The 114,815-nt window shown below is 66.5% G+C and carries 99 protein-coding genes, 1 other RNA gene and 1 pseudogene; 62 read left to right on the top strand and 39 right to left on the bottom strand.

Going from position 1 to position 114,815, the window contains the following annotated elements; genetic code table 11:
- Positions 1–117: 117 nt before the first annotated feature.
- Positions 118–552, bottom strand: a complete 435-nt coding sequence (gene arfB, locus FJU11_RS09695; protein ID WP_141166853.1) for an alternative ribosome rescue aminoacyl-tRNA hydrolase ArfB — start codon at positions 550–552, stop codon at positions 118–120.
- 317 nt (positions 553–869) lie between these two features.
- On the opposite strand from arfB, the gene FJU11_RS09690 reads away from it, so the two are divergent.
- From FJU11_RS09690 to FJU11_RS09605, 18 genes are all read left to right on the top strand, one after another.
- On the top strand, positions 870–1,586 hold the full coding sequence (locus FJU11_RS09690) for a response regulator transcription factor (protein ID WP_141166852.1): 717 nt from the start codon (positions 870–872) through the stop codon (positions 1,584–1,586).
- A 178-nt stretch (positions 1,587–1,764) separates the two neighbouring features.
- Positions 1,765–3,561, top strand: coding sequence for a sensor histidine kinase (locus FJU11_RS09685; RefSeq protein ID WP_141166837.1), 1,797 nt, complete (start codon positions 1,765–1,767; stop codon positions 3,559–3,561).
- On the top strand, positions 3,558–4,016 hold the full coding sequence (locus FJU11_RS09680; RefSeq protein ID WP_141166836.1) for an HPr kinase/phosphorylase: 459 nt from the start codon (positions 3,558–3,560) through the stop codon (positions 4,014–4,016). The genes FJU11_RS09685 and FJU11_RS09680 overlap by 4 nt, the downstream gene beginning before the upstream one ends.
- Before the next feature lie 140 nt (positions 4,017–4,156).
- Positions 4,157–4,558, top strand: coding sequence for a PTS sugar transporter subunit IIA (locus FJU11_RS09675; protein WP_141166835.1), 402 nt, complete (start codon positions 4,157–4,159; stop codon positions 4,556–4,558).
- A complete protein-coding gene (locus FJU11_RS09670) occupies positions 4,527–4,850 on the top strand; it encodes an HPr family phosphocarrier protein (RefSeq protein WP_141166834.1) in 324 nt (107 codons plus the stop codon). The genes FJU11_RS09675 and FJU11_RS09670 overlap by 32 nt, the downstream gene beginning before the upstream one ends.
- Positions 4,851–5,007: 157 nt before the next feature.
- Positions 5,008–6,405, top strand: a complete 1,398-nt coding sequence (gene ahcY, locus FJU11_RS09665) for an adenosylhomocysteinase (protein WP_141166833.1) — start codon at positions 5,008–5,010, stop codon at positions 6,403–6,405.
- A 356-nt stretch (positions 6,406–6,761) separates the two neighbouring features.
- Positions 6,762–9,194: a sensor histidine kinase gene (locus FJU11_RS09660; RefSeq protein WP_407946701.1), complete on the top strand. Its 2,433-nt coding sequence runs from the start codon at positions 6,762–6,764 to the stop codon at positions 9,192–9,194.
- An 11-nt stretch (positions 9,195–9,205) separates the two neighbouring features.
- Positions 9,206–10,645, top strand: coding sequence for a tRNA (adenosine(37)-N6)-threonylcarbamoyltransferase complex ATPase subunit type 1 TsaE (tsaE, locus tag FJU11_RS09655; protein ID WP_141166831.1), 1,440 nt, complete (start codon positions 9,206–9,208; stop codon positions 10,643–10,645).
- A gap of 53 nt (positions 10,646–10,698) precedes the next feature.
- Positions 10,699–11,424 carry a nucleotidyltransferase family protein gene (locus FJU11_RS09650; protein ID WP_141166851.1) on the top strand — a complete coding sequence of 242 codons (726 nt, stop codon included), beginning with the start codon at positions 10,699–10,701 and terminating at the stop codon, positions 11,422–11,424.
- Positions 11,421–14,597 carry a double-strand break repair protein AddB gene (addB, locus tag FJU11_RS09645; protein ID WP_141166830.1) on the top strand — a complete coding sequence of 1,059 codons (3,177 nt, stop codon included), beginning with the start codon at positions 11,421–11,423 and terminating at the stop codon, positions 14,595–14,597. The genes FJU11_RS09650 and addB overlap by 4 nt, the downstream gene beginning before the upstream one ends.
- The gene (gene addA / locus FJU11_RS09640; protein WP_141166829.1) at positions 14,587–18,117 is read left to right on the top strand and encodes a double-strand break repair helicase AddA; all 3,531 of its coding nucleotides are present in this window, start codon (positions 14,587–14,589) and stop codon (positions 18,115–18,117) included. Before addB ends, addA begins: the two co-directional genes overlap by 11 nt.
- Before the next feature lie 101 nt (positions 18,118–18,218).
- Positions 18,219–18,539 carry a thioredoxin gene (gene trxA / locus FJU11_RS09635; RefSeq protein ID WP_141166828.1) on the top strand — a complete coding sequence of 107 codons (321 nt, stop codon included), beginning with the start codon at positions 18,219–18,221 and terminating at the stop codon, positions 18,537–18,539.
- 190 nt (positions 18,540–18,729) lie between these two features.
- A complete protein-coding gene (locus FJU11_RS09630) occupies positions 18,730–19,956 on the top strand; it encodes an ABC transporter substrate-binding protein (protein ID WP_407946700.1) in 1,227 nt (408 codons plus the stop codon).
- A gap of 26 nt (positions 19,957–19,982) precedes the next feature.
- Positions 19,983–21,665, top strand: coding sequence for an ABC transporter permease (locus tag FJU11_RS09625; RefSeq protein ID WP_141166827.1), 1,683 nt, complete (start codon positions 19,983–19,985; stop codon positions 21,663–21,665).
- 35 nt (positions 21,666–21,700) lie between these two features.
- Positions 21,701–22,354: an ATP-binding cassette domain-containing protein gene (locus FJU11_RS09620; RefSeq protein WP_141166826.1), complete on the top strand. Its 654-nt coding sequence runs from the start codon at positions 21,701–21,703 to the stop codon at positions 22,352–22,354.
- Entirely contained in the window at positions 22,347–24,866 is a 2,520-nt protein-coding gene (hrpB, locus tag FJU11_RS09615; protein ID WP_141166825.1) for an ATP-dependent helicase HrpB, read from the top strand. Before FJU11_RS09620 ends, hrpB begins: the two co-directional genes overlap by 8 nt.
- A gap of 77 nt (positions 24,867–24,943) precedes the next feature.
- Positions 24,944–26,269, top strand: a complete 1,326-nt coding sequence (locus FJU11_RS09610; RefSeq protein WP_141166849.1) for an ActS/PrrB/RegB family redox-sensitive histidine kinase — start codon at positions 24,944–24,946, stop codon at positions 26,267–26,269.
- A 133-nt stretch (positions 26,270–26,402) separates the two neighbouring features.
- On the top strand, positions 26,403–26,987 hold the full coding sequence (locus FJU11_RS09605) for an ActR/PrrA/RegA family redox response regulator transcription factor (protein ID WP_141166824.1): 585 nt from the start codon (positions 26,403–26,405) through the stop codon (positions 26,985–26,987).
- Positions 26,988–26,990: 3 nt separating this feature from the next.
- Here FJU11_RS09605 and FJU11_RS09600 read toward each other — a convergent pair whose 3' ends face one another.
- The 15 genes from FJU11_RS09600 to FJU11_RS09530 all read right to left on the bottom strand — a co-directional run bounded on the left by FJU11_RS09600 (position 26,991) and on the right by FJU11_RS09530 (position 41,130).
- On the bottom strand, positions 26,991–27,473 hold the full coding sequence (locus tag FJU11_RS09600) for an MmcB family DNA repair protein (protein WP_141166823.1): 483 nt from the start codon (positions 27,471–27,473) through the stop codon (positions 26,991–26,993).
- Between the two features lie 59 nt (positions 27,474–27,532).
- Positions 27,533–28,900: a bifunctional folylpolyglutamate synthase/dihydrofolate synthase gene (locus FJU11_RS09595; protein WP_141166822.1), complete on the bottom strand. Its 1,368-nt coding sequence runs from the start codon at positions 28,898–28,900 to the stop codon at positions 27,533–27,535.
- A 98-nt stretch (positions 28,901–28,998) separates the two neighbouring features.
- Positions 28,999–30,063, bottom strand: a complete 1,065-nt coding sequence (gene accD, locus FJU11_RS09590) for an acetyl-CoA carboxylase, carboxyltransferase subunit beta (RefSeq protein ID WP_181408122.1) — start codon at positions 30,061–30,063, stop codon at positions 28,999–29,001.
- Between the two features lie 60 nt (positions 30,064–30,123).
- Positions 30,124–30,963, bottom strand: coding sequence for a tryptophan synthase subunit alpha (trpA, locus tag FJU11_RS09585; protein ID WP_141166821.1), 840 nt, complete (start codon positions 30,961–30,963; stop codon positions 30,124–30,126).
- Positions 30,960–31,436, bottom strand: a complete 477-nt coding sequence (locus FJU11_RS18785) for a hypothetical protein (protein WP_141166820.1) — start codon at positions 31,434–31,436, stop codon at positions 30,960–30,962. The genes trpA and FJU11_RS18785 overlap by 4 nt, the downstream gene beginning before the upstream one ends.
- A gap of 5 nt (positions 31,437–31,441) precedes the next feature.
- Positions 31,442–32,662, bottom strand: a complete 1,221-nt coding sequence (gene trpB, locus FJU11_RS09575) for a tryptophan synthase subunit beta (protein WP_141166819.1) — start codon at positions 32,660–32,662, stop codon at positions 31,442–31,444.
- Positions 32,659–33,339 (bottom strand): phosphoribosylanthranilate isomerase, encoded by a 681-nt coding sequence (locus FJU11_RS09570; protein ID WP_141166818.1) that lies wholly within the window; start codon positions 33,337–33,339, stop codon positions 32,659–32,661. The genes trpB and FJU11_RS09570 overlap by 4 nt, the downstream gene beginning before the upstream one ends.
- A 61-nt stretch (positions 33,340–33,400) precedes the next feature.
- Positions 33,401–34,165, bottom strand: a complete 765-nt coding sequence (locus FJU11_RS09565; protein WP_141166817.1) for a M48 family metallopeptidase — start codon at positions 34,163–34,165, stop codon at positions 33,401–33,403.
- A 108-nt stretch (positions 34,166–34,273) separates the two neighbouring features.
- On the bottom strand, positions 34,274–34,720 hold the full coding sequence (locus FJU11_RS09560) for a DUF2852 domain-containing protein (protein WP_141166816.1): 447 nt from the start codon (positions 34,718–34,720) through the stop codon (positions 34,274–34,276).
- Positions 34,721–34,853: 133 nt separating this feature from the next.
- Entirely contained in the window at positions 34,854–36,134 is a 1,281-nt protein-coding gene (locus FJU11_RS09555) for a polyhydroxyalkanoate depolymerase (protein ID WP_141166815.1), read from the bottom strand.
- Between the two features lie 245 nt (positions 36,135–36,379).
- On the bottom strand, positions 36,380–37,669 hold the full coding sequence (locus tag FJU11_RS09550; protein WP_141166814.1) for an RsmB/NOP family class I SAM-dependent RNA methyltransferase: 1,290 nt from the start codon (positions 37,667–37,669) through the stop codon (positions 36,380–36,382).
- A gap of 65 nt (positions 37,670–37,734) precedes the next feature.
- Complete coding sequence (locus FJU11_RS09545; protein ID WP_235890966.1) at positions 37,735–38,079, bottom strand: septal ring lytic transglycosylase RlpA family protein; 345 nt, start codon at positions 38,077–38,079, stop codon at positions 37,735–37,737.
- Positions 38,080–38,264: 185 nt separating this feature from the next.
- A complete protein-coding gene (locus FJU11_RS09540; RefSeq protein ID WP_141166813.1) occupies positions 38,265–39,128 on the bottom strand; it encodes an SDR family oxidoreductase in 864 nt (287 codons plus the stop codon).
- A gap of 39 nt (positions 39,129–39,167) precedes the next feature.
- On the bottom strand, positions 39,168–40,295 hold the full coding sequence (gene queG / locus FJU11_RS09535; RefSeq protein ID WP_141166847.1) for a tRNA epoxyqueuosine(34) reductase QueG: 1,128 nt from the start codon (positions 40,293–40,295) through the stop codon (positions 39,168–39,170).
- A gap of 142 nt (positions 40,296–40,437) precedes the next feature.
- The gene (locus FJU11_RS09530) at positions 40,438–41,130 is read right to left on the bottom strand and encodes a glutathione S-transferase family protein (protein WP_141166812.1); all 693 of its coding nucleotides are present in this window, start codon (positions 41,128–41,130) and stop codon (positions 40,438–40,440) included.
- Between the two features lie 169 nt (positions 41,131–41,299).
- Between FJU11_RS09530 and FJU11_RS09525 the strand changes: the two genes are divergently transcribed.
- Positions 41,300–42,103 (top strand): undecaprenyl-diphosphate phosphatase, encoded by an 804-nt coding sequence (locus FJU11_RS09525; RefSeq protein WP_141166811.1) that lies wholly within the window; start codon positions 41,300–41,302, stop codon positions 42,101–42,103.
- 345 nt (positions 42,104–42,448) lie between these two features.
- Here the strand turns inward: FJU11_RS09525 and FJU11_RS18280 are convergent, their stop codons facing one another.
- The 9 genes from FJU11_RS18280 to gyrB all read right to left on the bottom strand — a co-directional run bounded on the left by FJU11_RS18280 (position 42,449) and on the right by gyrB (position 54,598).
- Entirely contained in the window at positions 42,449–42,613 is a 165-nt protein-coding gene (locus FJU11_RS18280; protein ID WP_181408121.1) for a hypothetical protein, read from the bottom strand.
- Positions 42,614–42,895: 282 nt separating this feature from the next.
- Entirely contained in the window at positions 42,896–43,870 is a 975-nt protein-coding gene (locus tag FJU11_RS09520) for a complex I NDUFA9 subunit family protein (protein ID WP_141166810.1), read from the bottom strand.
- 260 nt (positions 43,871–44,130) lie between these two features.
- Positions 44,131–44,952 carry an alpha/beta fold hydrolase gene (locus FJU11_RS09515; protein WP_141166809.1) on the bottom strand — a complete coding sequence of 274 codons (822 nt, stop codon included), beginning with the start codon at positions 44,950–44,952 and terminating at the stop codon, positions 44,131–44,133.
- Between the two features lie 204 nt (positions 44,953–45,156).
- On the bottom strand, positions 45,157–47,202 hold the full coding sequence (locus FJU11_RS09510) for a putative bifunctional diguanylate cyclase/phosphodiesterase (protein ID WP_141166808.1): 2,046 nt from the start codon (positions 47,200–47,202) through the stop codon (positions 45,157–45,159).
- Positions 47,203–47,351: 149 nt separating this feature from the next.
- A complete protein-coding gene (gene guaA, locus FJU11_RS09505; protein ID WP_141166807.1) occupies positions 47,352–48,926 on the bottom strand; it encodes a glutamine-hydrolyzing GMP synthase in 1,575 nt (524 codons plus the stop codon).
- A gap of 44 nt (positions 48,927–48,970) precedes the next feature.
- Complete coding sequence (locus FJU11_RS09500) at positions 48,971–49,621, bottom strand: 5'-methylthioadenosine/S-adenosylhomocysteine nucleosidase (protein WP_141166806.1); 651 nt, start codon at positions 49,619–49,621, stop codon at positions 48,971–48,973.
- Between the two features lie 127 nt (positions 49,622–49,748).
- Entirely contained in the window at positions 49,749–50,207 is a 459-nt protein-coding gene (locus tag FJU11_RS09495) for a TspO/MBR family protein (RefSeq protein ID WP_141166805.1), read from the bottom strand.
- Between the two features lie 136 nt (positions 50,208–50,343).
- Positions 50,344–51,810 carry a M48 family metalloprotease gene (locus FJU11_RS09490; protein ID WP_235890965.1) on the bottom strand — a complete coding sequence of 489 codons (1,467 nt, stop codon included), beginning with the start codon at positions 51,808–51,810 and terminating at the stop codon, positions 50,344–50,346.
- A 352-nt stretch (positions 51,811–52,162) separates the two neighbouring features.
- Entirely contained in the window at positions 52,163–54,598 is a 2,436-nt protein-coding gene (gyrB, locus tag FJU11_RS09485) for a DNA topoisomerase (ATP-hydrolyzing) subunit B (RefSeq protein ID WP_141166804.1), read from the bottom strand.
- A gap of 311 nt (positions 54,599–54,909) precedes the next feature.
- On the opposite strand from gyrB, the gene FJU11_RS09480 reads away from it, so the two are divergent.
- Positions 54,910–56,316 (top strand): cytochrome P450, encoded by a 1,407-nt coding sequence (locus tag FJU11_RS09480; RefSeq protein WP_141166803.1) that lies wholly within the window; start codon positions 54,910–54,912, stop codon positions 56,314–56,316.
- A 94-nt stretch (positions 56,317–56,410) separates the two neighbouring features.
- On the top strand, positions 56,411–58,576 hold the full coding sequence (locus tag FJU11_RS09475) for a malate synthase G (RefSeq protein ID WP_141166802.1): 2,166 nt from the start codon (positions 56,411–56,413) through the stop codon (positions 58,574–58,576).
- 157 nt (positions 58,577–58,733) lie between these two features.
- Here FJU11_RS09475 and FJU11_RS09470 read toward each other — a convergent pair whose 3' ends face one another.
- Together FJU11_RS09470 and FJU11_RS09465 are read right to left on the bottom strand one after the other, a co-directional pair.
- The gene (locus tag FJU11_RS09470) at positions 58,734–59,840 is read right to left on the bottom strand and encodes a Gfo/Idh/MocA family protein (RefSeq protein WP_141166801.1); all 1,107 of its coding nucleotides are present in this window, start codon (positions 59,838–59,840) and stop codon (positions 58,734–58,736) included.
- A 280-nt stretch (positions 59,841–60,120) separates the two neighbouring features.
- Positions 60,121–60,939, bottom strand: a complete 819-nt coding sequence (locus FJU11_RS09465; protein ID WP_141166800.1) for a helix-turn-helix transcriptional regulator — start codon at positions 60,937–60,939, stop codon at positions 60,121–60,123.
- Between the two features lie 92 nt (positions 60,940–61,031).
- Between FJU11_RS09465 and FJU11_RS09460 the strand changes: the two genes are divergently transcribed.
- Both FJU11_RS09460 and FJU11_RS09455 read left to right on the top strand, forming a co-directional pair.
- Positions 61,032–61,817 carry a sugar phosphate isomerase/epimerase family protein gene (locus FJU11_RS09460; protein ID WP_181408120.1) on the top strand — a complete coding sequence of 262 codons (786 nt, stop codon included), beginning with the start codon at positions 61,032–61,034 and terminating at the stop codon, positions 61,815–61,817.
- Positions 61,814–62,887: a Gfo/Idh/MocA family protein gene (locus tag FJU11_RS09455; RefSeq protein WP_141166798.1), complete on the top strand. Its 1,074-nt coding sequence runs from the start codon at positions 61,814–61,816 to the stop codon at positions 62,885–62,887. Before FJU11_RS09460 ends, FJU11_RS09455 begins: the two co-directional genes overlap by 4 nt.
- Positions 62,888–62,906: 19 nt before the next feature.
- On the opposite strand, the gene FJU11_RS09450 is transcribed toward FJU11_RS09455, so the two are convergent.
- A complete protein-coding gene (locus FJU11_RS09450; protein WP_141166797.1) occupies positions 62,907–63,968 on the bottom strand; it encodes a LacI family DNA-binding transcriptional regulator in 1,062 nt (353 codons plus the stop codon).
- Positions 63,969–64,179: 211 nt separating this feature from the next.
- Between FJU11_RS09450 and FJU11_RS09445 the strand changes: the two genes are divergently transcribed.
- From FJU11_RS09445 to FJU11_RS09410, 8 genes are all read left to right on the top strand, one after another.
- A complete protein-coding gene (locus FJU11_RS09445; protein ID WP_141166845.1) occupies positions 64,180–65,250 on the top strand; it encodes an ABC transporter ATP-binding protein in 1,071 nt (356 codons plus the stop codon).
- Between the two features lie 31 nt (positions 65,251–65,281).
- Positions 65,282–66,535, top strand: a complete 1,254-nt coding sequence (locus FJU11_RS09440; protein WP_141166796.1) for an ABC transporter substrate-binding protein — start codon at positions 65,282–65,284, stop codon at positions 66,533–66,535.
- Between the two features lie 140 nt (positions 66,536–66,675).
- A complete protein-coding gene (locus FJU11_RS09435; protein ID WP_407946698.1) occupies positions 66,676–67,542 on the top strand; it encodes a carbohydrate ABC transporter permease in 867 nt (288 codons plus the stop codon).
- Between the two features lie 3 nt (positions 67,543–67,545).
- Positions 67,546–68,379 (top strand): carbohydrate ABC transporter permease, encoded by an 834-nt coding sequence (locus FJU11_RS09430; RefSeq protein WP_141166794.1) that lies wholly within the window; start codon positions 67,546–67,548, stop codon positions 68,377–68,379.
- A gap of 2 nt (positions 68,380–68,381) precedes the next feature.
- Positions 68,382–70,133 carry an IlvD/Edd family dehydratase gene (locus FJU11_RS09425; RefSeq protein ID WP_141166793.1) on the top strand — a complete coding sequence of 584 codons (1,752 nt, stop codon included), beginning with the start codon at positions 68,382–68,384 and terminating at the stop codon, positions 70,131–70,133.
- A 13-nt stretch (positions 70,134–70,146) separates the two neighbouring features.
- Entirely contained in the window at positions 70,147–70,950 is an 804-nt protein-coding gene (locus tag FJU11_RS09420) for an HpcH/HpaI aldolase family protein (protein WP_141166792.1), read from the top strand.
- An 8-nt stretch (positions 70,951–70,958) separates the two neighbouring features.
- Positions 70,959–71,849 (top strand): SMP-30/gluconolactonase/LRE family protein, encoded by an 891-nt coding sequence (locus FJU11_RS09415; protein ID WP_141166791.1) that lies wholly within the window; start codon positions 70,959–70,961, stop codon positions 71,847–71,849.
- 13 nt (positions 71,850–71,862) lie between these two features.
- Positions 71,863–72,627: an SDR family NAD(P)-dependent oxidoreductase gene (locus tag FJU11_RS09410; RefSeq protein WP_141166790.1), complete on the top strand. Its 765-nt coding sequence runs from the start codon at positions 71,863–71,865 to the stop codon at positions 72,625–72,627.
- 52 nt (positions 72,628–72,679) lie between these two features.
- On the opposite strand, the gene FJU11_RS09405 is transcribed toward FJU11_RS09410, so the two are convergent.
- The 3 genes from FJU11_RS09405 to ffs all read right to left on the bottom strand — a co-directional run bounded on the left by FJU11_RS09405 (position 72,680) and on the right by ffs (position 75,323).
- Positions 72,680–73,003, bottom strand: coding sequence for a YbaB/EbfC family nucleoid-associated protein (locus FJU11_RS09405; RefSeq protein WP_141166789.1), 324 nt, complete (start codon positions 73,001–73,003; stop codon positions 72,680–72,682).
- Positions 73,004–73,044: 41 nt separating this feature from the next.
- Positions 73,045–75,060: a DNA polymerase III subunit gamma/tau gene (locus tag FJU11_RS09400; protein ID WP_235890964.1), complete on the bottom strand. Its 2,016-nt coding sequence runs from the start codon at positions 75,058–75,060 to the stop codon at positions 73,045–73,047.
- A 165-nt stretch (positions 75,061–75,225) separates the two neighbouring features.
- Positions 75,226–75,323: signal recognition particle sRNA small type (ffs, locus tag FJU11_RS09395), an RNA gene on the bottom strand.
- 93 nt (positions 75,324–75,416) lie between these two features.
- Here ffs and FJU11_RS09390 point away from each other — a divergent pair.
- The 4 genes from FJU11_RS09390 (at position 75,417) to FJU11_RS09375 (ending at position 77,718) form a co-directional block, all read left to right on the top strand.
- Positions 75,417–75,824, top strand: a complete 408-nt coding sequence (locus FJU11_RS09390; RefSeq protein ID WP_141166788.1) for an HIT family protein — start codon at positions 75,417–75,419, stop codon at positions 75,822–75,824.
- 4 nt (positions 75,825–75,828) lie between these two features.
- The gene (gene nudC / locus FJU11_RS09385) at positions 75,829–76,788 is read left to right on the top strand and encodes an NAD(+) diphosphatase (RefSeq protein ID WP_141166787.1); all 960 of its coding nucleotides are present in this window, start codon (positions 75,829–75,831) and stop codon (positions 76,786–76,788) included.
- Positions 76,789–76,970: 182 nt separating this feature from the next.
- Positions 76,971–77,402: an Hsp20 family protein gene (locus FJU11_RS09380; RefSeq protein ID WP_141166786.1), complete on the top strand. Its 432-nt coding sequence runs from the start codon at positions 76,971–76,973 to the stop codon at positions 77,400–77,402.
- Between the two features lie 55 nt (positions 77,403–77,457).
- On the top strand, positions 77,458–77,718 hold the full coding sequence (locus FJU11_RS09375) for a BQ00720 family protein (protein WP_141166843.1): 261 nt from the start codon (positions 77,458–77,460) through the stop codon (positions 77,716–77,718).
- Positions 77,719–77,978: 260 nt separating this feature from the next.
- Here the strand turns inward: FJU11_RS09375 and ptsN are convergent, their stop codons facing one another.
- The 6 genes from ptsN to lptC form a co-directional block, all read right to left on the bottom strand.
- The gene (gene ptsN, locus FJU11_RS09370; protein ID WP_141166785.1) at positions 77,979–78,443 is read right to left on the bottom strand and encodes a PTS IIA-like nitrogen regulatory protein PtsN; all 465 of its coding nucleotides are present in this window, start codon (positions 78,441–78,443) and stop codon (positions 77,979–77,981) included.
- 77 nt (positions 78,444–78,520) lie between these two features.
- Positions 78,521–79,099 carry a ribosome hibernation-promoting factor, HPF/YfiA family gene (gene hpf, locus FJU11_RS09365; RefSeq protein WP_141166784.1) on the bottom strand — a complete coding sequence of 193 codons (579 nt, stop codon included), beginning with the start codon at positions 79,097–79,099 and terminating at the stop codon, positions 78,521–78,523.
- Between the two features lie 237 nt (positions 79,100–79,336).
- The gene (gene rpoN, locus FJU11_RS09360; RefSeq protein ID WP_141166783.1) at positions 79,337–80,782 is read right to left on the bottom strand and encodes an RNA polymerase factor sigma-54; all 1,446 of its coding nucleotides are present in this window, start codon (positions 80,780–80,782) and stop codon (positions 79,337–79,339) included.
- Positions 80,783–80,934: 152 nt separating this feature from the next.
- Positions 80,935–81,696, bottom strand: coding sequence for an LPS export ABC transporter ATP-binding protein (gene lptB / locus FJU11_RS09355; RefSeq protein ID WP_141166842.1), 762 nt, complete (start codon positions 81,694–81,696; stop codon positions 80,935–80,937).
- Between the two features lie 68 nt (positions 81,697–81,764).
- Positions 81,765–82,403: an LptA/OstA family protein gene (locus FJU11_RS09350; protein ID WP_235890963.1), complete on the bottom strand. Its 639-nt coding sequence runs from the start codon at positions 82,401–82,403 to the stop codon at positions 81,765–81,767.
- The gene (gene lptC / locus FJU11_RS09345; RefSeq protein WP_141166782.1) at positions 82,400–83,095 is read right to left on the bottom strand and encodes an LPS export ABC transporter periplasmic protein LptC; all 696 of its coding nucleotides are present in this window, start codon (positions 83,093–83,095) and stop codon (positions 82,400–82,402) included. The genes FJU11_RS09350 and lptC overlap by 4 nt, the downstream gene beginning before the upstream one ends.
- Positions 83,096–83,289: 194 nt before the next feature.
- On the opposite strand from lptC, the gene sppA reads away from it, so the two are divergent.
- The 3 genes from sppA to FJU11_RS09330 all read left to right on the top strand — a co-directional run bounded on the left by sppA (position 83,290) and on the right by FJU11_RS09330 (position 85,153).
- Positions 83,290–84,264: a signal peptide peptidase SppA gene (sppA, locus tag FJU11_RS09340; RefSeq protein ID WP_235890962.1), complete on the top strand. Its 975-nt coding sequence runs from the start codon at positions 83,290–83,292 to the stop codon at positions 84,262–84,264.
- 10 nt (positions 84,265–84,274) lie between these two features.
- The gene (locus FJU11_RS09335; protein ID WP_141166780.1) at positions 84,275–84,568 is read left to right on the top strand and encodes an integration host factor subunit beta; all 294 of its coding nucleotides are present in this window, start codon (positions 84,275–84,277) and stop codon (positions 84,566–84,568) included.
- A gap of 219 nt (positions 84,569–84,787) precedes the next feature.
- Entirely contained in the window at positions 84,788–85,153 is a 366-nt protein-coding gene (locus FJU11_RS09330) for a DUF1049 domain-containing protein (protein ID WP_141166779.1), read from the top strand.
- A 116-nt stretch (positions 85,154–85,269) separates the two neighbouring features.
- Here the strand turns inward: FJU11_RS09330 and FJU11_RS09325 are convergent, their stop codons facing one another.
- Positions 85,270–85,731 (bottom strand): CoxG family protein, encoded by a 462-nt coding sequence (locus tag FJU11_RS09325; RefSeq protein ID WP_141166778.1) that lies wholly within the window; start codon positions 85,729–85,731, stop codon positions 85,270–85,272.
- Between the two features lie 118 nt (positions 85,732–85,849).
- Between FJU11_RS09325 and FJU11_RS09320 the strand changes: the two genes are divergently transcribed.
- The 6 genes from FJU11_RS09320 to olsB all read left to right on the top strand — a co-directional run bounded on the left by FJU11_RS09320 (position 85,850) and on the right by olsB (position 92,448).
- Positions 85,850–86,947, top strand: coding sequence for a class I SAM-dependent methyltransferase (locus tag FJU11_RS09320; RefSeq protein ID WP_407946693.1), 1,098 nt, complete (start codon positions 85,850–85,852; stop codon positions 86,945–86,947).
- On the top strand, positions 86,944–87,801 hold the full coding sequence (locus tag FJU11_RS09315; RefSeq protein WP_141166776.1) for a TrmH family RNA methyltransferase: 858 nt from the start codon (positions 86,944–86,946) through the stop codon (positions 87,799–87,801). The genes FJU11_RS09320 and FJU11_RS09315 overlap by 4 nt, the downstream gene beginning before the upstream one ends.
- The gene (gene lspA, locus FJU11_RS09310) at positions 87,798–88,307 is read left to right on the top strand and encodes a signal peptidase II (protein WP_181408124.1); all 510 of its coding nucleotides are present in this window, start codon (positions 87,798–87,800) and stop codon (positions 88,305–88,307) included. Before FJU11_RS09315 ends, lspA begins: the two co-directional genes overlap by 4 nt.
- Before the next feature lie 118 nt (positions 88,308–88,425).
- Complete coding sequence (gene acuI / locus FJU11_RS09305; protein WP_141166774.1) at positions 88,426–89,421, top strand: acrylyl-CoA reductase (NADPH); 996 nt, start codon at positions 88,426–88,428, stop codon at positions 89,419–89,421.
- 83 nt (positions 89,422–89,504) lie between these two features.
- Entirely contained in the window at positions 89,505–91,430 is a 1,926-nt protein-coding gene (locus FJU11_RS09300; protein ID WP_141166773.1) for an ATP-binding protein, read from the top strand.
- A gap of 121 nt (positions 91,431–91,551) precedes the next feature.
- Positions 91,552–92,448 carry a l-ornithine N(alpha)-acyltransferase gene (gene olsB / locus FJU11_RS09295; protein ID WP_141166772.1) on the top strand — a complete coding sequence of 299 codons (897 nt, stop codon included), beginning with the start codon at positions 91,552–91,554 and terminating at the stop codon, positions 92,446–92,448.
- A gap of 3 nt (positions 92,449–92,451) precedes the next feature.
- Here olsB and FJU11_RS09290 read toward each other — a convergent pair whose 3' ends face one another.
- On the bottom strand, positions 92,452–92,709 hold the full coding sequence (locus FJU11_RS09290) for a hypothetical protein (RefSeq protein ID WP_181408119.1): 258 nt from the start codon (positions 92,707–92,709) through the stop codon (positions 92,452–92,454).
- 236 nt (positions 92,710–92,945) lie between these two features.
- Between FJU11_RS09290 and mutS the strand changes: the two genes are divergently transcribed.
- The 18 genes and pseudogenes from mutS (at position 92,946) to FJU11_RS09200 (ending at position 114,728) form a co-directional block, all read left to right on the top strand.
- Positions 92,946–95,681 carry a DNA mismatch repair protein MutS gene (mutS, locus tag FJU11_RS09285; protein ID WP_235890958.1) on the top strand — a complete coding sequence of 912 codons (2,736 nt, stop codon included), beginning with the start codon at positions 92,946–92,948 and terminating at the stop codon, positions 95,679–95,681.
- A 119-nt stretch (positions 95,682–95,800) separates the two neighbouring features.
- Positions 95,801–98,671, top strand: a complete 2,871-nt coding sequence (locus tag FJU11_RS09280) for a [protein-PII] uridylyltransferase (protein WP_141166770.1) — start codon at positions 95,801–95,803, stop codon at positions 98,669–98,671.
- Position 98,672: 1 nt separating this feature from the next.
- Positions 98,673–100,262 (top strand): annotated as a pseudogene (gene murJ / locus FJU11_RS09275) (murein biosynthesis integral membrane protein MurJ); the annotation flags it as partial.
- Positions 100,263–100,398: 136 nt separating this feature from the next.
- Positions 100,399–101,460 (top strand): tryptophan--tRNA ligase, encoded by a 1,062-nt coding sequence (trpS, locus tag FJU11_RS09270; RefSeq protein ID WP_141166768.1) that lies wholly within the window; start codon positions 100,399–100,401, stop codon positions 101,458–101,460.
- A gap of 88 nt (positions 101,461–101,548) precedes the next feature.
- Entirely contained in the window at positions 101,549–102,040 is a 492-nt protein-coding gene (locus tag FJU11_RS09265) for a universal stress protein (protein ID WP_141166767.1), read from the top strand.
- 114 nt (positions 102,041–102,154) lie between these two features.
- Positions 102,155–102,718: a NifU family protein gene (locus tag FJU11_RS09260; RefSeq protein ID WP_141166766.1), complete on the top strand. Its 564-nt coding sequence runs from the start codon at positions 102,155–102,157 to the stop codon at positions 102,716–102,718.
- A gap of 68 nt (positions 102,719–102,786) precedes the next feature.
- Entirely contained in the window at positions 102,787–103,464 is a 678-nt protein-coding gene (tsaB, locus tag FJU11_RS09255; RefSeq protein WP_141166765.1) for a tRNA (adenosine(37)-N6)-threonylcarbamoyltransferase complex dimerization subunit type 1 TsaB, read from the top strand.
- Positions 103,461–103,952, top strand: a complete 492-nt coding sequence (locus FJU11_RS09250; protein WP_141166764.1) for a GNAT family N-acetyltransferase — start codon at positions 103,461–103,463, stop codon at positions 103,950–103,952. The genes tsaB and FJU11_RS09250 overlap by 4 nt, the downstream gene beginning before the upstream one ends.
- A 32-nt stretch (positions 103,953–103,984) precedes the next feature.
- Complete coding sequence (olsA, locus tag FJU11_RS09245; RefSeq protein ID WP_141166763.1) at positions 103,985–104,794, top strand: lyso-ornithine lipid O-acyltransferase; 810 nt, start codon at positions 103,985–103,987, stop codon at positions 104,792–104,794.
- A gap of 138 nt (positions 104,795–104,932) precedes the next feature.
- Complete coding sequence (miaB, locus tag FJU11_RS09240; RefSeq protein WP_141166839.1) at positions 104,933–106,273, top strand: tRNA (N6-isopentenyl adenosine(37)-C2)-methylthiotransferase MiaB; 1,341 nt, start codon at positions 104,933–104,935, stop codon at positions 106,271–106,273.
- A 95-nt stretch (positions 106,274–106,368) separates the two neighbouring features.
- Positions 106,369–107,358 carry a PhoH family protein gene (locus FJU11_RS09235; protein WP_407946697.1) on the top strand — a complete coding sequence of 330 codons (990 nt, stop codon included), beginning with the start codon at positions 106,369–106,371 and terminating at the stop codon, positions 107,356–107,358.
- Positions 107,359–107,395: 37 nt separating this feature from the next.
- Positions 107,396–107,893: an rRNA maturation RNase YbeY gene (ybeY, locus tag FJU11_RS09230; protein ID WP_141166838.1), complete on the top strand. Its 498-nt coding sequence runs from the start codon at positions 107,396–107,398 to the stop codon at positions 107,891–107,893.
- Positions 107,894–107,907: 14 nt separating this feature from the next.
- Positions 107,908–109,074 carry a hemolysin family protein gene (locus tag FJU11_RS09225; protein WP_141166761.1) on the top strand — a complete coding sequence of 389 codons (1,167 nt, stop codon included), beginning with the start codon at positions 107,908–107,910 and terminating at the stop codon, positions 109,072–109,074.
- 164 nt (positions 109,075–109,238) lie between these two features.
- On the top strand, positions 109,239–110,837 hold the full coding sequence (gene lnt, locus FJU11_RS09220; RefSeq protein WP_141166760.1) for an apolipoprotein N-acyltransferase: 1,599 nt from the start codon (positions 109,239–109,241) through the stop codon (positions 110,835–110,837).
- Between the two features lie 150 nt (positions 110,838–110,987).
- Positions 110,988–111,407 carry a helix-turn-helix domain-containing protein gene (locus tag FJU11_RS09215; RefSeq protein WP_141166759.1) on the top strand — a complete coding sequence of 140 codons (420 nt, stop codon included), beginning with the start codon at positions 110,988–110,990 and terminating at the stop codon, positions 111,405–111,407.
- 182 nt (positions 111,408–111,589) lie between these two features.
- On the top strand, positions 111,590–112,849 hold the full coding sequence (metK, locus tag FJU11_RS09210) for a methionine adenosyltransferase (protein ID WP_141166758.1): 1,260 nt from the start codon (positions 111,590–111,592) through the stop codon (positions 112,847–112,849).
- 221 nt (positions 112,850–113,070) lie between these two features.
- Positions 113,071–113,766, top strand: coding sequence for a tRNA (guanine(46)-N(7))-methyltransferase TrmB (gene trmB / locus FJU11_RS09205; protein ID WP_141166757.1), 696 nt, complete (start codon positions 113,071–113,073; stop codon positions 113,764–113,766).
- 53 nt (positions 113,767–113,819) lie between these two features.
- Entirely contained in the window at positions 113,820–114,728 is a 909-nt protein-coding gene (locus FJU11_RS09200) for a CHAD domain-containing protein (protein ID WP_181408117.1), read from the top strand.
- The last annotated feature ends 87 nt before the right edge of the window (positions 114,729–114,815 follow it).

Below are 114,815 nucleotides of genomic sequence, written 5' to 3'. Positions count from 1 at the left end.
TCGAAACGGGCCATTCAAAGCTCCTCCTCGAGGATCTTTGAATCACGATCCAGCCTCAAACGGAATCCCGTTTATGAGTACAGATCCTAACGCCGCTGAAGAGCGTGCCGCTGGCGCCTACTCCCGGTCGACCCGGCCGCGCTTCTTCTTGACGTCGCCGCGCGCCTTCTTCGTCTTCAGGCGCCGTTCCACCGCGCCGCGCGAGGGGCGCGTCGCTCTTCTCGGCTTCGGCGGCGGTGCGGCCGCCTCGGCGATCAGGGCGGCCAGCCGGTCGCGCGCATCCTGCCGGTTGCGCTCCTGCGTGCGGAACCGGTTCGCTTCGATGACGACGGCGCCATCCTTCGTCGCCCGGCGGCCGGCAAGCCGCAGCGTGTTCGCCTTCACCCTGGAAGGCAGCGAAGGGGAACGCGCGACGTCCATGCGCAGCTGCACGGCGGAGGCCACCTTGTTGACGTTCTGGCCGCCGGGGCCCGAAGCCTGCACGAACTGCTCGATCAGTTCCCACCCGGCGACGACGATGCCGCCTGCGACGCGTAGCGGTTCGCCTGCCATCAGCGCGTGCGGCCTCGGCGCATCACAAAGCGCCACGCCGCGATATCCTGCGTGATCTCGTCTAATGCGTGCATGGGATGAACCTTTCCCGGCAAAGGTCGTTTAGGACGCAACGATATGACTGGGAGCCTTCGTCGGTTCCATTCGTCCGCGAAGCGCGATATCGGCGGTTTCGAATGACAAGCTCGTGAGAGCGTGTCAAACTTTGTTCTCATTCTGCTCTCTTTGTGCGCGGGCAACCCGACCGGTTCGCCCATCGGCCGAATCGGCCAGCCGCGTTGATCAAGGGGACGCATGCCATGACGGAGAATGCCGCGATGCAGACGGTCGCGCTGGTCGACGACGATCGCAACATCCTGACATCGGTTTCGATCGCACTCGAATCGGAAGGGTATCGTGTCGAAACCTATACCGATGGCGCCTCGGCGCTCGACGGGCTGACCGCCCGTCCGCCGCAACTTGCCATCCTCGACATCAAGATGCCGCGCATGGACGGCATGGAGCTTCTGCGCCGGCTGCGCCAGAAGTCCGACATTCCGGCGATCTTCCTCACGTCCAAGGACGAGGAGATCGACGAGCTGTTCGGCCTGAAGATGGGCGCGGACGACTTCATCACCAAGCCGTTTTCGCAACGCCTCCTGGTTGAGCGGGTCAAGGCGGTGCTGCGCCGGGGCGCGACCCGCGAAGTCGCGGCCGGAGCCTCCGGCGCGCCGAGCACGCCGTCGCGTACGCTCGAACGCGGCGCGCTCGTCATGGACCAGGAGCGCCACACCTGCACCTGGGCCGGCAAGCCCGTCACGCTCACGGTAACGGAATTCCTGATCCTGCAGTCGCTCGCCCAGCGCCCGGGCGTCGTCAAGAGCCGCGACGCCTTGATGGACGCGGCCTACGACGAGCAGGTCTATGTCGACGATCGCACGATCGACAGCCACATCAAGCGACTGCGCAAGAAGTTCAAGATGGTCGACCAGGACTTCGACATGATCGAAACGCTCTACGGTGTCGGCTACCGGTTCCGCGAGGTGCCCGCTTGAGGCGGCGCGCGTAACGGGCGACCGGGCCGGCCGGCCTCCGTCGCGTTCATCCGCTTGCCAGTGGCGGGATCTTCTCGACGACCCCGCTCCCGGTCCCGCCGCAATTCGGTGATTCGACCCGACGTCCGGACGGTGAACCGATTCCGTTTCGTCCGGAACTGTTCTAGACTGCACCCCTATGGCAGCACACAGCGAAGAGGGTCCGGCGTATTCTGATGGCGCCTACGAGGCGGAGGGAACACCGTCGCCTCGCGCACGCGGATGGCGCCACCCGATCAGGCTCGTACGCCGCGTCTTCGGACACGTCGTCTTCTCCAGCCTCACGCGGCGGATCCTTTTCCTCAACCTTGCCGCCCTCGTCGTCCTCGTCGCCGGCATCCTCTATCTGAACCAGTTCCGTGAAGGCCTGATCGACGCGCGGGTGGAAAGCTTGCTTACCCAAGGCGAGATCATCGCGGGCGCGATCGGTGCGTCGGCGTCCGTCGACACCAATTCCATCACCATCGATCCCAACAAGCTCTTGGCACAGCAGGCCGGCAAGGGTCCGATGGCGGCCCCCAGCGACGAAAGCCTCGATTTCGCGATCGATCCGGAAAAGATCGCGCCGGTGCTCAGGCGTCTGATTTCCCCCACCCGCACCAGGGCGCGTATCTACGACAACGATGCGAGCCTGATTCTCGATTCCCGTCACCTCTATTCGCGCGGGCAGGTCCTGCGCTACGATCTGCCGCCACCGAAGACCGACGATCCGGGGCTGCTCCAGCGCTTCGGCACATGGATGGATCGCCTCTTCCAGCGCCGCGACCTGCCGCTCTACAAGGAACAGCCGGGTGGCGACGGCTCGATCTATCCCGAGGTCATGCGTGCGCTGACCGGCGCGCGCGGCGCCGTCGTGCGCGTCAATTCTGACAGTGAACTCATCGTCTCGGTCGCCGTGCCGATCCAGCGTTATCGCGCCGTGCTCGGCGTGCTCCTGCTTTCGACGCAGGCCGGCGACATCGACAAGATCGTCCATGCCGAGCGGCTCGCGATCTTTCGTGTCTTCGGGGTGGCGGCCCTCGTCATGGTCGTCCTGTCGATCCTGCTGGCGAGCACGATCACCAGTCCGTTGCGCCGGCTTTCGGCCGCCGCGGTGCGCGTTCGCCGCGGTGTGCGCGTGCGCGAGGAAATCCCGGACTTTTCCGAACGCCAGGACGAGATCGGCAACCTGTCGGTGGCCCTGCGCAGCATGACCAACGCGCTCTACGACCGCATCGATGCGATCGAAAGCTTTGCCGCGGACGTCAGCCACGAGCTGAAGAATCCGCTCACTTCGCTGCGGAGCGCGGTCGAAACGCTGCCGCTTGCACGCAATGACGATGCGCGAAAACGCCTGACGGACGTCATCCTGCACGATGTGCGCCGTCTCGACCGCCTGATCAGCGACATTTCGGACGCTTCGAGGCTCGATGCCGAACTCGCGCGCCAGGACGCCGAACCGCTCGATCTCGAAAACCTCGTGACCGGCCTCGTCGAAATGGCGCGTCAGGCGTCGAGCCGCGTTCGGCCGGTCGAAATCCGTTTCGAGATCGAGCGACGGCACGCCTCCCGCAACGACTTCAAGGTCGCCGGCCACGATCTGCGTCTCGGTCAGGTCATCACCAACCTCATCGAGAACGCACGCTCCTTCGTGGCGCAAAAGGACGGCTGCATCACCGTGCGGCTGCTGCGCACGCGCAGCCTCTGCCTGGTGATCGTCGAGGACGACGGTCCGGGCATCCGTGCGGAGAATGTCGATCGCATCTTCGAGCGCTTCTACACCGATCGCCCGGATGGAGAGGATTTCGGACAGAACTCCGGTCTCGGTCTGTCGATCAGTCGCCAGATCGCCGAGGCGCATGGCGGTCGGCTGACGGCGGAGAACATGACGAGCCCCGCCACCGGAAAGATCGCCGGCGCGCGTTTCGTGCTCGCCCTGCCGGCGCTCCAGCAATGAGCGGCGTGGGCGAACCGGCGAACGTCCATGCGAGCGCGATCGTCGTCGGCACCACCGGCCTCGTCTTCCTCGGGCCTTCGGGCAGCGGCAAGTCCGCGCGTGCCCTCGCATGCCTCGCCGAGGCGCATGCCCTCGGCCTCTTTTCCGCCCTCGTCGCCGACGACCAGATCCTGGTGCGCACGGCGGGGGGCGTCGTGCTCGCGGAAGCGCCGGCCGCGATCGCCGGCCGGATCGAACGGCGCGGCACGGGCCTCCTCGCGATGCCGTATCTGAAGACGGCCGTCGTGCATCTGGTCGTCCTGTGCGCGCTGCCCGGCACCGCCGAGCGGCTTCCCGAGCCGCCGGAGCCGGTAATGCTCGCAGGCGTCGGACCGCTACCGGCGCTCCATGCGGGCGGCGAGACCGCAACCCTCGCGATGGTGGCCGCATGCCGGCCCGATCTCCTTCGTCTGTGAAGGCGGGGAAGCGTGTCCGGCGGAAAAAGGGCTTGCACTCGCGTCCTGTGTGAAGAAGATGCGCGGATTGCCGCCATTACGGCTTCCGCATGGACGGAGCCGTCGAGGCCAATCGGACCGGCGACGGGAGCAGGCTTCACATGATCGGACTGGTGCTTGTCACCCATGGCAAGCTGGCGGAGGAATTCCGTCACGCGCTGGAGCATGTGGTTGGTCCGCAGAGCGCGTTCGAGACGGTGTGCATCGGGCCCGACGACGACATGGACCAGCGCCGTCAGGACATCGTCGACGCGGTCGGGCGGGTCGAATGCGGCAGCGGCGTCATCATCCTCACCGACATGTTCGGCGGAACGCCCTCCAACCTTTCCATCTCGGTGATGGACGACGGCCGCATCGAGGTGGTCGCGGGCGTCAACCTGCCGATGCTGATCAAGCTCGCCGGCGTGCGCGGCGAGAGAAGCGTCGAGGATGCGCTCGCCGACGCCCAGGAGGCGGGACGCAAATATATCAATGTCGCCAGCCGCGTGCTCTCGGGGAAATAGCGTGGAAGCAGGCCCCGACGAAACCGTTTCGCGCACCGTGTGCATCGTCAACAAGCGCGGCCTGCATGCCCGCGCTTCGGCGAAGTTCGTCCAGATGGCGGAGTCCTTCGCGGCGGCGGTGACGGTCGCCAAGGACGGGACGGAAGTCGGCGGCACGTCGATCATGGGACTGATGATGCTCGCCGCCAGTCCGGGCTGCCGCATCGCCATTTCGGCAAGCGGTTCGGATGCCGAGCAGGCGGTCGCGTCGCTGGCCGACCTCGTCGAGAGCCGCTTCGGCGAAGACGCCTGATCGGAACGCACGAAGCGGCCGAAGATAAAGACATAAAGACTTCTTTATATCCTCCTTGCCTGCTCCCGCCAATCCTGCTAAAGCCCTCCGAGAACCTTGCGCTGCCGGTTCGAGCTGCTGCCGGCGCGCGTATCGCGAACCGATCCGGAGTACTGGAATGGCTGAGAACGACTACACGGTCGCCGACATTGGTCTGGCCGATTACGGCCGCAAGGAGATCACCATCGCCGAAACCGAGATGCCGGGCTTGATGGCCTGTCGCGAGGAATTCGGCGCGAGCAAGCCGCTCACGGGCGCGCGCATCTCCGGCTCGCTCCACATGACCATCCAGACGGCCGTGCTCATCGAGACGCTGGAAGCGCTCGGTGCCGAGGTCCGCTGGGCGTCCTGCAACATCTTCTCGACGCAGGACCACGCGGCCGCGGCGATCGCGAAGGGCGGAACGCCGGTCTTCGCCGTCAAGGGCGAGACGCTGGTGGACTACTGGTCCTACACGGATTCCATCTTCCAGTGGAGCGACGGCAACCCGTCGAACCTCATCCTGGACGACGGTGGCGACGCGACCATGTACATCCTGACGGGTGCACGCGCCGAAGCCGGCGAGGACGTCCTTTCTAATCCGGGTGCGGAGGAGGAGGAAGTCCTCTTCGCCCAGATCAGGAAGCGCATGGAGGCTTCGCCCGGCTGGTTCACCAGGCAGCGCGATGCGCTGAAGGGCGTCAGCGAGGAGACGACGACGGGTGTCAACCGTCTCTACCAGCTCCAGAAGGCCGGCCGCCTGCCGTTCCCGGCGATCAACGTCAACGATTCCGTCACCAAGTCGAAGTTCGACAACAAGTACGGCTGCAAGGAATCTCTCGTCGACGGTATCCGCCGTGCGACCGATGTGATGATGGCCGGCAAGGTTGCCGTCGTGTGCGGCTATGGCGACGTCGGCAAGGGCTCGGCCGCTTCGCTCGCCGGGGCCGGCGCCCGGGTCAAGGTTACCGAGGTCGATCCGATCTGCGCGCTTCAGGCGGCGATGGACGGCTTCGAGGTCGTCACCCTCGAGGACGTGATCGCGACGGCCGACATCTTCATCACCACGACCGGCAACAAGGACGTCATCCGTCTCGACCACATGCGCGAGATGAAGGACATGGCGATCGTCGGCAACATCGGCCACTTCGACAACGAGATCCAGGTCGCCTCGCTGAAGAACTTCAAGTGGGACAATATCAAGCCGCAGGTGGACATGATCGAGTTCCCCGAAGGCAAGCGCATGATCCTGCTTTCGGAAGGTCGCCTCCTGAACCTCGGCAACGCCACCGGCCACCCGTCCTTCGTCATGTCGGCGTCCTTCACCAATCAGACGCTGGCGCAGATCGAGCTCTTCACCAAGGGCGACAAGTACCACAACGAGGTCTACGTCCTGCCGAAGCACCTCGACGAGAAGGTCGCCCGCCTGCACCTCGGCAAGCTGAACGTGCATCTGAGCGAGCTTTCGAAGGAACAGGCCGACTATATTGGCGTGACGACCGAAGGTCCGTTCAAGCCGGAACACTACCGCTACTGATTATTTTCCATCCGAATACCACATCTTGTGGACCGCGTCCCGGTTTTGAGGCGCGGTCTTCTTTTTGCCACACGATCTTTGCGGCGAATCGTCGAGGCGGTATTGTGGTGGGGATGATTCGGCCGGACGGGGATAGCCGGCATCGTCATCTGTATGGAGGTCGTTACGTCCGTCCTTGAGCGACGGCGGACCATCTGGCGTTTGTCTTGTCATCACGCGGCGGAGAGGACCGAGACATGCCGAAAAGGAAGCTCCTTGGCGCGCGCGATCGCGTCGGGGCGCCAGCGCTTTTTCGCGGTGTGCGCGGCGGTACGAGCGGTCGTCTTCCGGTGAACGTTCCGTCGTGCTTGCGCACGATGCTCGTCGGACTGGGCCTTGTGCTGCCGGCCGAGGCGATCGCCGCGCCGGCAATGGCGCGGCCGCCTGCCCAGTGGATTTCTTCCGGCGACATGGTCAGCCTCGCGCTGGTACTCGGCGCGATCTCCGCAGCGATGATTTCCGCTCTCTGGCTGATGCGCGAGCGGGCCCGGCTCGAAACGCGCAACGGCGAACTCGAATACGCGCTCGGCGAGGCGGACGCCCGCAACGCGCGCTACCAGTCCCTGCTCGTCGACAAGGACCGTCGCATTGCCGTTTGGGAAGGCGTGGGCACCCCGGTCGAACTGATCGGCGCACTGCCGAACGAGATCGGCGCGCCGGTGGACGACGCCGGTTTCCTCGCCTTCGGCCGATGGCTGGAGCCGCGCTCGGCCGCGCGCATCGAACAGGCGATCGACCGGTTGCGTGCCGATGCGGAACGGTTCGACCTCGTCGTGGAGACGGCCCGCGGCCAGATCGTCGAGGCGCAGGGTCGCGTTTCTGGCGGTCGTGCCTTCGTGCGTTTCGTGGCACTTGCCAATCTGCGCGCCGAGATCGCCGAACTGCGCATCGAAAACGACCGTCTTGCAGGCGCGCTCGAGCGCACCGAAGGGCTTCTCGACGCGCTCGACACGCCCGTCTGGATGCGTGACGAGACCCATCGGCTGGTCTGGGTCAACCATGCCTATGCCGAAGCCGTGGAGGCACGCCGGCCTACCGACGTGCTGGCGCACGGCACCGAGCTTCTCGACACGCGGGCACGCCAGAGGATCGGCGCCGAGACGATGCCCGAGCGGCCGTTCGCCGAAACTCTGTCGACCGTCGTCCATGGCGATCGCGTCTTCTACGAGGTCGTCGAGGCAGCCAGCCCTTCCGGCACGGCCGGCATGGCGGCTAACGCGACCGCGCTCGAAAATGCGCGCGAGGAACTGGCGCGCACGCTGCGCAGCCATGCCGAGACGCTCGATCATCTCGCCACGCCGGTCGCGCTCTTCGACCAGGAACAGCGGTTGAGCTTCTACAACCAGGCATTCCAGCGCCTTTGGGGCCTCGAAACCGGCTTTCTCGATGCCCATCCGGGCAATGGCGAGTTCCTCGAACGGCTGCGTGCCGAGGGCAAGCTGCCGGAACCGCCCTCGTGGCGGGAATGGAAGGAACGGATCCTCGCCGTCTACCGCTCGCTCGAACCGCATTCGCATCTGTGGCACCTGCCGGACGGACAGACGCTTCACGTCTTCGCCAACGCGCATCCGCAGGGAGGAGCGACCTTCGTCTTCGACGACCTTACGGAAAAGGTCGATCTCGAGGCACGCTACAACACGCTGGTGCGCGTCCAGGGCGAAACGATCGATCACCTGGCCGAAGGCGTGGCCGTCTTCGGTACGGACGGACGCCTGAAGCTGTCGAACCCCGCCTTCCGCGCGCTATGGGGCATCGCCGACGATCAGGCCGAACCCGGCACGCATATCCGCGACGTCGCCGGCGCCTGCCGCGCCTCCGATCCCGAGGGGACGAGCTGGCGCAGCTTTTCGGGCATCATCACCAGTTTCGACGACGAACGCCGGACGAGCGAGGGTCGCACGGAACTGACGAGCGGCATCGTGCTCGACTACGCCCTCGTTCCCCTGCCGAACGCGCAGTGGATGGCGACCTTCGTCAACATGTCCGACAGCGTGCGCGTCGAACGCGCGCTCACCGACATGAACGAGGCGCTGCGCAAGGCGGATGCGCTGAAGAACGATTTCGTTCAGCACGTCTCCTACGAACTGCGTTCCCCGCTCACCAACATCATCGGTTTCACCGATCTCCTGCGCAGCGAGACGTCCGGTGCGCTCAACGACCGCCAGTCCGACTACGTCGATCACATCGCGACCTCGTCCTCGGTGCTCCTGACGATCGTCAACGACATCCTCGATCTCGCCACCGTCGATGCCGGCATCATGCAGCTCGACCTCGCCGAGGTGGATCTTTCGGCCATTCTCGACGAGGTCGCCGAGCAGATGGGCGACCGGTTGAAGGAGGCCCATGCCGAGCTCGCCGTCGCCAAGGGGCGCGGCCTCGGCCGGATCGTCGCCGATCCGCAGCGGCTGAAGCAGATCCTCTTCAAGCTCCTTTCGAACGCGGCGAGCTACGCGCCGGAAGGTTCGCTGATCCGCCTCGATTGCGCGCGCGAGGGGCAGGCGGCGATCTTCACGGTTTCCGATTCCGGGCCAGGCATTCCCGCGGACGTGCTGAAGACGGTTTTCAAGCGCTTCGAAACGGTCGATCATGACGGGCGCCCGCGTGGCGCCGGGCTCGGCCTTTCCATCGTCGACAGCTTCGTCAGCCTTCACGGCGGCGACGTCGCGATCGAGAGCGGACCGGGCGAGGGCACGACCGTCGTCTGCCGCATACCCTCCGCGGAGACGGCGCGCGCCCAGGCTTCGGGCTGAGGAACGATACCGTGGCGACGTTCGACCGGGTGCTCGCCGACGAAACCGCGACCCTTCGTGCCGGCGAGGATCTCGCGATGGCACTTGCGCCCGGCGATTGCCTCGCGCTTTCGGGCGATCTCGGCGCCGGCAAGTCGACGCTCGCCCGTGCGCTGATCCGTGCGCTAGCCGACGACGAGGCGCTGGAAGTACCGAGCCCGACATTCACGCTCGTCCAGCCCTATGCGCTGCGCGTGCCCGTCGCCCATTTCGATCTCTACCGCATCGGTGATCCGGAAGAGCTGGAAGAGCTCGGCCTCGACGAAGCGCTCGAAGATGGCGCGGCGATCGTTGAATGGCCCGAAAACGCCGGTGATCTGCTGCCGGCCGATCGCGTGCGCATCCGCCTTTCCATGGAAGGGCGAGGTCGGCGCATGACGATCGAAGCGCAGGGCGAGACGGCTTTGCGAATTGAGCGCAGCTTCGAAACGCGCGCCTTTCTCGAACGCTTCGCGCGCGGCGAGGCGAAGCGCCGCCGGCTTGCGGATCGAGGCGTGCCCTTCGCGCGCGAGCGGATCCACCCGGTCGCAGGCCCGAGCCTTATGCTGATGGACGCCGCCGGCCGCACGCCGGACGCGCCCGACGCGACGACACCCGTCCGCGCCTTCCTCGCCGTCGACGGCTTCCTGCGGAGCCGGGGGCTCGGTGCGCCGGACATCGTCGCGAGCGACATCGACGACCGTTTCTTTCTCGCCGAAGATTTCGGCGAACAAGGCATCGTCGATGCCGATGGCGCGGCGATACCGGAACGCTACGAAGCCGCGATCGAAGCGCTTTCCGTGCTTCACGACGGGCCGAAGCCGGGCGCCCTGCCGCTTCCCGATGGCGAGCGATATACCCTCGCGCCGTTCGACAAGGAGGCAATGGTGGTCGAGGCCGAGCCGATCCTCGATCGCTACGCGGCACAAGAGAGGGATATGCCCATCGCAGAAACGGACCGAGCAACGTTCCGACGCCTGTGGACGGAGCTTCTTTCGCGCGCCGAGGAAGCACAGCAGCATGTCATGCTGCAAGGCTTCGGTTCGCGCTCCCTCTTCTGGCTGCCGCAGCATCGCGACGAGGCTCGCATCGGCCTTACCGGTTTCGCGAATGCCGTCATCGGCCCGAACGCCTACGACGTCGCCACGCTGGTCCACGATCCCCACGCCACGATCTCGCGTGATCTCGCGGCCGATCTCGTCGCCCGGTACATCTCGGCCCGCCAGGCACGCGACGAAGGCTTCGACGTCGACGCGTTTGGCCGCACGCTCGCCATTCTGCAGGTGCAGCAGGCGACGCGGATTCTCGCGGGAATGACGCTGGCAGGCGATCCAGCGTCCATGCCGCGCATCGAGGCCTATCTCGCGCAAGCGCTCGAACATCCGGCGCTCGCCCCCTTGCGCGCGTTCTACCGAAGGGTTGGAATCGTTTGACGCGAATCATGAAGGAGACGGCCGTGTCGGCATCGAACGAGGTCACGAACGCGATGGTGCTGGCCGCTGGCCTCGGCATGCGCATGCGGCCGATCACCCTGCGCGTGCCGAAGCCGCTCGTTCCGATCGCCGGCACCCCGCTCATCGACTACGCGCTCGATGCGCTGGCCGAAGCACGCGTCGAGCGCGCGGTGGTGAACGTGCACCATCTCCCCGGGCGGATGCGGGACCATCTGGCGAACCGGCGACGGCCCGAAACGGTGATTTCCGATGAAACGGACGTGTTGATGGATTCGGGCGGCGGCATCGTCAAGGCTCTACCGCAGCTCGGCCCGTCACCCTTCTTCGTGCTCAATGCCGATTCCTTCTGGCTGGAGGAAAGCAGCGCACCGACGAGCAATCTGCGTGCACTCTCCGACGCTTTTTCGTCGAAGAGCATGGACATGCTCCTCATGCTTGCGAGACCCGATCAGGCGACCGGTTACGAAGGCCGCGGCGACTTCGTCTTCGAAGCAGACGGCCGGCTTGCACGCTACGACGGAGCGAACGGCGAACCACTCGTCTATGCCGGTGCGCTGGTGTGCCATCCACGCATCTTCGCCGATGCGCCGGAAGGGGCGTTTTCGCTCAATCGATGCTTCGATGCGGCGATCGAGAGCGGCAGGCTTTACGGGATGGCGATGCGGGGGCACTGGCTCACCGTCGGCACGCCGGATGCGATCGGCAAGGCCGGCGCGTTCGTCTCGCGCCACCGCAGCACCGAGGTCGCCTCGGCATGAGCGGCGGACGGCTCGTCTCGATCCCGCCGGGCGTGCCGTTTTTGAAGACGCTCGTCGATGCGCTGTGCGAGGGGCGGCTGGTCGACGGTTTCACCGCCGATCGTGCCGATCCACTAGCGCTTGCCACCGTCACCATCTTCGTCCCCACGCGCCGTGCCGCGCGCACGCTGCGATCGCTCTTCGTCGACCGGCTCGGCGGTGGTTCGGCGATCCTGCCCGTCATCCGTCCGCTCGGCGAGATCGACGACGATGCCGGCTTCTTCGAAGCGCCGTCGCCGGAGACGCTCGATCTCGATCCGCCGGTCGACCCTGTCGAAAGGCTCCTGGAACTCGCGCGCCTCATCCTCGCCTGGAAAGCCGCACTGCCGCGTGCCGTCGAGGAAGTGCACGGCGAGACACCGTTGATTGCGCCGGCGAACCCGGCCGATGCATTGTGGCTCGCGCGCGGCCTTGCGGATCTGATGGACGAGATGGAAACGGCCGGCAAGGACTGGTCGGCCCTCGAGACGCTGGAAGCGGCCGACCATGCCGCGTGGTGGCAGCTCACGCTCGAATTCCTTCGCATCGCCACGCGCTACTGGCCCGAACGGCTGGGCGAGCTCGCGCGCGCGAATCCGGCCGCCCACCGCAATGCCGCGCTGCGCGCGCAGGCCCGCCGGTTCCGCGAAACGCCACCGGACGGGCCGGTGGTCGTCGCCGGTTCGACGGGTTCGCTGCCGGCCACGCGCGACCTTGTCGCCGCCGTCGCCGAAAGCCCGATGGGCGCAGTCGTGCTGCCCGGCCTCGATCTCGGCATGCGCCCCGAACACTGGTTGCAGGTCGGTGCGACGATCAGGGGCCGCACGGACGATCCGGCGACCCGCGCCCACCCGCAATACGGGCTTTACGCTCTGCTTTCGCATCTGCGCGTCGGTCGCGACGCGGTCGCCGATCTCGCCGAACCCGACGAGATGTACGCCGTGCGCAATCGGCTCGTCTCGCTCGCCATGCTGCCGTCGGAGGCGACCGATGCCTGGGCCGAACCCGAAACCCATGCGCTCGCGGATGCCGCACCGGCCGCCTTCGCAGACGTTTCGCTGATCGAAGCGGCGGGCGAGCGTTCCGAGGCGCAGGCGCTCGCCGTCGCCATGCGGCTTGCGCTGGAAGAGGGCGAGGACCATCAGGTCGCACTCGTCACACCGGACCGGGCGCTCGCCCGACGCGTATCGAACGAGCTTCGCCGCTTCGGCATCGAGGCGGACGATTCCGCGGGTCGACCGCTCGGCGCCACCGGACCGGGCACCATCTTCCGGCTCGCCGTCGAGGTGGCGCTCGCGCCGGGCGATCCGGTCGCGCTGCTTTCCCTCCTCAAGCATCCGCTCGCCCGCTTCGGCCTTTCCGCCGGCAAGGCACGCCATTCCGCCCGCATGATCGAGCTTCTCGCCCTTCGCGGCGGAACGGGCGAGGCCATCGTGGCCGAACTGACGGCCCTTCTCGAACGCCGCATGACGGAAAACGACGACGACGACCATGCGCCGCGCTGGTTTTCACGGATCGGACCGGAGGCGCGCGCGGACGCTCGCGATCTCGCCAAACGGGTCGAAGCAGCCGTCTTCCCGCTGAAGAGCCGGCTCGTGCGCCATCGCGCAGGCGACCCCGCCGAAGGCCTGACGAGCGCGTTTTCCGTCGCCGAATGGGCGCGTGCGACGACGGAGACCCTCGAAGCGATCTGCATCGACGCCGAGGGAAGGCTCGACGGGCTGTGGGCGGGCGAAGCCGGCGAGCGTCTCGCCGAACTGATGGCGAGCACCGTGGAAAGCCGGGCGGGCCTCGAGGTTACGGGCGCCGAATGGGCGGCGATGCTGCCGGCTCTTCTTGCCGGGGAAACGGTCAAGCCGCGTACCGGAGCCCATCCGCGCGTCTTTGTCTGGGGTGCGCTTGAGGCGAGGCTTCAGCCGGTCGACACGCTCCTGCTTGCCGGTCTCAACGAGCAGAGCTGGCCTGCGCAGACCGCCAACGACGCCTTCCTCTCGCGCGCCATGAAGACCGCGATCGGCCTGGAGCCGCCCGAACGGCGCATCGGCCAGGCTGCGCACGACATTCAGATGGGCTTCGGCGCCCGCCGTCTCGTCCTATCGCGCGCCGCACGCGCCGGCGGCGGGCCGACCGTCGCCTCGCGCTGGCTCCAGCGCCTGCTGACGGTCGTCGGCGAGGAAACCGCGACGGCGATGCGAACGCGAGGTACGGCCTTCTGCGACTGGGCGGCAACGCTCGATACGGCCGAAAGCGTGCCGCTCGCTTCGCGCCCGGCGCCGAAGCCGCCACGCGAGCGCCAGCCGAAGCGCTATTCATTCAGCGAGGTCGGGCTCCTGCGCCGTGACCCATACGCGATCTACGCCAGGCGCGTGCTGGCACTCGAACCGATCGCCGAACTCATGCAGGATCCTTCCTTCGCCGCGCGGGGTTCGATCTATCACGAGATCCTGGAGAATTTCGCGCGGTCCGGCGTCGCCGCCTCCGACCCCGAAGCGCTGGGGCTCTTCAAGACGCTGACGGCAAGGCAGTTCGACGCCTGGCAGTTGCCGGCACACATTGCGGCCGTCTGGCGTCCACGCTTCGAACGGGTCGCGAAGCTTTTCCTCGAATGGGAGAGCAGGCGCGAGAAAACGGTCGTCGGACGCCATGTCGAAGCGTATGCGCGCACGCACATTCCGGCCGCCGGCGTCGTTCTTTCCGGCATGGCCGATCGCATCGATCTGATGGCCGACGGTACGGCCGAGATCATCGACTACAAGACCGGTGCGGCGCCTTCGGCCAAGCAGGCGCGCACGCTTCTCGATCCGCAGCTCGCGCTGGAGGCGGGTGTCCTCCAGCATCACGGTTTCCTCGATGTCGCGCCGCTCGTGCCGTCGGCGCTGCGCTATGTGCGCCTGAAGCCGGGGGCGCGGCTCCGTGTGGATCGCGTGGACGACAAGAAGGACGGGAAGGCCGAGACACGCTCGGCGAGCGAACTCGGCGATGCGGCACTGGTTCAATTCTCCGCCTTCGTCCAGGCATTGGCATCGAACGAGCACGGCTTCGCCTCGCGCCTGATTCCCGCGAGCGCACGCGATTTCGGGGGCGAATACGACCATCTCGCCCGTGTTGCGGAATGGTCGACGGCCGAGGAAGGAGACGACGGCGATGACGGATGAGACGATCCCGCTCGTCGATCGCGTCGCGGCCGAACAGGCGCGTGCGTCCGATCCCTTCGTCTCCGCCTGGGTCTCGGCCAATGCGGGTTCCGGCAAGACGCATGTGCTTTCCCAGCGCGTAATCCGGCTCCTGCTCGAAGGGTGCCGGCCGTCGGCGATCCTATGTCTCACATACACCAAGGCTGCGGCGGCCGAGATGGCGAACCGCGTGTTCGCCCGGCTTTCGGAATGGACCCGGCTCGACGACGAGACCCTTGCCGAGCGTATTTCCGCCGTCGAGGGCCGCACGCCCGGGCCGGAACGGCTTCTCGTTGCCCGTCGTCTCTTCGCGCACGCGCTGGAAACGCCGGGCGGCCTCAAGATCCAGACGATCCACGCCTTTTGCGAATCGCTCCTGCACCAGTTCCCGCTCGAAGCGAACGTCGCCGGCCATTTCGAGGTCCTGGACGAACCGGCCGCCGCGGCGCTTCTCGCCGAAGCACGGCGCACGCTTCTGACCGCGGCCGCCGGCGACGAGGACGCGGCGCTGGCCGGCGCGCTCGACACGGTCCTCGAAGCCGGCGAGGAGACGGGGCTCGAAAATCTTCTGACGCTCGTCGTCGCGAACCGCGAGCCGATCCGTCGTTTCCTCGGCTTTGCCGAGCAGCATGGCGGAGCGTCGGCGGTCCTCGGGCACGCCTTCGACCTTGAGCCCGAGGACGATATCGCATCGATCGCCGCCGCAGCATGGCCGCTCGATGGGCTCGCCGGGCAGACGTTGGAAGCCTACCACGCCGCTGCCAACAGCCAGAAGGCCAAGAAGGCGCTGGAGTTTTCCGACGCCCTGCGCGCGGTCGAGCGTGCCGCGCCTTCCGAACGCTGGCGCATGCTCGAGGAGATCCTGCTCACCTCCGTCGGCGAGCCGCGCAAGCTTTCGCAAGTCACGCCGAAGGGCGTGCTGGAAGCCATGCCGGACGCGGAAGAAATGGTGGAACGCGCCCAGGCGCATTTCCTTTTCATCCGCGATCGCCTCGCTCGCCTCGGGACGCTTCGCGTCACCACGGCTGCGCTGACCCTCGCGCATCGCCTCGACCACGAATACGAACGGCTGAAGCGCGAACGGGGCCGGCTCGATTTCGACGACCTCGTCAACCGCACCGGCGCGCTGCTCGACCGTGCGGGCGCCGGCGCGTGGGTGCATTACAAGCTCGATCAGGGCATTGACCACATCCTCGTCGACGAAGCGCAGGATACGAGCCCGGCGCAGTGGCGCGTGATCCGTGCGCTTTCGGACGATTTCTTCTCCGGCGCCGGCGCGCGTGGCAGCCATCGCACGCTCTTCGCCGTCGGCGACGAGAAGCAGTCGATCTACTCCTTCCAGGGCGCCCGGCCCGAGCGTTTCGATGCGGAACGCCGCGACGTCGAGCGGCGCGTCGGCGAGGCCGGCATGCGCTTCGAGCCGGTGCGCCTGCACGTCTCGTTCCGCTCGACGGCCGATGTTCTCGCCACGGTCGATCACGTCTTCGCCCATCAAGACAGCCGTCGCGGGCTCGGCGAAACCGACGCGATCGTCCACGAGACCTCGCGCCAGCGCCATCCGGGCTCGGTCGATGTCTGGGAAATGATCCACAAGGAACCGGCGGAGGAAAAGGAAAGCTGGCTCGTTCCGTTCGACGCGGAACATGCAAGCGCGCCGCCGGCGAAGCTCGCCCGCCGGGTCGCTACGACGCTTGCCGACTGGATCGGCCGGCGCACCATCGTCGATGACGGGAAAACCCGCACGGTCCGACCGGGCGACGTGCTCGTGCTCGTGCGCAAGCGCGACGCGTTCGTCCAGGCACTTTCGCGCGAACTGAAGGAGCGCGTGAACGTGCCGGTCGCCGGCGCCGACCGCTTGAAACTCGCCGAGCACATCGCGGTCCAGGATCTGGCAGCCCTTGCGCGCGTCATGCTCCTGCCGCAGGACGACCTTTCGCTCGCCGCCGTCTTGAAGAGCCCGCTCTTTTCCCTCACCGAAGAAGACCTCTACACGCTTGCCGGCGAGCGCCGCGACGGCGAAAGCGTCTACACAGCCCTCGCGCGCCATGCGGCGGACGAAAGGCCGCCCTTCGCGCAGATCCACGCGCAGCTGGAAGCCTGGCGCGGGCTCGTCGACCGCCTGCCCGTCTTCGAGTTCTTCGCCCGCATCCTTGCCGAAGGCGGTCGTGCGCGCATGCTCGCCCGGCTCGGCAACGAGGCGAGCGACGTGCTCGACGCGTTCCTCTCCTTCGCGCTCGATCACGAGGGTGCGACGGTGCTGCCCGGCATGCAGGCCTTTCTCGCCGTGCTCGAGACGGATTCCCCCGAGATCAAGCGCGAGATGGACAAGGGCCGCGACGAGGTGCGCATCATGACGGTGCACGCGGCCAAGGGGCTCGAGGCGCCGGTCGTTTTCCTCGTCGATTCCGGTGGCGACGCCGTCCATACGAGCCATCTGCCGGCGTTGCGGGCGCTGCCGCTCGAAGACCGCTACGGCGCCGCGGCACCACCGGCCTTCGTCTGGGTGCCGGGCAAGGCATACGAGAACACGCTCACCACTGCGCTTAGGGATGCGATCCGCGCGGCCGGCGAGGAGGAATATCGCCGCCTCCTCTATGTCGCGCTGACGCGTGCGGCCGACCGCCTCGTCGTGTGCGGCTACCAGAACCCCGACGACCCGAAATACCGCTTCTGGCAGGGCATGGTCTGGGAAGCGCTTTCCGGGGAGGCGGTCTCGGCCGAGCCGACGACCTACACGGCCGGTGCGGAAAGCTGGTCGGGCCTGCGGTTCGCTCTTTCCGCCGCACGCGAGGCCGATGCTCCCGAAGCGCCGACGCCGGAACCAGCGCCGCCACCACCGGAGGCGCTCGCAAGGCCGGTTCCCGCGCCGAAGCGCTTGCCGCGCCCGCTCTCCCCATCCGGCGCGAGCGCGTTGATCGACGGCGACGAGCCCGAGCCGCCGCCTGCTTCGCCGCTGACGGCTGCTGCGCCCGTGCCGAGCGCGGGGCTCGAGCGCGGCCGGCTCGTCCACCGCCTGCTTCAGGTTCTGCCGAGCCTTCCAGCCGACGAACGCAGCGAGGCCGCCGAGCGCTACATGGCCCGCGCATGGCCGACACGCACCGCGGAGGAGCGCACGGCGGTGATCGCGCCCGTGCTCGCTATCCTGCGGGATGCGGCCTTCGCCCCCGTCTTCGCGCGCGGCAGCCGGGCCGAAATCTCCATCATGGGCACGCTCAGCCTCGCCGGCCGCGACCATGCGGTTTCGGGTCGGATCGACCGGCTTTCGGTCGATGGCGACCGGGTTCTGATCGTCGACTACAAGACCAACCGCCCGCCCCATACGCACATCGAAACGGTCCCCGAAGCCTACAAGGCGCAGCTCGCGATCTACCGCGAGATCCTGCGTCCGCTCTACCCGGAAAAGCGCATCGAGGCGGCGCTTCTCTTCACGGAGGCGCCGATGCTTCTGCCGCTCGAGGCCGGCGAGATGGACGCCGCCCTTGCCGCTCTCGCGGCGCCGTGACATATCCCGTATTGAAAAGCGCGCGGCGCGCTCACATCTTTTCTCGTAACGAAAAGGCCGGCGTCCCGCGCGCCGTCCGCATCAATCGAAGGAGAGCCGTGATGGCTACCGTGAAAGTCGACAACGCGAACTTTCAGTCCGAAGTGCTCGAAGCGAACGAGCCGGTCGTGGTGGATTTCTGGGCGGAGTGGTGCGGACCCTGCAAGATGATCGCGCCGAGCCTCGAAGAGATCGCGACCGAGATGGACGGCAAGGTGAAGGTCGCCAAGCTGAACATCGACGAGAACCCGGATCTGGCCGCGCAGTACGGCGTTCGCTCCATCCCGACGCTCGCCATGTTCAAGAACGGCGAGCTCGCCGACATCAAGGTCGGCGCTTCGCCGAAGGCTTCCCTTTCTTCCTGGATTTCCAGCGCGGCGTAAGCGCGAGGCAAAGTCCGGCGATATCGACCCGGCGCCGCGAGGCGCCGGGTTTTTTCGTGCATGCGCCGCCCGGCCGTCTCACCCAAACGTTACGTGTCCCGCGCTCCCGCGCACATTGACCGGCCGGCAGTGCCGTGGTGAAGCTCGATCGGCTTCGTTCGGTGCAGGGAAGGGACATCACGTGCATAAGTTGTTCAAGCTGGCGGTTCTCGGGCTTTCGACGGCACTCGCGATCGCCGGTCCGGCACGCGCCGCCGATGCTCCCGACCCGGCGAACTGGCAGGCCGTGCTCGACAGCGCGAAGGGCGAGACCGTCTACTGGAACGCATGGGGCGGCTCCCAGAACGTCAACGACTATATCGACTGGGCGGGACGCCAGGTGAAGGCGCGCTACGGGGTCACCATTCGCGAGGTGAAGGTCGACGATACGGCGAACGCCGTTGCCAAGGTCGTCGCCGAAAAGGCCGCCGGCAAGAACGAGAGCGGTTCGGTCGACCTCGTCTGGATCAACGGCGAGAACTTCGTCGACATGAAGGACAAGGGCCTTTTGATGAGCCCCGGCTGGGCGACGAAGCTGCCCAACTGGAAATACGTCGCCTTTAAGCAGAACCCGACTATCACCACCGACTTCAATACGCCGACGGACGGGCTCGAAAGCCCATGGGGCAACGCCAAGCTCGTCTTCTTCTACGATTCCGCGCGCACGGACGCGAAGGATCTGCCGAAGGATACCGACGGCCTGCTTCGCTGGGCGAAGGCCCATCCCGGCCGTTTCTCCTACCCCGCTCCGCCGGACTTCATCGGTTCGTCCTTCCTGAAACAGGTGCTCTACGAGCATATCGGCGACACGTCCAAGCTCTACAAGCCGGTGAACGACGCCACTTTCGAGCAGGACGTGAAGCCGCTCTTCACCTATCTGGACGCGCTGAAACCGTATCTATGGCGCAAGGGTGCCGACTATCCGGAAAACTACCCGGACATGAAGCGCAAGCTCGCCGACGGCGAACTCGGCATCATCTTCGCCTTCAACCCTTCCGAAGCCTCCTCGGCGATCGAAAACGGCGAACTGCCGGATACGGTGCGCTCCTTCACCTTTCCCGGCGGAACGCTCGGCAACACGCATTTCGTGGCGATCCCCTACAATGCGAACGCCAAGGCGGGCGCGCTGGTCGTCGCCAACTTCCTGATCTCGCCGGAAGCGCAGCTCCACAAGCAGGATCCGCAATACTGGGGCGACCCGACGGTACTCGCCATGGACAAGCTGTCCGAAAAGGAGCGCCGGAAGTTCGCCGATCTCGATCTCGGCGCCGCGACGCTGCCTCCGAGCGAACTCGGCCCGGTCATTCCGGAACCGGATGCCAGCTGGACGACGCGCATCGAGGCGGCGTGGAAGAAGCGCTACGGCACGGCCCGCTAAGCGCGCGCCCCCCGCCGGCCGCAGCCATGCGCTGGACCCGCCTCGCGCCGGGGCTGACGCTTGCCGTCCTCGTCGCGCCGCTCGCCTTCGGCCTGGCGTTCACCGCGCTTCCTGCCTTCGGCTACCTTCCGGCGCTCGGCGGCCACGTCGTCTCGCTGCGTTATTTCGCTGCCTTCTTCACCATGCCCGGCATCGTGCGGTCCATCGCGCTCGCGCTTGGGATCGGCCTTGCCACGGGCGGTATCTCCTTCCTCCTCGTCGTGCTTTTCGTTGCCGGATGGGCCGGCACGCCTGCCTTCGCCCGCCTGCAGCGAGGTCTGTCGCCGCTGCTCGCCGTGCCGCATGCCGCGGCGGCCTTCGGGCTCGCCTTCCTCGTCGCCCCCTCCGGCTTCCTGATGCGGCTCGCCTCGCCCTGGCTGACCGGCCTCACGCGCCCACCGGACTGGCTGATCGTCCACGACCCGCTCGGCATCACCATGACGGTCGGGATGATCGTCAAGGAAGCGCCTTTCCTCTTCCTCGTTTCGCTTGCCGCACTGCCGCAACTCAAACTCGTCGAAACGCGGCGGCTCGCCGCCTCGCTCGGCTACGGGCGGATTGCCGGCTTCGCCTATCTGCTCGCGCCGGCGCTTTACGGCCAGATCCGCCTCGCCGTCTTCGCGGTCATTGCCTATTCGGCTTCGGTAGTGGACGTGGCCGCCATTCTCGGCCCCACGCTGCCCGCGCCGCTACCCGTCCGGCTGCTTTCCTGGATGAACGAAGCGAACCTTTCCATGCGCTTCGTCGCCTCGGCCGGCGCCCTCGTCCAGTTCGCCCTCGTGCTCGCCGCCCTCGCGCTCTGGCTTGCCGGTGAACGCCTGGTCGGTGGCGGCTCGGCGCTCTTGCGCGCATGCGGCGTCCGCTTCCGCCGGGACCGGTGGCTGCGCTTTCTGTCGTTCGGGCTCGTCGTCCTATGCGCTGCGGCCGTCTTCACGGGCCTTGCCCTGCTCGCGCTCTGGTCGCTCGCCGGGCTCTGGCAGTTTCCCGACGCCCTGCCGCAGGTCTTCTGGCTGAAGACCTGGCAGCGTCAGCTCTCGGAGATCGCCGCTCCCTTCGCCACGACCCTCGTCACGGCGCTGGTCGCGACGGCGATCGCGCTCGCGCTGACGGTCGCCTGCCTTGCGCGCGAGGACGAGACGGGCCGAACCGGCGGGCGGCGCGCGCTGCTGCTCGTCTATCTGCCGCTCCTCGTGCCGCAGATTTCCTTCGTCTTCGGCCTTCAGGTGCTTTCGTTGCTGACGGGGATCGATGCGAGCCTCGCCGGTCTCGTTTTCGTCCATCTGATCTTCGTCCTGCCCTACGTCTTCCTTTCCCTCAGCGATCCATGGCGCGCCTTCGATCCTCGCTATGCCGTCGTCGCATCCGGTCTCGGACTTTCGCGCGGCGCGATCTTCCGGCGCGTACGCCTGCCGATGCTCGCCCGCGCGGTCCTCACCGCCGCCGCCGTCGGCTTCGCCGTCTCCGTCGCGCAGTACCTGCCGACGGTGCTCATCGGTGCCGGACGGCTGACGACGATCACCACCGAGGCCGTCGCTCTCGCCTCCGGCGGCAATGCGCGCGTGATCGGCGTCTACGCCTTCCTGCAGGCCATATTGCCGTTTCTCGGCTTCGCGATTGCCTCGCTCGTGCCCGCCTTGTTATTCCGCAACCGCCGTGCCTTGCGCACGTAGAGCCGATGAATGGCGGGCGGAAGACGGGAGATGCGATGACGGCCATGCACAAAGGCCTGTGGCTTCGCGACGTGGCGATCGATCTCGCCGGCGTCCGGCTCATCGCGCTCGATGCCGAGGTCGCACCGGGTGCGGTGCTCACGGTTATGGGTCCGTCGGGTTCGGGAAAGTCCACGCTCCTCGCCTTCATCGGCGGCTTTCTGGATCCGGTCTTTACCGCACGGGGCGAGGCGCGTGTCGACGGTGTCGACCTGACCGCACTGCCGGCGGAAGAGCGCCGCGCCGGCATTCTGTTTCAGGACCCGCTGCTCTTCCCGCATCTTTCCGTCGCGGCCAACGTCGCCTTCGCCATTCCGAGGCACGAAAAGGGTCGCAGCCGCCGCCGCGCGATCGCCGAAGCGGCACTCGGCGAAGTCGGGCTCGCCGATTTCGCAGCCCGCGATCCGGCAACCCTTTCGGGCGGCCAGAAGGCGCGCGTCGCTTTGATGCGCACGCTCGTTTCGCATCCCCGCCTCCTTCTCCTCGACGAGCCGTTCTCGAAGCTCGATGCGACGTTGCGCGGCCACATGCGCAGCCTCGTCTTCGATCGGGCGCGTGCCGCCGGCCTGCCGGTCGTCCTCGTCACCCATGACAAGGCGGATGCCGAAGCCGCAGGCGGAGCGTGTGTCCGGATCGGCGACGATGCCTGAGCCCGATCTTTCCAGTTTGCCGGCCAGTCTAGCAAAAAGTCTGCCGGATCTTCCGGTCGCCTCGATCCTGCCGGCGTTGTGCAGGGCGCTCGACGAGGCCGGCCGGGCCGTGCTTGCCGCTCCGCCCGGCGCCGGCAAGACGACGCTTGTGCCGCTCGCGCTGCTCGAGGCATCGTGGCGCTCGGCAGGTCGCCTCGTCATTGTCGAGCCGCGCCGGCTCGCCGCGCGTGCCGCGGCACGCCGCATGGCTTCGATGCTCGGCGAAGCGGTGGGCGAGACGGTCGGCTATCGCGTCCGCCTCGATTCGCGGGTTTCGGAAAAGACCGTGATCGAGGTCGTAACCCCCGGCGTCTTCACCCGCATGGCCCTCGATGACCCCGAACTCGGCACCGTCGCGGCGGTCGTCTTCGACGAGTTCCACGAACGCGGTCTCGAAACGGATTTCGGCCTGGCGCTCGCCATCGATATCCGCGCCGGCCTGCGCGAGGACCTGCGCATCGTCGTCATGTCCGCGACGCTCGACACGGCCAAGGTGGCAGCGCTTCTCGACGGTGCACCGGTCGTCGAAAGCAGCGGTCGCGCCTTTCCCGTCGAAATCCGTCATCGCGACCGACCGCCGCGCGAACCCATCGACGCCACGATGGCACGCGCGGTCACGGAGGTGCATGCGAGCGAAACGGGCTCCATTCTCGCCTTCCTGCCCGGCCAGGCGGAGATCCGGCGCACGATCGCACGCCTCGAAGGCCGGTTCGGCGACGATACGCGCGTCGTCGCCCTTTACGGCGGTCTCGACGGTGCCGAGCAGGACGCAGCGATCCGGCCGCCGGTGCCTGGCACGCGCAAGATCGTGCTCGCGACGGCGATCGCGGAAACCTCGATCACCATCGACGGCGTGCGCATCGTCGTCGATGGCGGCCTTTCGCGCCAGCCGGTCTTCGAACCGGCGACGGGCATCACCCGGCTCGAGACCGTGCCGGTCTCGCGCGCGGCGGCCGATCAGCGTGCGGGTCGCGCGGGTCGTACGGAACCGGGTATTGCGCTCAGGCTCTGGCGCGAACAGCAGACCGCGGCACTGCCTTCCTTCGCGCCGCCCGAAATGCTCGCCGCGGACCTTTCCGGCCTCGTGCTCGATTGCGCCGCCTGGGGCGTCGGCGATCCGCGAGAGCTGTCCTTCATCGACCCGCCGCCGGAGCGAGCGCTCGACCAGGCGCGCGGCCTCCTCGAAACTCTCGGTGCGTTTCACCCGATCGGCGGTCTCAGCCAAAGGGGCCGGACGATGCGCCGTCTCGGCCTGCCGGTGCGCGATGCGGCCATGATCGTCGCGGCCGCCGAGGCCGGCTCGGGCACCAAGAAAGCCGCACGTCTGGCCGTTCTCCTCGGCGAGCCGGCGCTCGGTGGAACGGCGATCGACCTCGACGAAAGGCTGCGCCGGTTCGCTGCCGATCGCACGCCGCGTGCGGTCGCCGCACGCAAGCTTGCGGGTCGTCTCGCCCGGCAGGCACGCGATGCGCATGGCGGCCCGGAAGGCGAAACGGAGACGAACGCGCCCACCGTCGGCACCCTCCTCTTGCCGGGCTATGCCGATCGGCTGGCGATCGCCCGTGGCGGTCGCGGTCGCTTCCGCATGGCGACCGGCCGGGGCGCCGCCGTGGACGAGGCGCAAGCAATCGCCGGTGCGCAATTCCTCGTCGTTGCCGATTGTACCGGCCGAGCACGCGAGCACCGGGTCCTCGCCGCCGCAGTCCTCACCCGCCCGGAAGTGGAAGCCGGGCTCGACGGGCGGATCGAGACGGTCGACGAATGCACCTTCGACGCCAGGGCGCGGGCGGTTCGCGCCCGGCGTATCCGCCGGTTCGACGCGATCGTCCTTCAGGAAGAACCGCGTGCCCGGCCGGATCCGCAGGCCGTCACCTCGGCGCTGTGCGAAGGGGTCCGCCTTCTTGGCGTCGATGCGCTACCGTTCGGCAAGGCGGGTCGGCAGCTTCGCGAGCGGCTCGGTTTCCTTCACCGCATCCTCGGCGCGCCATGGCCGGATGTGAGCGACACCGCACTCGTCGAACGGCTGGACGAATGGTTCGCACCCTTCCAGCCGGGCGTCGACCGTTTCGACGCGATCGCGCCGGGAAGCCTTGGCGAAGGCCTGCGTTCCCTCGTGCCGCCGGAGCGCCTTCACACGCTCGGCCATCTCGCCCCGACGCATTTCACGACGCCGCTCGGCACGCGCCATCCGATCCGCTACGATGGCGAGGAGCCGGTCCTGCCCGTGCGCGTACAGGAGCTTTTCGGCCTTTGCGAACATCCTTCGATCGCCGGCGACCGCTTCCCACTGGTGCTCGAACTCCTCTCGCCCGCCCATCGCCCGCTCCAGACGACGCGCGACCTTCCGGGTTTCTGGGCGGGCTCGTGGAAGGACGTGCGGGCGGACATGCGCGGGCGGTATCCGAAACACCCGTGGCCGGAAGATCCCCTGCAGGCTGCGCCGACGAACCGCACCCGGTCGCGCGAAAGATGACGCACCGCAAACTGGACTCGACCATGAAACCGGTTCACAGCTTCCTGCCGGGAGGAACGCGCATGCAGCGCTTTTCCATGCATCTCTTCGACGATCGCGTCTCGCGCTACCATCTGCGCCTCGAGACGCTGACCCGGCTTCGCTGGCTGGCCGTCGGCGGCCAGTTCCTCGCCGTGGCGGTGACGTGGCTCTGGATCAGCACGACCTTTCCGGTCGTGCCCTGTCTTCTGCTCATCGGTTGCTCGGCGGGTCTCAACGTCTTCCTGACGTTGCGTTTCCCCGCCACCCACCGGTTGACCCCCGAGGCGGCGCTCGCCGTTCTCGGCTTCGACCTCCTGCAGCTTCTCGGCCTTCTCTTCATGACGGGCGGCATCGCCAATCCCTTCGCGATCCTCGTCTGCGTGCAGGTCATCATCTCGTCTGCTTCGCAGCCCGTGCGCTACACGATCGCGCTCTTCCTCGTCGCCGTCATCGGGGTGACGCTGCTCGCCGCCCTTTCTCTGCCGTTGCCCTGGTACGCGAACACGACCTTCGAGTTGCCGCTACTCCTGCATGCCGGTGTGTGGACGTCGATCCTCTTCACCACGGGCTTTGCGGCATTCTACGTCTATCGCGTTTCCTCGGAGGCCAATCTTCTGGCCGATGCGCTCGCCGCGACGGAGCTGACGCTGCAGCGCGAGCAGCATCTTTCCGCACTCGACGGGCTGGCGGCCGCCGCCGCCCACGAACTCGGCACGCCGCTCGCGACGATCTCCCTCGTCGCTCGCGAAATGCAGCGCGCGCTCGGTGACGACGAACGCTACCGCGAGGACGTCGAACTCATGCGCAGCCAGAGCGAGCGCTGCCGCGACATCCTGAGACGCATCACCAGCCTTTCCACCGACGACGAGGCGCAGATGCGCCGGCTCCCGCTTTCCTCCCTCGTCGAGGAAGTCATCGCACCCCATCGCGAGTTCGGCATCGAGCTGACCAACTCGATCGAGGGAACGGGCGGAGAGCCCGTCGGCACGCGCAATCCCGGCATCCTCTACGGTCTCGGCAACCTCGTCGAGAACGCGGTGGATTTTGCCGAGACGGCGGTCCATGTCGCGGTAAGCTACGATCGTGCCACCGTCACCATGACGATCGGCGACGATGGGCCGGGCTTTCCCGCCGACGTCATCAACCAGATCGGCGAACCCTTCCTGACGCGGCGCACGCGTGCGGAACAGGCAGGAGCCGGCGGCCTCGGCCTCGGCCTCTTCATCGCCAAGACGCTGCTCGAACGTTCGGGCGCCCGGCTTTCCTTCACCAACACGCCCGGTGCCGCCGTCATGATTACCTGGCCTCGCGTGAAGATGGAACGCGTGCAGCCGAAGCCGAACGTCGCGCCCGTGCCGGCGGCGGACGCAGTTCATGGATGAGCGTGCGGATACGAACGGGGCACGCGCGGCTTTGGATTTGCCGCGCTGCAAACCTATATGCAACGGGCGAGTATTCGTTAGGCAAGCGGGCGATCATGCCGGCGACCACGATCGATAAAGAGGACCAGGCATCATGGCGAGCGAGAGCGACGTGGCGGTATCCAGGGGGGCGACGGACGATTCGGGTCCGGGACCCGACGCGACCTTGCTCGTCGTCGACGACGATGGCCCGTTCGTGCGTCGGTTGGCGCGTGCCATGGAGCAGCGCGGCTTTATCGTCACACTGGCCGAATCGGTTGCCGAAGGCCTTGCCGCCGCACGCAACGCACCGCCGAAATACGCCGTCGTCGACATGCGTCTCGGCGACGGAAACGGCCTCGACGTGATCGAGGCGCTTCGCCAGCGCGGTGCGGACACGCGCATGATCGTGCTTACCGGCTACGGCAACATCGCCACGGCCGTGAACGCGGTGAAGCTCGGCGCGGCGGACTACCTCGCCAAGCCCGCCGATGCCGACGAGATCTACGCCGCGCTGATGCAGCGCAAGGGTGAGAAGGTCGATCTGCCGGAAAACCCGATGTCGGCCGACCGGGTCCGCTGGGAGCATATCCAGCGCGTCTACGAGATGTGCGACCGCAACGTGTCCGAAACCGCCCGCCGGCTCAACATGCACCGCCGCACGCTCCAGCGCATCCTCGCCAAGCGCGCCCCGCGCTGACGTTCAGGCGGGAATGGCGGCGATCGCGTGCTCGGCGCGCATCAGGCGATCGGCCGCCGCCTGCGCCACCTGAAGGACGATGGCCTTGCGCCGCGCCGGGGCGATGCGATGCTCCGGTGCCTCGCGCAACAGGTGCGCATCGTAACCGTCGGCAACCATCAACCCGCACTCCGCCGGAAAGATTTCGGCGGGCACGCCCGAATGGGTCGCGAAGAAGAGACGGTCGCAGAACGGGCGGTATTCGGGCCATTTCCCGTCCACCCGCAGGTCCTGCACCGAGGTCTTGATCTCGACGATCCAAACCTCGCCCTTGGGCGAAAGCGCGATCAGATCCGCGCGCCGGCCGTTCGGCAGCGTCAGTTCCGGAAGGACCGAAAGACGCATGGCTGCGAGACGTCCCTGCACGCCCCGGCGCACCATCATCGCACGTTCGGACTGACGCCCGTCGATGAGCGGGCTCGCGGCATGGGGCGAAACAAGAGGCATGCACGGGAACATGCCATGAACGCCGATTCGCGACAAGCTGGTGGAACGGCCCTTTCGGCTCAGGTCGGCGGCGTCCCGTTTTCCGCGAGAACGTGGCCTGCGAGATAGAGCGAGCCACAGATCAGGATGCGCGGAGGCGGACCGCCGGCGCTCGCCTCGCGGATCGCCGCGAAGGCCTCGTCAAGGGTGTCGCGCGGCTCGGCCGAAAGGCCGGCTTCCGCAGCGTCCGTCGCCAGCGCCACCGGATCGACGGCGTTCTCGTTGTCGGGAATGCGCACCGTCACCACGTGGCGGGCCATGCCGGCAAAGGCCGCGAAGTAACCGGGCGCGTCCTTGGTGTCGAGCATCCCGGAGATGAGATGCAGCGGGCGGGCGGTGCGTTCCTCGCGTTCGCCCATCGCCGCGGCGGCGACGGCAGCCGCACCCGGATTATGGCCGCCGTCGAGCCAGATTTCGGCTTCGGGTGGCGCGAGTGCGACGAGCCTGCCTTCCGTGAGGCGCTGCATACGGCCCGGCCAGACTACCGTCGAGAGGCCCTTTTCGAGCGCACCCGCCGGCAGGTCGAAGCCGGCAGCCTTCAATGCGCGGATCGCGGCGGCGGCATTCGCGTGCTGGTAGCGCCCCGCCAGACGCGGCATCGGCAGATCCGCAAGCCCCGTCTCGTCCTGATAGACGAGGCGGCCATGTTCCTCGTAGGCGAAGAAGTCCTGCCCATAGACGCTTGCCGGGGCGCGAAGGCGCGCTGCCGTCGCCGTCAACACGTCGAGTGCCGCGTCCTCCTCCTGACGCGCGATCACCACGGGTCGGCCGGATTTGATGATGCCGGCCTTTTCCGCCGCGATCAGTTCGACGCGATCGCCGAGATAGGCCTGATGGTCGAGGGAGACCGGCATGATGAGCGCGACCGCCGGCTCGGCAAGCACGTTCGTCGCGTCGAACCGGCCGCCGAGCCCGACCTCGACGATCGCCACGTCGGCGGGATGTTCGGCGAAGAGAAGGAAGGTGACCGCCGTCAGCAACTCGAAGATGGTGATCGTCTGCCCCGCATTGACCTTCACGGCGCGGCGCACGGCTTCGAGCAGCGTGGCATCCTCGACGAAGCGCCCGGGCGCGCCTTGGCGCGCGATGCGGAACCGCTCGTGCCAGCGCACCAGATGCGGCGAGGTATGGACGTGGACGGCATACCCGGCCGCCTCCAGCATCGCCCGGCAGAAGGCACTGGCCGAGCCCTTGCCGTTCGTTCCGGCGATATGGATCACCGGCGGCAGCTTTTCCTGCGGATCGCCGAGATCGTGGAGGAGGCGCTCTATCCGATCGAGGGAGAGATCGATGCCTTTCGGAATGCGCGCGAGCAGCGCGTCGATCTCGCGCGATGCCGCGTCCGCGCGATCACCGTCCGAGCCTGTCGCAGGATAGCCGCTTTCCATGACGCATCGATCCCTGGTGCGCATCTTCGATATGCCGAAGCGTTCCCGCCTCGGCTACCGCGCTTCGAGCCTTAGGGGTCGAAGCCGTGCCCGGCCGCTTACGAAGTCGGGGTCTTCGCGGGCTGCGCCTTGGCCGGCGGGGTCTTCGCAGCCGCTTCCTTCGTCGCTCCGGGCGCGGTCGCCTTTGCGGGCTGCTTGACCTCTTCGATCTTCGCCTTCTTCGCCCCGTTCGCGGCCTCCGCCGGTTTCTCCGGCATATCCTTCTTCACCGGCTCGGCGGTCTTCGTCTTCGTCCGTTCGCCGTAATCGGCGGGCTTGCGCATCAGGAGCTTCGAAAGCCGTGCGATCGTTTCGGGAATGTCGTGGCGCTTGACGACCATGTCGATCATGCCGTGATCGAGCAGGTACTCCGCCGTCTGGAAACCTTCCGGCAGCTGCTCGCGGATCGTCTGTTCGATGACGCGCTTGCCGGCGAAGCCGATCTCCGCGCCGGGTTCTGCGAGATGGACGTCGCCGAGCATGGCATAGGACGCCGAAACGCCGCCGGTCGTCGGATTGGTCATGACGACGATATAGGGAAGCCCGGCCTCCTTCAGCATTTCCACCATCACGGTGGTACGCGGCATCTGCATAAGCGAGAGAATGCCCTCCTGCATGCGCGCGCCGCCGGAAGCGGGGAACATGACGAGCGGGCACTTTTCCTTGATGGCGCGCTCGAAGGCCTTCACGATCGCTTCGCCGGCCGCCATGCCGAGCGAGCCGCCGGCGAAGGCGAATTCGTGCACGCAGGCGACGAGCTTGACGCCGTGGACGGTGCCGACGCCCGAAAGGATCGTGTCCTCCTGCCCCGTCTTCGTGCGGTAGTCGCGCAGGCGGTCCGTGTAGCGCTTGGTATCGCGGAACTTTAGGGGGTCCTGCGGCACCTGCGGCTGCGGCAACGCCTCGTACGCGCCATCGTCGAAGAAGTGGTGAAAACGGTCCTTCGCCGAGATCTTCATGTGATGGCCGGAAGCCGGGATCACGTAGAGGTTTTCCTCTAGGTCCTTGTGAAAGACCATTTCGCCGGTCTCGGGACACTTGATCCAGAGATTTTCCGGTACTTCCCGTCCGCCGCCGAACATCGAGTTGATCTTCGGTCGAACATAGCTGGTGATCCAGTTCAACGCTTTACGCTCCCGATTCTGACCGGTCGGCCGATTCCGATCCGAGGATTATGTGGCGCGTCATCCGGCCTGCGCAAGGCGCGCGGCCGCGATGCCGCTCGCAAGTCCCCGCACCATCGTCGCCACGCTTTCCACGGTGTCCGCGCTCGCCCGGCCGTCGGCATCGAGCGAGCCCGCGATCTGGTTGACGATCGCCGTTCCGACGACCACGCCGTCGGCCGCCCTGCCGATGATGCGCGCGTGCTCGGCCGTCTTGACGCCGAAGCCGACGCAGATCGGCAGGTCCGTATGCCCCTTGATGCGTTTGACGGCGGCCTCGACCTTGTCCGTGTCGACGATGGCCGAGCCGGTAATGCCCGTCATGGAGACGTAGTAGACGAAGCCGGACGTGTTCGCGAGAACCGCCGGCAGGCGCTTGTCGTCCGTGGTCGGGGTCGCGAGGCGGATGAAGTTGATCCCCTTCTCGACGGCGGGGTTGCAGAGCTCCACGTCCATTTCCGGCGGCAGGTCGACGACGATCAGCCCGTCGATCCCGGCATCGAGCGCGGCGTCGAGAAAGCGCTCCACGCCGAAGGAATGGATCGGGTTGTAGTAGCCCATCAGGACGATGGGCGTCTCATCGTCGTTCTCGCGGAAGGCTTTCGCCATCAAAAGCGTCTTTTCGAGCGTCTGGCCGCCGTCGAGCGCACGACGCCCCGCCTTCTGGATCGCCGGGCCGTCGGCCATCGGATCGGAAAACGGCATGCCGAGTTCGATGACGTCGGCGCCGGCGCCCGGTAGCGCCTTCATGATGGCGAGCGCGGTCTCGTAATCGGGATCGCCACCCATGAAATAGGTCACCAGCGCCGGTCGGCCTTCCGCCTTCAGATCGGCGAAACGGGTGTCCATGCGTGCGGTCATACGTCACTCCGTGGCAAACGCGCTGCGAGATATTCCGGGATCGGCCTTCCGGCCATGGCCGTCTCGATCCACGCACGGCGCTCGAAGTCGATGACGCCGAGTTCCCATACGCAAGCCATCACCTTCTCCTCGACCGCATGAAAACGGCTCGACCGCGACGAAAGATCGGCGCGCCACAGGTCTTCGGTCGCAATGCCACCGGAACGCCACCAACTCGACAGCAGCCAGAGCGCTTCCTCGCCCCGGTGCAGGATCGCGAAACCGGCGCCGTAATGATCCGTCGGTTCGCTTCCATCGCCGGATCCACGGATCGTGCGTTCGGCATCATCGATCGTGACGGCATCGAGGGTGTCGATCCCTTCGCACCCGATCCCGTTCAGCTTGATCGTTCCCGATGGGGTATCGATCATACGAAGGAACGAGGCCTCACGCGGTGCGTAGCGATCGCCGGGGTCGACAAGCGCCGTCTCCACGGTCCTCACACCTCCATCCCGAGATAGTTCGCCACGGACTGCACGTCCTTGTCGCCGCGTCCGCACAGGTTCATCACGATGATCTTATCGCGGCCCATCGTCGGCGCGCGCTTGACGACTTCGGCGAGCGCATGGGCGGGTTCCAGTGCCGGGATGATGCCTTCGGTGCGGGTGAGAAGCTGGAAGGCGTCGACCGCCTCGCGGTCGAGGATCGGCACGTATTCGACGCGGCCGGACTCCTTGAGCCAGGAATGCTCCGGCCCGATGCCCGGATAGTCGAGGCCGGCCGAGATCGAGTGGCCCTCCTTGATCTGGCCGTCGTCGTCCTGAAGCAGGTAGGTCCGGTTGCCGTGCAGAACGCCGGGCCGCCCGGCCGTCAGCGAAGCGCAATGCTCCTCGCCTTCGAGGCCCTTGCCGCCTGCCTCGACGCCGACCATCGCGACGTCGGGATCGTCGAGGAAGGGGTGGAAAAGGCCGATCGCGTTCGAGCCGCCGCCGACGGCTGCGACGAGCATGTCCGGGAGCTTCCCCTCGGCCGCCATGATCTGCTCGCGCGCCTCGCGGCCGATGACCGACTGGAATTCGCGCACCAGCTCCGGATAGGGATGGGGGCCGGCCGCCGTACCGATCATGTAATAGGTCGAATCGACGTTCGTCACCCAGTCGCGAAGCGCCTCGTTCATGGCATCCTTCAGCGTGCCGTGGCCGGCGCTGACGGGCTTCACCTCGGCGCCGAGAAGGCGCATGCGGAAGACGTTCGGCGCTTGGCGTTCGACGTCGGTCGCGCCCATGTAGATCACGCAGGGCAGGCCGAAGCGGGCGGCGAGCGTCGCCGAGGCGACGCCGTGCTGGCCCGCCCCCGTCTCGGCGATGATGCGCGTCTTGCCCATCTTGCGCGCAAGCAGGATCTGGCCGAGGCAGTTGTTGATCTTGTGCGAGCCGGTGTGGTTCAGCTCGTCGCGCTTGAAGTAGATCTTCGCGCCGCCGAGTTCTTCCGTCAGTCGCTCGGCGAAATAAAGCGGGCTCGGCCGGCCGGTATAGTGCGCGTTCAGATGTTCCAGCTCGGCGCGGAACCCCGCGTCGCCCTTCGCCCATTCCCACGCTTCCTGCAGCTCCAGGATCAGCGGCATCAGCGTCTCGGCGACGAAGCGTCCGCCGAAGATGCCGAAGAGGCCGTCCTCGTCGGGTCCCGAGCGGAAGGAATTGGGCTTGAGCGGCTCGTTCACGTGGGTCGGGCTCCAGAAAGGGGTTCGCCGCGGGCGGCGCGGACGGCTTCGAAGAAGGCGGCGATCCGGGCGGGATCCTTGGTGCCGGGCGCGCTTTCCACGCCGGATGAAGCGTCGATGCCGCGCGCTCCGGTCAGGCGCAGCGCTTCGCCGACATTGCCGCTGTCGAGGCCACCGGAAAGCATGTAATCGACATCCGCGTCAAGCACGCTCAGAAGCCGCCAATCGAACGAAACGCCGTTTCCGCCGGGCAGTTCGGCGCCCGCCGGCGGCTTGGCGTCGAAGAGCAGGCGGTCGGCGACATCCGCATAGGCTTCGATCGCGGCAAGGTCCGCGGCCGTGCGGATGGAAAAGGACTTCATCACCGGCAGGCCGTAGCGTGTGCGCACGGTATGCACGCGTTCCGGCCGCTCTCGGCCGTGAAGCTGCAGCCAGTCCGGCTCGAGTGCGGCGACGATCCGGTCGAGTTCGTCGTCCTCGGCGTCGACCGTGACCGCCGTCACGAGGGCCCGTCCGCGTGCGGGCGCGGCAAGCGTGCCGGCGCGCTCGGGCGTGACGTGGCGCGGGCTCCTTGCGAAGAAGATGAAGCCGAGATGGCTTGCGCCGCCGCCGAGCACGGCCGTCACGGCGTCTTCGCTGGTCAATCCGCAGATCTTGATGTCGGGTGCGTCTCGCATGGCATCTCGTTCGCACGAAACCGTGGTGAAGTCGAGGAAGCGGCACGTTCGCGTTGCCCGCTCAGGCGAAATCGATCGCCTGCAGCCGGGTTCCGTTCGTCTTCAGCCATGCCTTGGCGTCGGGCGTTTCGGGACAGAGGTCCTCGCACAGACGCCAGAAGCGCGGCCCGTGGTTCATCTCGCGCAGATGAGCCACCTCGTGCGCGGCCAGATAGTCGATCACCATCGGTGGCGCCATGACGATGCGCCACGAAAACGAAAGAACGCCGCCGCTCGTGCACGATCCCCAGCGGCTCTTCGTGTCCTTGATGCGGATGGCGGCCGTGCGGGTGCCGGAAGCTTCCGTGTGCCGCGCCACATGCTCGCCGAGATCCGCGCGCGCCTCACGCTTCAGGAAATCGGCGATGCGACGCCCGAGATGTTCGGGAAGGCCGCCGACGCTGAGCACGGCGCCGCCCACACCGCTCTTCGCCTCGGTCCGCCCGCGGACGGTTCCCGTTCGCGCGATGCGATGTTCGACACCGCGCAGCGCGATCGTGCCGCCATCGAAGAGGCCCGGCGTTTCCGGGTAGACCGCGAGACGCGTGGTCAGCCAGCCCTGCTGACGGCGAAGGAACGCGTCGACCTCGCCGGAAGGCATACCGGGCGGTGCGGTTATCGAAAGGGCCCGCCCGTTCGGCGCGATGCGCAGCGTCAGCCGGCGTGCGTTCGCATGCTCGCGTACCGTCAGCGGCAGGGTGCGACCGGAAACCGTCACGCTATCGGGATGGGATTTGCCGTTGCTGTTCGGCTCGCTCGGCTGGTGCTTGCGCGCAAAGGGCCTCATCCGGTCACCTTACCTGATTCGCCGTCGGTCACACGGGGCGACAAACGGAAAACGGCGCCGCCCGAATAGGCGCCGCCGTCGTTTCATTCATATACCGGAAAACGTCCGTCAGGCGTCGATCTCGGCGCGCGTCGGCGTCGTGCCAGAGCTCGCCCTGTGCTCGCGCATGAAGCGGTTGAATTCTTCCTGGTCCTTCGCACGGTGCAGTTCGCGCACATAGGCATCGAATTCCGCACGCATCGTGTCGAGCTTGCGGCGCTCTTCCTCGAGGCGCTTCATCTCGGCTTCGCGCCATTCGTCGAAGGCGACGTTGCCAGAGCGCGCGAAACCGGCGGAAGCCGCCGTACCGCGCCCGAAGCTCGTCGCGCGCTTGATGCCGCCGAAGAAGTCGTCCGTCGCCCGGTTGACCTCGGTCTTGAAGCCTTCGAGTCGGTCGCCCCAGATGATGTAGGCGAGCATGGCAAGGCCGAGCGGCCAGAACACCATGAAGCCGATCACCATCAAGGCAATGGTCGCCGGCGTCCATGCCGGTCGGATCAAAGCGGAAGTGGTCATCAGTCGGAACCTCGTCGTCTTGTCCTGCGGCCCCATGCCGCTCGGTCATGATTGAGGTGGGGGGTCGTTCTCGCCGATTCAAGCGAAATCGGGCAGTATCGCCGTTTTTCGCCGCCAATTCCGGCTTTCCGGGTCAGGTTTCGCTTGTGGTCTTGCGCTTGCCGGGGGTTCGTTTCCTGCCGTCGCGCGTGTCGTGCGTACGCATGAAGTCGAGAATGCGCGGGGCGATCTCGGCACGGTAGCGCGAGCCGTTGAAGACACCGTAATGGCCGACCTTCGGCTGCAGATAGTGGTGGCGCATGTCTTCGGGAATGCCCGTGCAGAGGTCGTGCGCGGCCTGCGTCTGGCCGACGCCGGAAATATCGTCGTTCTCGCCCTCGATCGTCAGGAGTGCGACGTCGCGGATCGCTTCAGGCCGGACGGGGCGGCCGCGATGCGTCATTTCGCCCTTCGGCAGCGCCTGGCGGATGAACACCGTCTCGACCGTCTGAAGGTAGAATTCTGCCGTCAGGTCCATGACGGCCAGATATTCGTCGTAGAATTCGCGGTGCTTCTCGGCAGGCTCACCGTCGTTCTGGACGAGGTGGAAGAAGAAGTCCTTCTGCGCGCTCATGTGCTTGTCGAGGTTCATCGACATGAAGCCCGAAAGCTGCAGGAAGCCCGGATAGACCTCGCGCATGAAGCCTTCGTGCGGCCACGGCACGGGCATGATGACGTTGTCGTAGAACCAGTCGATCGGGTGTTCCATGGCAAGGTCGTTGACGGCCGTCGGCGTGCGGCGCGTGTCGATCGGCCCGCCCATCAGCGTCATCGATGCGGGCGCGTGCTGGTCGCCGTCCTCTTCCATCAGGGCAACGGCGGCAAGCACCGGGACAGCCGGCTGGCACACGGCCATGACGTGCACGTCCGGTCCGAGAAGCTGGAGCATCTCGATCGTGTAGTCGATGAAATCGTCGAGGTTGAAGGCACCTTCGACGACCGGCACGCGGCGCGCGTCGACCCAGTCGGTGATGTAGACGTCGGCCTTCGGCAGAAGCGCCTCGACCGTGCCGCGCAGGAGCGTGGCGTGATGGCCGGACATCGGCGCGACGACGAGGATCTTCGGACCCGCATGGGCCCCTTCCGGCAGGTCGCGCTTGAAGTGGCGGAGGTCGCAGAACGGGCGCGACCAGACGATCTCTTCCGTTACCGCCACCGGTCCGGAATTGATCTTCGTCTCGGTGAAGCCGAATTCCGGTTTGGCATAACGTCGCGTGGAGCGCTCGAACACTTCGAAGCCGGCCGCGACGGCCCGACCCATGGTGGTGTGGGAAAGCGGGTTGAACGGGTTCTGATAGGCCAGACGCATGGCGTCCGCCGCCGCACGCCAGGGCATGATCGCCGCGTGCGAGAGCTCGTACCACTGATAGAACATGAGGAGGGCCCTTTTCGGTCGTTGCTCGAGGCTTCGCGCGAAAGACGATGCGCAGCCTGCAGTTGTTACCGATATATTTAGCAATATTTTTCGCACAGCAACATTGTCGAAAGGCTTAACGAGCCTCTACGGAGCCCCGGAAAGTCCGCGCATGATGCGCCGATGCCGCAGACTGCGGCTGCTCGAGGAGCGTCGTCGTGACGCAGCCAGGCAAACGTATCGGATGCGAGAAGGCCCCCGCGTGATTACGACCCGCGAACGAGGCTGGCGACGAAGAAGCCGTCGGTCCCCGTCGAAGCCGGGGTCAGCGTGACCGTATGCCCGTCCGAAGACAGCGGCTTCGGTCCGTCGGCCGGAAACGTTTCGGCCCAGCGCTCGGCGAGCGAAGCGAGGGCGAAACCCGGATTGTCCTCCAGAAAGGCCGCGATCTGCGCCTCGTTTTCCTCCGGCAGCAGCGAACAGGTGACGTAGACGAGTTCGCCGCCGGCGCGCACGTGGAGCGAGGCGCGCGACAGTGCCTCTTCCTGCTGGCGCACGCGTTCGGCGAGCTCCGCCCGGTCGAGCGTCCACTTGGTGTCCGGTCGCCGGCGCCACGTACCCGTTCCGGTACAAGGCGCGTCGACGAGTACGCGATCGCACGCGCCTTCGAGCCCGGCGAGATCGCCCGGTTGCCGATGGATCGTGACGGCTTGTGCTCCGGCGCGGCCTGCCCGCTCGGCGAGCGGCGAGAGCCGGCGCAAGTCGGCATCGAAGGCGTGAATGTTTCCCGCCCCACCCATCGCCGAGGCGATCGCCAGCGTCTTGCCGCCGCCGCCGGCGCAGTAGTCGAGAACCGTCTCGCCCGCCATGGCGCCCAAGAGAAGCGCGGCGATCTGCGAACCTTCGTCCTGTACCTCGAACGCACCTTGCGCGTAGGCTCGATTGGTCGTCACGTTCGGCAGGCGCGCCGGGCCTTCGCCCGCGGCAATCCGCATGCCGTCCGGCGCCAGCGCGCAGGGTCGTGCACCCGAAGGCGCCAGCGTTTCGAGGATTTCGGCCTTATCGGCCTTCAGTCGGTTGACCCGCAGGTCGAGCGGCGGCCGCCCCGCCATCGCCCGCATCTCTTCGACCCAGACGTCGGAGAAATTCGCTTCCAATGAAGGGGCAAGCCAGTCCTGAACGTCCGCCTGCACCGGCGCCGGTGCATCGGCGAGGCGGCGTGCGGCGAACGCCGAAAGAACCGCCGGCGACGGAGGGTCCGGTGCGAACCGGTCGGCCTCGTTTTCGCGCGCCAGACGTTCCGGCGTGACGTTCCAGGACGTGAAGAGCGCGCCGTGGGCCAGCACCGAAGGCGTATCGCCGTCCATCAGGAAGGCGATGGACCGGCGGCGGCGCAACGTGTCGTTGACGAGATTGCCGATCGCCGCCCGGTCCCCCGAGCCCGCGAACCGGTGCGCGTAGCCCCAATCCTTCAGGGCCTCCGCCGGCGTGCGGTTTCGGGTTTCGAGGTCGGCAAGGATGTCGATCGCGGCGGCGAGCCGCCCGCCGAGGCGCATGGGCTTTCCCCTCGTGGTGAAGGGGCCTCGTTAAGCCGCCGATCGATGGCGCGCAAGCGTCGGCGTCAGCCGATGATGCGGTAGCACACGTCGGCGATGCCGTCGCCGATGAAGCCGAGCTTGCGCGCGGCACCGCGCGAAAGGTCGAGGACCCGGCCCGAGACGAACGGACCGCGATCGTTGATGCGCACGGTCACGCTGCGACCGTTGTCCTCGTTGACCACCTTGATGTGCGTGCCGAAACCGAGGTGGCGATGTGCTGCGGTGAGCTTCGAGGGCACCATCGTCTCACCCGAGGCGGTGGTGGAGTGCAAGGCATACCAGGATGCCTCGCCGCAATGCTTGGGCTTGGCGGCATTGGCCGGAACGATGGTGGTGAAGGGAGCGGAAAGAAGAAGAGCGGTTGCCATCGTGGCTTGGCACGAGCGTGCCATCACGCGCGATGCTTTCATAGGATAACCTCATTGCCCGACCGTTAACGAAGGTTACCCTGTGGTAAAAGAAGATGGCGAGAACGTGAATGTGTCGAAAAAGGTTCCCTCAAGGCGTCATCAAGGAATGTTTCGAAAGGTAATACGCACTTCTACCACGCGTATTACCATCGGCTTGAATGCCATAACGCTTCGAGGCCCGCGCGATAATCGGGATAGACGAAGCGGTAACCCGCGTTCTTGATGCGATCGTTCGAAACCCGCTTGTTTTCACCATAGAACGAACGCGCCATGGCGCTCAGTTCGGCATCTTCGAAAGCGATCGGCGGCGGCGGTTTTACACCCATCAATCCGGCTGCGAAGGTAACGAGATCCTGTGGCGGCGCGGGCATGTCGTCCGTGACGTTGAAGATGCCGGAAGCCCTCCGTTCGGCGAGCAGCGCGCTCGCGCCGGCAATGTCCTCGACGTGGATGCGGTTGAAGACCTGTCCGGGTTTGACGAGCCGGCGGGCCCGGCCTTCGTTCAGGCTGCGAAAGGTGTTGCGCCCCGGTCCGTAGATGCCGGAAAGGCGGATGATCGCGGTTGCGACGTCATGCCGTTCGCCGAGCCGACTCCATCGCTCTTCCGTTTCCAGACGCGCGATCGAGCGCTTCGAAACCGGTCGCGGCGACGTATCCTCGTCGACCCAGGCACCGTCGTGGTTGCCGTAGACGCCGACGGTGGAAAGATAGCCGATCCAGGCGAGGTCCGGCATGGTTTCGGCCAGCCGGTCCTCGATCAGCGGCAAAACGGGATCTCCGGTCTCCGCCGGCGAAACGGACATGACGAGATGCGTCGTCTTCGACAGGGCGGCCCGGCCTGCGTCGTCCAGCGTCTCGCCGTCGAAGAGAAACGGCGTGATCCCTCTCGCGGTCAGCACGGGAAAATGCGAGCGGTCCCGGGTCGTTCCGGCAACTTCTGCGGCGGCGGAAAGCCGCTCGCCGATCGCCTGGCCCGAAAATCCGGCGCCGAAGATGAAAACACGCAACCGTTGGTCTCCTGAAGCCCGTTTCCCTTTACCACCATCTCAGCCGAGTGCGGCGGCCCATTCCGATCGCACGGACGGGTCGAGCTCTTCAACCGTCGCTTCGAGCGCGGACAGGGAACGGTGATCGAGCAGTTCGCCGAGCGCCCAGACGGCGGCGCCGCGCACGAGCGGTTCCGCATCGTCGAGAAGCGCGCGGCAGGGCTCGACGAGCGACGCGTCGTTCGAATTGCCGGCGGCGATCAGCACATTGCGCATGAAGCGTGTCCGGCCGATGCGCTTGATCGGAGAACCGGAAAAGAGTTGCCGGAAGGCGCCGTCGTCGAGCGCGAGAAGCCGCGCGAGCGGCGGCGCATCGAGGTCGGCGCGCGCCTGCAGCTTCTGTTCGCGCGCCACCTTGGCGAACTTGTTCCATGGGCACACGGCCAGGCAATCGTCGCAGCCATAGATGCGGTTTCCGATCGCCTTGCGGAATTCGTGCGGGATCGGCCCGGCGTGCTCGATGGTGAGGTAGGAGATGCAGCGCCGCGCATCGAGCTGGTAGGGCGCAGGAAAGGCGTCGGTCGGGCAGACGTCGAGGCAGGCGCGGCACGAGCCGCAATGGTCGCTTTCCGCCGCGTCCGGCGTGAGTTCGGCCGAGGTGAAGATCGAGCCGAGGAAGAGCCAGGAGCCGAGTTCGCGACTGACGAGATTGGTGTGCTTGCCCTGCCAGCCGAGACCGGCGGCCTCGGCAAGCGGCTTTTCCATGACCGGCGCGGTATCGACGAAGACCTTCACGTCCGCCCCGCTCGCCGCGGCGAGGCGGGAGGCCATCTCCTTCAGCTTGCCCTTGATGACGTCGTGATAATCCCGGTGGCGGGCATAGACGGAGATTGCCCCATGGGCGGGCTGGTCGAGGATCGCGAGCGGATCGCTTTCGGGCGCGTAGTTCATGGCCAGCATGACGACCGAACGCGCCGCGGGCCATAGCGTCAGCGGCGCGCCGCGGCGATCGGCCGTGTCCGCCATCCAGGCCATCGTGCCGTGCCGGCCTTCGGCGAGGAAATGATCGAGCCGGCCCTTCGCGGCCGGAATGGCGTCGGCGCGCGTGATCCGGACACCGGAAAAGCCGAGGCGTCCGGCATCGGCGATGAGCCGTGCGCGCAATCGCTCTTCCGCTCGTTCGTCCATGCCCGCCATTTAGGCCGATCGGCCGGCTTAGGCCAGAGTTGGCGGACGGATCGGCGAGCCGAGGGCGACGCGGCTGCCCGGAACAATGCGCAAGACGAAGGAATAGAGCGCCGGACCTAATTCGATCAGGTCGCATAGCGCTCTAGAAATCGAGATCCGCGTAGTGCGAGACCGGTGCGAGGCTGCGCACGCGGTCGGCAAGAAGCGGCCGGAAAGCCGGGCGCGACTTCATGCGCTGGTACCAGTCCTTCGCCTGCGGCACGTCCGCCCAGTCGATCTCGCCCAGATAATCCAGAACCGAAAGCGAGGCAGCGCCTGCCAGATCGGCATAGCTCAGCCGGTCGCCACCGAGGAAGTTGCGCGTGGCGGCGAGCCAGGCGACGTATTTCATGTGTTCCCTGATGTTGGCGCGCGCCGTGCGCATCGCCTTGGAATCGGGTGCGCCGCCGCCGCGGCTCGGCGGCATGGTCAGCTTGTGCACCCGTTCGCGCGCCAGCGGCCGCGTCACGTCCTGTTCCAGCCGGAACAAGAACCAGTCGACGAGCCGGCGGATCTCGGCGCGCTCGAACGGATCCTCCGCCGTCAGCCGACGATCGCGCTTCAGCACGCCGTGCGTCTCGTCGACGAATTCGGCGATGACGCCGGCACCGACGATCGCCCGCATGGAATCGTCCATGTAGACCGGAAGCGTGCCGGCGGGATTGATCGCCAGGAACTCCGGCGCGCGGGACCACGGTTCCACCTCGACAAGCTCGGTATCGAAGCCGTATTCGCCAAGGATCAGACGCACGAATCGCGAGGCGGCCGACATGGGGTGGTGATGCAGATGGGGCATGGGCGCCTACCGTGTTCATCGAAAACGAAGGACTTGGCGGCTACGGTCCGCCGAGACCGAATCCGGCGAACCCTATACGGATTCGCACGCGTCGAAACAAGCAATCCATACAGCGCATGATGCCGTCCGCATTGAAACGCGCGTCCGGCATCGATCGAAAGGCATGCATATGGCGGACCACATGATCTTCTCGTCGCTCGTTCTCGGCCTTCTGGAAGGGCTGACGGAATTCATTCCGGTCTCCTCAACGGGCCACCTGCTTCTCGCCGAGCGGGTGATCGGCTTCTCTTCGCCAGGCGACACCTTCGAGGTCCTCATCCAGCTCGGAGCGATCGCGGCGATCGTCACGGTCTATTTTGCCCGGCTGGTCTCGCTTGCCAAGGGCTTCTTCACCGATTCGCGACGGCGGCATTTCGTCATCGCCATCGTCGTCGCCTTCCTGCCCGCCGCGGTCATCGGCGCCATCGCCCACGACTTCATCAAGCAGGTGCTCTTCGAATCGCCGCGCACCATCTGCATCGCGCTCATCCTCGGCGGTATCGTTCTCCTCGTCGTCGACCGGATGAACCTGAAGCCGCGCTACCACGACGTCGTCGACTATCCGATCTGGCTGGCGCTCGCGATCGGCTTCTTCCAGTGCCTGGCGATGATCCCGGGGACGTCGCGCTCCGGCTCGACGATCGTCGGCGCACTGTTGCTCGGTGCGGACAAGCGATCGGCGGCGGAGTTCTCCTTCTTCCTGGCGATGCCGACGATGGCCGGAGCCTTCGCCTTCGATCTCTACAAGAACATCGGCGTGCTCAACGTCGACGCGACGACGAACATCGTCATCGGCTTCGTCGCCGCATTCGTGGCCGGCATCTTCGTGGTGCGTACCCTGCTCGACTTCGTCTCGCGCCACGGCTATGCGCCGTTCGCCTACTGGCGCCTCGTCGTCGGCATCGTCGGCCTCGTGCTCCTCACGTTCGGTTGAGCCGCGCATTACGGTGCGCGTCGAGAGATGACCACCTGCGAAGGGGCGAATGCTTCGGGCATCCGGCACGCATGTGTCGCCGCATGCCCGTGCCTCGGTCGGCGCAATCACGGTGATTGCGGCGATGCACCACGAATCGATCGGATGCCCACGCGCAGACGCGTCACGATCCCTTGCATGTCGAACTCGATCGATTGTCGGTTAGGGCCGGGTGGCGCCGGACCAGAACCCGGATACCAGTTCCTGAGCGCGTTGCGTCCTGATCGGATCAGGTTCTGCGCTCTGCTTCGTCATTGAGCGCATTGGTCGGGACGCCGGACTGGATCGGTCCGGCTCAGAAATGCTCTAGAAGTTCGACGCGCTTGCGGCGGCCTGCGCGACGCAGGTGTTCACGCCGTAGGCCTGCGAGCAGGGGTGCTCGACATTGGCGTTGGAACGGGGTGCGAAGAAGAATGCCGTGAGGATAGCCGCGACCGCGAATGCGAAGGAGGATGCGACTGTCTTGGCCATCAGGATCTACCGTTTGCCGGCTTCGACGCCGGCCCTCTTGCTGGACCGGTCGCGACCGGCCGTGTTGCCTCGATGGGAACGTATCGTTCCGGCACGCCCGGTCGGGGGCGCGGTGGCGATCCGTTCCTCTTGTCTTGTTCGTAGCTCGACAACGCAGGCAGGGCGTATGGGTTCCCCATCGCACGATCCGGGGCCGACTGTCGCCATCATGCAGTTAATTTCTTCATGCCGCGTTAACGCTGGCGCCGCGTCCGGCTGGACGCGGCGTTTCCAAACGCATGATCAGGTGGACCGGGTCCAGCGGCTGAACTGGCCCGCGACGCGGAATCGCACGAGATATTCCGGCAACACGGCTGCCAGCGAAACGGGCTTGATCGACAGGGCCTCGAACGTGCGGCCTTCCCGACGGGCCTCTTCCGAAACCACGTTGTCGTTCTTCAGGAGCTTGACCTGGTCGTCCGTCAGGGGCGGCTCGACCGGCAGCTTCGAGAAGAACGAGCCGAGGCTCGTCGCCATGCCCCAGGGCACGTTCACCATCGCCCGGCGTCGCTGGATGACGGAGAGCATTTCTTCCATGCACTCGCGGAACGTCAGCACCTCGGGCCCGCCGAGCTCCCAGATGCCGGGCGCGATCTTGCCGTCCACGTGCCGTGCGATGACTTCCGCCACGTCCGGTGCGAAGACCGGCTGCAGCCGCGTCTTGCCGCCGCCGATCAGCGGTATGAATGGCGAGAAGCGCGCCATGTTCGCGAATTTGTTGAAGAAATTGTCCTCCGGACCGAACAGGATCGACGGCCTGACGATCACCGTTTCCGGGCCCTCCTCCATGATCGACCTTTCCGCGCGACCCTTGGTCTGCGCGTAGACGGATTCCGATTCCGGATCGGCGCCGATGGCCGAGACGTGCGTCAGGGTCGATCCGTGCTTGCGCGCCGCCTCCGCCACGGTCTTTGCGCCTTCTTCCTGGATGGCCGCAAAGGTGTTCGAGCCACCCTCGAAGAGGATGCCGACGCAGTTGACGACATGGTCGGAACCCTCGACCGCCCGTTCGATCGAGGCACGGTCGCGCAGGTTCGCCTGAACCGCGACGATCTGGCCGACCTGGCCGAGCGGGTTCAGGTGCATGGTAAGCTGCGGGCGACGTGCAGCGACGCGGATGCGATAGCCGCGCTGGGCGAGCAGTTGCACCACATGCCTGCCGAGAAAGCCGGAGCCCCCGAAGATCGTCACCAGTTCCGGCTGTTCGATGGCTTCCATTCTCGTGCGCCCCTTTCGCGCGTGATCCGAGTTCGCTTCGTGCCTCTCGAGCGCGCTTCCGTATCGGTCGGAAGCGCTCTAGCAAATATGGCACACGAGGTGAAGCGGTCCATGCGCGCTGGACGGGCGGTGCGGCGGGTGGTCGCCCTCGACAGACGGAAGGGTTACCGTTTTCAGAACGCCGCATGGCTTCCGGCGATGGGGTGGCGAACGGGCAGGCGGGCCGGCGATCAAGTCCGCCGACCCGCCGGTGGTGATCGTCAACCCTCGAGGAAGTCGGCAAGGTCGGCGTTCAGCTGGTCCTTGTGCGTCTCCGTCAGGCCGTGCGGTGCGCCCTCGTATTCCTTGAGCGTCGCGGAAGCGATCATCTTCGCCGCCGCGCGGCCGGTCGGATCGATCGGCACCGTCTGGTCGCCGGTGCCGTGCACGACGAGCGTTGGAACCTCGAAGGCGGCCATGTCCGGGCGCAGGTCGGTCAGCGCGAAGGCGTTGGCGCATTCGAGGGTCGCGCGCGGGCTCGCCATCATCGCCATGCCCCACGCCCAATGGCGTGTCGCCGCGCTGACGCCGCCGGCCGAAGTGCCGTCGCCGAAGAAATCCTTCAGGAAATTCTCGAAGAAGGCCGGTCGGTCGTTGCGGATTCCGTCGAGGATGCCGCGCAGCACGTCGGCCGGAACGCCGTCGGGGTTGTCGTCGGCCTGGCCCATGAAGGGCGCGATCGAGGAGATGAGCGCGGCCTGCCTGACCCGTTTGCCGCCATGACGCGACATGTAGCGCGAAACCTCGCCGCCGCCCATCGAAAAGCCAACGATCGCGGCATCGCGCAGATCGAGCTCGGCCATGACGCTCGATAGATCGTCCGACATGGTGTCGTAGTCGTAGCCGTTCCAGGGCTTGCCCGAGCGGCCGAACCCGCGCCGGTCGTAGGCGACGACGCGATAGCCGTTTTCGGCCAGATACAGGGCCTGATGCTCCCAGCTGTCGGCCGTCAGCGGCCAACCATGGATGAGCACGACGGGGCGGCCCTCGCCCCAGTCCTTGACGTAGAGATCGGTTCCGTCCTGCGCTTTCACGAACGCCATGACTTTCCTCCTTTGCTCGGATCTTCAAACCGCCAAGCGGGCTCGTCGGCGAGCTGCGCGCTGGCGTAAGACGGCGGGCGGGACCGCATGCGTTTCGGTGATGCGCGGCTCGTCCGTCGGCGGTCAACGCCCGGAAAGGCGACTTGATCCTCAGGCGGAGGGAAAACCGTATTCACGGGCTGTTTATCGGGTCGTTCGGCGCTCTTACGCGACCCGGGCGCTCCAGCTGTCCGCAAAGACCAGCGACGGGGGGCCCGGACGGCCGAGGAAGTACCCCTGGCCTTCCTCGCATGCCTGGCTGCGCAGGAGCGCGAGCTGGGCGTCGGTCTCGATGCCTTCGGCGAGGACCGGGATCGAAAGGCTGCGCCCGAGCGCGAGCACCGCTGCCACGAAGGGCGTGACGGTCTCGTTGCCCGAAAGCTCGTCGACGAAGGAACGGTCGAGCTTGATCCGGTCGATCGGGAACAGGCGCAGCGTCTCCAGCGACGAATAGCCCGTGCCGAAATCGTCGAGCGCGACACGCACGCCGAGCGCCTTGATCTCGCCCATGATGCGCAGCGATCGGGCGCGGTCGCGCACCAGCGCCGTCTCGGTCAGTTCCAGTTCCAGCCTGCGTCCGGCAAGCCCGGTCTCGTGCAGGATCGTCCGGATGAGGCCCGGCAGGTCCGGCTGCGCAAGCTGGACGGCGGAGAGGTTGACGGCGATGCCATGGGGCTCCTCCCATTCGGCGGCTTTCGCGCAGGCGCGGCGGAGCACCCATTCGCCGAGCTCGACGATGAGCCCGTTGGCCTCCGCAAGCGGAATGAAGACGCCGGGCGAGATCGGGCCGAGGGTCGGATGCGTCCAGCGCAAGAGCGCCTCGTAGCCGCGGATGCTGTCGTCGGTAAGCGACTTTTGCACCTGGTAATGCACTTCGAGTTCGTCGTTTTCGATCGCGTGGGCGAGCTGCGTGCACAGCATGCGCTCCTCGCGGACCTCCTCGCCCATTCGGGGGTCGTAATAGCAAAGCGTGCCGCCGGGATCGTTCTTCGCCCGATACATCGCGAGATCGGCATTGCTGACCAGCGTGTCGGGATCCGCGCCGTGCAGCGGCGAGACGGCGATGCCGAGGCTCGCGCCGACCTCGAACTCGATCGTGCCGATGCGCGACGCCAAGTCGATACGCAGGCTTTTCCGGAAGAGATCGGCGAGGAGATGGATCGTCGCGGCGAGTTCTTCCTCGCTTTCAAAGGGAAGGATGGCAGCGAACTCGTCGCCGGCGATCCGCGCGACATGGAAGCGTTCTTCCGCGAAGGTGCGAAGGCGCTCCGCCAGAATGCGCAGGGCTTCGTCGCCGGCGGCATGGCCCCAGCCGTCGTTGATTTCCTTGAAGCGATCGAGATCGATGCCGACGACCGCAAGCCTGGGTTCGTGGTCCGCGGCCAGCATCTCGTCGAGCCGGAGATGAAACGTGGTACGGTTGGCAAGCCCTGTCAGAGGGTCGTGAAGGGCCATATGGCGAAGCTGTTCGTTCGTGTTCGCGCGCAACCGGTTGTCGATCAGGTAGCTCGAAAGACCCGTACCGATGACGAGAAGACCTGCAATGGTGACGGCAAGGGCCATTGGCGTCGCGTTTTCGAGCCCCCCCACGCCGGCCACGACGCCCGGCGCCGGCTCGACGATCATCGCCGACATCGCGACGAAGTGCAGGCCCTTGACGGCGAAGGCGAGGCAAAGTGCCGCGATGTGACGCGCACGTCCCTTCGTCCATCGGCGTGCGGCGAGCATCGCGGCGACGGAGAAGACGAGCGCCAGGGCGAGCGCGAGCATGAGGTAACCCGGCGACCAGAGCATCGTGCCGGCGACGCGATAGGCGCTCATGCCGGCAAAGTGCATGGCGATGATCGCCAGCGCGACGGCGACACCGCCCATCACCGTGAAGACGACACTGCGGCCGACCGTCGAGATCAGGAAGCCGATCCACGTACCGGCGATGGCAAGGAAGATCGAGCCGATGGTGAGCGTCGGTTCGAGATGCACCGATACGCCCGGCCGGTAGCCGAGCATGGCGATGAAATGCGTGGTCCAGATCGCAGCACCGCCGCATACGGCCGCCAGGAAGTGCCAACCGGTCCGCGAAAACCCGTCCGTCTCCACGGCTCTTCGATAGAGACGCACGGTGACCATTGCGCCGACGTTGCAGATGACGACGGCGAGCAGGAGAATCGAGAGGTCGTGCTTGAGAAAGATGCAGTCGAGAATACGCGACACGGTCGGCTCCAAGTTGTCCAACCGTCATTCTACAACGAGAACGTTAATGCACGTTAATCGGCGTGCCCGAATTGGGGCGGAAGCGAAGCAAAATCAGGCGGTAAATGCTCGATGAGCCCGTATTCCGGTCACTTCGGCGTGAGCCGTTCTCATTCCCACTCGATGGTACCGGGCGGCTTCGAGGTCACGTCGTAGACGACGCGGTTGATGCCGCGCACCTCGTTGATGATGCGCGTCGCGGTGCGGCCGAGGAAGTCCATGTCGTAGGGGTAGAAATCGGCTGTCATGCCGTCGACGGATGTGACGGCGCGAAGCGCGCAGACGAATTCGTAGGTACGCCCGTCGCCCATGACGCCGACGGTCTGCACCGGAAGGAGTACGGCGAAGGCCTGCCAGATGGCGTCGTAGAGGCCGGCCTTGCGGATCTCGTCGAGATAGATCGCGTCCGCCTCGCGCAGGATCTCGAGCTTGTCGCGCGTGACGCCGCCGGGACAGCGGATGGCGAGCCCCGGGCCGGGGAAGGGGTGGCGGCCGATGAAGCGCTCCGGCAGTCCGAGTTCGCGGCCGAGTTCGCGCACCTCGTCCTTGAAGAGTTCGCGCAGCGGCTCGACGAGCTGCATGTTCATGCGCTCCGGCAGACCGCCGACATTGTGGTGCGACTTGATGGTCACCGAAGGCCCTCCGGCGAAGGAAACGCTTTCGATCACGTCCGGATAGAGCGTGCCCTGTGCCAGGAATTCGGCGGTCTTGCCGTCGACGGCGAGCTTTTTCGCTTCCGCCTCGAAGACGTCGATGAAGAGCTTGCCGATCGTCTTGCGCTTGACCTCCGGGTCCGCCTCGCCCTCGAGCGCGTCGATGAAGAGATCGGCGACGTCGGCGTGGACGAGAGGAATGTTGTAGTGCTCGCGGAAGAGCTCGAGGACTTCCGTCGCTTCGTTCTTTCGCATCAGCCCGTGGTCGACGAGGATGCAGGTGAGCCGGTCGCCGATCGCCTCGTGCAGGAGCACGGCGGCGACGGAGGAATCGACCCCGCCCGAAAGGCCGCAGATCACGTGGCCGTCGCCGACCTTTTCGCGGATCGCCGCGATCGCCTGGTCGCGATAGGCGGCCATCGTCCAGTCGCCGGCGAGCCCCGCGATCCTGTGGACGAAATTGGAGATGAGCTTGGCGCCGTCCGGCGTGTGGACGACTTCCGGGTGGAACTGCACGGCGTAGAAGCGCCGTTCCTCGTCGGCGATCGCCGCGCAGGGCGCGCCCGACGACGTGCCGATCACCTCGAAACCGTCCGGCAGCGCCGTCACCCGGTCGCCATGGCTCATCCACACCTGATGTCGGGTGCCTTTCGGCCAGACACCCTCGAAGAGCGGGCTTTGCGCCGCGATGTCGAGGAAGGCGCGGCCGAATTCGCGATGGTGCCCGCCTTCCACACCGCCGCCGAGCTGTGCGCACATGACCTGTTGGCCGTAGCAAATGCCGAGCACCGGAATGCCGGCCGCAAAGATCGCATCCGGCGCGCGCGGGCTGCCTTCATCGGCGGCCGAGGCCGGACCACCGGAAAGGATCATCGCCTTCGGTGCGATGCGGCGGAAGCCCTCTTCGGCCTGCTGGAAGGGCACGATCTCGGAATAGACGCCAGCTTCGCGCACGCGCCTCGCGATGAGCTGCGTGACCTGGCTGCCGAAATCGACGATGAGGACGGTGTCGGGATGGGCGCTGTGATCCATGGCAGGCCGATAGAGCAAATGGGCCGTGCGCGCAACGCGGCGCGTCAGGGAAGAAGCGTGCCGTCCTCGATCGCCGAAGCGAGCGCATCCACCGCCGCGGCAAGGTTTTCGTCGACGATATGGAGATATTCGCGCCAGTCGTTGACGTGCGTCAGCGCCCGGGCACCGTCGGAAATGCCGCGCAGGCCGATCATCGGCACGGTAAAACGCCGGCAGGCGCGCCAGACCGCATAGGTTTCCATGTCCACCATGTCCGCATCGATCGCCATGTAGGCGTCGCCGGAGACGATATCGCCGCCGCTCGAAAGCCGGGCTGTCGGAATGCCCGGGACGTAAAGGGGCAGAACGATTTCCGCCGGCTCGTCGAGGAACGGTGTGACCCCACGTGCGAAGCCGAGCGGCGTCGCGTCCATATCGCGATAGCCAATGGAAATGGCCTGATAGACCTTCGTCTGTTCGAGCGTTGCCGAGCCGGCCGAACCGAGCGAGACGACGAGGTCGATAGCCGTGCCGTCCGCCTCGAGGCCAGCGAGCGCCGCCGTCAGCTCGACCGCCGCCTCCACCGGTCCGACGCCGGTGAAGAGCGGAACGAAGCGCCTTTGCAGATGCGGCCCGTATTCCGGCTCCGCCGCCATGGCGAAGAGAACCGATCGGCCGGCGATCATGGTCGGGGCGATGGCCTGGCGTTCGTTCATGAGCGTAGGAATGAACCGGTGCGCTGGAGCATTTTCCGGCCAGACTGATGCAATCCGGCGTCGCGAACAAGACGCAAAACGGGGAGCAAGACGAGGAGATGGCGCGTCGGACCCGGTTCATTCGGGTCTAGGTTACCGCAAGGCGCAGGATGGCTCCGTTCAGGACGGCGGCGAAGGCCGTCCACGCGACGTAGGGAACGAAGAAGAGTGCGCTCAGCCGGTCCGGTCGCCAAGTCAGGACGATGAACAGCGCGTTGGCGAGCGTCAGCGCGACGACGATCGCGAGCGCCGGCGCGATCGCATGCAGCGTGAAGAACACCGGCGACCACGCAAAATTGAGCACCATCTGCACGATCCACGCCGCCATCGCGGGCCCCTTCGGGCGGCGGGCGAAGGTGCGCGCCCCGGCAATGCCGATGAGCACGTAGAGCACCGACCAGACCGGCGCGAAGACCCAGCTCGGCGGATTGAATGCCGGCTTCTTAAGTGCCGCATACCAGGCGTCGGGCGCCGTGAGACCGCCGATCACGAGGCCCGCGAGCACGGTCGAAAGGACGAAGGTGAAGAGGATGCGGTTGCGGGACATGGCTCCTCGGACGAATGTCCGCCGTCGTTCGATGGGATCGCGCAGAGCGTTTCCGACTTACGAGAAAACGCTCCATCTCTCTTGTTCTGCGCAGCGTTCGCGACGTCGGACCGGGTCAGTTCGGCCGGAACACGCGCTAATAGACGAGCTTCACGCGTTCGCCGGCCTTCACGCGCTCGGTGTCGGAAAGCTGGTTGATGAGCCGGAACAGGCCCTCCGGCCGATCGGTTCCCTGCATGCGCCGGGCGAGGTCGGCCACGCTCTCGCCGGGCTTCACGGTGACGATGTGCAGGTGCAGCGGCTTGAGCTGTCGGCGTTCGCGCCAGGTCAGCGCATGGAAGCTCGCTTCGGTCGAGCGCGCGGCCGCCTCGAGCGCCCGGTCGTCCTTCGGCGCGGCGGTGAGGATGCGGTAGATATGGTCGCCCGAGCGGATGACCGTAATGCGGAAATGCCAGTTTTCCGTCGTCGCGTCGCCGGTCGCTGCCGGCAGGCCGTTGATCGTGCGCGAGCGAACGGAACCGTCGTCGAGGCCGACGACCCAGCCGGAGCGCAGGTATCGGCTCATCGAGCCGTTGCCCGTCAGGTCCACCGAATCGAAACGGATCGCCACGCCGTCCGGCCCGGCCGCAAGCACCGCGTCCGAGTTGTTTTCCAGGATGAAGCCCTTCGGCACGGTGAATCCGATGCCGAGTTCGGGATGAAGGAACTGCCGTCCGCGCACGTAGCCGGCTTGCGGGGGATAGCCGAAAAGCATGCCGTCGATGCCGTCGAGATAGGCGTCGCGCCCGCGTTCGCCGACACCGGTCCTGCCGAAGCGCGCGGCGTTGACGCGGATGGCGGCGCTGCGGGCGGGACTGTTGGGATGGTCGGCAAGGAAGTCCGGCTCGGTCTTTTCCGTGGCACCGCGGGTCTCGAAACGGCTGAAGGCCTCCATGGTCGATAGCAGGCGCACCGACGAATAGGGATCGTAGCCGGCCCGTCCCTCGATCGAGACACCCGTCTTGTCGGCCTGCACTTCCTGTTCGCGGGAGAAGGCGGCGACCTTGCGCTGGCTTTCGGCAAGCGCCGAAGCGCGCGCTTCCGGATCGACGAGCGTGCCGGCGGCAGCGCGTAGACGCTCGATCTGGGCCTGCTCGAACCGAGCACGCTTCACGCCGTGATTGGCGATGATATGGCCCATCTCGTGGCCGAGAATACCGGCGAGTTCGGCCGAATCGTCGGCGAGCGCCAGCATGCCGCGCGTCACGAAGATGTAGCCGCCGGGCAGCGCGAAGGCGTTGACGCGCGGCGAGTTCAGGATGGTGAGCGAATAGGTGATGCCGTGGTCGGGGGCGGCGGCCGTCATCCGGCCGACGATGCGCGCGATCATCCGCTCGGCCTTCGCATCGTGATACACGCCGCCGAACGCCGCCTCGATCTCGGGCAATTCGCGTTCCGCCATGCGGCTGTAGCGGGTGTGCTTGCGGACCTTCTCCGCGATCTGCGGGGTCGCCGAGGGCGCGACCGCCTTCGGTACCGTCTGGCAGGCGGAAAGCCATACCGAAATGCCGGCCAGGAAGGCAGAGGCGAGGAAGCGGGAGAAACGCGGGCACGCTGAGAACACTGACACCACCCCGTACTGCGGAAGCCCGAATAGATCGCCGCCCGACCGGCCGATCGCTTCATCGGCGTGCGGGCTCGCCCCGCAGACCCTGGCGTCGCGAAGACGTCCGTATGCCTATGGTCCACCCGCCAGGATGGCAAGACGTCGGAGCCGACACGTCGGGCAAAACTTCGTCATCACCCTGGCGAGGACGGGCGACATCGCCGAACCACGGCAATCTTCAGGCACGAGGGAACCGGACGATCTAGCACTTGTGCGTGCGCGATCGCTCAGGGAAAGCCACGATGACGGCCGCGTACCGCACCTCGCGTGACACGGGGTCGCATGCGAAGCGGGAAGGCCGGCTTGCCGGTCAGATGTCGAGGTTCGCCACGCTCAGCGCATTGTCCTGGATGAACTCGCGGCGCGGTTCCACTTCGTCGCCCATCAGGCGGGAGAAGAGGCCGTCCGCATTGGTCGCGTCGGCAACGCGGACCTGGAGCAGCGAGCGCGCGTTCGGGTCGAGCGTCGTTTCCCAGAGCTGTTCGGCGTTCATCTCGCCGAGGCCCTTGTAGCGCTGCATGGTCAGGCCCTTGCGGCCGGTCGCGAAGATCGCGTCGAGAAGCGCGCGCGGTCCGGTGATGCGCAGCGTATCGTCCCGGCGCCTGAGGGTCGGCGGCTCGTCGTAGACCGCGGCGAGCCGTTCGCTCATCTGGTCGAGATGGCGGGCGTCGGTCGAGCCGATGAGGCCGGCGTCGAGCAGGTAGGATTCGCGCACGCCGCGCACCGTGCGCTCGAAGCGCATGCCGCCGGCTTCGGTGATCGAGGGCTCCCAGCCCTGCTCGGTTTCCTCGGCGATGAGGTCGAGCCGGCGGGCGACGTCGGCGGCGATCGGCTCGGAGCGCTCGTGGTCGTCGACGAGATCCGGATTGAGGGCGCCGGCGATCGTCGCCTGCTCGATCACGGAGCGGTCGTAGCGCGAATGCAGGCCCTCCATCAGCATGCGCAGGCGCAGCGCGTCCTGGATGACCTGGCGCAGGTCCTCGCCGGTGCGCACTTCACCGGTCGAAAGCTCCAGGGACGCCTCTTCGAGACCGAGCGAGACGAGGTAGTCCTCGAGCGCCTTTTCGTCCTTCAGGTACTGTGCCGACTTGCCGCGGCTCACCTTGTAGAGCGGCGGCTGGGCGATATAGAGGTTGCCGCGCTCGATCAACTCCGGCATCTGGCGGAAGAAGAAGGTCAGAAGCAGCGTGCGAATGTGGGCGCCGTCGACGTCGGCATCCGTCATGATGATGATCTTGTGGTAGCGCAGCTTGTCGGCGTTGAACTCGTCCTTGCCGATGCCGGTGCCGAGCGCGGTGATCAGCGTGCCGATCTCCTGGCTCGAAAGCATCTTGTCGAAGCGCGCGCGCTCGACGTTCAGGATCTTGCCCCTGAGCGGCAGGATCGCCTGGTTCTCGCGCGAGCGGCCCTGCTTGGCCGAGCCGCCGGCCGAATCGCCCTCGACGAGGAAGACTTCCGACTTCGCTGGATCGCGCTCGGAACAGTCGGCGAGCTTGCCGGGCAGCGAGGCGATGTCGAGCGCGCCCTTGCGCCGCGTCAGTTCGCGCGCCTTGCGGGCCGCCTCGCGGGCGGCGGCGGCCTCGACCACCTTGCCCACGAGCACCTTCGCCTCGTTCGGATGCTCTTCCAGCCACCGGTTCAGCGCCTCGTTGACGAGGCTTTCGACGACGGGACGCACCTCGGAGGAGACGAGCTTGTCCTTCGTCTGCGAGGAGAACTTCGGATCCGGCACCTTGACCGAGAGAACGGCCGTTAGCCCTTCGCGGCAATCGTCACCCGTCAGCGAGACCTTTTCCTTCTTGGTCAGGCCGGCGCCGTCGGCATAGGAGACGATCTGGCGCGTTAGCGCGCCGCGGAAGCCGGCCATGTGCGTGCCGCCGTCGCGCTGGGGGATGTTGTTGGTGAAGGCGAGCACGTTCTCGTGGTAGCTCTCGTTCCACCACATCGCGACCTCGACCACCGTGCCGTCGCGCTCGCCGGAAATGGCGATCGGCGTGTCGACGAGCGGCTTCTTGTTGCGGTCGAGATAGCGCACATAGGCGGCGAGCCCGCCGTCATAGACCATGTCCGCTTCGCGCTTGTCCGAATGCCGGTTGTCCGTCAGCAGGATGCGAACGCCGGAATTCAGGAAGGCGAGCTCGCGCAGCCGGTTTTCTAGCGTGTCGTAGTCGAACTCGATATGCGTGAAGGTGTCGGGGCTCGGCGTGAAGGTCACGGCCGTGCCGGAATCGCCCTCCGCGTCGCCCGTCTCCTCGAGCGGACCGTCGGAATAGCCCCCGGAAAAGCTCATCTCGTGGACGCGGCCCTTGCGCAGGATCTTCAGGGAAAGCTTGGAGGAGAGCGCGTTGACGACCGAGACGCCGACGCCGTGCAGCCCGCCGGAGACCTTGTAGGAGTTCTGGTCGAACTTTCCGCCGGCGTGCAGCTGGGTCATGATGACCTCGGCCGCGGACATGCCCTCGCCGGTATGCATCTCCGTCGGAATGCCGCGGCCGTTGTCCGTCACGGTCACCGACCCGTCGGCGTTCAGCGTCACCGTCACGAGGTCGGCATGGCCGGCCAGCGCCTCGTCGATGGCGTTGTCGACGACCTCGTAGACCATGTGGTGCAGGCCGGAGCCATCGTCGGTGTCGCCGATATACATGCCCGGGCGCTTGCGAACCGCGTCGAGACCCTTGAGAACCTTGATCGAATCGGCGCCGTACTCGGCGGGAACCACGGGTTCGGCTTCGGGCATATCGCTCATGGACGAAAACACGCTTTCACGGGTGCGGATGCGCCGACTGCGCATGGGGTGCAATGATGCGCCGATTGCGGCTCGAATCGTGCGCGCGACGAGACATTATATATAGACACGCGCACGGCAAATGCCAAATGCAGGCCGGTGCGCCTTCATCCGGCGCACTTTCATCGGTTGCACTGGCAAACGCATGGCGACCACGCCATATCCCGCTTTGAAGCAAGCCGTATGCGTGTTGTCGAAGGACGCCATTTGCGCGTTGTGCGAAGACGCCGCACAGGCGTCGAAGTTGAAGGATGACCGGCAAAGGCCGACCGATGGACATGAAGCCCCAGCCATTCACGCCGCCGGCGCCGATCCCGCGGACCACGCCGCCTACAAGGCTCGAGATCATCCGCACGGTCATGCGCAACCCGCTCGAACTTTGGGGAAAGCCGACCTATACGGCGCGCTGGCTGAAGACCGCCTTCTTCAACGATCGGACCCTCATCGTCAACGATCCGGGCCTGATCCGCCACGTCCTCGTCGACAACGTCAAGAACTACGAACTCGCCGTCGTGCGCCAGCTCGTTCTGCGGCCGATCCTGCGCGACGGGCTCCTGACGGCGGAAGGTCAGGTCTGGAAGCGTTCACGCAAGGCGATGGCGCCGGTCTTTACCCCCCGCCATTCGCGCGGCTTCGCCCTGCAGATGCTCGCCAAATCGCGCGAATACGCTGCGAAGTACGAAGGCGGCGGGCGCTACGACATCTCCGTCGACATGACGGAACTGACCTATGCGATCCTTTCCGAAACGCTCTTTTCCGGCGACATCGTCAGCCAGACGGACGATTTCGCCGGCGACATCGACCGTCTGCTTTCGACAATGGGTCGGGTCGATCCGCTCGACCTCCTGAAGGCGCCGAAATGGCTTCCCCGGCTCGCCCGCATGCGCGGCCAGGGCGTGCTCGAGAAGTTCCGCGACATCGTCCGCCAGACGATGCGGCTTCGCAAGGAGCAGATGGCGCGCGACCCCGAAGGCGTTCCGGAGGATTTCCTGACGCTTCTTCTGCGCCAGGAGGGGCCGGAGGGGCTGAGCGAGTCCGAGATCGCCGACAACATCATCACCTTCATCGGCGCCGGCCACGAGACGACGGCGCGCGCGCTCGGCTGGACGCTCTACTGCCTTGCCAATGCGCCGGCCGAACGCCAGGCGATCGAGGCCGAAATCGACACTGTCACCGCCGACGAGCCCGATCCGGTCAAGTGGCTGGAGCGCATGCCGCTGACGCGTGCCGCCTTCGAGGAGGCGATGCGCCTCTACCCGCCGGCGCCTTCGATCAACCGCCAGGCGATCGCCGCCGATCGCTGGACCGCGCCCGACGGCGAAGTGGTGGAGATCGAGAAGGGCACGACGGTGCTCGTCATGCCCTGGGTGCTGCATCGCCACGAGACGCTGTGGGAAAAGCCGCGTGCGTTCAAGCCCGAGCGTTTCCACCCGGAAAACCGCGACCGGATTGACCGTTTCCAGTACCTGCCCTTCGGCGTCGGCCCGCGGGTGTGCATCGGTGCGACCTTCGCGATGCAGGAGGCGGTCATCGCGCTCGCCGTGCTCATGGGTCGCTTCCGCTTCGACTGTACCGCCGCGACCGATCCCTGGCCCGTCCAGAAGCTGACGACGCAGCCCGCCGGCGGCCTGCCGATGCGCGTCACGCCACGTTTCAACGAACGCGCCGCCGCGGCGTAGCGGCGCGATTGACAGTCCGCCCTCCGCCGGTATTCCTTTCCACGGTTTCACGTCGACGGCCGGGCGCGGCCACCTCGATTTCGGAGATGAACGGATGGGCACGATCGAAAAGCACGGGCTGGTCTACGACGAAGGGCTTCACGATTTCCTCGTGAAGGAGGCGATGCCCGGCACCGGCGTCGAGCCGGAGGCCTTCTTCGAAGGCTTCGCCAGGCTCGTCGGCGAACTCGGACCCCTCAATCGCGAACTCCTCGACACGCGGGACGAGATGCAGGCGGCGATCGACGCCTGGTACCGCGAAAACGGCGCGCCGGAGGATCCGCAAGCCTATACATCTTTCCTGCGCGACATCGGCTACCTCTTGCCCGAGGGCGAGGACTTCACGGTCGAGACGACGAATGTCGATCCCGAGATCGCGACGATCCCTGGCCCGCAGCTCGTCGTGCCGGTCTCCAACGCCCGCTATGCGCTGAACGCCGCCAACGCCCGCCTCGGCTCGCTCTACGATGCGCTCTACGGCACGGACGCGATCCCCGAAAAGGGCGGCGCGAACAAGACTGCCGAGTTCAATCCCAAGCGCGGCGAAAAGGTGATCGCCTGGGCGCGCGACTTCCTCGACCGCTCGGCTCCGCTTTCCAACGGAAGCTGGAGCGAGGCGACGGGCTTTTCCGTCTCGAAGGAGGGTCTGGCGATCGATCTCGATCGCGGGACGACCACTACGCTGCGCGAGCCCACGCAGTTTTCCGGCTACAAGGGCTCCCGCGAGGCGCCGAGCGTGCTGATCCTGACGAAGAACGGCCTGCATGTCGGCATCGTCGTTTCGGCGAACCATGCGATCGGCAAGACCGACAAGGCGCATATCGCCGACGTGGTGCTCGAATCGGCGGTGACGACCATCGTCGACTGTGAGGATTCCGTCGCCGCCGTCGATGCCGCCGACAAGACCGCCGTCTACCGCAACTGGCTCGGCCTGATGAAAGGGGATCTCACGACCCGCTTCGACAAGGGCGATACGGTCGTCACCCGCAAGCTGAACCCCGACCAGACCTACACGGGCGCCGACGGCAGAGAGAAGACGCTGAGGGCGCGCTCGCTGATGCTCGTGCGCAATGTCGGTCACCTGATGACGACGCCGGCCGTGCACGATTCACAGGGCAACGAGGTGCCCGAAGGCATGCTCGACGCGATGGTGACGGGCCTGATCGCGCTGCACGACATCGGCCCGAAGGGGCGCCGGCACAATTCGCCGGCCGGCTCCATGTATCTCGTCAAGCCGAAGATGCACGGCCCGGAAGAGGTCACGTTCGCCTGTCGCATTCTCGACGCCGTCGAGGATACGCTCGGCATGGTGCGTGATACGATCAAGATGGGCATCATGGACGAGGAGCGGCGCACCACCGTCAACCTCAAGGAGTGCATTCGCCGGGCGAAGTCACGCGTCGTCTTCATCAATACCGGCTTTCTCGACCGCACCGGCGACGAGATCCATACCTCGATGGAAGCCGGCCCGATGATCCGCAAGGGCGACATGAAGGCTTCGACCTGGATTGCCGCCTACGAGGACCGCAACGTCGACGTCGGGCTCGAATGCGGGCTTTCCGGCCTTGCGCAGATCGGCAAGGGCATGTGGGCGATGCCCGACCGCATGGCGGCAATGCTGGAAGAAAAGATCGGCCACCCCAAGGCCGGAGCCACCACCGCCTGGGTCCCGTCGCCGACGGCCGCGACGCTGCACGCCACGCACTATCACACGGTCGACGTGCTGAAGGTGCAGGAAGGGCTGAAGACCCGCGAGACGGCAAAGCTCGAGGACGTGCTTTCCGTGCCGGTCGCGTCGCGCCCGAACTGGTCGGAAGCCGATATCCAGGCCGAACTCGACAACAACGCGCAAGGCATCCTCGGCTACGTCGTGCGCTGGGTGGAAGAGGGCATCGGCTGCTCCAAGGTGCCCGACATCAACGACATCGGCCTTATGGAAGACAGGGCGACGCTTCGCATCTCCTCCCAGCACATGGCGAACTGGCTTCACCACGGCGTCGTCACGCAAGAGCAGATCGTCGAGACGATAAAGCGCATGGCCGAGGTGGTCGACCGGCAGAATGCCGGCGATCCGGCCTATCGTGCGATGGCGGAAGACTTCGAGGGGTCGGTCGCCTTCAAGGCCGCGCTGGACCTCGTGCTCAAGGGTCGCGAGCAGCCCTCCGGTTACACGGAGCCGATCCTCCATGCCCGCCGGCGGGAAGCCAAGGGCACGGCGTAACCCGCGCGCCTCGGGATCGCCGCGTTCAAGCGATGGCGACGGCCGGCCTGATCGAGCGACAGCCGGCGGCTGACGTCGCCGGACCGCTACGCGCCGTTACGATGTCCCGGAAGGTTGGGTCCAGCCGATCGACGCCGCGGATCGCCCCGTCGACGGATCAGTCGAAATCCAGCCCGTCGATCGAAACCACGCGCTTTTCGCGTGCGGAGCGTTCGGCGGCAAGGCCGATGGCGACGGCCTTCAGCCCATCTTCGAGCGTGACTTCCACCGAGCCCTCGCCGAGCACGACCTTGCGGAATTTCTGGTGTTCGAAATAGGTCGAGCCATGGTGGCCGCCGGCGCGCAAGACGTCGGGGGGCACCTCGACGGCGTGGCGCTCGACCGGCCGGTCGGTCGCGCGGGGGCTGAATTCGATCTCGGCATCGACATCGTGGTTGCGATGGCCGGGAACGAAGCATTCGAGCCGCGCTTTAGTACCGGTAACGGCGATCTCCTCCTGCCAGTGCGCGCCCTCGGCGAACATGCACAGATCGAGCGAGGCCCGCAGGCCGGAGGCGAAATCGACGACGACGAACGCGTTGTCGATGATCTCGGGGCGCCTGCCGTTCTCGAGCCTCTCGTCGCGATGATTGACGTCGGCATCGCCGGAGGCGAACACGCGCACCGGCTCGTCCTGCGCAATGAAGCGCATGAGATCGAAGAAATGGCAGCACTTCTCGACGAGCGTTCCGCCGGTACGCTCGGCGTAGCGATTCCAGTTCTCCACCTTTCGAAGGAACGGATTGCGGTGTTCGCGCATCGCGATCATGCGCGTGTCGCCGCATTCGCCGGCATGGACCCGCTGGATCAGTTCCGTCACCGGCGGCATGTAGCGGTATTCCATTCCGACCCAGATCGGCGCGCGGTACTGCCTCGCGGCCTCGGAAAGCCAGCGCACCTGCTCGATATCCGTACAGACCGGCTTTTCCAGAAGGATCGGCAGTTCCACGCCGGATTCGAAGATCTCCGCCATGACGGCGCCATGGGTGTCGTTCGGCGTGGCGATGACGAGCGCATCGACGGAATTGCTGGCGAGCAGGCCTTTCAGATCGTCGAAGAAGACCGAATCGTCGGCGGCGAAGGTGGAGGCCTCCCTGCGCGATCCCTCGTCCCGGTCGAACACCGCGGCGATCTTGGACCCATCGACGAGGTCGACGTTGCGCATGTGCTCGCGCCCCATCATGCCGGTCCCGACGAACCCGTAGCGCACGACATTTTCTGGCATCGGTGAACTCCTCCTCGAGTTGTGCGCATCGTTCGGGCTCCGTTCCCGGCGGAGCGCTCCCGAACCATCGATCGGCGATTTCGTAGCGCTATTATTCGACCGAATCAAGTTTGCTCCGATCGAACGCCGAAATTGTCGCGGTCGTTGCGGATGGGGTTTCGAAGAGTAGGTAAGACGGCACTGCGTGATTGCAGCGGTACGAGACGCATCCGGCTATTCGAACCGCACGGACGAACGAGGCATGGCGCGCTTCGGCTTGTCGGGCACGCCGATGTTTCGGCTATTCGAACGTATGGTAGACGTCGCGATAGGTGCCGGGCGCCATGCCCTGGTGCCGGTGGAAGAGCCGGGAGAAATAGCCGACATCGTCCAGTCCGACCGCCGATGCGACCGTTTGCAGATGCAGGCGTTCGCGGCGAAGCAGTTCCGCTGCGAGATCGGTCCGGGCCTTGTTGAGACAGGTCAGCGGCGACATCCCCGTCTGCGCCTTGAAGACCCGGCGGAAATGGGTCGGCGTGCATCCCGCCTGTTCCGCCTCGCCTGCGAAATCCCAGTCGCGCTGCGGGTCGGCGATAACGGCCTCGGCGATCCGGCTTACGGCCTGCGGCACGTTGCTTTCGCGATAAACGGGGGGACGCTGGCGATGCAGCTGAAGCAGCAGGCCTTCCAGCCGATGGACGACTTCGGGATCGTTCCCAGAACGGCTTTTGAGCGCGCTCAACAGGGTCTCGAAGGCACTGCGGAATCGGGTCGGGTCGCGGATCGGACGGATCGCCAGTTCGGGTGCGCCCCTGGGATGCAGTCCGCTTCGCTGCCAAGCGACCGCACGCGGACCGTACCAGGAGACGTAGTAGTGATCCCATCCCTCTTCGGTGGTCGGCCAATAGCGGTAACGCGGGCCGGGCCATGTCCAGAAGGCACTCGGGCCGCGAACGATCTGCGGTTCGTCCTCCTCGACCGCGAAATACAGCGCGCCGGCATGGACGTAGTTCAGCGTCCAGGTCTCGATGCGCCGGTCGATCCGGTTGCAATAGCCGCGGATGTGATTGGCCCGAAAGATCCGGCAACCATCGAAATGGTGCATGTTCGTATCGTCCATACCGGTGTTCGTATCCTGTCTGGCGACGGACGACAACGCGCCGTAAGCTCGACTTCACTTCTTTCCGACGATCGGGATCGCGCGAGGCCACGATGTTCAGAACATCCCTGCAGACCATCACATGGGGCGATCCGCAGCACGAGCGCTTCCACGAAATCTTCGCCCTGGCGCAATCGAGCGGGTTCGAGGGCTTGGAAATCGGCTTCCGCCGGCTCGGCCAGGTCGAGCCGGAGGTGATGATGGCGCTGCTCGCGCGACACGGCATGCGTGTCAACGCCAGCCACATCGGCGGCAATCTCGGCGATCCCGGCCAAGCGGCGAACGAGCGTGTCGCACTCGACGCGACGCTTGCGCACCTTGCCATGCTGAAGGTGCCCTACCTTCTCTATTCCGGCCTGAACGAAAGCGACGATTCCGTTCTGGATGCCGCGATCGATCAGTTGAACGTCTTCGCCGAACGGTGTGCGCAGGACGGGATCGCCCTTCTCTACCACAACCACAACTGGGAGTTCGAAGACGGGGGCCGGATCTGGAACCGGCTGCGGCGCGCCAAGAGCGACGCGCTCGGCCATGCCCTCGATCTCGGCTGGGCGGGCAAGGCCGGAAAGGACATGGGCCAGTTGCTCGACGAACTCGATCGCGAGGTGAAGATCCTGCATTTCAAGGACTTTGTTTCCGAAGAGCCCGGCGAGAACACGTGCCATCTCGGCGAGGGCATCATCGACTTCTCGCCGGCCTGGCGCTGGCTCCAAGGCAAGGCCGACCGCGATATCTGGCTGACGGCGGAGCAGGATCACGCAACGAGTGCCGACGACGCCTGCGTGGCGAACGGCGCCTATCTCGTGGAGAACCTGGAGCGTCTGGAGAAGGCGTCGTGACCCGCGTCGCCATCGTCGGCTGCGGGGATATGGGAACCAAGCACGCTGCCGCCTGGAGCGTGCGCGAGGGAATCGAGATCGCCGCCGTCTGCGATCTGGACCCGGACCGCCGTCGCAGCCTCTCGCAGGCCTATGGCGCGGCGCAATACGAAGCCTACGCCGATGCGGTCCGCCACGAAGGCGTGGACGTGGTGAGCGTGTGCACGCCGGCGAAGTTTCACTGCGAGGTCGCCATTCATGCCGCTTCGGCCGGCCGCCACGTGCTGTGCGAAAAGCCGATGGCGCTGAGCCTGGAAGAGGCCGACCGGATGATCGCCGCCGCCGAGGCGAACGGGGTCGCGCTCGCCATCTGTCATCAGTATCGCGGCGCGTCGCAGTACGTGACGCTGAAGTCGCTCGCCGACGAAGGGGTCTTCGGATCGCCGATCTATTTGCGCTTCAGCGAAATGCGCGAGGTCCGCCCGAAGCTCGCCATGCACGAGCGCAGCCTCAGCGGTGGGCCGATCCACGACATGGCCGGACACCTTTTCGATCTCATGCGGTTCCTGACGCAGAGCGAGGCCGAAAGCGTCGTCGCGACCGGCACCGTGTTCGGCAGCGACAAGGCGCGGCTTGCGTCGATCGGCGCATTCGGCACGGACACGGCCGAGATTCAGGCGCGATTTGCGGGCGGGCACTGCCTGTCGATCGGCATCAGCTGGGGCCTGCCGGAGGGTACGCCGGGGCATTCCAGCGAAACGATCCTCGGGCCGAACGGAATGGCCTTCGTCGAGGATCCGAGCACGCCCGATCGCAATCTCGGTGCACGGTCCGACACGACGCGCGTCGTCGTCAAGAACGCCGGGGGAACGCGCGTGATCGCATGCCGGGAAGGCCCGGACGGTCCCGACATCTGCATCGCGAACCTGCTTCATTCCATCGAGACGGGCCGGGCGAACCCGTTCGAGGGCCGCCAGGGGCGAAAGGCGCTGGAGCTGATCCTCGCAAGCCGTGCCTCGATGGAAAGCGGTCGGATCGTGCGGTTGAACCACGAGAACGTCGGAGCCTCTAAGGTGGCCCCGCCCATGTGAAACCAGGCCGAAAGGCCGGTCAGCTGCTTCCGCGCACAATGATCGATGCGCCGACTTCCACGCGATACCCCTTTTCGATGTCCGGTTCGCCGTTGATACGGGCGAGAACCAGCTCGGTCACGTTCTTGGCGATGAGGTCGGCCGAGGGCCGTATCGTCGTCAGCGAAGGATCGCAGAAGCTGCCGAATTCGAGATCGCCGAAGCCGATCAGGGAAAACGTCCGCGGGATCCGGATGCCGCGACGCTGCGCTTCGAAGACAACGCCGAGCGCGACCGTGTCGTTGGAGCAGGCAAAGCCGTCATAGGCACCCTGCGCCAGTGCACGGGCGAGCAAGATGCCGCCGGCTTCGGTGCTGGCCGGCGCCGAATGCCTGACGACCTGCGGCTCGATACCGGCTTCAACGCAGGCCGACCTGAAACCCTCGCATCGCTGGGCGGCACGCGTGTCCTCTTCCAGACGAGCGCCGAGAAAGGCAAGCCGCGTCCGGCCGCGGGAGATCAGGTGGCGGGCGGCCATGCCACCGACCTCGGCATGCGAAAAGCCGACATTGATGTCGATCGAGGCGTCGCCCGTCTCCCACATTTCGACGACCGGCGTTCGGTTCGCCGCAAGCATGGTGCGGGTCGTGTCGGCATGGTTGAGGCCCGTCAGGACGATGGCGGCCGGTGCCCAGGAAAGGGCCGCGCGGACGAGTTCCTCCTCGCGCTCCAGCGAGTATTCCGTGTGCCCGATCAGGATGTGGAACCCTTGCCGGGCGAGCAGGGCCTCCATCGCCGATACCGTTTCGGCGAAGAACGCATTGCGCAGCGACGGGACGATGATGCTGACGACGCGCGACCCGGCCGCGGCGAGCCCGCCCGCCACCATGTTCGGCACGTAGCCGAGTTCCTTGATCGCGCGCTCGATCGTCGAGCCCGTATGGGGCGCGACCGAAGACGGGCGACGAAGGTAGAGCGATACCGTGGAGGGCGACACGTCGGCCAGGCGCGCCACGTCGACCATGCGCACCGACTGCATCCTTCGCCGGTTGCGACCGGGCACGACCGCCGGCGAACCCTCCTCCACGTCGCTGCTGTCCATAGCGCTGCGGTCCTTTCCGTACGCGACCGGTCGCGTCCTGCGATCGTATGTTCCTATCGGATACACGCCGGAACGCGGTGAATCCAGCGTGCCGGCCATTGCCGATATGTGGTACCGGTCCCGGCGATCCAGCCTTGACAGGGGAAAATCGTAGCGCTACGAAATTGGCGTGAGCGTTGTGGAGGCGATCACTCGGGAGGATACGGCCGATATGGCGACCGTCAGCTTTTGCGATCTCAGAAAGAGCTTCGGTGCGATCGAAGCCGTCAAGGGGCTCGATCTCGAGGTTGCCGATCGGGAGTTCGTGGTCCTGGTCGGGCCGTCCGGTTGCGGCAAGTCGACCACGCTTCGCATGCTTGCCGGCCTGGAAGGCATTTCCGGTGGCGAGATCCGGATCGGCGATACCGTCGTCAACGCTCTTCCACCGCGGGCGCGCGACATCGCGATGGTCTTTCAGGACTACGCGCTCTACCCCCACAAGACCGTCTACGACAACATGGCCTTCAGCCTGCGCGTGCGCGGCATCGCCAAGCCGGAGATCGAAAGCCGGATCCGCGAAGCGGCGACGATGCTCGACATCGACAAGCTGCTCGAACGCAAGCCGGCCCAGCTTTCCGGCGGCCAGCGCCAGCGCGTGGCGATGGGCCGGGCGATCGTCCGCCGGCCGAAGGTGTTTCTCTTCGACGAGCCGCTTTCGAACCTCGACGCGAAGCTGCGCGGGCAGGTGCGCGCGGAAATCAAGAAGCTGCACCAGATGATCGGAACGACGATCATCTACGTCACCCACGATCAGGTGGAGGCGATGACGCTCGCCGACCGCATCGTCATCCTGCGTGGCGGCGTCATCGAGCAGGTGGGTACGCCCGACGAGGTGTACGATACGCCGGCAAGCCTGTTCGTCGGCGGCTTCGTCGGCTCGCCGGCGATGAATTTCGTGCGCGCCAAACGCGACGGCGAGGAACTCGTCCTCGACGGCGGGGAGCGGATGGCCGTTTGCGACCTCGGCCCCCGCGCCGAGCGCGTCGGGCAGGAGATCGTGCTCGGCATCCGGCCTGAGCATTTCGTCTCGTCCGGCGATGCGCCGGCGCGGCTGACCGGCACGGTCAATCTCGTCGAACCGCTCGGCGCCGACACGCTCGTCCATCTGGACGTCGAGGGCGCGACCGTGACCGCGCGCGTCACCCCGCATTTTCGCCCCGCGGTCGGCGAGCGGCTGCCGCTCGGATTCGACCCGGCGCGCATTCACCTTTTCGATCCGGATAGCGAGAAGGCGGTCGCCTGAAATCGTTGCCGCTTATCAAGGGAGGAAGACGATGAAATACGGGAAGACGGTTCTACTGGCGCTTGCGGGCGCCGTTTCGATGCTGCCGTTGCAGAACGCATCGGCGGAAACGCTGCATGTCTTCATGCACAGCTACGACATGAACCTGTGGCAGGCGGTCTTCGACAAGTACGAGGCGAGCCACAAGGGCATCGACATCAAGGTGACGGTCGGCGGCAACACCTCCGAGCAGCAGGCGCAGTACCTGAACACCCAGATGAGCGCCAAGGATTCGACCCTCGACATCATCAATCTCGACGTGGTGCGGCCCGCCCAGTTCGCGGCGGCGAAGTGGATCATGCCGCTGAACGACGATCTGGACGGCGGGACGAAGTATCTGGACCGATACCTTTCGGCCTATTCGAAGGCGAACGTCATCGACGGCGAGGTCGCCGCACTCCCTTCGCGCGCCGACGCCATGATGCTGTTCTACCGCAAGGACCTCCTGAAGAAGTACGATATCGATCCGCCCAAGACCTGGAGCGAGCTTTCCGCCGACGCCAAGAAGATCCAGAAGCAGGAGGGAGGCGACCTGCAGGGCCTGTCCTTCCAGGGCGCGGCGATCGAGGGTGCGGTCTGCACCTTCCTGCTGCCCTACTGGAGCACCGGCCACACCCTCGTCGACAAGGACGGCAAGCTGACCTTCGACATGGACGCGGCGGTCGATTCGCTGAAACTGTGGAAGGGCTTCGTCGACGACGGCGTCGCGCCGAAGAACGTCGCCGAGATCGCCACCGACGACACGCGCCAGGATTTCCAGCGCGGCGCGGCGATCTTCGCGGTCGAATGGCCGTATGCCTGGAACCATTTCCAGAACGACGCCGACACGGCGGTCAAGGACAAGGTCGGCATCGTTGCCCTGCCCGCGGTCGAGGGCGGCAAGTCCGCCACCTGCCTCGGCGGCTGGCAGTGGGGCGTGTCGGCCTATTCCAACCACAAGAAGGACGCCGTCGAACTGACGAAGTATCTCGCGAGCCGCGAGGTCTCGAAATACATCGCGATCCACGGTTCGCTGCTGCCGACCTTCGAAGACCTCTATACCGATGCCGACGTGACGAAGGCGGTGCCGTGGTTCGCGGACCTCCTGCCGGTCGTCCAGTCCGCGCATGCGCGGCCGGTGACGCCGCGCTACAACGAGGTCTCGAACGCCATCCGCACGACGGTGAACGCGGTTCTGGCCGGCCAGACCAGCCCGGAACAGGGTGCGAGCCAGATGCAGGCCCGCCTGCAGCGTATCCTGCGGTGACACGGCATTCCCTTTAACCTGCAAGACCCTCCGCGTCGTCGCGGAGGGTCGTATCGGCAAGGCGGGTCATGAGCCAGGCAGTTGCAGACCGACAGGAGACGGAAGAGCGCCAGACGGTCGGCGGCCGCTTCGCGCGCCTCATGGACATGGGCGACGGGGCGCTCGCCTTCTGGCTCCTGCTTCCCACGGCCGTGCTCCTGCTCGCGATCATCGTCTATCCGGTCTGCCGGCTGATCTATACGAGCTTCCTCAGCCTTTCGCTGACCTCCGGTCTGCCGGCGAGCTTCGCCGGCCTTCAGAACTATCGCGACATGTTCGCAGATCCGGTCTTCTGGTCGTCGTTCTGGAACACGGTCATCATCACGGTCGTCACGGTGCCGGGCGCGCTCGTCGTCGGCATGGCGCTGGCGCTGATCGCCAACATTCCCTTTCGCCAGCGCTGGGCGTTCCGGCTCGCGCTGCTCGTGCCCTGGGCGCTGCCGCTCGCGTTCTGCGGCCTGATCTTCGCGTGGTTCTTCCAGTCGGACTACGGCATCGTCAACGACGTGCTGCGCCGCCTCGGCCTGCCGACGGTAATCTGGTTCAATTCCTACGCCTGGGCGACGGTCGCGATCTGCCTTACCACGATCTGGAAGACCTCGTCCTTCATGGCGCTGATCATCCTGGCCGGATTGCAGACGATCCCGCGCTCGCTCTACGAGGCGGCCGAGATCGACGGTGCGGGGCGGGTCCGGCAGTTCTTCGAGATCACTCTGCCGCTTTTGAGGCCGGCGATCGCCGTCGCGCTGATCTTCCGGACCATCACCGCCCTTCAGACCTTCGACATTCCCTACACCATGACGCGTGGCGGGCCGGGCACCTCGACGGTGACGCTCGCCATGTATATCCGCCAGAACACCGTCGATTTCCTCGACCTCGGCTACGGATCGGCGCTTGCCGTCGCCATGTTCGCGCTCTCGATGATCGTGACGGTCTTCTATCTGCGCATGATCCGGCGGGGAGCGTAAGCCATGCGTTTCGATCTCCTGAGCGGAAAGCCGCTGCGCATCATCGCCGGCGTCATCCTCCTGTTCAACGGCTTCTTTCCGGCGCTGTGGATCGTCTTCACCTCGCTCAAGACCGAGAGCGAGCTTCGGGTTACGCCCATCCACTACCTGCCGACGGATCCGACGCTCGCGAACTACGTCAGGGCCTTCACGAACCAGCCGCTGCTGCTCTACCTCTTCAATTCGCTCTTCATCGCCGTCTGCTCGACCGCTCTGACGCTGTTCGTCGCGACGCTCGCCGCCTACGCGCTCGCGCGGCTTCGGCTGCGGTTTCGCGGGCTCATCCTGTCGGTCATCATCGCGGTCTCGACCTTTCCGCTGGTCACGCTGCTCGTGCCGCTCTTCCAGATGATGCGCTCGCTCGGCCTGTTGAACAGCTACCTGGCGCTGATCCTGCCCTATACGGTGCTCAGCGTTCCGGTCTGCACGCTGGTGCTCGTATCCTTCTTCGACGGCATCCCGCGCGACCTCGAAAGCGCGGCGATGGTCGACGGCTGCACGCGGATCGGCGCGCTGTTCAAGATCGTCGTTCCGCTTTCGGCGCCCGGCGTCTTCACTGCCGGTATCCTCGCCTTCGTCAACGCATGGGACGAGTTCCTGCTGGCGCTGTCGCTGAATTCGAGCCCGACCTTCCGGACGCTGCCGGTCGGCATTACCCTCTATCAGGGCGAGTTCACGTTTCCATGGCCGACCATCTCGGCGGCCCTCGTCGTCGGTATCGTGCCCGTGGCGATCCTGATCATGATCTTCCAGGAAAGGGTGGTCTCCGGCCTGACGACCGGCGGCATCAAGGGATAATGATGAATAACCCCGCAGACCGGCCCCGCAAGCGCCTCGAAGACCTGCGCAGCCGGCGCTGGTACGCTTCTGCCGACATTCGCGGCTTCGCCCATCGCCAGCGCACCCAGCAGATGGGGCTGCGGCGCGAGGAGTTCATGGACAAGCCGGTGATCGGCATCGTCAACACATGGAGCGAGATGAGCCCGTGCCACGCGCACCTGCGCGACCGTGCCGAAGCGGTGAAACGCGGCGTCTGGCAGGCCGGCGGCTATCCCGTCGAACTGCCGGCCCTTTCGGTCGGCGAGGTGATGGTGAAGCCGACGACGATGCTCTACCGCAACCTGCTCGCCATGGAGACGGAAGAGCTCCTGCGCTCGCATCCGATCGACGGCGCGGTCCTGCTCGGCGGTTGCGACAAGTCCACGCCCGGCCTTCTCATGGGCGCGATCAGCATGGGTCTGCCGGCGATCTTCTGCCCCGCCGGGCCGATGGCGAACGGACACTGGCGCGGCACGAAGACGGGTGCGGGCACCCACACCAAGAAATACTGGGAGGAACTGCGCCTCGGCCGCATTACGCCTCAGGACTGGGTCGACCTCGAAAGCCGCATGACGCGTACGGCGGGAACCTGCAACACCATGGGCACGGCCTCGACCATGACGTCGATCGTCGACGCGATGGGCATGACGATCACCGGAGCGTCCTCGATCCCGGCGACCGATTCCGGCCATGCCCGCATGGCATCGCTCGCCGGCGAACGGGCGGTGGCGATGGTCTGGGAAGACCTGAAGCCAGCCGACATCCTCGGTCGCGCCGCGTTCATGAACGGCCTCGCGGTCTACATGGCGCTCGGCGGGTCGAGCAACGCGGCGATCCACCTGCTCGCCCTTGCCGGGCGCGCCGGCGTCGATCTCGACCTCGAGACCATGGCGGAGGTGTCGCGGCGCATTCCCGTTCTCGCCAATCTCTTCCCGTCGGGAAATTGCCTGATGGAAGATTTCTTCTTCGCCGGCGGGCTCAAGGCCCTGCTCGTGAAGCTGCGTGCGCATCTCGATCTCTCCGCGCCGACGGTGGAAGGCCGCTCGCTCGAAGATGCGCTCGCCGGCACCGAATGCTGGGACGACGATGTCGTTCGGTCGATGGACGATCCGGTCGTTCCGCTTTCGAAGGGGCGTACGCTGGTGCTCCTCAAGGGCAACCTCGCGCCGGACGGGGCGATCATGAAGTCCTCCGCGGGCGAACCGGAACTGCTGCGTCACGAAGGCCCGGCCCTCGTCTTCGACGGTCCGCAAGACTTTCGGGCCCGCATCGACGCGCCGGATCTGAAGGTTTCGGCCGATACCGTCCTCGTCCTGCGCGGTGCCGGTCCCGTCGGGGCGCCCGGCATGCCCGAATGGGGCAATCTGCAGATTCCGAAGAAGCTGCAGGAAAGAGGCGTCACCGACATGGTGCGCATCTGCGACGGCCGCATGAGCGGCACGCATTACGGGACCTGCATCCTGCATGTCGCGCCGGAAGCCGCCGTCGGCGGTCCGCTCGCCCTGCTTCGAACCGGCGACACCGTGCGCCTCGACGCGGAGGCGGGAACGCTCGACATGCTGGTCGACGACGACGAGATCGAACGCCGGCGCGCGCAATGGCGCAAGCCCGAACCGCGTTACACGCGGTCGTTCGTCACGCTTTACCAGGCGCACGTCACGCAGGCCGATCGTGGCTGCGACTTCGACTTTCTCATGGGTACCGCGCCGGTGCCGGAACCGGAAATCTTCTGAAGGATCCCAATCGATGAATGCGACCGCCAATCCCTTCAAGGCCTGGTTCGCCGGGCGCGACACCGTCCCGCTCGGCACGTGGCTGATGGCGGCCGCGCCGACGACCGCCGAGGCTCTCGGCCATGCCGGCTTCGATTTCGTCGTCGTCGACATGGAGCATGTGCCCATCGAGGTCGCCGATCTCGCGCACATCCTGCGGGCGGTCGGCACGACGCCGGCCGAGCCCCTCGTCCGTCTCGCCTGGAACGATCAGGTCCTCGTCAAGCGCGTGCTCGATGCCGGCGCGCAGACGATCATGCTGCCTTTCGTGCAGACGGTCGAGGAAGCGCGGGCGGCGGCGAGCTTCGCGAAATATCCCCCCGTCGGCGTTCGCGGCGTGGCGGCGGTCCATCGCGCCTCGCGTTTCGGCGCGGCTGCGGACTATCTCAAGCAGGCCAACGAGGAAACCTGCGTCATCGTCCAGCTCGAGACGCCGGAGGCCGTCGATCTCCTGGAAGAGATCGCCGCGTTGCCGGGGATCGACGCCGTCTTCGTGGGGCCTGGCGATCTCGCCGCCTCGATGGGCCATATCGGCGAGATCGGTCATCCCGACGTCCAGGCCAAGATCGAGGAAGCGGCGAAGCGGGCAGCCGAGGTCGGTACGCCGATCGGCATCGTCGGGCCCAATCCGGAGATGGTCCGCCGTTTCCAGCACTACGGCTACACCTTCACCGCCATCGCCTCGGACGTCGCGATGATGACGGGCCGCGCACGGGAATGGCTCGCCGACCTGCGCGGGAAAGAGGAAGCCCCGAGCGTTTCCGGCGCGGCGTATTGACGAAGTCGATGGCGAACGAAGCGACCTTCTCGCTGGTGCTCGACGCCGGTTGCCGGCTCGGCGAATGTCCGGTCTGGGACGCCGAGGACGAGGCGCTGTGGTTTACCGACATTTCCGGCATGGCGCTCCACCGCTACGAGCCGGAAACCGGTGCGCACCACAGCGTCGAGTGCGACGAGGAGGTCGGATGCTTCGCGCCGACGGCCGATGGGCGTCTGCTTGCCGCGACGCGCTCGGGCCTGTGGTTCATGGACCGGGACGGCCGGAAGCTCGAACGCCTCGCCGAAAATCCGGAGGATCATGCCGCGAGCCGGTTCAACGACGGCGGAACCGATCCGCGCGGACGCTTCTGGCTCGGGACGATCGACGAGCGCCGCCGGGGCAGCGCCCGTCTCTACCGCTACGATTCCCGTGGCCTTTCGATGATCGAGGCCGGGCTGATGACCTCGAACGGCGTTGCCTTCTCGCCGGACGGCAGCCTCATGTATCACGCCGATACGCCGCGCTTCACGATCTACCGCTACGCCTACGATGCCGAAACCGGCACCGCCGGCGACCGGCAGGTCTTCGCCCGCCTCGACAAGGACAGCGACGACCGTGCCAGGCCGGACGGAGCCGCCGTCGACGCCGAGGGATGCTACTGGACGGCGCTCTTCGACGGCGCCCGTGTGCGTCGCTACGCGCCCGACGGCACGGTGCTCGCCGAATATCCGGTCGCCGCCCGGCGGCCGACCATGCCTGCGTTCGGTGGGCCGGACATGAAGACGCTGTTCGTGACGAGCGCGCGCGGTCGCGGTTCGCGCGCCGAGACCGGCGGTCACTCGCAGGCCGGCGGCCTGTTCGCCATGCGTGTCGACGTACCGGGTATCGCGCGTGCCCGCTTCGATCCCGAAATCTGACGGAGGTTTGCCCGTGTCCGGTCCCTTCGAAAGCGTATCCTACGCCTCGCTCGCCGAACGCACGGTCCTCGTCACCGGCGGAGCCTCCGGCATCGGCGCGGAGATCGTGCGCGCCTTCGCCGCCCAGAAATCACGCGTCACCTTTCTCGATATCGACACGGACGCCGGCGAGGCGCTCGCCGCCGAAACGGGCGCGCGCTTCATGCGATGCGACCTGACGGACATCGCCGCGTTGCGTGCCTCGGTCGAAGAGATCGAGGCGCAGACGCAAGGCATCGACGTTCTGATCAACAACGCCGGCAACGACGACCGCCACGACGTATGGCGCGTCGAGCCGGAAAGCTGGCGGCACACGCTCGCGCTCAACCTCGACCATCAGTTCTTCGCGACCCAGGCCGTCGCGCGCTTCATGCGCGAGCGCGGCAGCGGTTCGATCGTGCTTCTCGGTTCGGTCGGCTGGATGCGCGGACGGACGAACCGCGTCGGCTACACGACGGCGAAGGCGGCGATCAACGGGATGAACCGGACGCTCGCCCGCGAGTTCGGCGCCGACGGCATCCGCGTCAACTGCATCGTGCCGGGCGCCATCCGCACCGAGCGGCAGGAACGGCTGTGGCTGACGCCCGAAAGCGAACGGGAGTTCATCGACCTGCAGGCGCTGAAGATCCGCCTCGACGGCACGCACGTCGCCCGCATGGCCCTGTTCCTCGGCTCGGCCGAAAGCGCAGGCTGCACCGGCGCGAACTTCGTCGTCGACGCCGGCCTGACCCAGAACTGACGATCGAAACCCGACGCGACGCCGGACCGGATCAATTCGGCGGGACGGTTCTCTAGAACGGAAGCTTCATGCCGGGCGGGATGGGCAGGCCTTCGGTCAGCTTCTTCGTCTTTTCTTCCATCAGCGCCTCTGCCTTGGCCTTGGCGTCGTTGTGGGCGGCGACGATCAGGTCTTCGAGCACTTCCTGCTCTTCGTCCTTGAAGAGGCTCGGATCGAGCTTCAGGCCGAGCATCTGGCCCTTGCCGGAAAGGCGCACGGTCACGAGGCCGCCGCCGGCCGTTCCCTCGACCTCGGCCGCGGCGATCTCCTCCTGCAGGGTGCCCATCTTCTCCTGCATTTCCTTGAACTTGCCCATCATGCCCATCATGTCGCGCATGCCTGTGTCTCCGCTGGTTGGGATCGTATCGTCGGGTGGCGTCAGTCCGCCTCGTCGGTGTCGTCGGGTGCTTCGGGAAGAATGTTGCCGGCGTCCGGTTCGCTGTCCGTCAGCTCGTCGGCACCGGCGGCGATGCGCACGTCGGTGATCCGCGCGCCGGGAAAGCGCTCGAGGATCGCGGCGATGTCCGGATCGCTCGCCGCGTCGGTAACGCGGGCCTCGCGGTCGGCCGCTTCGGTTTCCATCATCGTCGGCGCGGTGGCTTCGCGGCTGAGCGTGATCATCCAGCGCTCGCCGGTCCACGCCTCGAGCTTCTTCTTCAGGTCGCCGAGGAGCGATTTCGGCGCATCTTCCGTCAGCCCCACTTCCAGGCGCCCATCGCCAATGCGGCCGAGGCGCAGGGACTTGCGGATATGCACCTTGGTGGTGATGTCGCGGTGCTTTTCGGCAAGTGCCGCAAGGTCGGCGAGGCTGCGCAGCGCCGGGCGCTTCGGCTCGGGCGCGGCTTCCGGTGCGCTCGAAGGCTTCGCCGCTTCGGCTTCCGGCTCGGCCGAACCACGTTCCATCGGTTCGGGGGAAAGCGCGCGCGCGGCCTGACTGCCGGTTCCGGATGCGGCCATTCTGGCGGGCGGCGTGTCGATCGCCCGCGGAGCTTGCGGCGACCGAGCGCTCGGCGTCGTCTCCTTCGGCTCGTTCGTTCGACCCGCCAACGCGTCTTCGCGCGTCGCCGGTGCGGACTGGGCCGGCGCCGGTTCACGGGGCTCGCGCGGGGTCGGGGCCGACGCGGCATCCGGTTCCCGGGGCGTCGGCGCAGGTGCGCTCGCCGGATCGTCGGCGAGTTCGCCGACGCGGCGCGCGACGGCTTCCGGCGAGGGCAGGCTTGCGGCATGGGCCAGCCGGATCAGCACCATCTCGCCGGCGCCGAGCGGCCGGCTCGCCGTCTCCGTCTCGTCGATCCCCTTGAGCAGCATCTGCCACATGCGTGAAAGGGCGGAGGTCGAAAGGCGCTCGGCCATGTCGACTGCCCCGGTGCGCTCGGCTTCGCTGAGGGCGGGATCCTCGACGGCGGAAGCCACGAACTTCAGGCGCGTGACGAGGTGGGTGAAGTCGGCGAGGTCCGTCAGGATCGCCGTCGGTGCCGCGCCTCCGTCATACTGCTCGCGGAACTCGGCAAGGGCTGCCGAAACGTCGCCGCCGGCAAGCTTCGCGAAGAGGTCGACGATACGCGAGCGGTCGGCGACACCGAGCATGCCGCGCACGCTCGCGGCCTCGATCGCGCTGCCTTCGTGGGCGATCGCCTGGTCGAGCAACGAGAGCGCGTCGCGTGCCGAGCCTTCCGCGGCACGCGCGATCATCGTCAGCGACTCCTCGTCGATGCCGACATGCTCCTTCGCCGCCACCGCGCGCAGATGCGAGACGAGGAGCCCGGCATCGATGCGCCGAAGGTCGAAGCGCTGACAGCGCGAGAGCACCGTGATCGGCACCTTGCGGATCTCGGTGGTCGCGAAGATGAACTTGACGTGTTCCGGGGGCTCCTCGAGCGTCTTCAACAGGCCGTTGAAGGCCTGGTTGGAGAGCATGTGGACCTCGTCGATGATGTAGACCTTGTAGCGCGCGGAAACCGGCCGGTAGCGCACCTGCTCGATGATCTCGCGGATGTCGTCGATGCCCGTGTGGGACGCCGCGTCCATCTCGATGACGTCGACATGGCGGCCCTCCATGATCGCGCGGCAATGCTCGCCGGGCTCGCCGAGATCGATCGTCGGACGGTCGACCGTCGCCGTCTCGTAGTTCAGCGCGCGGGCGAGAATGCGCGCGGTGGTCGTCTTGCCGACACCACGCACGCCCGTCAGCATGTAGGCCTGGGCAAGGCGGCCGGTCTCGAAAGCGTTGGTGAGGGTGCGCACCATCGGCGCCTGGCCGATGAGGTCGGTGAAGTCGCGCGGGCGATACTTGCGGGCGAGCACGCGGTGGCCGGTCCCGCCGTCCTCCGGCCGTCCCGGGGCGATCCCGTCCGGCTGATCTTCGCCGCTTCTGTCTGCCTGCATTTCGTCCATGTTCGCCGCCGTCGCCATATCCTGCCGATGAACGCTCCGGGTGAACGCTTCCGGCGACGAGAATGGGCCGGCGGCGCGGGCCGCGTCAACGCGCGGATGATGCCGGCTTCGCGATTCCGGTCCTGTCGATCCCTGGCCGTAGCGGCTTCGGCGCCTTAGCGCCGGGTGGGAGGCTGGCACAGTGACCCGTGCCGAAACTCGTTGGGGCTGCTTCCTTCCGGACCTGACCCGGTTGGCGAGTGGCCCGTCCACCGCCAACCTCCCGACCGCTCGATATCGGAACTTGCCCGGCGAATGCAAGCCGGCGTCTTCAAAAACTGCTATGGCGAAGGTGGGACACGACGGAGGAGATGGCCATGAGCGACGATTTCATTCTCGATACCCGGCTCGCAGGCGATACCTTTCCGATCAAGGGCCTCGGCCTGAGTGCGGTGCGGCTGATGGACGATGCGCGCTGGCCGTGGCTCGTTCTCGTGCCGCAGCGGGCGGGGATCGGCGAACTCTTCGAGCTGCCGCCGCTCGACCAGACGTCGCTGACCTACGAGATCGCCGCCGTTTCCGCCGCGCTGAAGCGGCTCACCGCCTGTACGAAGATCAATGTCGGTGCGCTCGGCAACGTCGTTCGCCAGCTCCACGTGCATGTGGTCGCCCGAAACGAGGGCGATCCGGCCTGGCCTGGCCCGGTCTGGGGCGTCGGCACGGCGCGTCGCTACGACGACGAGGCACGTCGGGCCTTGATCGCCGCGCTGCGCGATGCTTTGTGAGCGTATGGTCCGATCGATCTTCGATTCTCCCGCTTCCCATGGCGAAGCCAGTACGCGCGTCGCCTTCGCGCACAACCGTCTCGACCGCCAATCGGAAGACCGTCCGGACGACGCTGCCGAACGGGCGCTTTCGCATCCCGGGGCGCGTGCCTTCGCGATCGGCCGTGCCTGCGCCGTCCTTGCCGACGAGGGCGAACCGAAAGCGCTCTTCTCACTGGCGGAACTGGCGCCGCTCTCGGCCGAACCCGGCGAGGCCGTGCTGCTCGGCTACGAGGCGGACGGCGCTCCGAGGCTGGCCGTACCCGTACCCTTCGAGCGCGACGGCGCACCCGACGCTTTCGAGGCGATCGATCTCCGCACGATCTACACCACCGGCCGGTTGTCCGGCGAACGTCTCGGAGAGCTCGCGCAGGCGACCAGCCTCGTGACCTGGAACCGTTCGGCCCGCTTCTGCGGCCATTGCGGCGCGCCGACGCACAAGCGGGCCGGCGGCTATCGCCGCGAATGCTCGGCCTGTGGCACGAGCGTCTTCCCGCGTACCGATCCGGTCGTCATCATGCTCGTCGTGGACGAGGCGCGCGACCGTTGCCTGCTTGGTCGTTCGCCGCATTTCCGGCCCGGCATGTATTCCTGCCTCGCCGGCTTCCTCGAACCCGGCGAGACCGTCGAGGATGCCGTACGCCGCGAAACGATGGAGGAATCGGGCATCGCGGTCGCGCGCGTGCGCTACCATGCCAGCCAGCCCTGGCCGATGCCGCATACGCTGATGATCGGCCTTTACGGCGAAGCCGCAAGCGGCGAGATAAGCCATGCGACGAGCGAACTCGAGGATTGTCGCTGGTTCGCGCGCGAGGAAACGGCCGCGATGCTCGATCGCGCCGTCGACGAGGGAACGGCCGGCCCGCCGGACGGCGCCATCGCCAACCGGCTGATGCGCGACTGGATCGACTGGCCGCATGGCTGAAACGCTTTCTTTCCGGAGCTCGATCACCGCTTCGCGCGTTCCGAAAAGCTGAAGTCTCGCTTCCGTATAGGCCGCTTGCGGGTGGCTTGCGGGAACGATCGGCGGACCCCATATATCCGAATGGTCGGGTGCCTCTTCTTCGGGCCCGGCACGTAGGGTCGCTGGAACAGGACTTGACGCGGATGAACCGTATGGCGCCGTTTTCGAGCCCGCTGCTGCTGGGTTTCGATACGATGGAAAAGACGCTCGAGCGCATTGCCAAGAGCAATGATGGCTATCCGCCCTACAACATCGAGCGGATCCGGCCTCGGGCAGACGGCGTTTCGGAAGACAGGCTGAGGATCACGCTCGCGGTCGCCGGTTTCGGCGAGGACGATCTCGAAGTGACCGCCGAGGAAGGCCAGCTCGTCATTCGAGGGCGCCGGAGCGAGCCGGACGAGCGCGAATATCTCCATCGGGGGATTGCCGCGCGTCAGTTCCAGCGTAGTTTCGTTCTAGCGGAAGGCATGCAGGTGAAGGGTGCAAGTCTGAAGAACGGCCTGTTATCGGTCGATCTCGTCCGTCCCGAACCGCAACGCATGATCAAGAAAATTAACATTTCCGTCCGAGACTGAGACTTTCGATCCGGACTCGACGTATTCCTGCCTTGAAAGGAGGGAACTCGACATGATGATCCTGGCCAACGATACGAAGACGGACGTCAGCGAAAGCGAACTCGCCCACCTCGGCGAAGGCGAAGTCGGCTACATCCGCCAGATGCGCTCGGAAGACATCACGGAACGTTTCCCCGGCGCGCCCGAGCTCGATCCAGGACAGGAACTGTGGGCGCTCTTCAGTGCCGACGGCACGCCCATCCTCGTCAGCGACGACCGCACCAGCGCGTTCCACAAGGCGCAGGAGAACGACCTTTACACGGTCAGCCTTCACTGAGGTATCGGCGTTCGAGCGGGTGACACGACGCACCTGAAAGTCCGGCACGATCGCCCGCCGGAGATAGGATCCTTACGGGAATCCCACCGGCTTCGTGTGAGAAACCCTCGAACTTTCCTTCACCATGACGCCATCCCGACGCGACGCCGTCTTCCGTGGAACACGCTCGAGAAGAACGCAGGTCAAGGTCCTCGTGCGTGTCGATCTCGATGCCGCGTGAGCGCGGCGTCGCCAGCGCTTCCGTATGAACCTGAAAGGCTCTACGCGGCGTTCGACGAGGGCGAGCCGGCGAGGATCGTGTAGATCGCCGAGGCCGAGGTCGAAGCTCTCAGCTTCTCCACCACATCCGCGTCCCGTAGGACCCGCGCGATACGTGAGAGCGCCTTCAGGTGGTCCGCCCCCGCCCCTTCCGGTGCGAGCAGCAGGAACACGAGATCGACCGGCATGTCGTCGAGCGATTCGAAGTCGACCGGGTTTTCGAGCCGGGCGAACACGCCGACGATGGTGTCGAGGCTCGAAAGCTTGCCATGGGGGATGGCGATGCCGTTGCCGACCCCCGTCGAGCCGAGCCGTTCGCGCTGCAGGATGACGTCGAAGATCTCGCGCTCGGGCAGCTCGGTCACCTTCGCGGCCCGCTCGGCGATCTCCTGCAGGAGTTGCTTCTTCGAATTGGCTTTCAGCGCGGGCATGACCGCGTCCTGGGCAAGCAGATCCGCCAGAGCCATGGTTGATCGTCCTCGTATGGGCTTTCGGTGCACGGGCTGGGTGAGCGAAATCGCTCGCGGCTTTCGGGAAGGCAGGCTCAGGATGCGAGCCCGGCCGTGTCGATCCAGCCGATGTGGCCGTCGGCGCGGCGGTAGACGATGTTCAGCGTCTTCGTGCCGGCATTGGTGAAGACCGTGAGCGGCTCGTCCGTCAGGTCGAGCGCCATGACCGCGCCGGCCACCGTCATCGTGCGAACCTGAAGCGCCTGCTCGGCGACGACCGTCGGCGCGTAGTCGACGGGGACCTCTTCGTCCTCGCCCGGCGCCGTTTCCATCGTGCGGTCGGCGAGTTGCGCGAACGCCACGCCTTCGCCCTCGTGCAGGTGATGGTCCTTCAGCCGGCGCTTGTAGCGCCGCAGGCGCTTCTCGATGCGTTCGGCGGCCATGTCGAAGGAGGCCTGCGGGTCCTGCGCCTTGCCGGTGGCGTGCAGGGTGACGCCCGTATCGAGGTGCAGGCGGCAATCCGCGTCGAAGCGCGAGCCTTCCTTCTCGACGGTCACCTGACCGCCATAGCCACCGTCGAAGTACTTGCCGATCGCGCCGGCGATGGCATCCTCGATCCGGTTACGGAACGCCTCGCCGATTTCCATGTGTTTCCCCGAAACGCGGACGCTCATGGAGGATCCCTCTTTCCCTGCGAAACGCACCGTTTCAATCTACATGCGGGTCTGCGACCCGTTCAAGGATTTCGCGACGCACATCCGGCCGATGCCGGGGCCATATCACGTCTTCTCGCGCCCGGCGCTACCGGCGCGGCCCGGTTGACGGCGGCTTCTACGCGCCGTTTGGCACCCTGTCAACGCGCGGCCCGAACGCCGAGGCGGTCGGCCGGCTCGTGCCCGTCCGTCGCGCGCTCATCGTTCGGCGGCACGCGCGAGCGCCTTCTTCTCGCGCCGGCGCGTCACGGAGGAGGGAATATTCATCGCCTCCCGGTACTTGGCGACGGTGCGCCTGGCGATGTCGATGCCTTCCGCGCGCAGCGTTTGCACGATCGCGTCGTCGGAAAGGACGCCGTCGGGCGTTTCCGCCCCGGTCATGGCGCGGATGCGGTGGCGCACGGTTTCGGCGGAATGGCCGTCGCCCCCGTCGGAAGCGGGAATCGAGACCGTGAAGAAATATTTGAGCTCGAACACCCCGCGCGGGGTCATCATGTACTTGTTCGCGGTCACGCGGCTGACGGTCGATTCGTGCATGCCGATCGCCTGTGCCACAGTGCGCAGATTGAGTGGACGCAGATGGGCGACGCCGTCGAGCAGGAAGCGGTCCTGCAGGCGGACGATCTCGCGCGCGACCTTGAGGATGGTGCGGGCGCGCTGGTCGAGGCTGCGGGTGAGCCATGTCGCGTTCTGCATGCATTCGTCGAGGAACGCCCGGCCCTCGCATCCGCGGGGAACGGCGTCAGCGACACGGGTGTAGTAGATCTGGTCGACCAGCACGGCGGGCAGCGTCTCGGGGTTGAGTTCCACGTGCCAGCCGCCGTCGGGCGCCGGCGAAACGTCGACGTCCGGCACGATCGAGGGCGACGCGCCGCCGTCGAAGCGGCTGCCGGGCTTGGGATCGAGCGCACGAATCTCGGCGTGCATGTCGACGAGATCGGCTTCGTCGACGCCGCAAAGCCGTCGCAAGGCGGCGAAATCGCGCCTGGCGAGCAGCGCGAGATTGGCAAGCAGGGTACGCATCGCCGGATCGAGCCGGTTGCGCTGGGCGAGCTGAAGCGACAGGCATTCGCCGAGCGAGCGCGCGAAGACGCCGGCCGGTTCGAGATCCTGAAGCCGGGCGAGCACGCTGTCGACCATGGTCGTCGTTACGCCGAGCCGCTCGGCGAGATCTTCCGCCTCCGCTCCGACATAGCCGTTCGCGTCGAGCGATCCGAGAAGCTCGCCGGCCACGATACGCTCTTCGCGGGCGAAGGCGCACATGGCGATCTGGCGAGCGAGATGGTCGTGCAGGCTTTCCGCGCGGGCGCCGAACGCTTCGATGTCGCCGCCCTGGTCGCCACGCTCGCCGATGCGCTGGCGAAGCGTTCCAGATCCTCCGCCGCCGGTCGGATGCGACTTAATGGACGGTGCATCCGCGCCGGGCCCGGGCACGGCCGTCGCCGTCTCCTCGTCGTGTCGCTCGCCGGCGCCGTCGCCCGGTCTGGGCGCGTCGCACAGCAGCGGATTACGCTCGACCTCTTCCTCGACGAAACGCAGGAGATCGCCGTGCGGCAGCTGCAGGAGCCGGATGGACTGCATAAGCTGCGGCGTCATGACCAGGGACTGGCTCTGACGCAGCTGTAGCCGCGCTCCTAAGGCCATAACCGACGCAAAACTCCTGTTCGCCCCCGAGCGGAGCAGCACGAACGTTCCGGCTGCCGACCCGTCGCATACGCTGGCGCGACGAGTTGGCCCGAAAATTGCCTTTTTTCACGAAACGGTCAAGCGCGAGCGTCGCGCGCATGGAAATACCCTTAAAGGGTGAACTGTTCGCCGAGATAGAGCCGGCGGACGTCCGGATTGGCGACGACTTCGTCCGCGCGTCCATGCGTCAGCACCTGGCCGGCGTGGATGATGTAGGCCCGGTCGATGAGGCCGAGCGTCTCGCGCACGTTGTGATCGGTGATGAGCACGCCGATGCCGCGGCGCGTCAGATGGCGAACGAGGTTCTGGATGTCCGATACGGCGATCGGATCGACGCCGGCGAAGGGTTCGTCGAGCAGCATGAAGGTCGGATCGCTGGCAAGCGCACGGGCGATCTCGAGCCGACGCCGCTCGCCGCCCGAAAGCGAGATCGCCGCCGCCTTGCGCAGATGCGCGATGTGGAACTCCTCGAGCAACTCGTTGAGCGTCTCCTCGCGCTTCTTGCGGTTCTTTTCCACGACTTCGAGCACGGCGCGGATATTGGCCTCGACGCTCAGGCCCCGGAAGATCGAGGCTTCCTGCGGCAGGTAGCCGACACCGAGGCGCGCACGGCGATACATCGGCAGCGATGTGACATCGTGCCCGTCGATGTCGATGGAGCCCTCGTCGACGGGCACGAGCCCGGTGATCATGTAGAAGCAGGTCGTCTTGCCGGCGCCGTTCGGACCGAGAAGGCCGACGGCCTCGCCCCGGCGCACGCCGAGCGACACTCCGTCGACGACGCGCCGCGACTTGAAGCTCTTCACGAGGCCGCGCGCGATCAGCGTGCCCTCGAAGCGGGATTCACCGGTCGCCGCGCCGCCAGCCTGCATGTTCGGCTGGGCAGCGGACCGGGAAGGGGTGTCGAGCGTATCGTTCAAGCCGTCGTGTCCCCTCGGGCCTACTTGCTCGACTTCTGCGACTTGGGATCGAGCTTGATCATCACCCGCTTGCCGCAACTGTCGAGGTTCGCCTCGTTCGTGTCCGTGTGTACGGTCAGCTTGCAGCCGATGAACACGTTCTTGCCCTGCGTCAGCACCACGCGGTCGCCCGAAAGCACCAGCAGCTTGTTCGGCAGGTTGTAGGTGCCCTGATCGGCCGTCGCCTGCTGGTCGTCGGACTTCACGAAGACCTTGTCGGAAACGTCGATCTGCTGGATCTGGCTGTTGCCGCCGGCGATGCTGCCGTCTCCGGCGTAATGCACGAGCATCTTGCCGGCGCGAAGCTGGGTCGTGCCCTGATCGACCTGCACGTTGCCGGTGAAGGTGGCGATCTTGTTCTGCTCGCTGATCTGCAGGGCGTCGCTCTCGATCTGGATCGGCTTGTCGTTGGAGATCGAAAGGCCCTTCATCTCGCCGGGCTTGGCCGATTGAGCGGAGGTCTGCGCCGACCCTTGCGAGGCCCCCCGGGACGTGCCCTGAGACGCCCCCGTCGATTGAGCGTATGCGGGAACGGCGGCAAAAAGGCCGACGGCGGCTGCGACCGATACCAGCCGCGCGAGGCGCACGACGTCGCGTGCGGAAAGCATCTCGTTGGTCATTTCGTCTCTTCGGTCTTCGTAGGGGCTTTTTCCGGTCCGGCTTCGACGGCGGAAGGATTGACGGTCATCTTCACGTGATCGTTGAATTCCATGGTCTTGCCGTTATCGCGCATTCGCAGGGAGCGCGCAACGATATCGCCGTTGACCGTGGTGATCTGGACGTCGTCGTCGCTCGTCAGCTGTCCCGCGCCGACGTCGAAGCGCGCGCTCTTCAAGGTGGCGCTGGTTCCGCTGTCCGTGCTCACCTGGAACGGATTGTCGAAGACGATGACGTTGTTCTTGCGGTCGTAGATGGCGCTCTTGGCGTTGATATCGGCGAACTTGCCGTTGCCGAGCGGAAGGGAGGCCTTGATCGCCTCCAGGCGCACATGGCTCGTATCCTTGAGATCCTGAATGGCGCGCCGTGCCGTCAGCTTGTACATGGCGCCGTCCTTGTTCTCGCCGGTCAGCACCGGGTCGTTCATGACGAGCTTGCCGTTTTCGAGCGTCGTTCGATCGACGGAGAAGCCGTCCGGCAGGGCGGCATTGAAGATCGATGCCCAGAAGAAGCCGGCTAGAACCATGACCGACAGCAGCGGACAGGTGAACTTCAGCATGCGGACGAAGCGCGAATGGCGCACGGCACGCCGGTATTCCCGGCGCGAGCGCTGCACGTACTGACTGCCGCCGATGCGGCTGGACGATGACGGCATGCCGTTTCCCGCTGCTTCGCGTTCCGCGTGTGTTCAAAACTGCGTGTCATGCAAATAAGACGCGACGGTGGCGTTGGAAAGAGCCTTGTGCGAACCGGTCGCCCCGCGCGATAGTGCCGCACTGTCAAAGCGGCGAAAAACCGGGCCACGGGGGACCGTGCGCGACGGGAACGCGCGAAGGGGAGATTCGGCTTTTGGATCCGCTTGCCATCGCGAACCGGCGCCGACTGCGGCGCAAGCTCGCCTTCTGGCGCGTCGTCGCGCTCGTGGCCGTCGCACTCGTCGTGGTGGCGATCGACTACTCGCTCCGCCCGGCCGATCCGGGCTTCGACCGGCCCCATGTCGCCTCGGTCTCGCTGAGCGGCGTGGTGACCGACGACGAGGACCTCGTCGCACGGCTGGACCGCATCGCCGACGATCCGCATGTCGCGGCGCTCGTGCTCGAGGTCAACTCGCCGGGCGGGACGACCTATGGGGGCCAGGCGATCTATCAGGCGGTGCGCCGCGTGGCGGTCAAGAAGCCGGTCGTCTCCGACATCCGCTCGCTCGGCGCCTCGGCGGCCTACATGGTGGCCGTCGCCGGCGATCACGTCGTCGCCGAGCGCACCTCCATCGTCGGCTCGATCGGCGTGCTCTTCCAGTATCCGCAGGTCTCCGGCCTACTCGATACGCTCGGCGTCGACGTCGAGGAGATCAAGTCGGCACCGCTCAAGGCCGAGCCTTCGCCCTTTCATCCGGCGAGCGACGACGCGAAGGCGATGATCCGTTCGATGATCGACGATACCTACGCCTGGTTCGTCGACCTCGTCGCCGAGCGCCGCGGCATGTCGCACGACAAGGCGAAGGCGCTTGCCGACGGCAGCGTCTTCACGGGCGGCCAGGCGGTGAAGAACGGCCTCGTCGACGAACTCGGCGGCGAACGCGCTGCCCGCGCGTGGCTGACAACGAAGGGGGTCGACGCCAGCCTGCCCACGCTCGAATGGAAGGCCAGGGACCGCGGCGGCTGGGGACTCTTCGGCCGTGCCGGGCTCGGCCTTGCCAAAACGTTTGCGAGCCAGCTTTCGGGTCCGGCGAGCGAGCTGGCGGCTTCCCTCTTCGACCGGCCGCCCTTTCTTGACGGTATGGTTTCCCTTTGGCAGTTTGACGGCCGAGCATCCCTGACCCGATAGGAAGAAGCCCGTGATCAAGTCGGAACTCGTGCAGATCGTCGGGGCGCGCAATCCGCACCTCTACCACCGCGACGTGGAAAACATCGTCAACGCCATTCTCGACGAGATCAGCGATGCGCTGGCCGAGGGCAATCGCGTGGAACTGCGCGGTTTCGGCGCCTTTTCGGTCAAGAACCGTCCTTCGCGGTCGGGGCGCAACCCGCGCACCGGCGAGACCGTCTTCGTCGACGAGAAGTGGGTGCCCTTCTTCAAGACCGGCAAGGAACTGCGCGAGCGCCTCAATCCCGATCAGCGCGTCGAGTAGAGCATTTCCAAAGCCGGACTGATCCGCTCCGGCGTCGGCGCATCGCCGTACCCGCGGCCGATCGACCTGTCTCTTCCGACGAGGGCGTCCGTGCCTTTTCAAATGCCGGCCGGCGCGGTAGATGCCTCTGGCGCACAAGTAGCATTGGAATGCCGCAAGCGCTTTCGAGGCCGAGCGAGCCGGCTGGAAGAAACGGGCTGCGAAGGAGCATAGGAAGGCATGCGCAAGACCATCAAGACCGTGATCTTCGTGCCGGTGGCCATCATTCTCATCGTGCTTTCGGTGGCCAACCGAAACGACGTGACGCTGGCGCTGAACCCGTTCAATCCGCACGATCGCGTGCTCTCGCTGACCGGCCCCTTCTTCCTCTTTCTCTTCGCTGCGCTCCTGATCGGCATCATCTGCGGCTCCTTCGCGACATGGCTTCGCCAGGGCAAGTACCGCAAGAAGGCGCGCACGGAGACGCTGGAGGCCACGCGCTGGCAGGCCGAGGCGGAAAAGCAAAAGCGCGAGCGTTCTTCGCAAGACGGCCGCGACAAGCCGCAGACCGGCGAAGGTCGCAGCGTCGCGACGCTGCACCACTGACGAAAAGGCTCGCCGAGCCTGGAGCGCTCCGCGACCTCGATCGGCTCGGTTCCTGCGCTCCGTCTCCCGGTTTGCGCATCGTTCGCGACGCCGGGCTGGATCAGCCCGGCCGGGCTCTAGGAAGCTGCGGCTTCCTTCTTGCCGGTCACGACATCGTTGAAGTTCGAGAAGAACTGGCCGGCGAGTTTCTTCGAGGTCGAATCGATCAGCCGCGAACCCATCTGGGCGAGCTTGCCGCCGACCTGCGCCTTCACCGCGTAGGACAGCAGCGTATGGTCGCCGTCGGGCGTGAGCGTCACGTCGGCGCTGCCCTTGGCAAAACCCGCGATGCCGCCATTCCCCTCGCCGACGATCGTGTAGCTTTCCGGCGGGTTGATGTTCTGGAGCGTGACGTTGCCGTTGAAGGTCGCGTTCACCGGCCCGATCTTCACCTTCACCTTGGCGGCAAAGGCATTGTCGTCGGTCTTTTCCAGCGACTGGCATCCGGGGATCGACTGGCGCAGGACGTCCGGATCGTTCAGCGCTTCCCACACGGTATCACGCGGCGCCTCGATGCGCTCTTCACCGTTCATGTCCATGGCCGTCCTCCCTCGTTGGAATGGTTGCGCGGACTATCGCAATCGCGAATGCCTTTGCCAAGGCCGTCAAATGTTCTATTGCCTCGCCCATCGGCGAAATGCGCATGAAGGCGGTGCTTTGATCGTGCCGGACAAGCGACGAAAATTCCGCTCCCGGCACGAGCAGCCGCAGCGTGCGAAGGCATCGCACGGCGGCCGTCCGGCAACGGCGCGTGCGCCGCGGGCCGGCAACGGTACGGGCACGGCGACGGCACCGGCGGAGATACCCCCGCAGCCGGCAAAGCGTTCGGGGGCGAGGCCGGAGGAGCGTGTACCGCTCGTGCTCGAAACGGCGAACGAGGCCGGCTATGCGCTGATCGACAGCGGCGCCGGCGAAAAGCTCGAACGCTACGGCGATCTGCGGGTCGTGCGCCCGGAGGCGCAGGCGCTTTGGCCGAAGGCGCTCGGCGAGGATGCCTGGGCTTCGGCCGATGCCGTCTTCACCGGCGATACGGAAGAGGAAGGCATGGGCCGCTGGCGCTTTCCGAAGGGCGCGCTCGGCGAAACCTGGCCGATGCGTCTTCTCGACGTCGACTTCAACGGCCGTTTCACCGCCTTTCGCCATGTCGGCGTCTTTCCCGAGCAGGCCGTGCACTGGGCCTTCATGCGCGAAGCGATCCGCAACGCCGGTCGGCCGGTCAAGGTGCTGAACCTCTTCGGCTATACCGGCGTCGCATCGCTGGTCGCTGCGGCAGCGGGCGCGCAGGTGACCCATATCGACGCCTCGAAGAAGGCGATCGGATGGGCGCGTGAAAACCAGGCGCTTGCCGGCCTTCAGGAACGGCCGATCCGCTGGATCTGCGAGGACGCCATGAAGTTCATCGCCCGTGAGCGGCGCCGCGGCAGCCGCTACGACATCGTGCTGACCGACCCGCCGAAATTCGGCCGCGGACCGGGCGGCGAGGTCTGGCAGCTCTTCGACCATCTGCCGACGATGCTCGATACCGCCCGCGACCTCCTCAGCGAAAGTCCGCTCGCCCTCGTTCTGACTGCCTATTCGATCCGCGCCTCCTTCTATTCCATGCACGAACTCATGCGCGAGACGATGCGCGGGGCCGGCGGCTGCGTCGAATCGGGCGAACTCATCATCCGCGAGACGGGGGAGGCCGGTGAAACCGGCGATACGCCGGGGCGCGCGCTTTCCACTTCCCTCTTTTCGCGCTGGGTGCCGGCATGAGCCGCGAACCGCGCGAACGACAGCCCCGCGTCGGCCAGGTCAAGGAGGTGACGAGCCTCGCCAACCCCATCGTCAAGGACATTCGCGCGCTCGCCCAGAAGAAGCACCGCGACGCGTCCGGCACGTTCCTCGCCGAAGGGCTGAAACTCGTCATCGAGGCGCTGGAACTCGGATGGCGGCTCAAGACGCTCGTCTACGCCAAGGCGGTGCGCGGCCGCCCCGAGGTCGAAAAGGTCGCCGCGCGCGCCGTCGCACATGGCGGGCTCGTTCTCGAGGCGAGCGAGAAGGTTGTCGCCGCCATCGCCCGGCGCGACAATCCGCAGATGGTCATGGGCGTCTTCGAACAGCGTCTGACGTCGCTTGCCGAAATCCGTCCGGCGAAGGACGAGACATGGCTTGCCCTCGACCGGGTGCGCGATCCGGGCAATCTCGGCACGATCGTGCGCACGGCGGATGCGGCAGGCGTTCGCGGCGTCATCCTCGTCGGCGAGTGCACCGATCCCTTTTCGCTGGAGACGGTGCGCGCCACCATGGGCTCGATCTTCGTCGTGCCGCTCGTGCGCACGACGCCCGAGGCGTTTGTCGCATGGCAGCGCACGAGCGGGGCAGCGCTCGTGGGCACCCATCTCGAAGGCGCGATCGACTATCGCACGATCGCCTATTCGGACCGTCCCGTCGTCCTCCTGATGGGCAACGAACAGGCCGGCCTTCCCGAAGAGCTCGCAAAAGCATGCGACCGGCTCGCACGGATCCCGCAGGCCGGCCGGGCCGATTCGCTCAATCTCGCGGTCGCGACCGGCGTCATGGTCTACGAGGCGCGCCGCCATCTGCTCGCTCTCGGGGAGGGTTCGTGAGAAGGTCCGTTCTTTCGAGACCCGCTCCGCTTGCCGGCGTGATCGTGCTCGCCGTCGCGCTCGACCAGCTCGTCAAATGGCTCGTCGAAACGCATCTGCCCTTCCATCGCCCCGTCGATGTGCTGCCGATGCTGAGCCTCTTTCGCACCTACAACAGCGGCATCGCCTTTTCCTTCCTGTCGGGTGCCGGCATCGGCGTACTGTTGGTCCTGACCTTCTGCGTCATCGCCTTCGTGCTCTATCTCTGGCGGCGCACGGAAAGCCGGCGCTGGCTTTCCCATCTCGGCTATGCCCTCATTGTCGGCGGCGCGATCGGCAATCTGATCGACCGGGCCCTGCTCGGCCACGTGGTCGACTACGTGCTCGTCCATACCGAAAACTACGCCTTCGCCGTCTTCAACCTCGCCGACAGCTTCATCACCGTCGGCGCATGCGCCGTCCTCATCGACGAGCTTCTCGGCATGCGCCGCGATCGCCGGGCGCAAGCCGAAGATCCGCACGATTGACGTAGAGGGTCGACCGGTACGATCGCGGGGTTCATTGACGGGCGCATGGGCGCCGGTGCAGCCTGAGGGCAAGGGTTCGACGAAACGCCGGCGTCAAGCCGCCATCTGGAGAGATTTCATGCAGGAGCCGTTCAGGGCGATCTGGATTACGCGCGACGAAGACAAGAAGCAGTCCGTCGAGGTTCGCGAGGTCGCACTCGACGACCTCATGGAAGGCGACACCGTCGTCGAGGTCGAGGCGACGACCGTCAACTACAAGGACGGGCTGGCGATCACCGGCGCCTCGCCGGTCGTGCGCCGCTTTCCCATGGTGCCGGGCATCGATTGCGCCGGCACCGTCGTTGCATGCGAAAGCGACCGGTTCCAGCCGGGCGACCGCGTCATCCTCAACGGCTTCGGCGTCGGCGAGACGCATACCGGCGCGTTCGCACGCTACGCGCGCTTGAAGAGCGACTGGCTGATCGCACTGCCCGAAGCGCTTTCGCCGCTCCAGGCGATGGCGGTCGGTACGGCCGGCTACACCGCGATGCTGTGCGTCATGGCGCTCGAAAACCACGGGATCACGCCCGAGCGCGGACCCGTCGTCGTCACCGGTGCCAATGGCGGCGTCGGCACCGTCGCGATCGCGCTCCTCGCCAGGCTCGGCTACGAGGTCGTGGCTTCGACGGGGCGCACGAACGAAGCCGATTTCCTGAAAGGTCTCGGCGCGGCCGAGATCATCCACCGCGACGAGCTTTCCGGTCCCGCACGTCCGCTCGCCAAGGAGCGCTTCGCCGGCGGCGTCGACGCGGCCGGCAGCCACACGCTCGCCAACATCCTTTCCATGACGCAATACGGCGGCGCCGTCGCCGCCTGCGGTCTGGCGCAGGGCATGGACCTGCCGGGAAGCGTCGCGCCGTTCATCCTGCGCGGCGTCTCGCTGCTCGGCGTCGATTCCGTCAATGCCCCGCTCGCCCTTCGCCGTCAGGCATGGGCACGCATCGTGCGCGACCTCGACATCAAGAAGCTCGACGCGCTTTCGACGACGATCGGCTTCGACGGCATCCTCGATACGGCACGCTCCATCCTCGCCGGTGAGGTGCGCGGTCGCGTCGTCGTCGACATGAACCGGTAGGCGACCCGAAACGGGACGTTCCTTCGCCGGTCGATCGGTGCGTGGAAGGGATTTCGAAACCCGCTGTGGGGTAAGAGGGCGGCATGCAACGATCGCGCCGCGAAGCCCCTTCGACCGTCGAGCCCATCCGGCCGGACGCCGACGCGCTCGGCGATCTTCTGGCCGCGTTCGGCGACCTCGTCGTCGTGCGCACCATCGAAGGTGCGATCCGCCATGCCAACGACGCCTTCTGCCGGACGACGGGCTGTGTCGAGCCGCTTGGCCGGATGCTGCTCGACTTCGCAGCCGAAGATCAGGAAGCCGGCGGCAGCGAGGACCGGCTGGTTCTGACGACCCCTGCCGGTCCTCGCGTCTTCGAATGGCGCGAGGCGATGACCCGCGATCGCGCCACGGGCCGCCCGCTCGTCCACGCGATCGGCCGTCCGGTCGCCGCACCGAACGATCTCGGTGACAGTGGTGGCGAAGCGGCACCGGGCGTCGTCCTTGCCAGGTCGCGGTTCATGGCGATGGTCAGCCACGAACTCAGGACGCCGCTCAACGGTATCCTCGGCATGAGCGAGCTTCTCGCGCATACGACGCTGACGCGCGAGCAGGAAAGCTACCTCGACGCCGTACGCCACTCCGGCAATCTGATGATGGCGCTCGTCGGCGACCTCCTCGACTTTTCCGGCATGGAGAACGGCCATTTCGAGCTCGACCCGCAACCGGGCGAGGTGCGTGGCCTTGTCGAGCGCGTCGTCGAACTTTCCGCGGCCGCCGCGCACGAAAAGGGCATCGAGCTTGCCGCCCATGTCGCGCCGGACGTGCCCGCCTCGATCGTCGTCGATCACACGCGGCTTCGCCAGATCGTCTTCAATCTCGTCGGCAACGCGGTAAAGTTCACCGAAGAGGGCGGCGTCCTCGTGGAAGTCGCGGTCGAAGGCGCACGGATGCGCCTTTCGGTGAGCGACACGGGTCCCGGCATCGCCGAAGCCGACCGCCGGCGCATCTTCGCCGAGTTCGAACAGCTCGGCGGGCCGGGCGGGAGGCGCGGCGGCGTCGGTCTCGGGCTTGCGATTTCCGCGCGCCTCGTCGCGGCGATGGACGGCACGCTCGACGTCGTCGACAACGCCGGCGGCGGAAGCCGGTTCATCGTCGATCTGCCCCTTCGACCGGCAGCCGGCACGCAGCCGCCGATCGCGAGGCGCCTGCCGGAAAGCCATGTCCTCATCCTCGCGCCGGCAGGCGCGACCGCGACGGTGCTCGCGCGGCTGATCACCGAGGCCGGAGGCCGCGCGGAAAGGGAGAGTGATCCCGCAGAGGCGCACGGCGCGCTCGCTCGGCTCGGCGGCGGGGCGACGCTGACCGACGTGATCGTCGACAACCGCATGAGCGATGCCGCGCGCGCCCTTTCCGCCGAACTGGATGCGGGGCTCGATCCCGTCTGGACGCTGATGGTGACGCCGAACGAGCGCGACATGCTGCGCGCGGTCGGGCGAACGGACTATTCCGCCTGGCTCATCCGGCCGATCCGCCCGATCTCGCTCGCCCGCGTGCTGGCGCGCGAGACCGGCGGGCATGTGCCCTGGCACGACGAGCCTACCCGAACCCGGGAAGACGGATTTACGATCGAGCGCCCCTCGGGCCGGGCGCTTTCGGTTCTTCTCGCCGAGGACAACCCGGTCAACACGCTTCTCGTGCGCTCGGTCCTCGAGCAGGCCGGGCATGTCGTGACCTGCGTGACGAACGGCGAGGCGCTGGTGGAGACGGTCTTCGACGGCGGCGATTTCGACGTCGTCCTGACCGACCTCGCCATGCCCGTCCTCGACGGGGAAGGGGCGATCCGCGTGATTCGCGAGGTCGAGACGGAAGCGGGCCAGGCCGGCGTGCCGGTCTACGTTCTATCGGCCGACGGACAGGCCGGCGCGCGCCGGCGCGCGCTTGCGGCGGGGGCCGACGGTTACGTGGAAAAGCCGGTCGATCCGCGCGCTTTGTTGCAAACCGTCGCCCAAGCCGCTATCCAAAGGTGAAGGAACGTCGGCCCGGCCGTATTTTCGGCGTGTTCATGCCTGCCGGCGGCGTTCCCGGCCTGTCACGATAATGTCGCGGTGTCATGCATGATGACATCCGGCGAGAGGGGACGGTGACGGTATGGCTGTTGGCCCGCCCAACCGGTATGCGGAACAGGACAGGGTGCGGGACGTATTGCTTCAGACCTGCTCGGAGAAACCGGAAACGGATGCTGAGGCGTCGCGCCCATTGGGACGCATCGGTACGCTCGAAACGCGGCTTGCGACGACGGCAGCCGAAGTGGCCGCCGCGCAGGGCGTGCGCTTCCGCGTCTTTGCCGAAGAGATGGGTGCGACGATGTCGCCGGCCAATACGCGGTTGAAGCGCGACATCGACCCCTATGATTCGGTGTGCGACCATTTGCTCGTCTTCGACACGGCGATCGAAGGCGACCGCGAAGACCAGATCGTCGGCACCTACCGGCTCTTACGCGGTTCGGTCGCGCGAACCGACGGCGGCTTCTATTCGGAATCCGAATTCACCATCACCGATCTGCTCGAACGCCATCCCGGCAAGCATTTCATGGAACTCGGCCGCTCCTGTGTGCTGCCGGGATATCGCACCCGGCGCACGCTCGAACTTCTGTGGCAGGGCAACTGGGCCTATTCGCTGCAGCATGGGATCGACGTCATGTTCGGCTGCGCGTCGTTTGCCGGCACGCGGCCGGAAGACCACGCGCTGGCGCTGTCCTACCTCACCCATTGCCACGCCGCGACACGGGAATGGGCGGTGTCGGCGCTACCCGGCCTCTATCAGCCGATGGACTTGGTGCCGAAGGAGGAAATCGAGCCGCGGCGCGCGCTTTCCGCTCTGCCGCCGCTCGTCAAAGGCTATCTGCGTCTCGGTGCCATGGTCGGCGACGGTGCCTTCGTCGATCACGATTTCCGCACGACGGACGTCATGATCGTCCTGCCGATCGCACGCATCAGCGAGCGCTACATCAATTACTACGGCGCGGACGCCGCACGCTTTTCCTGAACGTCAGAGATCGCGCGCCGCCGCCAGCGGACGGGCGTATGTGATCTTCTTCGCGCCGGCCTTCGCACCGCGAATGCATTGCGGCGGGATGTAGGGCCACGTCGCGTGGCGGCATGCCGGCGTGTCGGCCCGATCGACCACGCTGCGATCCCGGCCGATCGCCGGACCGGTCGCGATCGCCAATGCGACCAGCGCCGCGCAGATGCCGGCGGCGAGCGTGCTCGCGAGAAGGATCAGGGTGGTGCGGTTGCTTGTCATCATGGCAGCGCAATGATTAGCGGTTGGAAATGTTCCTGACATGCGGGAACCGACGCGAAACGAAGGTTAACTGATGCAGGAATGCACCGGTTTTCCGTCGTCGGTGCGAAGAGAACTGTGAGGTCTCTTGCCGCCGTTCCTTCGGCGTGTTGTCGCGGCCACCCGCTCGCCGCTAGAGTGCGGACGCGAAAGAGGCCGGGGCATCGTCCTCGCAAGAACGGCAGGGCCGGATTCCAGACGTGACGGACCAGACCCCATTGTCCGAGGCGACACTCGGCGCGGCGGCGCTCGCGACGGCCGAAAGCCGCGCGGCTGCGACGCCGATGATGGAACAGTATATCGAGATCAAGGCGGCCAATCCCGACCTTCTCCTGTTCTATCGCATGGGCGATTTCTACGAGCTCTTCTTCGACGACGCGGTGCAGGCGGCCCGCGCCCTCGGCATCACGCTGACGAAGCGCGGCCAGCACATGGGGCGCGACATCGCCATGTGCGGCGTTCCAGTGCACGCGGCCGACGATTACCTCGAAAAGCTGATCGCGCTCGGTTTTCGCGTCGCCGTGTGCGAACAGACCGAGGATCCGGCGGAAGCGAGGAAGCGCGGCGGCAAGTCCGTGGTGCGCCGCGACGTCGTGCGGCTCGTGACGCCGGGCACGCTGACGGAAGAAAAGCTGCTTTCGCCGAGCGAACCGAACTATCTGATGGCGCTTGCCCGCGTGCGCGGCGAGAACGGCTACGCGCTCGCCTGGATCGACATTTCGACCGGCGTCTTTCGCATCGTCGAAACCGCCGCCGACCGTCTGCTCGCAGACGTACTGCGCGTCGATCCGCGCGAGATGATCGTTTCGGATACGCTTTTCGCCGATCCCGAACTGCGCGGCGTCTTCGACGTTCTCGGCCGCACCGCCGTGCCGCAACCCGCGCCCTTCTTCGACAGCGCGACCGCCGAACATCGGCTGGCGCGTTTCTTTTCCGTCGCGACGCTGGACGGCTTCGGCCGTTTCTCGCGCGCCGAGATGGCCGCCGCTGCGGCGGCGATCGCCTATGTGGAAAAGACGCAGATCGACGCCCGCCCGCCGATCGCAAGGCCGGAGCGCGATGCGGCGGGGACGAGCCTCTTCATCGATCCGGCGACGCGCGCCAACCTGGAACTCCTGCGCACGCTTTCGGGCGAGCGGCGCGGCAGCCTGCTCACCGCGATCGACCGCACGGTGACGGGCGGCGGCGCGCGGCTTCTCTCCGAACGCCTGATGGCACCGCTGACCGATCCCGCGTCGATCGATATCCGGCTCGATTCGCTCGCCTGGCTGATGCGCGATTCGGCACGTATCGATCGCCTGCAGGATACGCTGAAAACCCTGCCCGACATGCCGCGCGCGCTGTCGCGTCTGGCGCTCGGTCGTGGCGGCCCGCGCGACCTTGCGGCGATCAGTGCGGGCATGGCCGCGGCGGTCCGGCTGACCGGGCATTTCGAAGGCGGCGAACCGCCAGCCGAGCTTACCCGCGCGCTCGACGCGATCCATGCCCTGCCCGCCGAACTCGCCGGGCGGCTTTCCGCGACGCTTGCCGACGAGGTTGCGCTTCTCGCCCGCGACGGCGGCTTCGTACGCGACGGGCACGACGGCGAACTCGACGAGATGCGGGCGCTGCGCGACGAATCGCGCCGTGTCGTCGCCGGGCTGCAGGCGCGATACGCCGAGGAGACCGGCGTTCGCTCGCTGAAGATCCGGCACAACAACGTGCTCGGCTACTTCATCGAGGTGACGAGCGCGAATGCCGGCGCGCTGATGGAAGGCGAGGCGGCGAAGGCGCGCTTCATCCATCGCCAGACGACGGCGAACGCCATGCGCTTCACGACGAACGAGCTCGCCGATCTCGAAACGCGCATCGCCAACGCCGCCGAGCGGGCGCTTTCGATCGAGCTTTCGATCTTCTCCGAGCTGGTCGCAGCCGTGACGGAAGAAGCCGGGGCGATCCATGCGGCCGCGGCGGCACTCGCGGTCGTCGACGTTTCGGCCGGTCTCGCGACGCTTGCCGAAGAGCAGGGCTATTGCCGTCCGACGGTCGACGGCTCGCATGCGCTGGCGATCGTCGCCGGGCGCCATCCGGTGGTCGAACAGGTGCTCAGACGCAACGCCGAAGGTCCGTTCGTCGCCAACGACTGCGATCTTTCCGGCCAGGGTGAGGACGGCGGCGCGCTCTGGCTGCTCACCGGGCCGAACATGGGCGGCAAGTCGACCTTCCTGCGCCAGAACGCGCTGATCGCGATCATGGCGCAGATGGGCTCCTTTGTGCCGGCCGGCTCGGCGCATATCGGTGTCGTCGACCGTTTGTTCTCGCGCGTCGGCGCGTCCGACGATCTCGCACGCGGGCGTTCGACATTCATGGTCGAGATGGTGGAGACGGCGGCGATCCTCAATCAGGCCGGCCCGCGCTCGCTCGTCATCCTCGACGAGATCGGCCGCGGCACCGCCACCTTCGACGGCCTGTCGATCGCCTGGGCGGCGGTCGAGCATCTCCACGAGGTCAATCGCTGCCGGGGCCTCTTTGCAACCCATTTCCACGAGTTGACCGCGCTTTCGGAAAAGCTGCACCGCCTCGTCAACGCGACGATGCGGGTGAAGGAGTGGGACGGGGAGGTAATCTTCCTGCACGAGGTGGCGCCCGGCGTCAGCGACGGTTCCTACGGCATCCAGGTCGCCCGTCTCGCCGGCCTTCCCGATGTCGTCATCGAGCGCGCCCGCGCCGTGCTGGCACAGCTCGAGGAGGGCGAACGGCAAAACCCCGCGCAGGCGCTAGTGGACGATCTTCCGCTCTTCGCCGTCCAGAACCGCGCCGAACGGAAGGCGAAGGCCGAACCGGCGGGCGAGGGCCATCTCGCAAGCCTGCTCGAGACGCTCGATCCCGACGACATGACCCCGCGCCAGGCGCTCGAAGCCGTCTACGCGCTGAAGAAGGCGCAGGCGCGTCCCTGAACGTGAACGATCCGCGCCTGCCGGAGCGGCGTAACCATGCGGTGTCGGTCCGTCTGTCTGTATCTCGGCCGACAAAGCCGCTATAGCGGGCCGATCGCAGTTCGAGACGAATCCGAGGCATGACCGCGCGCACCGTACCCCCCGAAACGAGCGAGACCCGTGTCGTCGACCCGCAGGGCCTCGAAGCGCGTCTCGACGCGCTCGCCGCGAAGGCCGATGGCGACATCGCCGCCGTCCGTTTGGAAGTGCTGGCACTCTTGAAGCATGCCGATGCCGAGGGTCGCAGGCATGCCCGCGAGATCCTCGATACGGACGGAAGCGGCTGGGGCTGCGTGCGGCGCATCGGCGATCTCGAGGACGAACTGATCACGGCGATCTTCCGCTTCGCGTGCCGGCACGTCTTTCCCGTTGGCGCGCCCTCGAATTCCGAACGCATCGCGGTCGCCGCCGTCGGCGGCTACGGCCGGGGCACGCTCGCGCCCGGCTCGGACGTCGATCTTCTCTTCCTGCTGCCCTACAAGACGACGCCGTGGACCGAGAAGGTCTGCGAATGGGTGCTCTACATGCTGTGGGACATGGGCCAGAAGGTCGGCCACGCCACGCGCAGCGTCGATGAATGCATCCGGCAGGCACGGGCCGACATTTCCATCCGCACCGCCGTGCTCGAAGCACGCCTGATCTGCGGCGAGACGAGCCTTTTCACGGAACTGTCCGAACGCTACGAAGCCGAGGTGGTCGACGGCAGCGCGCGCGAGTTCATCGCGGCCAAGCTCGCCGAGCGCGACGCCCGTCATCAAAAGGACGGCGATACGCGATACCTCGTCGAGCCGAACGTGAAGGAGGGCAAGGGGGGCCTGCGCGACCTCAACACGCTCTTCTGGATCGCCAAGTATTTCTACCGCGTCAGGGCCGCCCACGACCTCGTCGGCCTCGGCGTCCTTTCGGGGCGCGAATACAATCTTCTCGTCAAGGCGGAGGACTTTCTGTGGGCGGTGCGCTGCCAGATGCACTTCCTCTCCGGCAAGGCGGAGGAGCGGCTTTCCTTCGATATCCAGCGCGAGATCGCCGAGAGCCTCGGCTATCGCGAGCATCCGGGTCTTTCCGGCGTCGAACGCTTCATGAAGCACTATTTCCTCGTCGCGAAGGACGTCGGCGACCTGACGCGCATCCTGTGCGCCGCGCTCGAGGACCAGCAGGCGAAGGAGGCGCCGGGAAGCATCTCGGCGGTGATCGGCCGGTTCACCCGGCGCGTGCGCAAGATACCCGGAACGCTGGACTTCCTGAACGATCGCGGCCGCATCACCGTCGCTGACGAGACCGTCTTCGAGCGCGATCCCGTCAACCTGATCCGCCTCTTCCACATCGCCGATATCCACGACCTGGAGTTTCACCCCGACGCGCTGAAGCTCGCCACGCGCGCACTCAAGCTGATCGATGGGGACGTGCGCGCGGGCGCCGAGGCGAACCGTCTCTTCATGGCGATCCTCACCTCGCCACGCCAGCCCGCTCTCATGCTCCGGCGCATGAACGAGGCCGGCGTGCTCGGCCGGTTCATTCCCGAGTTCGGCCGGATCGTCGCGATGATGCAGTTCAGCATGTATCATCACTATACGGTCGACGAGCATTTGCTGCGTTCCGTCGAGGTGCTCTCGCGCGTCGAAAAGGGCGAGGAGGACGACGTCCATCCGCTCATCGCCCGCCTCCTGCCGGACATCGCCGAACGCGACGCGCTCTATGTCGCGGTCCTGCTCCACGACGTCGCCAAGGGGCGGCCGGAGGACCATTCCGTCGCCGGCGCGAAGGTCGCGCGCAAGCTTTGCCCCCGTTTGGGCCTTTCGGCGAGCCAGACGGACCTCGTCGCCTGGCTGATCGAGGAGCATCTGACGATGTCCATGGTCGCCCAGACGCGCGACCTCAACGACCGCAAGACGATCGACGACTTCGCCGCGCGCATCCAGTCGCTCGACCGGCTGAAGATGCTGCTGGTGCTGACGTGCTGCGATATCCGCGCGGTCGGGCCGGGCGTGTGGAACGGGTGGAAGGGCCAGCTCCTGCGCACGCTCTATTTCGAGACGGAAGTGGTCCTTTCGGGCGGATTTTCCGCCGTCTCGCGCCGCCAGCGCGCCGAACGCACGCTGGAAGCGCTCGCGGAGGCGCTTTCCGACTGGGACGAGGCCGAACGCGCGGCCTATCTCGACCTGCACTACGAGCCCTACCTGCTTGCCGTTCAGCACGAGGACCAGTTGCGCCACGCCGCCTTCATCCGGGAGAGCGACCGCGAAGGGAAGAAACTCGCGACGATGGTGGAAACGCACGCCTTCCACGCCATCACCGAGATCACGGTGCTGGCGCCCGACCATCCGCGGCTCCTGTCGATCATCGCCGGAGCGTGCGCTGCCACCGGCGCCAACATCGCCGACGCGCAGATCTTTACGACCTCCGACGGCCGCGCCCTCGATACCATCCTCATCAATCGCGAATTCGACGAGGACGAGGACGAGCTGAGGCGCGCCGGCCAGGTCGGGCGGATGATCGAGGACGTGCTTTCCGGCCGCAAGCGCCTGCCCGACGTGATCGCCAGCAAGACGCGCATCCGCAAGCGCGAGCGGCCCTTCACCGTGACGCCCTCGGTGACGCTCTCGAACGCCCTTTCGAACAAGCTGACCGTCATCGAGATCACCTGCCTCGATCGCCCCGGCCTTCTGTCGGAGATCACCGCGGTGCTCTCGGATCTTTCGCTCGACATCGCCTCGGCGCACATCACGACGTTCGGCGAGAAGGTGGTCGACACCTTCTACGTGACCGATCTCGTCGGCCACAAGATCACCAACGAGAACCGCCAGGCGACCATCGCCGCCCAGTTGAAGACGGTCATGGCCGGCAAGAGCGACGCGGCGCGCGAGAAGATGCCTTCGGGCATCATCGCGCCGACGCAGGCGAACGCGCGCGGCGGCAATACGAGAAACCGTCAGAAGACCGGCGGGGCGTGAGGGAAATCCGATGAGCCTCGTGCGAAAGTTCGCCACCGTCGGCTCGGCGACGCTCGGAAGCCGCGCGCTCGGCTTCGTCCGCGAGACGCTGATGGCGGCAGCCCTCGGCGCAGGCCCGATGGCCGACGCCTTCTACGCCGCGTTCCGCTTTCCCAACCTTTTCCGCCGGCTCTTCGCCGAGGGCGCCTTCAACGCTGCCTTCGTGCCGCTCTTCTCCCGCGAGATCGAAAACGGCGGCGAGGAGGGCGCGCGCGACTTCGCCGAAGAAGTCTTCGGTTTTCTCTTCACGGTGCTGATCGCCATCACCATCGTCATGGAACTGGCGATGCCGATCCTCGTGCGCACCATCATCGCGCCGGGCTTCGACGATCCGCAGAAGATCTCGCTGACGGTGCGGCTCGCCATCGTCATGTTTCCCTATCTCGGCTGCATGTCGCTCGCCTCGATGATGGCCGGCATCCTGAATTCCCTGCAGCGCTACTTCGCCGCGGCGATCGCGCCGGTCTTCCTCAACCTCATCCTCATCGCGGTGCTCGGCTTTTCGGTCGGCGCGGACATCGCCTCGCCGGCCACGGCACGCATGATGGCCTGGGGCGTGCTCGTCGCCGGGCTCGTGCAGCTTTCGATCGTCACCTTCGCCGCTCGGCGCGCCGGCATCCATATCGGGTTTCGCCGGCCACGCATGACGCCGCGCGTCAAGCGCCTGCTGTGGCTCGCCCTGCCGGCGGCGATCACCGGCGGCATCACGCAGATCAACCTCGTCATCGGCCAGATGATCGCCTCGGCCAAACCCGGCGCGATCGCCGTCCTGCAATATGCCGACCGGGTCTACCAGCTTCCGCTCGGCGTCGTCGGCATCGCCGTCGGGGTGGTGCTTCTGCCGGAGCTTTCGCGCGCGCTGAAGGGCGGCTACATGCGCGAGGCGGGCACCATCCAGAACCGCTCGCTGGAATTCGCGCTCTTTCTGACGCTACCGGCCGCCGGCGCGCTGCTCGTCATGGCGCCGGAGATCGTGCGCGTGCTCTACGAGCGCGGCGCCTTCGAGCCGCAGACGACGCGCGCCGTCGCCTCCGCGCTGGCGATCTTCGGGCTCGGCCTGCCGGCCTTCGTCATGATCAAGGTCTTCACGCCGGGTTTCTTCGCGCGCGAGGATACGCGCACGCCGATGATCTTCGCCGGCATATCGGTCGCCGTGAACGTCACGCTCGCGCTTACCCTCTTCCCGCGCATTGCCGAATCCGGCATCGCGACGGCCGAAACGGCGGCCGGCTGGACGAACGCCGCGCTGCTCGCGACGACGCTCGTGCGCCGCGGCCACTGGGCCGGCGACCGGCCGTTCATGCGGCGCATTCCCCGCCTGCTCGTCGCCACCTTCGTCATGATGGGCGTGCTCTATCTCGCTACCGGCTATGCGGACCAGTGGCTGAGACCCTCGACCACCGTCGTCGTCCAGATCCCGGCCCTGCTCGGCCTCGTTGCACTCGCCATGGCCGTCTATTTCGGGCTCGCCTTTTCGATCGGCGGCGCGGATGCCGGCATGATCCGGCGCAATCTCGGCCGGGGGCGGGTCCGGGAGGCGGGCGTCGACTAGTTCGCCCGTCCGGCCTGTCGATGTCGAAGCCGCGCGAATTTTGCGAAAGCCGGTTCCCACCGCGCCGATCGCGCTTTATATCGCCGCAGCCTGTTACGAGGAAGCGGACCCTCCACCAGTCCGCGCGGGGAAAACCATGTCCGACATTCAAGAACGCGTCTTTTCCGGCATCCAGCCGACCGGTCATCTGCATCTCGGCAATTATCTGGGCGCGCTCAAGCGCTTCGTGGAGCTGCAGGAAAGCCATGATTGCCTCTATTGCGTGGTCGACCTCCACGCGCTGACGGCACAGCTCGTCCATGACGACCTGAAGGGGCAGACGCGGTCGATCACCGCGGCGTTCCTCGCCTGCGGCATCGACCCGAAGGAACAGATCGTCTTCAACCAGTCGGCCGTCGCCGCGCATGCCGAGCTTGCCTGGGTGTTCAATTGCGTGGCGCGCATCGGCTGGATGAACCGCATGACGCAGTTCAAGGATAAGGCCGGCAAGGACCGCGAGAACGCCTCGCTGGGTCTGCTCGCCTATCCTTCGCTGATGGCCGCCGACATCCTGCTCTACCGCGCGACGCACGTGCCGGTCGGCGAGGACCAGAAGCAGCATCTCGAGCTTGCCCGCAACATCGCCGCCAAGTTCAACGTGGATTTCGCCGAGCGCATCGAAAAGGCCGGCTGCGGCGTGGCGATGACGATGGGCGAGGAGCGGACCACCGGCTATTTTCCGATGACCGAGCCGCTGATCGAGGGCGAGGCGACGCGCGTCATGAGCCTGCGCGACGGGACGAAGAAAATGTCGAAGTCGGACGCTTCCGACAATGCGCGCATCAACATGACGGACGATGCCGAGACGATCGCCCGGAAGATCCGCAAGGCCAAGACCGATCCCGAGCCGCTGCCTTCCGATGTAGACGGGCTCGCCGAGCGGGCGGAAGCCAACAATCTCGTCGGTATCTACGCAGCGCTTTCGGACACCACGCGCCAGGGCGTGCTTCGCGATTATGGCGGCCGGCCGTTCTCGGAGTTCAAGCCGGCTCTCGCCGAGCTTGCCGTCGACCGGCTCTCGCCGATCAATGCGGAAATGCGCCGCCTTCTCGCCGATCCGGCCGAGATCGACGCGGTGCTGAAGGACGGTGCCGAGCGAGCGGGCGAACTCGCGGAGAAGACGATGCGCGACGTGAAGGACATCGTCGGCTTCATCTGAGGCGCGAGAATTCCATATCTTGACGTGCCTCTCGCAAGCCGGATTATCCGTCTTCACCGTCGTTCAACGCAAATGGCAGGTCTTTTCGATGGTTTCACAGCGCCAGTCCCGCCAGGAGGGGCACCGCCGCAAGTTCCTCGTCATCATCGACGGGACGCCCGAAAACGGCCGCGCGATCCGCTATGCGGCGATGCGCGCGAAGAATTCGAACGGCGGCCTCGTCTTCCTCTACGTCATCCCCGAAGGCGAGTTCCAGCATTGGCTCGGCGTCGAGGAGATCATGCAGGCCGAGGCGATGGAAGAGGCCGAGGCGACGCTCGCCAAGGAGGCGCAGGCCGTGCGCGAATCGATCGGCGTCGACCCTGAGACCGTCGTGCGGGTGGGCAACACGGCCGAGCAGATCCACGCGCTCATCGACGAGGATCGCGACATCGCCATTCTGGCGCTCGCCGCGGGAAACGCCAAGGAGGGACCGGGTCCGCTCGTCTCCTCGATCGCCGGGCGCGGCATGGGGTTCGCGGTGCCCGTCACCGTCATTCCGGCCGGCCTCGAAGACGCCGAGATCGACGCGCTGTGCTGACGGCTGCTGCCGGCGCGCCTTGATTGCGCTCGCCCGCAGGCTTACGTTCGTGGTCGAAGAATTCCAATTTGCAGGGCCGGCGGCATTCGCCGTCACGGCCGCACGGAGCGATCGATGTTCATTCAGACCGAGACGACGCCGAACCCGGCGACGCTGAAATTCCTGCCCGGCCAGGTCGTCTTCGAGCGCGGAACGGCCGATTTCCGCGACGCCGACGAAGCGGCCGTCTCGCCCCTCGCCACCCGCCTCTTCGAGGTACCGGGCGTCACCGGCGTGTTCTACGGCTACGACTTCATCACCGTCAGCAAGGACGGCCCGGAGTGGCAGCACCTGAAGCCGGCCATTCTCGGCACCATCATGGAGCATTTCATGTCCGGTGCGCCGATCATGGCGGACGATGCCCATGACGATGCGACGGAAGCCGAGGGGGAGTTCTACGACGAGACGGACGAGACCGTCGTCGCGACGATCAAGGAACTGCTCGAGACCCGCGTGCGCCCCGCCGTCGCGCAGGACGGCGGCGACATCACCTTCAAGGGCTATCGCGACGGCCGGGTCTATCTCAACATGAAGGGTGCGTGTTCGGGTTGCCCGTCCTCGACCGCCACGCTCCAGCACGGCATCCAGAACCTCTTGCATCACTTCGTGCCGGAAGTCCGCGAAGTCCAGCCGGTGTGAACCATAGGGCGCGGTAATCGCCCGGCCGCGCTGGACTCCGGCGCAACCGGCGTTTATGCGCCTGACGCATGCTTACGCTCGCCCTCGATACCGCATCCGGCGCCTGTCAGGCCTGCGTCTTCGATGGTACCGGCGGTACCCTCGAAGGGCTCCGCCGCGAGGAGATCGGCCGCGGCCATGCCGAGCGGCTGATGCCCGTCATCGATGCCGCGCTCGCCGAAGCCGGGGTTTCGCTGGATTCGATCGGCCGGGTCGCCGTGACGATCGGCCCGGGTTCGTTCACCGGCATCCGCGTCGGGGTCGCGACGGCACGCGGCCTGGCGCTCGCGCTTGGCTGCGAGGGTGTCGGCGTGAGTTGCCTCGAGGCGATCGCCGCGGACCATGCGAAGAACGCGCCGCTGATGGCCGTCCTCGATGCGCGTCGCGGCGAGGTCTATTGCCAGCTCTTCGGCGCCGGCGATACCTGGGCGAGCCGACCGGCCGCGCGCGCGCCGGGCAACGCCGCCCGTCTCGCGCTCGAGGCGAACGCGACCCTGACCGGTCCGGCCGCAGGGCTCGTCGCCGAAGCCGGTGCCGAGGCTTTAGCGCTTATCCCCATGCCCGAAGGTCCGTCGATCGCGACGATCGCCCGGCTCGCCGCGGCGATGACACCGCCCTTCGAACGGCCCGCGCCGCTTTATCTGCGCGGGGCCGACGCCAAGCCGCAGACGGGGTTCGCCCTTGCCCGCGCGGGGGCCGCGACATGATCACGCGCTTCTTTTCCGCTCGCCAGATCGAGTTCGAGATCTTCCCGATGTCCGGGCAGGACGAAAGCGAGGCGGCAGCGATCCATTTCGCGCGCTTTCGCCGGTCCTGGGACGAGGACGAGATCCATTCGCTCCTCGTCCAGAAACCGGTTTTCGGCTTCGTCGCGCGCCGTTCGGACGGCATGCGCCCGCTGGTCGGTTTCGTGCTGGCACGCGCGATGGCGGGAGAATCGGAGATCCTGACGATCGCCGTGCACGAGCGATATCCCCGCCTCGGTCTCGGCTGGCGGCTGATGCGTGCAGCGATGGGCGAGGCGCGCAATCGCGGCAGCGAGACGATGTTTCTCGAGGTCGACGCGTCGAACGCTTCGGCGATCGCGCTTTACCGGACGCTCGCGTTCCGGCAGGTCGGCGAAAGGGCCGCCTATTACGATCACGGCTCGGGTCGCCGTTCGGCGGCACTCGTCATGCGCTGCGACCGACTCTAGGGCGCTTCGAACCAGTGAGAGGCGCGCCCTGAATGGCGAACAGGCTTGCAAACGCGCTGATCTGGATACGGATCGGCCTCGTCGTCCTCGTGCTCGCGACGACGACGCTCGTGCTGTTGCCGATCCAGCTCGTCGCCATCCGCTTCGAACTGCCGGTGCGCCGGCGCCTGCCGCGCTGGTGGCACCGTGTGGCGCGCCGGGCGATCGGCGTGCGCGTGCATCTCCACGGGCTGCCGGCAAAGGGGCGCCCGCTGCTGCTTGCCTCGAACCATGTTTCCTGGCTCGACATCACGGTGCTCGGTTCCGTGGCGGACGTCGCCTACATCGCCAAGTCGGAAGTGCGCAACTGGCCGATCTTCGGCCTCTTCGCCCGCCTCCAGCGCTCCGTCTTCATCGAGCGGTCGGACAAGCGCGGGACCGGCCGGCAGATCAGCGACGTCGCGCAGCGGCTGAAGGCGGGAGAGATCGTCGTCCTCTTCGCCGAGGGCACGACCTCGGACGGCAACGCCGTCCTCGACTTCAAGTCCTCGCTCTTCGGTGCCGCGTCGGCCACCCTGCCGTTTGCCGAAGAAGGCGTCGTCCTCGTCCAGCCCGTCGCGATCGCCTATACGCGCGTCCATGGCATGGCGATGGGGCGCTATCACCGCACGCTCGCCGCCTGGCCGGGCGATGTCGAGATGATCCCCTCGCTCCTCGGCGTCCTGAGAGAAGGGGCGATCGACGTCGACGTCTCGTTCGGCGCCCCCGTGCGCTTCACCGAGGAAAGCCGCCGCAAGACGGTGGCACGGGAGGCCGAAACCGCCGTGCGCCGGATGATGGCGGCGCGGCTTCGCGGTCGGTAGGTCGAAAACGCGGCCATACGGGCACGAATCCGGCTTGAATGGGCATTTCCTCGCGTCGCGATTGACGTTAAAAGACGGGCCATGACTTTCGACCTCCTCACGCGTCCCCACGCCGAAACGCAAACCGCCGATGCCGAAATGGCGCCGCGCAAGGTCTTCGTGAAGACCTATGGCTGCCAGATGAACGTCTACGATTCCGAGCGGATGACGGATTCGCTGGCGCGTGAGGGCTATACGCCGACGGATCGGCCGGACGATGCGGATCTGGTGCTCATCAACACCTGCCACATCCGCGAGCGGGCCGCGGAAAAGGTCTATTCCGAACTCGGCCGGCTGCGCGACATGAAGGCCGAGCGCGCCGCCGAAGGCCGGACGATGGCGATCGGCGTGGCGGGCTGCGTCGCACAGGCCGAAGGCGAGGAAATCGTGCGCCGCGCACCGGCCGTCGACTTCGTCATCGGTCCGCAGACCTATCACCGGCTGCCGCAGGCGCTGAAGCGCGTTTCCGCCGGCGAGCGCGTGGTGGAGACGGAGTACGCCGTCGAGGACAAGTTCGCCCATCTTCCGGCACCCGCCAAGGATGCGCCCAAACGCGGCGTGTCCGCGTTCCTCACCGTTCAGGAGGGTTGCGACAAGTTCTGCACCTTCTGCGTGGTGCCCTATACGCGCGGCTCGGAGGTCTCGCGGCCTGTCGGCCAGATCGTCGCCGAAGCCGAGCGCCTCGTCGAACGCGGCGTGCGCGAGATCACGCTTCTCGGCCAGAACGTCAACGCCTGGCACGGAAAGGGCGCGGACGGGCGCGAATGGGGCCTCGGCGAACTCTGCCATCGGCTGGCCAATATCGACGGCCTCGAGCGCATCCGCTACACGACCTCGCATCCGCGCGACATGGACGACAGCCTGATCGCCGCGCATCGTGATCTGCCCGAACTCATGCCCTATCTGCATCTGCCGGTGCAGTCGGGATCCGACCGTATCCTGAAGGCGATGAACCGGCATCATACGGCACGGGAATATCTGGATCTGATCGAGCGCATCCGTACCGCGCGACCCGATATCGCCATGTCGGGCGATTTCATCGTCGGCTTTCCCGGCGAGAGCGAGGCGGATTTCGAAGCAACGCTCGGAATGGTCGACGCCGTCGGCTACGCTTCGGCCTTCTCGTTCAAGTATTCGACGCGGCCCGGCACGCCCGGCGCGGAACTCGCCGATCAGGTGCCCGAGGCGGTGAAGAGCGAACGCCTCCAGCGCCTTCAGACGAAGCTTGCCGAACATCAGCGCCGGTTCGCCGAAGGCTGCGTCGGCAAGCGGATCGATCTCCTGCTCGAAAAGCCGGGCCGGCACGAAGGCCAGATCGTCGGCCGATCGCCCTGGCTGCAGCCGGTCGTCGTCGAAGCGAGGTCTTCACGGATCGGTGACACGATCCCGGTCGAAATCGTACGGGCCGTGTCGAACAGTCTTTTCGCAGAAGCGTTGTGACGCAGGATCTGGAAGAGGAGCCGGAACGCTTGAACGCACACGATCGGGATACGGGGTCGAACAAGGCGCCCTCGGGCGCTTCCGGAACCACCAGCATCGTGCTGACATTCGAGGACAACCGGCTCGCCAGCGAACTTTTCGGACAGTTCGACCAGCACCTTGCCCTGATCGAGCAGAAGTTCGGCGTCGATGCGCGCGCGCGCGGCAACACGGTGTCGATCCGCGGCGGCGAGGGCGCGACCTCGCAGGCGCGGCGCGCCCTCGACTATCTCTACGAACGGCTCCAGGCGGGCGCCAGTATCGAGCCCTCGGACGTCGAAGGCGCGATCCGGGTCGTCCAGGCGGCCGACGACCAGTTGACGCTGCCGACGCTCGAACGCAGAAGCAAGCTTTCGCTGGCCCAGATCGCCACCCGCAAGAAGACGATCGCCGCACGTTCGCAGATGCAGGACGCCTATATCCGCGCGATGGACCGTTCCTCGCTCGTCTTCGGCGTCGGCCCGGCCGGCACCGGCAAGACCTATCTCGCGGTCGCCCACGCCGCACAGCGGCTGGAACGCGGCGAGGTGGAGCGCATCGTCCTTTCGCGCCCGGCGGTCGAAGCCGGCGAACGGCTCGGCTTCCTGCCCGGCGACATGAAGGAGAAGATCGACCCCTATCTGCGCCCGCTCTACGACGCGCTCTACGACATGATCCCGGGCGACAAGGTCGAGCGCGCGCTGACGGCCGGCGTCATCGAGATCGCCCCGCTCGCCTTCATGCGCGGGCGCACGCTTTCCAATGCGGTGGTGATCCTCGACGAGGCGCAGAACACGACCTCGATCCAGATGAAGATGTTCCTGACGCGGCTCGGCGAGAACGCCAGCATGGTGGTAACCGGCGACCCGAGCCAGGTCGACCTGCCGCGCGGCATGCGTTCCGGCCTGATCGAGGCGCTCAAGGTGCTGCACGGCGTGGAAGGCGTGACGACCTGCCGGTTCCGCGAGGGCGACGTCGTGCGCCATCCGCTCGTCGCGCGCATCGTCGCCGCCTACGAAGCCGGCGAGACGCCGGACGGAGACCGTGGCGACACCGAACCGTCCTGAGACGCCACCGGCGAGCGAGCCGGGCCGGGCGGCCGATATCGCGATCGACATCGCGCGCGAAGCGGACGGGTGGGCCGACGAGAACGAACTCGAGGCGTTCGCCGGACACGTCGTCGCCGTCACCGCGCGGCATCTCGCGACCTGCGAGCGCCAGCCCTTTCCCAATCCGGCACCGGAGCTTTCGATCCTCTTTGCCGACGATGCGCGCGTGCGATCGCTGAATGCCGAGTGGCGCGGCAAGGATACGGCGACGAACGTGCTTTCCTTTCCCGCCTTCGAGATCGCGCCCGGAACGATGCCGGGTCCGATGCTGGGCGACCTGGTTCTGGCGCGCGAGACGATCGAGCGCGAGGCCGAGGAGATGGCCCGCCCGTTGAAGGCGCATATCAGCCATCTTCTCGTCCATGGTTTCCTGCATCTTCTCGGTTACGACCACGTCGACGAGAGGGAAGCGGAAGAAATGGAAGCGCTGGAGACTCGCATTCTCGCGGCACTCGACCTACCTGACCCCTATCGCGACAGCGACCCCGCATGACTGCCTGAAGGATGATGACCGACCAATCGACGTCACCGGAACGACCGGATTCCGCACCGCCTCGCGAAAGCAGCGAAACCGACGGCGAGGACGAAAGTCGCGCCGAAGCGCAGGAGCGGCTCAAGGAGCGCGCCCATCCGTCCTTCATCGGCCGGCTTCTCAAGGGGCTGAGACCGAACGCCCATGGCAGCCTGCGCGAGGATCTGGCCGACGCGCTGCGCACCGACGAGAACCTGAACGCCGCCTTCTCGCCCGAAGAGCGCGCGATGCTGCACAACATCCTGCGCCTGCGGGAGGTGCGCGTCGAAGACGTCATGGTGCCGCGCGCCGACGTCGATGCTGCCGACGAGACGACGTCGATCGGCGACCTGATGGTGTTTTTCGAGGAGACCGGTCGCTCGCGCATGCCGGTCTATCGCGAGAACCTCGACGATCCGCGCGGCATGGTCCACATCCGCGACACGCTCTCCTTCGTCACGCGGCAGGCGCGCTCCGGCGCGGCCGCCGATGCCGGCGGGGCCGAAGCGGCAGGCGACGGGGCGAGCGCGAAGGAAGAGCACGTCCATCCGGCAGGCGCGCGTACCAACGGCAATGGCGGGCGGCGCAAGACGGGGCCCTTCGATTTTTCCCGCGTGCCTTTCGACGCCTCGATCCACGAGGCGGGGATCGTGCGCGACGTGCTTTTCGTGCCGCCTTCCATGCTGGCTGCCGACCTCATGGAGCGCATGCAGGCCAATCGCACGCAGATGGCGCTCGTCATCGACGAATATGGCGGAACGGACGGTCTCGTCTCGCTCGAGGACATCGTCGAGATGGTGGTCGGCGACATCGAGGACGAGCACGACCAGGAACCGACCTACATCACCCGAACCTCCGACGACGTCTTCCTCGCCGATGCGCGGGTCGACCTCGCCGAACTCGCGGAGATCGTCGGTGACGATTTCGACATCAGCGAACCCTACGCCGAAGTCGATACGCTCGGCGGTCTCCTCTTTTCCGAGCTCGGCCGGGTGCCTGCGCGCGGCGAGGTGGTCCAGGCCATTCCCGGCTTCGAGTTCCACGTGCTCGACGCAGACCCGCGCCGCGTCAAGCGCGTGCGCATCGTCCGCGGCCGCCTGCTCGCACGCCGTCGGCCGGCGTCCAGAAGAGAAGGCGGCGAGCCCAATTCCGACAAGGCGTGAGAAGCCGGCTTTCGCTTGCCCGCGATGCTCGACCGGCCGGATTTCGTGCGATGACAGCCGACACGGCGTTTCTTTTTTGAAAGGATGCGGCGAGTGATTCGTCGGCTACTGCCGGCAGGCGAAGGCGCGTCCGCGATCGGGCGTCGGGGATAAAAGGGGCGACGATGGAGGGACTGGCCGGGCGGATCATGCTGCTTTCCGGCTTCGGCCGCATCCTCGCCGCCATGCTCGCCGGCGCCTTTGCGGTCTTCGCGCTCGCCCCCTTCGACTTTCCGGCCGCCCCCTTCGTCTCCTTCGCCGTGCTCGTCTGGCTGATCGACGGGGCGAGCGGGCGGGACGGCGCGGGGCCGATCGGCCGCCTAGTGCCGTCCTTCTGGATCGGCTGGTGGTTCGGCTTCGGTTATTTCCTCGCCGGGCTGTGGTGGGTCGGATCGGCCCTTCTGGTGGAGGCCGACCAGTTCGCCTGGGCGCTGCCGATCGCCGTGCTCGGCCTGCCGGCGCTGCTCGCCTTCTTCTACGCCTTCGCGACGCTTCTCGCCCGGTGCTTCTGGTCCGACGGGCTGGGACGGGTTGCGGCCCTCGCCTTCGCCTTCGGCCTTGCCGAATGGCTGCGCACCTTCGTGCTTACCGGTTTCCCCTGGAACGCGATCGGCTATGCCGCGATGCCCGTGCCGACGATGATGCAGTCGGCGCATCTCGTCGGACTGCTTACGTTGAATGCGCTCGCCGTCTTCGTCTATGCGGTACCGGCCTCGATCGCGACGCGACGTGGCGCCGTGCCGGCCCTGGCGCTCGCAGGCATCCTCGTCGTCGCCCATATCGGCTACGGCGCGTGGGTGCTCGCCGATGCACCCGCGGTCGAGCGAAGCGGACCACGGTCCCGTCCGGTCTTTCGGATCGTCCAGCCCTCGGTGAACCAGGCCGCGCGCATGACGAACGACGAGAGCCGGCGCATCTTCGAGACCTATCTCAGGCTTTCGGCACTACCGCCCGAAAAGGGCCGGCCGCGCCCCGACTACATCGTCTGGCCGGAAACGGCGCTTCCCTTCCTGCTCTCGCGTGCGCCCGGCGCGCTCGATCGGATCGGCGACATGCTGAAGGACGGCCAGACGCTGATCACCGGCGCCGTGCGCGAGGCGGGGCCGGACGCCTACGGCCAGCCGCGCTATGCCAACACGATCGACGTGATCGACGACACGGGCAAGCTCGTCGCCCATGCCGACAAGGTGCATCTGGTGCCCTTCGGGGAATACATGCCGTTCGAGCACACGCTGGAACGCCTCGGCGTGTCGCCCGTGGCGATGCCGGGCGGCTTTACCGCCGGAAAACACCGCACGACACTCAGGCTTTCCGACACGCTCGTGGCGCTGCCGCTCGTTTGCTACGAGATCATCTTTCCCGGTCCCATCCGTGCGACGGGTCCCGCGCCCGATTTCCTGCTCAACGTGACGAACGACGCCTGGTACGGCGATACGACCGGCCCTCCGCAGCATCTGCGCCAGGCGCGGCTGCGCGCCGTCGAAACCGGACTGCCATTGGTGCGCGCCGGCAACAACGGCATCTCCGTCGTCACCGACGGCTACGGTCGTGTCGTCGCCGGCATGCGGCTCGATGCGACCGGTATTCTGGATGCGACCCTTCCGGCTCCCGAACCCGGACCGATGTCCTTTCCCGGACGGCGCCTGATCTTCTATTTCGTGCTAGCGATACTTCTCATTACCGCCATATTTCTACGTAAAGACATGCGCACGCTACGCGATTGACATTGAAACCCCTAAAATTGCATAGTCTACCTGTTCTCCATACGGAGGTTTCAATCCGGTTCGGGTAAATGCCTACGCTGGCGCGGCATTCCTCTCGCTTCCGGCCTGCTGCGCCGCCAGCCGGGCCCTTGCGCCCCAAGGATGTCATTGATGAGCGATAACAAGAAAAAGCCCAACCCGATCGACATTCACGTAGGTAGCCGCATACGCCTCCGACGCACCATGCTCGGAATGAGCCAGGAAAAGCTCGGCGACCAGCTCGGCATCACGTTTCAGCAAATCCAGAAATACGAGAAGGGGACGAACCGGGTCGGGGCCAGTCGCCTTCAGAACATTTCCGGCATCCTCGATGTGCCCGTCGCCTTCTTCTTCGAGAACGCGCCCGGCGATTCAGGCGAGAGCCGACCCGGCCTCGCGGAGGCTTCGGGTTCCACCTACGTCGTCGATTTCCTTTCTTCCGCCGAGGGCCTGCAGCTCAACCGCGCCTTCGTGAACATCAAGGATGCCGCCGTGCGCCGGCGCATCGTCGAGCTCGTCAAGACGCTGGCGCGCGAGCCGCAGCCGGAGTGATCACCGTCCATCGGGACGAGCAAGCAAAGAGCGGCCTCCGAGCCGCTTTTTTTATGTCCGGAAACCGGCGGGTATCGCGCAAGGCGTCATATCAAGATATATTTATGTCGTTGTACGGTTGTCTTCGCGGGTGGGTTTCAGTATGACCGCCTGCGAACTTTCCATCTCAGAGAGGGTCGTCGATGGCACGTCATCACTACTATTTCACGAGTGAGTCCGTTTCCGAGGGACACCCGGACAAGGTTTGCGATCGTATCTCCGACGAGGTCGTGGATCTCGTCTACAAGGAAGCGCGCAAGACCGGAGTCGATCCGTGGTCCGTGCGCGTCGCCTGCGAGGTCCTGGCGACGACGAACCGCGTGCTGATCGCCGGCGAGGTGCGCCTTCCCGAGACGCTGATGAAGACGAACAAGCAGGGCGAGAAGGTCATCAACCCCACCCGCTTCCGTTCGCTCGCCCGTCGCGCCATCCGCGACATCGGCTACGAGCAGGACGGCTTCCACTGGAAGACGGCGAAGATCGACGTGCTGCTCCACTCCCAGTCCGCCGACATCGCGCAGGGCGTCGACTCCAAGAACAAGCAGGCGAACGCCGAGGACGAGGGCGCCGGCGATCAGGGCATCATGTTCGGCTACGCCTGCAGGGAGACGCCGGAATACATGCCGGCGCCGATCTACTATTCGCACAAGATCCTCGAACTGCTCGCCAGCGCGCGCAAGAAGGGCGAGGGCGAGATCGCCAAGCTCGGGCCGGACGCCAAGAGCCAGGTGACGGTGCATTACGTCGACGGCAAGCCTTCGGAGGTCACGCAGATCGTGCTCTCCACGCAGCATGTCGACGAGAGCTGGAACCCGGAAAAGGTGCGTCAGGTCGTCGAGCCCTATATCCGCGAGGCGCTTTCCGACATCCCGATCGCCGAGGGCTGCACTTGGTACGTCAACCCGACCGGCAAGTTCGTCATCGGCGGCCCGGACGGCGACGCCGGGCTCACCGGCCGCAAGATCATCGTCGACACCTATGGCGGTTCGGCGCCCCACGGCGGCGGCGCCTTTTCCGGCAAGGACACCACCAAGGTCGACCGTTCGGCCGCCTATGCCGCGCGCTACCTCGCCAAGAACGTGGTCGCCGCCGATCTCGCCGAGCGCTGCACGATCCAGCTCTCCTACGCGATCGGCGTCGCGCAGCCGCTGTCGATCTATGTCGACCTGCACGGCACCGGCAAGGTTTCCGAGGAGGAGGTCGAGCACGCCATCCGCGCGACGATGGACCTTTCGCCCTCCGGCATCCGACGGCATCTCGACCTCAACCGGCCGATCTACGCCAAGACGGCGGCCTATGGCCATTTCGGCCGCAAGGCCGGACGCGACGGCTCCTTCGCCTGGGAGAAGATCGATCTGGTCAAGGCTCTCAAGCAGGAAGTGAAGAAGAAGGAAGCCGCATAGGCGGCTTGCCTTTATCGACGGATACCGACCGGGCCGCGATCCGCACAGGGTCGCGGCCCGTTCCTTTTCGTGCATACGTCTTCGTGCATACGCCGGGCGAACGGAGGACGAGGCGAAGGGGCCGGCCACCGCCCGGCCGCTCCGCTTTACTTCGAAAACCGCTTTATTGCGCGTCGGAGCGCTTCCGTATGAACCCAAAAAGCTCTAGAAGCGCGACCGCCATGAGTCAGTCCGAGACCAGATCGCGCGCCTTCTTCGGGCGCCGCCGCGGCAAGGCGCTGCGCGACGCGCAGGCCGAGCGGCTGGCGAGCCAACTCCCGCAGCTTCGCCTCGACCCCGGTTCGCCGCTGCCGGAAGACGGCGTCGCCGGACTTTTCGACATGCCGGTCGACGGCACGGTCCTCGAAATCGGGTTCGGCGGCGGCGAGCATCTGCTGCATCGCATCAACGAGGCGCCGCGAACGGGCTTTATCGGCGTCGAGCCCTTCGTCAATTCGATGACGAAGTTCCTCGGCGGCATCGAACCAGCCGACGAGAAGCGCGTACGCCTCTACGACGACGACGCGGTGCATATCCTCGACTGGCTGCCCGATGCGTGCCTCGAACGCATCGACCTTCTCTACCCCGATCCCTGGCCGAAGCGGAAGCACTGGAAGCGGCGCTTCGTTTCACCCGACAATCTCGACCGTTTCGCCCGTCTGCTCGTGCCCGGCGGGCGGTTCCGTTTCGCCTCCGACATCGACAGCTACGTCAACTGGACGCTCGCCATGGTGCGGGCTCACGCAGCCTTCGATTGGCCGGCGCGCCATCCCGATGCCTGGAACGAGCCTTTCGCGGGATGGCCTGGAACCCGCTACGAGGCGAAAGCCTTTCGCGAGGGGCGACGCCCGGCCTATCTGGAATTCATCCGCCGCTGACGACGTTCGCCCGGTCCGCGGGCGCCGACGGGTTTTGCCGAAAAGGGGTGCCGATGGCCTATCGCATCGATCCGAGTGCCGCGCTCGACGGCGAAGTCCGGCGTATCGCGCGCCGACAGCTCGAATATGCGGTCGAAGCGCTCGCCAGCCAGACGGAAGACGAGAACGAGGCGATCCACACCGCGCGCAAGCGCATCAAGAAGGTGCGCGGGCTCTACCGCCTCGTGCGCAAGGCCGCCCCGAAAGCCTATGGCCGTGAGAACGCGCGGCTGCGCGAGGCGGCGCGCGACCTTTCGCGAATACGCGACGCCGCCGCGCTGGTGGAAAGCGTCGACGATCTGCGGGCGCATCTTTCCCTCGAGAACGCGCCGGGAGAACTGGCGAGCGTGCGGGAAAATCTCGCACGCCGGCGCGACGCGCTCGCAACCGGTGCGCGCGAACGCCGGGACCGCATGGACCGCGCGCTCAAGGCCTGCCGGGCAGCCATCGATTCGCTCGACGACTTCACCTTCGGCGCACGGGGACGGCACCCCGCGCGGATCGTCTCGCGCGGTTTCAAACGGACGGTGATGCGGGCCCGTTCGGCCCTCGATGCGGCCGAGACCCGCGGCTCGGGCGACGATTTCCACGACCTTCGGAAACGGGCCAAGTATCACTGGATGCATGTGCGCCTTCTCGAGGACGCATGGCCGGCGGCCATGCACCTGCGCCGCCGCGAGGCCAAGGCGCTCGCCGACGATGCCGGCGACGAGCACAATCTGACGGTCCTGACCGAACTGATGGCCGAAGAGCCGGAGACGATCGGCGGAAGCGGTGAGCGCGAGCTTCTGCACCGGCTGGTCGGCGACCACCAGGCGGAACTGCGCGCGATCGTCCTTCGACGCGCGCACCGCCTGTTCCGCGAGCCGGCCAAGCGCGATGCGGCGCGCCTCGAAACGATGTGGCGCCACGAGGGCGACTAGATGTGAGCTTTCATTAGGTTGTCCATCCGGTCCGGACCGGGGATGCTGAGGTTGTGAGACTTCAGAGTCCAGGGAGGGACCGGATGA

Origin of the sequence: Pararhizobium mangrovi (assembly GCF_006516965.1) — a bacterium.
Classification (GTDB): domain Bacteria; phylum Pseudomonadota; class Alphaproteobacteria; order Rhizobiales; family Rhizobiaceae; genus Pararhizobium_B; species Pararhizobium_B mangrovi.
The sequence above is the reverse complement of the archived record's forward strand: the minus strand, read 5'-3'. Positions and strand labels throughout refer to the sequence as shown.

Coding starts and splice junctions, on each gene's coding strand:
- lptB (WP_141166842.1), bottom strand. CDS start 81,696: ATGCAGGCTGGCGGCGCGGCGACCGGTGAATCCCGCTTCGAGGGCACG.
- FJU11_RS09225 (WP_141166761.1), top strand. CDS start 107,908: ATGACCGACCAATCGACGTCACCGGAACGACCGGATTCCGCACCGCCT.
- FJU11_RS09465 (WP_141166800.1), bottom strand. CDS start 60,939: ATGGACGATACGAACATGCACCATTTCGATGGTTGCCGGATCTTTCGG.
- trpA (WP_141166821.1), bottom strand. CDS start 30,963: ATGACCGCACGCATGGACACCCGTTTCGCCGATCTGAAGGCGGAAGGC.
- queG (WP_141166847.1), bottom strand. CDS start 40,295: ATGGACGAACGAGCGGAAGAGCGATTGCGCGCACGGCTCATCGCCGAT.
- FJU11_RS09500 (WP_141166806.1), bottom strand. CDS start 49,621: ATGAACGAACGCCAGGCCATCGCCCCGACCATGATCGCCGGCCGATCG.
- arfB (WP_141166853.1), bottom strand. CDS start 552: ATGGCAGGCGAACCGCTACGCGTCGCAGGCGGCATCGTCGTCGCCGGG.
- miaB (WP_141166839.1), top strand. CDS start 104,933: ATGGCGCCGCGCAAGGTCTTCGTGAAGACCTATGGCTGCCAGATGAAC.
- ahcY (WP_141166833.1), top strand. CDS start 5,008: ATGGCTGAGAACGACTACACGGTCGCCGACATTGGTCTGGCCGATTAC.
- trxA (WP_141166828.1), top strand. CDS start 18,219: ATGGCTACCGTGAAAGTCGACAACGCGAACTTTCAGTCCGAAGTGCTC.
- FJU11_RS09480 (WP_141166803.1), top strand. CDS start 54,910: ATGGACATGAAGCCCCAGCCATTCACGCCGCCGGCGCCGATCCCGCGG.
- FJU11_RS09280 (WP_141166770.1), top strand. CDS start 95,801: ATGACCGCGCGCACCGTACCCCCCGAAACGAGCGAGACCCGTGTCGTC.
- FJU11_RS09570 (WP_141166818.1), bottom strand. CDS start 33,339: ATGCGAGACGCACCCGACATCAAGATCTGCGGATTGACCAGCGAAGAC.
- FJU11_RS09605 (WP_141166824.1), top strand. CDS start 26,403: ATGGCGAGCGAGAGCGACGTGGCGGTATCCAGGGGGGCGACGGACGAT.
- guaA (WP_141166807.1), bottom strand. CDS start 48,926: ATGGATCACAGCGCCCATCCCGACACCGTCCTCATCGTCGATTTCGGC.
- lptC (WP_141166782.1), bottom strand. CDS start 83,095: ATGCCGTCATCGTCCAGCCGCATCGGCGGCAGTCAGTACGTGCAGCGC.
- FJU11_RS09660 (WP_407946701.1), top strand. CDS start 6,762: ATGCTCGTCGGACTGGGCCTTGTGCTGCCGGCCGAGGCGATCGCCGCG.
- FJU11_RS09565 (WP_141166817.1), bottom strand. CDS start 34,165: ATGAGGCCCTTTGCGCGCAAGCACCAGCCGAGCGAGCCGAACAGCAAC.
- FJU11_RS09690 (WP_141166852.1), top strand. CDS start 870: ATGCAGACGGTCGCGCTGGTCGACGACGATCGCAACATCCTGACATCG.
- FJU11_RS09495 (WP_141166805.1), bottom strand. CDS start 50,207: ATGTCCCGCAACCGCATCCTCTTCACCTTCGTCCTTTCGACCGTGCTC.
- FJU11_RS09400 (WP_235890964.1), bottom strand. CDS start 75,060: ATGGACGAAATGCAGGCAGACAGAAGCGGCGAAGATCAGCCGGACGGG.
- FJU11_RS09470 (WP_141166801.1), bottom strand. CDS start 59,840: ATGCCAGAAAATGTCGTGCGCTACGGGTTCGTCGGGACCGGCATGATG.
- tsaB (WP_141166765.1), top strand. CDS start 102,787: ATGCTTACGCTCGCCCTCGATACCGCATCCGGCGCCTGTCAGGCCTGC.
- FJU11_RS09300 (WP_141166773.1), top strand. CDS start 89,505: ATGCAACGATCGCGCCGCGAAGCCCCTTCGACCGTCGAGCCCATCCGG.
- FJU11_RS09675 (WP_141166835.1), top strand. CDS start 4,157: ATGATCGGACTGGTGCTTGTCACCCATGGCAAGCTGGCGGAGGAATTC.
- trmB (WP_141166757.1), top strand. CDS start 113,071: ATGAGTCAGTCCGAGACCAGATCGCGCGCCTTCTTCGGGCGCCGCCGC.
- FJU11_RS09265 (WP_141166767.1), top strand. CDS start 101,549: ATGGTTTCACAGCGCCAGTCCCGCCAGGAGGGGCACCGCCGCAAGTTC.
- rpoN (WP_141166783.1), bottom strand. CDS start 80,782: ATGGCCTTAGGAGCGCGGCTACAGCTGCGTCAGAGCCAGTCCCTGGTC.
- FJU11_RS09460 (WP_181408120.1), top strand. CDS start 61,032: ATGTTCAGAACATCCCTGCAGACCATCACATGGGGCGATCCGCAGCAC.
- FJU11_RS09680 (WP_141166836.1), top strand. CDS start 3,558: ATGAGCGGCGTGGGCGAACCGGCGAACGTCCATGCGAGCGCGATCGTC.
- FJU11_RS09620 (WP_141166826.1), top strand. CDS start 21,701: ATGACGGCCATGCACAAAGGCCTGTGGCTTCGCGACGTGGCGATCGAT.
- FJU11_RS09420 (WP_141166792.1), top strand. CDS start 70,147: ATGAATGCGACCGCCAATCCCTTCAAGGCCTGGTTCGCCGGGCGCGAC.
- FJU11_RS09390 (WP_141166788.1), top strand. CDS start 75,417: ATGAGCGACGATTTCATTCTCGATACCCGGCTCGCAGGCGATACCTTT.
- FJU11_RS09440 (WP_141166796.1), top strand. CDS start 65,282: ATGAAATACGGGAAGACGGTTCTACTGGCGCTTGCGGGCGCCGTTTCG.
- FJU11_RS09200 (WP_181408117.1), top strand. CDS start 113,820: ATGGCCTATCGCATCGATCCGAGTGCCGCGCTCGACGGCGAAGTCCGG.
- FJU11_RS09425 (WP_141166793.1), top strand. CDS start 68,382: ATGAATAACCCCGCAGACCGGCCCCGCAAGCGCCTCGAAGACCTGCGC.
- FJU11_RS09375 (WP_141166843.1), top strand. CDS start 77,458: ATGATCCTGGCCAACGATACGAAGACGGACGTCAGCGAAAGCGAACTC.
- nudC (WP_141166787.1), top strand. CDS start 75,829: ATGGTCCGATCGATCTTCGATTCTCCCGCTTCCCATGGCGAAGCCAGT.
- hpf (WP_141166784.1), bottom strand. CDS start 79,099: ATGAGCGTCCGCGTTTCGGGGAAACACATGGAAATCGGCGAGGCGTTC.
- FJU11_RS18280 (WP_181408121.1), bottom strand. CDS start 42,613: ATGGCCAAGACAGTCGCATCCTCCTTCGCATTCGCGGTCGCGGCTATC.
- FJU11_RS09430 (WP_141166794.1), top strand. CDS start 67,546: ATGCGTTTCGATCTCCTGAGCGGAAAGCCGCTGCGCATCATCGCCGGC.
- FJU11_RS09215 (WP_141166759.1), top strand. CDS start 110,988: ATGAGCGATAACAAGAAAAAGCCCAACCCGATCGACATTCACGTAGGT.
- FJU11_RS09445 (WP_141166845.1), top strand. CDS start 64,180: ATGGCGACCGTCAGCTTTTGCGATCTCAGAAAGAGCTTCGGTGCGATC.
- hrpB (WP_141166825.1), top strand. CDS start 22,347: ATGCCTGAGCCCGATCTTTCCAGTTTGCCGGCCAGTCTAGCAAAAAGT.
- FJU11_RS09625 (WP_141166827.1), top strand. CDS start 19,983: ATGCGCTGGACCCGCCTCGCGCCGGGGCTGACGCTTGCCGTCCTCGTC.
- olsA (WP_141166763.1), top strand. CDS start 103,985: ATGGCGAACAGGCTTGCAAACGCGCTGATCTGGATACGGATCGGCCTC.
- FJU11_RS09595 (WP_141166822.1), bottom strand. CDS start 28,900: ATGGAAAGCGGCTATCCTGCGACAGGCTCGGACGGTGATCGCGCGGAC.
- FJU11_RS09405 (WP_141166789.1), bottom strand. CDS start 73,003: ATGCGCGACATGATGGGCATGATGGGCAAGTTCAAGGAAATGCAGGAG.
- FJU11_RS09315 (WP_141166776.1), top strand. CDS start 86,944: ATGAGCCGCGAACCGCGCGAACGACAGCCCCGCGTCGGCCAGGTCAAG.
- FJU11_RS09525 (WP_141166811.1), top strand. CDS start 41,300: ATGGCGGACCACATGATCTTCTCGTCGCTCGTTCTCGGCCTTCTGGAA.
- FJU11_RS09650 (WP_141166851.1), top strand. CDS start 10,699: ATGGTGCTGGCCGCTGGCCTCGGCATGCGCATGCGGCCGATCACCCTG.
- FJU11_RS09560 (WP_141166816.1), bottom strand. CDS start 34,720: ATGACCACTTCCGCTTTGATCCGACCGGCATGGACGCCGGCGACCATT.
- FJU11_RS09260 (WP_141166766.1), top strand. CDS start 102,155: ATGTTCATTCAGACCGAGACGACGCCGAACCCGGCGACGCTGAAATTC.
- FJU11_RS09545 (WP_235890966.1), bottom strand. CDS start 38,079: ATGGCAACCGCTCTTCTTCTTTCCGCTCCCTTCACCACCATCGTTCCG.
- FJU11_RS09685 (WP_141166837.1), top strand. CDS start 1,765: ATGGCAGCACACAGCGAAGAGGGTCCGGCGTATTCTGATGGCGCCTAC.
- FJU11_RS09555 (WP_141166815.1), bottom strand. CDS start 36,134: ATGTTCTATCAGTGGTACGAGCTCTCGCACGCGGCGATCATGCCCTGG.
- FJU11_RS09350 (WP_235890963.1), bottom strand. CDS start 82,403: ATGACCAACGAGATGCTTTCCGCACGCGACGTCGTGCGCCTCGCGCGG.
- FJU11_RS09670 (WP_141166834.1), top strand. CDS start 4,527: ATGTCGCCAGCCGCGTGCTCTCGGGGAAATAGCGTGGAAGCAGGCCCC.
- FJU11_RS09550 (WP_141166814.1), bottom strand. CDS start 37,669: ATGCGCCTCGGCGGGCGGCTCGCCGCCGCGATCGACATCCTTGCCGAC.
- FJU11_RS09415 (WP_141166791.1), top strand. CDS start 70,959: ATGGCGAACGAAGCGACCTTCTCGCTGGTGCTCGACGCCGGTTGCCGG.
- FJU11_RS09515 (WP_141166809.1), bottom strand. CDS start 44,952: ATGGCGTTCGTGAAAGCGCAGGACGGAACCGATCTCTACGTCAAGGAC.
- ptsN (WP_141166785.1), bottom strand. CDS start 78,443: ATGGCTCTGGCGGATCTGCTTGCCCAGGACGCGGTCATGCCCGCGCTG.
- trpS (WP_141166768.1), top strand. CDS start 100,399: ATGTCCGACATTCAAGAACGCGTCTTTTCCGGCATCCAGCCGACCGGT.
- FJU11_RS09610 (WP_141166849.1), top strand. CDS start 24,944: ATGCATCTCTTCGACGATCGCGTCTCGCGCTACCATCTGCGCCTCGAG.
- FJU11_RS09250 (WP_141166764.1), top strand. CDS start 103,461: ATGATCACGCGCTTCTTTTCCGCTCGCCAGATCGAGTTCGAGATCTTC.
- gyrB (WP_141166804.1), bottom strand. CDS start 54,598: ATGAGCGATATGCCCGAAGCCGAACCCGTGGTTCCCGCCGAGTACGGC.
- addA (WP_141166829.1), top strand. CDS start 14,587: ATGACGGATGAGACGATCCCGCTCGTCGATCGCGTCGCGGCCGAACAG.
- FJU11_RS09475 (WP_141166802.1), top strand. CDS start 56,411: ATGGGCACGATCGAAAAGCACGGGCTGGTCTACGACGAAGGGCTTCAC.
- addB (WP_141166830.1), top strand. CDS start 11,421: ATGAGCGGCGGACGGCTCGTCTCGATCCCGCCGGGCGTGCCGTTTTTG.
- metK (WP_141166758.1), top strand. CDS start 111,590: ATGGCACGTCATCACTACTATTTCACGAGTGAGTCCGTTTCCGAGGGA.
- FJU11_RS09290 (WP_181408119.1), bottom strand. CDS start 92,709: ATGATGACAAGCAACCGCACCACCCTGATCCTTCTCGCGAGCACGCTC.
- FJU11_RS09380 (WP_141166786.1), top strand. CDS start 76,971: ATGAACCGTATGGCGCCGTTTTCGAGCCCGCTGCTGCTGGGTTTCGAT.
- lnt (WP_141166760.1), top strand. CDS start 109,239: ATGGAGGGACTGGCCGGGCGGATCATGCTGCTTTCCGGCTTCGGCCGC.
- olsB (WP_141166772.1), top strand. CDS start 91,552: ATGGCTGTTGGCCCGCCCAACCGGTATGCGGAACAGGACAGGGTGCGG.
- FJU11_RS09530 (WP_141166812.1), bottom strand. CDS start 41,130: ATGCCCCATCTGCATCACCACCCCATGTCGGCCGCCTCGCGATTCGTG.
- FJU11_RS09435 (WP_407946698.1), top strand. CDS start 66,676: ATGGACATGGGCGACGGGGCGCTCGCCTTCTGGCTCCTGCTTCCCACG.
- FJU11_RS09520 (WP_141166810.1), bottom strand. CDS start 43,870: ATGGAAGCCATCGAACAGCCGGAACTGGTGACGATCTTCGGGGGCTCC.
- FJU11_RS09330 (WP_141166779.1), top strand. CDS start 84,788: ATGCGCAAGACCATCAAGACCGTGATCTTCGTGCCGGTGGCCATCATT.
- FJU11_RS09325 (WP_141166778.1), bottom strand. CDS start 85,731: ATGGACATGAACGGTGAAGAGCGCATCGAGGCGCCGCGTGATACCGTG.
- FJU11_RS09600 (WP_141166823.1), bottom strand. CDS start 27,473: ATGCCTCTTGTTTCGCCCCATGCCGCGAGCCCGCTCATCGACGGGCGT.
- FJU11_RS09450 (WP_141166797.1), bottom strand. CDS start 63,968: ATGGACAGCAGCGACGTGGAGGAGGGTTCGCCGGCGGTCGTGCCCGGT.
- acuI (WP_141166774.1), top strand. CDS start 88,426: ATGCAGGAGCCGTTCAGGGCGATCTGGATTACGCGCGACGAAGACAAG.